We start from the raw sequence: 81,728 nt of genomic DNA on the forward strand, positions 1-81,728 counted from the left end.
TAGCACCTGACTGTTAATCAGGTTGTCGCAGGTTCGAGTCCTGCCTTCGGAGCCATTTTTTTGCCCATTTTTAAGATGATGTTATACATAAAATATTTACAAAAAAGTATTGCAATCATTAAGAAATGATGTTATTATAAATCTTGTCTTGTTTGAGACGTAATATTGGCCCCTTGGTCAAGTGGTTAAGACACCGCCCTTTCACGGCGGTAACACGGGTTCGAATCCCGTAGGGGTCACCATTTTTAATGCGTGTAATAATGCATTAGCTTTATAAAAGAAAATATACTATGTCATAACACTTGTTTCTATGGAGGATTAGCTCAGCTGGGAGAGCATCTGCCTTACAAGCAGAGGGTCGGCGGTTCGAGCCCGTCATCCTCCACCATTATTGTGTTATTCCGGAGGGGTAGCGAAGTGGCTAAACGCGGCGGACTGTAAATCCGCTCCTTAGGGTTCGGCGGTTCGAATCCGTCCCCCTCCACCAGTTTTATAAATGATTGGGGTATAGCCAAGCGGTAAGGCAACGGATTTTGATTCCGTCATGCCTAGGTTCGAATCCTAGTACCCCAGCCATTTTTTCTTTTATGAGCCATTAGCTCAGTTGGTAGAGCATCTGACTTTTAATCAGAGGGTCGAAGGTTCGAGTCCTTCATGGCTCACTTTTTAAGAATAAAACCTATTCAAAAGTGTTATATTAATTACAGATAACTAATCTCTTGCTGAAAACAGTAGGAGATTTTTTTATGATTTTAAAAAATGAATAAATATGCACAATTTTGTTGAGTTGAGCCAAGTGGTATGTAGGCTTTACAATAATCTTATAACTTTTAGGGGGTATAAAAACATGAATAAACTTAATATTTCTATTATTGGAGTACCAACAGATTATGGACAAACACGTCGAGGCGTAGATATGGGACCAAGTGCTATTCGCTATGCAGGCGTTGTTGAACGCTTAGAAGCTATTGGACATGAGGTCCAAGATCAAGGAGATATTCGTGTTAGTCAAAAGTACGCAGACGCAGCTGTTGATGAAAAGTTACTGAATTTAGAGGAAGTTGTAGAAGTTAGCACTACTTTAGCCAATAGCGTGCATGAAGCAGTAGAGCAAAAAAAATTTCCACTTGTTTTTGGTGGGGATCATAGTATTGCTATTGGGACACTAGCAGGGTTAGGTGAGCATTATAAAAATCTAGGTGTTATTTGGTATGATGCACATGCGGATTTAAATACACCAGAAACTACACCATCTGGTAATATTCACGGAATGCCATTAGCAGTTAGTATTGGACTAGGTCATGAGCGTTTAGTACAAATTCGTACCTATGCACCTAAAATTAAGCCAGAGAACGTTATTATTATCGGAGCTCGTTCAGTGGATCCTGGTGAGCGTGAACTAATTCGTCAACAAGGGATTAAAGTATATACAATGCATGAGATTGATCGACTTGGTATGACGCGTGTAATGGAAGATGCACTTGCATATTTAAAAGAGCGTAATGTTGATGGTTTACATTTATCACTTGATTTAGATGGACTAGATCCTCTTTATACGCCAGGGGTTGGTACACCTGTTCCAGGAGGAATTACGTATCGTGAAAGTCATTTAGCAATGGAAATGTTACAAGAATCAGGCATGTTAACTTCAGCAGAGTTTGTAGAAGTAAATCCAATTTTAGATGAAAAGAATACAACAGCAAATGTGGCTGTTGCATTAATGGGTTCTTTATTCGGAGAAACACTAGTTTAAAGAAAATTTTACAAAAAATTGCCTGTTGCCACATTGCATAAAAATCTTTTGCTATAATTGAAATAAAACGAAACTTTTCTTATCAGTGGGTCGTATAGTATAAGACAGTTGTAAAGGTGGAGAAGTCAACACAATGGATGCGTTAGTAAATAAGAGAATAAAACAAGTGCTTAAAGGCGATCAAAACGCATTTGCCGATATTGTGAGTCTCTATCAGCACAAACTGTACCAAGTATGCTATCGAATGTTAAGCAACAAACAAGAGTCTGAAGATATTGCTCAAGAAGCTTTTGTGCGTGCTTATATGAATTTGCATACTTTTGATCAGAAAAGGAAGTTTTCGACGTGGCTTTATCGCATAGCGACAAACCTCTGCATAGACCGTATTCGAAAAAAGAAGCCAGATTATTATTTGGATGCAGAAGTAGCTGGTACAGAAGGGCTTGATATGTATTCACAAATTGCAGCAGACGACCAGTTACCAGAGGAGCAGCTAGAGCAAATGGAGCTGCAAGATCGCATTCAATATGAAATTGGACGTTTGCCGGATAAATATCGTTCAGTTATCGTATTGAAATATATAGAAGAGTTATCGTTGCAAGAGATTAGCGAGATTTTAGATATGCCGCTTGGAACGGTGAAAACGAGGATTCACCGCGGACGTGAGGCATTACGTAAGCAATTAAACAATCTGTAGGAGGGGGAGCGTCATGAATACTTGTCCAGAGCATATTATTGACTATATGCATGATTATTTAGACGGTGACATTAGTCGTGAGCATGAGCAAGAGTTGAAACAACACTTGCATACATGTAATGATTGTAAACAGTTGATGCAAGAATTGAGTGAAACAATCGCCTTTGTGAAGAGTGCTTCCCATATTACAGCGCCTCCGGATTTTGAAGCAGCAGTGATGGCTCGTTTACCAAAACCAAAAAGTCGAGTAGGTATACAAAAATGGATACGCCGGCATCCGTTCTTTGTGGCAGCAGCAGTATTTTGCTTATTCATGAGTGCTACATTACTAGGTAGCTTTATGGATGACCAGCATTTCTCTGTGACCAAACAACCTAACTTAGTTGTTGATGGTCAAACAGTTATTGTACCTGAAGGAGAATTGGTGAAGGGCGATATTGTTGTGAAAAATGGCGATTTGATTGTTGAAGGTGAAGTTGATGGTAACGTCACAGTGATCAATGGGAAATATATGGCATCTTCGGCGATAGTTTCAGGAAGAATTGAGGAAATTGACGAAGTATTTGAATGGTTATGGTATACGATTAAAAACTCAGTAAAAACAGCTATGACATTCGAGGAAAAAGAAGAAACTAAATAACACTCTATACGTCCTAAACAATAGTGCACGTGAGAGGCTGAAAGGTCTACTCTTCTGAGTAGACTTTTTATTTGAAAAAAGTTACATTTGTTAAGAATGTGATATACTTGAATGTGTATGGATTCGCAATGAAAAGTGGGGGATGCCACGTGCAAATTATCGAACATTTCACGGATTTAACACCTGTGAATATTGTTATTAACTTCATTGATGTACTGCTCGTTTGGTACGTTGTTTATAAAGTCTTAACCCTCATTAAAGGTACGAAGGCTGTCCAATTACTTAAGGGAATTTTCGTCATTATTATTGCACGAATTGCAACAGACCTTTTAGGGTTACAAACACTAGGCTGGATGTTACAGCAGGTCATTGAGTTTGGTTTCTTAGCAATTATTATCATATTCCAACCTGAAATCAGACGTGGTTTAGAACAAATTGGACGAGGAAAGCTATTCCAACGTTCAACTAGTCAAGAAGAAGAAGAGCAAACAAGGCTCATTGAGGCTATGAAGAAATCTGTTAGTTATATGGCCAAACGTCGAATAGGTGCGTTAATTTCTATTGAAAAAGAAACTGGTCTTAATGAATATATTGAAACAGGTATAGGACTAAATGCTGAAATTTCATCGGAACTTCTGATTAATATCTTTATACCAAATACGCCGCTACATGATGGAGCGGTTATTATGCAAAAGGATAAGGTTACTGCAGCAGCTTGTTATCTACCCCTCTCTGAAAGTCCGTTTATTTCAAAAGAGCTAGGGACACGCCACCGTGCTGCGCTTGGCTTAAGTGAAGTTACGGATGCTATTACAATTGTTGTATCAGAAGAGACAGGTGCAATTAGTATTACGTTAAATGGTAATCTCCATCGTAATCTTTCTCTAGAGGAGTTCGAAACACTGCTACGAAAAATGTGGTTCGGATCAGCACAAGAATCAAATGCAACCTCTAAGTTGACTTGGAGGGGGAAAAAGAATGGATAAAATGATGGATAGCCCTTGGGTATTAAGAATCATCGCGCTATTTTTAGCATTTTTGCTTTTTTTCTCAGTTCGTACCGAATTATCTCCGATCAATACAACAACAACGACCGAACAAACGGATATTATTCGTGATGTTCCAGTAGATGTATATTACGACAATGAGAATCTTATTGTAACAGGCTTACCTGAAACGGTAGATGTGAAGATAAAAGGGCCAATGCCTGTAGTCATAAAAACAAGGGCATCAAAAGATTTCTCTGTATTTGTTGATTTAAGTAATTTATTGATCGGAGAGCATGATGTAGAGCTGCAATACGAAAATATTTCTGATAAGTTAAAGGTTACATTAGACCCTGCTACCGTTCATGTAAATATTGAGGAAAAGGTCACGCAAGAGTTCCGTGTAGACCCTGAGATGAACAATCGTTTGATCGAGGAAGGTTATATTTTAAAAGATATGACAGCCAATCCACGTACTGTTTACGTGACAGGTGCAAAAAGTGCTATTGAAAGCATTAGCTATGTAAAAGCAACTGTTTCGGGTGAGCAAGGCTTGAAGCAATCATTCTCGCAGGAAGCGGCAGTAAAAGTATTAGACCGAGATTTAAATAAATTAGATGTGACTATTGAACCTGAAACTGTGAAGGTTCAAGTAGATATTGCGGAGTATAGTCGGGAGCTTCCAGTTGTCCTCAAGGAAACTGGGCAAGCAGCGGAAGACATTACGATCAACTCGTTAACATATACGCCGAGAATGATTAGAGTGTATGGTAGAAAGTCAATTCTTGACAGTTTAACAGAAATTCCAATAACAGTTGACCTGTCAAAAATTACTGAGTCCAAAACGTATGAATTTGATGTAAAATTACCAGATGGTGTGACAAAAATATCTGACAAGAAAATTAAAGTGGAGGCAGATATTACAAAGGTGGAGCAAGAAGAACAACCGAAAACACCAGCTTCTACAGAGGAAACACCACCGCCAACTGAGGAACCGGATGTAACTGATGATAGTACAACTACTGATAAAAATACATCAACTGAGGTAACGGAAGATATTGATTCTTAAACAATATCTGACTATAATTTTATTTTGATTCTAAATCAAAAATCCAATCAAGGTTTGTTGTGGTGAATAGTTAGGACAGTATTCACCTAACAAACTGGCTGAGAGGATTAATAATTACCAATGAATGAATAAAAACAGACTTTTCCAAAAGTAAGCGGACAAGTGTCTAATGATTGATAGAGATTCATTAGGCAAGGTCTTGCATTGAAGGAGAGAATAAGTAGAATGGGTAAATATTTTGGAACAGATGGCGTCCGTGGCGTCGCGAATAGTGAATTAACACCGGAATTTGCATTTAAACTTGGTCGTATAGGTGGCTATGTTTTAACAAAGGATGCAACTGACCGTCCAAAGGTTTTAATTGGTCGTGACACACGTATTTCAGGTGAAATGCTTGAAGGTGCACTTGTTGCTGGTCTTTTATCAATTGGGGTAGAAGTAATGCGTCTTGGTATTATTTCAACACCAGGTGTTGCATACCTTACTCGAATTATGAGTGCAGATGCAGGCGTCATGATTTCAGCTTCACATAACCCAGTTGCTGATAATGGCATTAAATTTTTTGGTCCCGATGGCTTTAAGCTGACAGATGCACAAGAAGCGGAAATTGAAGCGTTACTTGATGTTCAAGAAGATACATTACCACGTCCAATTGGAGCAGATTTAGGATCTGTAAGTGACTATTTCGAAGGTGGTCAAAAATATATTCAATACTTAAAGCAAACAGTGGATGAAGAATTTGATGGTATCCATGTAGGTCTAGACTGTGCACATGGTGCTACGTCATCGTTGGCTACACATCTCTTTGCTGATCTAGAAGCGGACATTTCTACAATGGGAGCTTCTCCAACGGGCTTAAACATTAATGCTGGTGTAGGTTCCACACATCCAGAGGGACTAGCTAAATTTGTTACTGAAAAGGGTGCAGATGTTGGTTTAGCATTTGATGGAGATGGTGACCGTTTAATTGCTGTAGATGAAAACGGTAAAGTAGTTGATGGCGACCAAATTATGTTTATCATTGGTAAGCATTTAAATGCGGTAGGACGTTTGAAAAAGCAAACGATAGTATCAACAGTTATGAGTAATATGGGCTTCTATAAAGCTGTAGCTGACAACGGTATGCAAAGTGTACAAACTGCTGTAGGTGATCGTTATGTTGTAGAAGAAATGCGTGCCAAAGATTATAATTTAGGTGGCGAGCAATCAGGGCATATCGTTTTTCTAGATTTTAATACAACAGGTGATGGGTTACTAACAGGAATTCAGCTTGTTAACATTATGAAAGCGACAGGTAAAAAGCTTTCGGAACTTGCTGCTGAAATGAAAATCTTCCCTCAGCGCCTTGTGAACGTTCGTGTAACTGATAAGCATGCGGTGACTGACAATACAAAGGTGGCTGCTATGATTGCAGAGGTAGAAGCGGAAATGGCAGGAAATGGTCGCGTTTTAGTGCGTCCTTCAGGTACAGAACCACTTGTACGTGTAATGGTTGAAGCTGCTACAGAAACAGAATGTGAGCGTTTTGTTGAGCGTATTGCGGACGTTGTACGTGCAGAAATGGGCTTAGCAGAATAACAAATATAAAAACTCGATTTCCGTTAAAGGAGGTCGAGTTTTTTTGTATGAAAAGAATGTTTCAAATAAGCGAGCTGGGGAACAGTAATAAAGAGTCACAATAACAAGGAGTGTTTTATTGATATGGCTAAAATTGCTACAGTTATGACGGATATGTTCGAGGACATTGAATTTACAAGTCCTAAAGAAGCTTTAGAAGCGGCTGGACATCGGCTAGTAACGATTGATACAAAAGCAGATAAGGAGGTAAAGGGGAAGCATGGAGCGACAGTGAAAATTGATAAAGGGATTGATGAAGTAAAAGCCTCTGAATTCGATACACTATTTATTCCAGGTGGGTTTTCTCCAGATATATTACGCGCTGATGATCGTGTAGTGGCATTTGTAAAGTCCTTTATGGATGATATGAAGCCTACCTTTGCCATCTGTCATGGACCGCAACTTCTAATTACTGCTAAGACATTGAATGGTCGTGATGCTACAGGCTATAAATCCATACAGGTGGATTTAGAAAATGCAGGAGCAATATTCCATGATGAGGAAGTATTCGTCTGTCAAAAGCAGCTCGTAACAAGTAGAACGCCAGATGATCTCCCAGCCTTTAATAGAGAAATAGTAAAATTATTAGACAGTAAATAATAGATGGGCACAAGCAGTCAGTTGCTTGTGCCTGTTTTCTAGCTTTTGATTAACGCAATTAAAGCATTGTTATGTGTTCAAGCTCAATGCTGAAGATAGTACCTATGCTATCGTAAACATCTGTCCTTTTGACCTTCTTTACCCTAAATAGCATAGCTATCATTTGTTTGTCTACATATTTGTCACGAAAAAGCAGGATAATTAGGTGTTTTTTATAACGAAAATTTGACGTATAGCATATGATTGAGTATGATGGAGAAGTTGAAGATGAGGTCCGACCTTATCCTTTAACGAGCGCATAAGGAGGGAAGAAAGCGCAAAATCGGAAAACAATTATAGCGCCTGAGCTGAAGAAATCGGACGAAAGAATCTTCAGCAGACGAGGTGGAGGTTTATCGAAAATTCGGCGGATGCCTCCCAATCGACATACCCGATTGTCATTTTTCATTTTGAAAGCATTTGAGTGATTGAATGTACAGAAAATGGAGAAGGTATAGGAAAAGCAATAGACAATAAAAGACCTTCACATATCGAAAAATCTCCGTTCAGATAGCTGAATGAGTGGTTTGCTTGCATGTATGGGCATGTTTTATTTTTTAAAAAATAAAACATAACTTGTATATTCAAAAAAACTCGATAGGATGAGGTCTAGTTTGTCATTGCATTAAATTGACAATATCGGAGGACGAGAAATTATGTGTGGAATTGTAGGATATATTGGTGAATCAGATGCAAAGGAAATCTTATTAAAAGGTTTAGAGAAACTAGAATACCGTGGTTATGACTCAGCGGGTATTGCTGTACGTAATGAAGAAGGCGTAACTGTTTTTAAAGAAAAAGGACGTATTGCAGATTTACGTGAAGCAGTGGACGAAGAAATTGCAGCGAAAATCGGGATTGGTCATACACGTTGGGCGACACATGGTGTGCCAAATCGTTTAAATGCTCACCCACATCAAAGTGCATCAGGACGCTTTACACTTGTGCATAATGGGGTTATTGAAAACTATCATTTATTACAAAAAACATATTTAAAAGGCATTCCAATGAAATCTGATACAGATACAGAGGTTATCGTGCAATTAGTAGAGTTATTCGTGAAAGAAGGACTTCCTACAGCAGACGCTTTCCGTAAGACTTTGTCTCTATTACATGGTTCATATGCACTTGCACTATTAGATGCGGAAGCGGCAGATACAATCTTTGTAGCAAAAAATAAATCACCACTACTAGTTGGTATTGGAGAAGGTTTCAATGTTGTTGCTTCAGATGCAATGGCTATGCTACAAGTAACAGATCAATACGTGGAGCTTCACGACAAAGAGGTAGTTATTGTACACAAGGCGAGTGTTGAAATTACAAAATTAGATGGTTCTGTAGTAGAGCGTGCACCATATACAGCTGAGCTTGATATGAGTGATATTGAAAAAGGGACATATCCTCACTATATGTTAAAAGAAATGGATGAGCAGCCTACAGTTATTCGCAAAATTATTCAAGCGTATGAAGGCGATAATGGTGATTTAACAATTGATGCTGAAATTTTAGAAGCATTACGAGCAGCTGATCGTCTGTATATTATTGCGGCAGGCACAAGCTATCATGCAGGTCTTATTGGTAAACAATATTTCGAAAAAATGGCGGGTATTCCAGTAGAAGTTCATATTTCTAGTGAATTCGGCTACAACATGCCATTGCTTTCAGAAAAACCTTTATTTATCTTCATTACACAATCAGGTGAAACAGCAGATAGCCGTCAAGTCCTTGTGAAAATTAAAGAGCTTGGCTATCCAACGTTAACGATTACAAACGTACCTGGCTCTACACTATCGCGTGAAGCGGATCATACATTGTTACTACATGCAGGTCCAGAAATTGCAGTAGCTTCTACAAAAGCCTACGTTGCACAAGTGGCTGTACTTGCATTAGCAGCCTATGTAACAGCAAAGGCAAATGGCGAAGGTTTAGAATTTGATTTAAAACAAGAGCTTGCGATTGCCGCTAACGGTATCCAAACGATTATTGATTCAAAAGATGTATTAGAAGACATTGCAGAAGACTACTTAAAAATCGCACGTAACGCATTCTTTATCGGCCGTAACATGGATTTCTATGTCAGCCTTGAAGGTGCCTTAAAACTAAAAGAAATCTCTTACATCCAAGCAGAAGGTTTTGCTGGTGGTGAACTTAAACACGGAACAATTGCCTTAATCGAAGAAGGCACTCCAGTGTTTGCTCTTGTGACACAAGCATCAGTAGCGTTAAACATCCGTGGTAATGTGAAAGAGGTAGCTGCCCGTGGCGCATACCCATGTATCATTGCGATGGCTGGTATTGATGAAGAGGGTGACCGTCTAGTCATTCCACATGTTCACGAATTACTAACACCACTTGTATCTGTAGTACCATTACAATTAATTAGCTACTATGCAGCACTTCACCGCCGCTGTGACGTGGATAAACCCCGTAACTTGGCTAAATCAGTGACTGTTGAGTAAGGTTAATATTTGAAGAAAATTGTTGTTATGTAGACTTAAAAAAAGATTGATAATACGTAAAAAAGACTGATAAAAAACCCTCTTGTCAAAAAATTTTGGCCAGAGGGTTTTTAGTGTTTATGAATAGATTCTTTAAAGTTTTATAGCTTTGTGATTTTCTTTTATATTCTAGCCAATAATTAAAATCTCAATTTGTTATTCCACAAACGGGCCATTTAATGGAATAAACTTTTGTAAAGATAATAGAAATATGACGTGATTTTTGTCAAAAATCAAACTGTACGGGGGAGTAAAAAAATGAAACAAAATATTTACGATAATTCAACTTTTTTTAAGGATTACATAACCTTACGTGAAAGTGGAATAACCTATAATGATTTTATAGAGCAACCAGCAATTAAATCAATGATTTCGAATTTAAAGGGAAAATCGGTATTAGACCTAGGCTGTGGCGATGGTCACTTTTCAAAGTATTGTGTAGAAAACGGAGCAGAAAAAGTGATTGGTGTAGACATCTCTAATAATATGATTGAGCGGGCAAATAAGATTAACAAAGATAACAATATAGAGTTTATATGTTTACCGATGGAGGACTTGAATTTAGCCAATCAAAAATTTGATCTAATTATAAGTTCTCTATCTATACATTATGTTGAAGATTACCGAACGCTGATTCGAAAAATTAATGGACTATTAAAAAATAATGGGGAATTTATTTTTTCAACTGAACACCCAATAGCGACTGCCCGAAAAGGAAGTAATCATTGGATTAAGAATGAGGAAGGCAACAAACTATACTGGGCATTAGATAATTACCAAGAAGAAGGCGAAAGAGAACACGATTGGGTTGTTGATGGAGTAGTTGTGTATCACAGAACCATTTCTACTTTAATAAACACGCTAATTGAAGGTGGACTTGTACTAGATAAAATCATTGAACCACAGTCAATTTCGACTGGGCTGGAGCAAATGCCAAATTTAATAAATGAGAAGCGTAGACCCTCTTTTATTATTATTAAATCAAAAAAACAAAATAAAACTGATTAACATTTGATTACGATTACCGTTAAAATAAACAATTATTCTTTACAGCAATGAGGCGCTATTCTGTAACAAGAATTGTGCCTTTTCTTCATGAAAGGGCCATATTGTTGAATAACATTCTTAGATGAAAGGTTACCCTGTAGAATTGAAATAAAGTTGCGACGAAACACCCCCTTGAAACCGAATAGAAGAGCAACATTTCAAATAATGTTCCTTGATATAATTCTCTATGTAATATAACTATGTTTGAACAAGGAGATGGAAGCATGAGTAAGTTAACAGGCAAAATCGCTTTAGTTACAGGATCAAGTCGAGGAATTGGCCGCAGTATTGCATTGCGTCTTGCACAAGAGGGAGCCTTTGTCATCGTTCATTACGGGAAAAGACGTAATGAGGCAGAAGCAGTTGTTCACCAAATCGAACAAAGTGGAGGAAATGCTTGCGCGATTTGTGCTGACCTTAGTACTCTAGATGGTATTCAAGATTTATTTACTACTTTGGATGATACTATTCGGGAATATATGGGCGGTGGCGGATTCGATATTCTTGTCAACAATGCTGGAATTGGTCAAATTATCAGTTTAGAAGAGACGACGGAAGAATCATTTGACGAAATAATGAAGATTAATGTTAAAGCACCACTTTTTGTTACTCAGCAAGCTTTACCACGTTTAAAAGATGGAGGACGTATTATTAATATTTCATCTTTTGTGACACGTGCAGCTTCGCCAAGTGTCTTCACGTACAGTATGTCCAAAGGTGCTATCGACACATTTACGCGTCTTCTAGCCAAACAACTAGGGAGCCGTAATATTACGGTAAACGCCATCCAGCCTGGAATTATTAATACAGAGATGAATGCTGAGACTTTGGAAAACCTTGATGGACAAAAATATGCGGCTGGTCTTTCAATCTTCAACAGATGGGGAGAACCCGAGGATGTGGCAGATATTGCCGCCTTTCTTGCTTCCTCAGACAGCCGTTGGGTAACTGGTCAATTGCTCGATGCTAGTGGAGGATCTCATCTATAGAACCTGTAAGATAACGAATTTATAAGGAACTTCAAATGAAGTGAACCCAAAAAGTTAGACACATATTTTAAGCAGTTACTGAGGAATGGACTCTGTATTGGACAGGGCTCATTCCTTTTAATTTTTTTAACTCGTTTATTATTGTAAATAGTAAATGTACCTCTCCAATTCTGAAATGAAATGTTCCATACTTTCAAATTTTTGATGATAAAATAGTTCAGATTTTAATAGTCCTTCATTATGGGAGAATGTTGAACGATTGGCTCCATTGACAGGGAAAAATCCAGTTCCGGATTACAAGAAATAGAATGGTCGGGGTTGGTGATTTACGAACGAAAGAAGATGCAGAAAATACATTAACAAATGTTGAATTAGTGGCAGTAGGACGTTCTCTTATCATAGATCCTCACTGGACAAGTAAAATTTTGGAAGGTAAAGAAGGGAGCATCAGAAGAGTTTTAGTTGACCAAGATAGAGAAGAGCTGATGGTATGGAATGGTATTGTCGATTTCCTAGATTTTATGATGCCTGATCGATTACGCTAAAACAGCACACTAAATAAATAGTGAAAAATTCAACTTCAACAATCGGGCCATATTGTTGAACAGAACCTTTAAAGAAAATTGGATTTTTATGTTAGAGTATAGATAAGGTTGTGAAGGAATGTAGGTTTTCAAACTATATAAAGGAAATTTTTAAAAGATTAACATTTTTGTTATTCTTTTTTTCTTTTGTGATAGATTTATCGTATTCATTTCGTATTACATAGTAGGTACCAATATTTATTGAGCGGGGTGAACAATTGAAAATTACAGAGAACAATGTTGTACAACACATACAGAAAAAAAATGAAAAAGCAATTCCTTTTATTATTAATCATTATGGTGGTTTACTTACAGCGATCATTAAACGTCATTTAAATTACCAGCAGCAAGATTATGAAGAATGCCTTGATGATGTTTTATTATCGATATGGAATAATATTTATTCCTTTGATCCTAAGAAAAATTCATTCAAACAATGGATTGCAGCTATTGCAAAGTATAAAGCAATTGATTATCAAAGAAGACAAATTACCATACAAAATCAGCAATTTTCAGTTTCAGAAATTGCTGAATCCATGGTAAAGGCAAAACAACCATCAGAAGAAAACTGCGTAGAGGAACTCCTTGAGCAATTGTCAGCTAGTGAACGGAAAATCTTTGAAAAATACTATTTAGAAGGAATCCCTTCAAGTGAAATAGCAAAGGACTTTGATGCGAAAGAGTCTTGGGTTTATAACAAGCTTTCCAGAGGACGTAAAAAGCTTAAAAGTTTTTTAGTTCAAAAAAATGAAGTGTGAGGAGTGAGAATATGTCTATTTATAAAGATTTAAATGATATGAATATTGATTTGGAACAGTATGAAGCACAAAACCTTACAAACTTCGAGAAAAAGAAATGGGAAAAGCGTATATTAAAAAAATTAAGTAAAGAAAAGCCATCTCACGTAAAGAAATATTTAGGAGTTACAGCAGCTGTAGCAATAATTTTTAGTTTGATTATTGTTACGGGTTTAATTTCGCCAACGATGGCTGCGACGATGAAAGAAGTGCCTTTATTATCATCTGTTTTTAAATTTACAAGGGATCTTGGTCTACACGCCGCAGATGAAAAGGGACTCTCAACAAAATTGAATACGAGCGTTACGCATGAAGGCTTTACATTAAATGTAACAGAAGTAGTATATGACGGTACACGTGTTGCAATTGGGATTGAACGCCATCATAAAGAAGGTGAAAATACAAAAGAAAGTTTATCAGATCAAATAAGTAATATTGAATTTTTACTAAATGGTGAACCACTGAATCACACCAATTTTAGTGGTGTTTTTGGACAACCAAGTAAGGATAATAATTCCGCAATATTTGAATTTGCAGATTTGAAAAATCAAGGTGGAAATCCTTTCCCGAAGGAATTTAATTTGACATTATCAATTACAATAAATGGCGTTTCTGAACCTTTTAAAATGGATATTCAAGTGAGTGATATTGGTAACTATGTAAAGCTACAACCTAATATAAGTAGAAAATACAAAAATAATCAGCTTACTATTGAACAAATTACACTAACTCCCATAACAACTAGTATTACAACAAGAATAGCCTTGCTTGATAAATCAACTTCTGTAGATTTCCGGGAAGGAATAAGTATCGAAGTTTATGATGAACAAGGGCGTGAACTAAAGCTAATTCATGGCAATGGTAGACGTGAGACGAATAAAGGAACTAGCGATTTCATCATGGATCTACGGGTACATCCATTTAAAACCTTACCAAAAGCCATTACAATCAAACCGTATATTCATCTTTATGACAATGAGGGATCATACCAACTGGATGAAAACGGAGACCCGAAGATTCAATACATTCCAGAGCTAGAAATAACAATACCAATTAACTCAAAAGAATAAAAAAGTAAAGAAAGTGAGGCAAAGCTCGCTTTCTTTACTTTCTAGTACTTCAAACTATCTTTTTACCTCAAAATAATAAGTACCAAGTAGTGCTCCGTTAGATTTAAAAGCTTTAACTTAAGCAGTTCCTGTATTTATCATAATAGCTTTATTACCAACAAGACGTACCTACGATCTTTACAATTAACTGAATTGTATGGAACTGATTGCCTTAGTAAAAGAGAAAATAAAGTCCGTCGGTGAAATTAAAGCGGTGAAGTTTGTGAGAGAACAAACAGATATATCCTTAATACAGGCAAAAAAATTTGTAGATTTTTGTAAAGAATAGACATAAAAATTAGAGTCACTAAACTGTGGCTCTAATTTTTATTAAAAGTATCTTCAATAGTCATTGAACTACTAAATAATAAACTTCGACAGACGTAAACTACGATATGTTTCTGTCATTTTTTTGTGCTTTCATTGCTATGACTATCTACAAATAAAAACAGCGCTAAGTAATTATCGAGGTATTTAGAATCAACGCCTTTAAAACGATTTATCCAATGTTTTAAACGTGAATGTAGTTCGTTCACAATAAAAATGGTTTTAAAAAAGAAAAAGAGATTTTATTAAACGAGAAAATTGTTAGTATTTATACTATCTAAAATAGATATAGAAATATATGGGAAAACACTATTAATAATAAAAAATAGTTATTCAACAATCGGGCGCTTTCCTTGAATAGGAGAGTGTTCTTTTTCATGAAAAGGGGCCATTTTCTTGAGTAAGACATTTAAAGAAAATCGTTATGGAGTAAAGAAATTGTGAAGATTTTCACTTAAACTAAAGGAGCGGGTTAGTTTAATAAGGTGTTTGTTTTATCATTAAACAAAAAAGATAGATGATCAAAGAAAAGAAGTAATACAATGAATATTAGTTTCGATGAACCGCAGCGTAAGATAAGAAAAAGCCATTCCCTCCACAAGCGGAGAGAATGACTTTCCTTCATAAATCGCAAAACTACTGATTACAGTTTTGCCCAACGTTCCTCTAACCAGTTCATAAATTGTACACCTTTGTCGCCTTCATACGCATCAAAGACATCTAAACGCATACGTTTTAGTTTATCTGCAAAGTCTGCCACTGTATGGTCCTTCGGCAAGCTCTTTTTAACTCGTAGGAAAATTTTGTCTGTTCCTTTGATAATATCAAAACGTGCAGGTGATGGCTTCTCTACGTCTTCGCCAAGCGCCACAAGTGCTTCATAGGCTGCTAATTGCACCTTGTTGACAGTATCATGCTGCATACGATTTTTTAATAAATCTATGATTTTGTCATGTTGATAAGCCGATAACTTTTCGACTGCGTCTAAACGCTCTCGCCAGCTAGACGTATAATTGGCCTGTTTTTTTAATGTTTCATACTGCTCAGGTAATGCTGTTTCAAATTGTTTCAAGTAATTGCACCTCTTTTTTTAACTAGAGGAAAAATGAATTCTTCTTCTTCTGCTTCTCTTATTATACGTTGTCTTGGTGAAAATAGCGATGAATCACTGGTAAGGATATATATAATGGAAACTAACTACATTAAAAAAACCCCATTAGATAAACAGATGATTTGTTTATCTAACAGGGAAGATTTAGCCTATCACTTATGTGTAGTTACAGCTTTATTCTTTTGTTGTAGTGCTTCATTTTTTTCAGCGAAGCGGTCATTGTGAGAAGAAACGCCTGCCATTTTTGCTTCGGTAGGGTCAATGTATAATTTGGCGCTATTTACAGCCAGAACAGCATCGTTAAATGCGCCTGCAATCAGTCTTATTTTCCCTTCGTTCGTTACAATATCGCCAGCACCAAAGATGCCTGGCATGTTTGTGGACATTTTTGGTGTAACAGAGATGCCCCATTCTTCAGAGGCTAAGCCCCAATCCAAAATGGCGCCACCAAAGTTTCGGTCAAACCCGTGATTGACAAGCACTTCGTCTACTTCAATGTTTGTCGTATCATTTGAATCAACATGCTGTAATGTGACATGTTCGATTTTATTGCCATTGCCATGTAAACGAGAAACCGTATAAGGAACAAAGGTTGTTGCCATAGACTTCATGCGAGTTACAGACGATTCAAAGGCACTAAAGTCATCTCGTCTATGAACGACGTATACTTCTTTGGCGATAGGAGCCATTTCGATAGCCCAATCTACAGCTGAGTCGCCCCCACCAGAAATGAGTACACGTTTATCTTTAAACTTATTTATGTTGGTTACCGTATAGTGAAGGTTGTTTAGTTCATAACGGTCAGCGCCTTCAACCGTTAATTTCTGAATGCGTGTAATACCGCGTCCTGTAGCTAAAATAATCGTTTTCGTATAATGTTTCTCGCCTGTTTTAGCTGTTAAGACGAAAATGCCATCATCGCGTTTTTCCATGCCAACAACTTCTTGACCAAATACGATTGTTGGATTAAATGTCATCGCTTGCTTGATTAAGGAGTGAATAATTTCTTCACAGCGAACAGGCTCAATGCCACCGACATCCCAAACTAATTTCTCAGGATAAGTACGCATAAATCCACCTAATTCATGCTTTACTTCGATAATTTTTGTTTTCATTTCACGCATGCCACTGTAAAAGGCAGCATACATGCCTGCTGGGCCACCACCGATAATAATGACATCATAAATCTCTTGTTTCATTTAATGCACCAACCTTTCAACTAAATAATCAAGGAATAGTGGAGAGCCAACTAATCCTTCACCTACAACGTAATCTGCTGTTTTTAATGAGTAAACATTGCCTGCCTTCACGGCATCCATCCCTTGCCACATTGGGCTATCCTCTAAATCTTTCATGGACTGTTCACTACTATAATTTTGCATTTGACGTTGTTCGACAAAAATATGGTCTGCGTCAATCTCAGGTAAAACTTCTAAGGAAATGGGCGTGAACCAATCATGATTATCCTTCAACATAGTTGGAATATTTAATCCAAGTTGTGTGTATAACATGTCACTACCAGGACTACCCTTTTCAGTGCCTAACACACGATATTGATTTTGTTCTACACGCAATACAAGAATTTTTTCGTCACCTATCGCATTATGTAGTTTCACTTTGGTATCTTCTATTTTTTCTCTAAACTTCTGGAGAGCAAGTTCCGCTTCTTTTTCTTTATTGAACAGTTCACCAAGCACAGGTACATATTCATCTATTGCAACACCGGCGTCAACAGCTACAGTTGGGGCAATTTTACTTAATGCATCATATTTTTTTGCATCAATTGCTGCACCCTGAGCAATAATGACATCTGGTGCTGCTTCAAGAATAACTTCTAAATTATCCTCATATTGCACAGTTGGGATGATTTTAATATTGTTGTCATTGAATAATTTGAAGCGATATTCAGGTTCAATTTCTTCAACGACTGTCACCATTTGAGGCATTACACCGATTTCAATTAGGTTTTCAGCATAGCTAGAACTAAGAACTAATATATTTTTAGGTTCAGTAGGGATAGTGACATCACCGTAGACATCTTTTACAACACGTGTTGTAGGCTCGCTTTTTTCTTTTTGATCCTTTGCTTCATTTCCGCTTTCTTTGTTAGTACTTGAGCAAGCAACTAAAGCTAAAGCAACTAGTATAAAAAGTATATATTGCATCATTTTTTTCATTGGTTATAGCTCCTTCTATTTGATAATGATTATCACTATCAAATAATAACAGGTAATGAGAGCGCCTACTATAGCGTAAAGTGCCTTAAAAATTGGATTATTGTGTTTTAGGGCAATCACTATCAAAAATAGATTGTTCAATCTGTTGCATAATTTTCCTTTTGCCAAACACACTGCAATTGTTAATCCATAAACCCGTATCCACATAGAAAACACGCTTATTTTTCACGGCATCTAAATTTGCCCACTGCTCACTTTTTTGTAAAGTAGCTAAGCTAAGATCGGCAGTATAATAATCCATTATGCGTTTTTCAATAAATAAATAAGTAGGATTGGCTGCCACTAATTGTTGTAAAGAACATATGTTGAAACTATTCTCATTTGCCCGCAATATTTCAGGCATTTGTAAACCAAGTTCCTGATATAAAAGGATAGCCGAATCACTAGAAGATTCACCGAAATAACGATAACCCAACTCCTCCACACGTAAGTAAAGTACAGTAGCATTCTTCGCAATATGATGTTGTATTTTATTTTTTAAAACATCTACATGTGTCCTAAGTTCGTGAATGATTTGTGTAGCTTCATTCCCTTTATTAAACAATTCACCAAAATAACGAATTAGTGAATATAATTCATAAGGTAGCCCAGTGATAACAGGTGCGAGCGTTTGGAAGTGTTGTTTTGTCTCTTCCGTTAAGTCGATACCGATAATTAAATCGGGTTGTTGTTGTACAATTATGTCTTGTTGAATAACATATTGAGGCATTTCTAAAATGGTTGTACCAACTTCATGAAAAAGATTCTTTTGATAATTTGGAGTTAGGGAGCTAGTCACAGTAACGCAATTAGGTACGACACCTAATGCAATCGCAATTTCTGCGTGTGCAGGTGTGAGAAAGCAAATACGATATTCACCAACGGTCTTTTTGAATTGCTTAGGTGGGCGACCAACAATGCGTTTAAACTGTCGACTAAAATGTTGCACATCATCAAAACCAACTTTTTTTGCGATGTTTTGTGATAAATCATCTGTTGTTAATAGCATTTCTTGTGCGCGGAAAATACGATAACTAATTAAATAAGCTATCGGTGTTTTATCATATAACTCTATGAATTTTCTCGAATAATACCATGGGCTATATCCGGCGATAGTTGCTAGTTCATCTCTAGTCATCATTTGGTTATATTTTTTTTGCATATAAATAACAGTATGTTCAATTCTTTGTTCAAGTGTGTATTCATCTGTTGGTCGCTCTTGCTGTATTTCTTTCAACAAGCTATATAAAATAAATTGTTTAATGGTGATATGGAGATCGTCTATGTTTTTAGCGAGCGATATCCGAATATCTGCGATGATCGTTTCAGGCACTCGTTGAACATAGTAACCATTCATTGTATCGATAGACCAATTACAGGTTGATTTCATTTCTGTATCATACAGAGCAAAGCTAATTAAATAGCCTGAAAAATCAAGACGGTTTGTATTTGTAAGTTGGATAACTGCATCACTTTCAAGGGCAATTAAATGCCCAAATACAATATGCTCTTTGTGTCCATTGATGGATAGAGTGGTTTGGCCATCCGTAATCAATAAGAGAGCCGCACTATCAAGATGTATAGTAGATTTTTGAAATAATGATTTGGCTAAATCTTTTATTTCTGTGCAATGTGCTAGCCAATTAGGATTAGAATCAAGCATTTATGTACTCCTTTAGTTTGTTGTGATAAAAGTATACTACGGAATGTCACAGCAAACGGCATAAAAACGACAAGTCCTTTTCATGTAGCTAAAGGGATAGCAAAAACCAGCTGTACTAGAAGCGTTTCAAAATATGGATACTGAAAGTTATTTTGAAAAATCAAAGATTTCAGCATGTGACATTGCCACGTTTGTAAAATTAGCATGAATTTGAATTATTTTTATAACTAACCTAGTATTACTCTGCACAATTTCTTCTTATTTATAGTTTATAGTATAAGTCGTCAGCGTTTTACGACGTAGAAGGAATAAATATACCAGAGGTGAATAAAATGAAATTAAAAATTTTTGCTGCAACTTTGCTTGCTACTGTTGTACTAGGTGCTTGTAATGGAGAGAGTTCTAATGATGATCACTCTATAAAAGAAATGGAAATGCAGAACATTAAGAAATTGGTGAATGAATATAGCGGGAATAAAACTAAAGACGAATCTGCTTCAATCACATCTAGACAGCTGATTGTGACTGATAAAGAAGAAAAAGAGTTAGCATATGCTTTGCCAGAAGACGAATTTTTTGTTTCAATTGCTCCTTACATAACTGAAACTCACCCTTGTACTAACCATAGCTTGACTGGTTGCCAAGGTGAGCTGGCGAATCAAGAGTTAGCTGTCTATATTGAAGACTCAAAAGGTCGTGTGTTAGTGGATGAAACCATGAAAACTCCAGCGAATGGATTTATTGATTTATGGCTACCTCGTGACCAAACGTATAACATAAAAATGGAGCACGAAGGAAAAATAGTAGAATCAACGTTTTCTACTTATGAAAGAGACGGCACTTGCATTACAACAATGCAGTTAAAATAGAAAAAAGGAGGGTTGTCCAAAAAGTCAGTGAAAACTGATTTTCTGTGGCAACCCTTTACTAGTTACATTTAGAGGGAACGAGAAGTTTTCATTAGGTGATGGAACCTTCAACACTCTTCCTCTAATATGCAGGGTTTTTTATTTCAAAAAATAGCAATGTACATATCCTTTAATTCATTATGTAAAATTTGGTATAATTACATATATCTTTGTACATATCATATGAAGGAGTGATTTTATGAAAAGGCTACTTATCATAACAAGTTATTTAGGATTTTTTATATTAGGAGGTTTGACCTTTACGTACTTCTCAACATCAGAAGCAGCCAGCGACTTGAAAAAAATCAGCGTTTCTCAAGATCCAATCAACTACTATGTGGATAAGGTTGAAAAAGTACCGCAAAAAGGGCAAGCTGGATTTAATTATCAAGGCACGATATATGTCCCAATGCGTTTTGTTGCGGAATCTTTAGGTGAAAAGGTAACGTGGGATGGAAAGACAAAATCTATTTATATCGGTAATGTTCCAAAATTCACCTCTTTAAAAGATGTAAAACCAATTGGACGTGATGAGGATCCCTTGTTCCATAATCCAAGTTCAATCGTGATCCATACAGGGGAAAAATTTGAGCGATCCTACCAGCTTGGTGGTTATCATGGAGGAGGGGCTGTTCAAGACCATACAGTTGAATACTTAGCCAATGGAAATTATAAAGGATTCGAAACCAATTTAGCACCAATTAAAAAGCTAGCTGCTGGTTCTTTCGGGATAGGTTACATGAAAATTTACGCAGATAATAAATTGGTTTATGATAGTGGAGCAATCAAAGATAAGATGAGAGTTAGCGTTAATTTAGAAGGTGCTACAAAAGTGAAATTTGAAATTGAAGGCAGTGGTTTAGGTATATTAGATCCGAAATTTATTCAATAAACTATACAAAATAAGACGATGACATGAATAGTTGGTCATCGTCTTATTTTTGTTAAAGATTTCCAACCTCCATAATAACTATTTCGACATAATTTATTGTTGATACAAATTTGTTAATTTTTTCACATTTAAGTATAAAATAGTCGGTTTGTATATGATATAATTTCAAACGGTGTTTATACATAAAATAGGAATAGGGAGAGACGAGAGTATGATGAAAAAAATGATGAAACGAACGAGTGCAGCATTGCTCGGTGCTTCGTTGATGCTGACAACGGTTGTACCTGTAATCCATGCGGAAGAGCAATTACAACCTCAAGTGCCGTCGATTAGTAATTGGGCTATTGAAACATTAAACGAGGGTGAAAAGTACGGGATTTATCCTATTGAGTGGTATTTTGATGGCTTCCTTCAAGAAATTTCAGTGGATAAAGTAAATGAACTACTAAATTTGACAGAAAAGAAAATTGCCTCTCTAGGTTTAGCTGAAAATAAACAATATAAGCCAGTGGGTGTGAAGAACGATAACACACGTGGTGATATTGTGAAGCGTTTGTATAATATCGTAACGCGCTATGATCTACCTGTTGGCACAGACGCTGTTCAATTTATGAAAGAGCAAAACATATTACAAGGTTCTCCAAACGGACTGCATTTAGAAAAAAAGGCAACAACACAACAAGCTGTTTTACTAGCTGTTCGTTTCATTAAAAGTACATATGCACTTGCTGAGCAAGGATCAAATGGGGTAGCCTGGGTAGTAGAGGATGAGGATACACTTGTGTATTTACTAGGTTCCATCCATCTAGGAACACCAGACTTATATCCGTTCAATAAGAAACTAGTAACAGCGTTTAATGAATCGGATGCACTGTTAGTTGAGGCAAATATTTTAGAAACAGAAGGACTTGAATACTATGCAGAAAAAGCAATGTATACAGATGGCACAACATTAAAAGATACTGTTGCACCAGAAACATTTGCAAAGCTTGAGCAAGTGGCAAAGCTTTATGATCTTCCAATGGATGAGCTGACAGTACAAAAGCCTTGGATGTTATCTAGCACATTATCCATGCTGGCAATGGACGATTCCTTTGGAATGACACCACAAGAAATGGCAATGCATGGTATTGATGTTTACTTTTTATTGAATGCGCAATTACAGCAAAAGCCAGTGATTGAATTAGAAGGTACAAAGGCACAAGTTGATATGTTTGAAGCATTATCACCAGAAGCACAAGAGCAGTCATTAGTCGCTGTATTGGATAGTATCATCAAGCCATCTGAACAAGATCAATCTAAAATTCTGCAAGAGTGGTTTACAAGTTGGAAGCAAGGGAACGTTGAAGAGTTCGCAAAAAGCTTCCAGGCAATGGAAGGTACATCATCAGAGTTCAATGAAATGCTATTTGGTTTACGTGATGAACAAATGGCCAAGAAAATTATGAATGTACTTGAAGAAAAAGAAGGTAAATACTTTGTTGTGGTTGGCTCTGGTCACTTCCTAGTAGATAAAAATATTCGCTATCATTTAGAGAAAAGCGGATACACTGTAAAGCCATTTTATCAATAAAGAAAAACTAAAAAGGCAACCCAAAGCTATGAACTTAGCTAAGGGTTGCTATTTTTGTTGCACCGTTATCCATCACTCGATAAAATTATCAAAAGCAATGTTTTTATGTAAAGAAAAACCAAAAATCTATGTTTAGGTGTACAGTGTTCGCCATGTTAAAACGGTGTTTTTGTTAGTAAAAGGTAACGTACATATAATTTTAAAAACATTCCAAACTAAGTTTATGTCAAAACTTGAGGAGGTTAACATGGCTAATTCAAGACACCGAAAACCAGATGATAGATCCAATAACGTTGAACGAATTCGTGATATTGTTAAAAACACTGAAGAAAAAATTCATGAAGCGGAAATTAGTATGGAATTTGCAGACCCTATGCAAAGTAACATGATAAAAGAAAAAAATAAGCGACGTAAACAATCAATAGAAGCATTAAAAGAAGAAATGAAAGATGAAATGACTGCACGTAAAAAAGGGGAAATTTAATAGTGGATTGTAGGAAAGAAGAGATATCCTATCTTAATGGCATTAAGATATAAATGTTTGCTTCATTCCAAGGTAAGAACAGATGGTTAAGACGTTCTATAATGGACCTCTATATGGCCATCTGTTTTTATTATGGTTTTACGCATCTATCCTCAGGAGCTTCTTATAATTAAATTACATAACAAGCAAATTTAAAAAAGAATTTATATAAATTAAGCATGAATTTCTAAAAAGATGAACCTTTTCCAATGGTCATTTGTTTATAAAGTAGAACAAGCAGAAAGGAGTGCCTTGGATTGACAGAACGTGAATTATTCGATTCTTACAACAAAGATGTATACCGTACCTGTTATTACATGCTACGAAACGCACAAGATGCCGAAGACCTCTGTCATGATGTATTTGTCACCGTATTTCGTCAAGATTGGAGAAGTGTTGAACATACGCGTGCTTGGATTATGCGTATTGCGATGAATCAATGCTTGAACTTGCTTAAAAGAAAACAGGCTCAGTTAAAAAAACAAAGTCAGGTGCAATTGCTTCATGAGCAAAATACAGCATCAGTTAAATCTGTAGACACCATCATATTGGAAAAAGCAGCGGAGGAAGAGTGGGAGGAACTGCTTAGGCAATTACCTGAAAAGTTAACGGCTGTTGTCACCCTTCGCTATATTGGAGAGCTATCGTTAGCAGAAATTGCTGAAACACTAAGAATTCCCGTGGGCACAGTGAAATCGAGACTTCATAAGGCATTAAAAATCATGCGCAAAAAATTGGAACAAAATCAAAATTTATGGTTGAAGGGAGAGAATCAATTTGGAACGCATTGAAAAGAAGTTGAAAAAAGAGATGAAGGCAGACAATAACATGGCGTATCCTGACTTTGAGCAAATGTGGAGCAGTATCCAGCAGGACGAGCTAAAGATTTCTGATAAAACAATCGAACTACGACCTCGTAAAAGAAAGAAATTCGCTTTAGTAGCAGGTCTAGCTGTAGCTCTAATGGCAACACCAGTTTATGCAGCACTGAATTATGACTGGTCCAATATTCTTTCTTATCGAGCTGGCATTCAATCTGCATTAGAACAAGGTTTAGGTCAGACGATTGAGCAATCTGTTAAGAAGGATGGATTCACGCTAACCGTACACACGGCGTTTATTGATGATAATAGAACCTTTATTCTATATAGTTTGAAACCTGAAGCATCTTGGGATGGAGAGGATATAGGCTTTGAACTTATCGGGCTTAAAGATTCAAAAGGAAACTTTATTGAAGGGAATTATACACATTCTTGGAATGAGGAGCTTGGTACCTACCAGGGTTATTTTGAAACGGATTGGGTTGCTGAAGGTCAGGTGGCAGACGTGGAGCTTATGATGGAGAATATTCAATTCATCAGCGATGAGAAATATTCTATCGGCTATAATCCAAATGACTTGACTACGCAAGTGTTCCCTATTCAAAAGGATGGGGTTGACACCGTAACTATTCAATCTTTTGAACAAGATGAGGGTAAAATATTGCTTAAATCAGCAGTTACGCTGACAGATTTAGAAGTCCGAAACACAGGGATATTCATTGAGGCGGTTAATGACAGGAATAATTCAATTGAAACAGGGAAAAGATCTTTCTTAGGAAGTCAAGGAGCAAAAGGTGAATACTTGAGTCAACAACTATTCGAGTCTGATGCCTTACACGAGGAAGGCACTAAATTCCAAATTTCTTATAATCGCATACTAGAAACAAAAGAAAGCACTTGGAGTATAAAACTAAATCTATCTAAAAAACAATTGGAAAATATGTCATTTAAGCAAGTGCTCGATATCCCAATTAACAATGTACCTGGAGGAACTAAAATCCATGAAATGACGGTTACACCGACCCAAGTTCGTATAATTCTTACTCAAGAAAAATACGAAACTTTTCCTTATAGGGATTATCAACTGGATGTGGGGGGGACTTTATTGACTGGGCATATGTGGAGTAAAGATGAAAAACCTAATGAAACAGAGCTGCGCTTTGAAATGATGGGACTAAATGTAGCTTCTTTGGAAAATCAACCTGTAACTTTCGTTGCTAAGCACCGTGTTGAAGGTTTATACGGAGATGATAATTCAACCCGTTTAACGAACATATCAGCAAAGCCTCAAAGTGTAACGTCTAACATCGCAGGGTATCCAATCTCGTGGACTTATTACATGAAGGACAATAACCTCTACGTGGAGTCGTTGAGCTCAGACCCAGTATTTGGTGGAGTCAATCAAACCTATTATCTGGAGGGTAAAGAAAAAATCTATGGACAGCCAGAATTTATGGGTATGCTAGAAAATAATAAAAGGATGGATGTTTATGAGAATTTTGACAAGAAGGAGCTCGATATTCTCATTAATAATTATTTAACTAATCAGCCAAATGATGAGTTACGTATACCGCTTACATTTGAAAAATAACAGACATTCATAAAAATAACAGTGTTAGTACCCCATCTATTTGACTCATCAGTATTCAAATAGATGGGGGTTTTTGTTTTCTCATCAAGATTAAACTTCTTTACATAAAAAGAAATTCATAATATAGTTTAGTTAACTTAAATAAATTATCATGCAGGAGAAGGTACATGACCTCTAACAAAAAAACACAAAAATCCTTTACTTATAAACTTGGAATAGGCATTATTATCTTTTCTCTTTCGTTATGGCTAATCCCAATTATCACACCATTTACACCCATACCTACAAAATTAAAGGCAGGGATTATACCGGGCAGTATTGTTGTAGCTGAAATCATGTTTTGGGTTGGGGCTTTACTTGTTGGGAAAGAAGCAGCTAACAAGTTTAAAAGCTATCTAAATCCTAAAAAATGGCGAGAAAAAGGTGACACTCAAAAAAATGAAGAATAACGATGTTTCCGAGCAAATTAATCAAACCATCGAGGATATTTGGATCATTCTTGAGAAAATGGAAAGGGCCTATACTAAATTTCCCTTAAATAATCAGCAACATGTCCTTTTGACATTAGTGATTCGTCATCCGTCCAGTTCACCCTCAGAACTAGCTGAAAAAATGGCTATTACGAAAAGCGCAGTGAGCCAGCAGTTAGCCAAACTCGAAAAGGAAGGCTATATCACTAAACTTCAACATGAAGAAGATAAGCGTGCATTTTCTATTGAATTGGGTGAGAAAGGATGGCTTTATAAACAAGAAGTCGAAGCGTTTAATCAACAGATTACTGAAAAATATCATGCCAATTTATCCACGAAAGAGTTAGAGGATGTATTTGGTACATTACAAAAGCTAAAAAATATACTTGTGTAAATTACATAAATAGTTTGACAATTTACCTGTTATGTCTTATAGTATCCCTTAATATTAAAGGGGGAATAAACATGACCATTCTTCTTGTTCAATCCTACACGAAAAAACATCATCATAGCCATTAGTCTTGCTATCTTTATTAATTTATTAATATTGAATAGGAAGACTATTTCTCATGTAATCGTATAAATAAAGCTGATTGAGAGCTTTATCGTTATACGGTTTTTTTATTGGTCAAAAAAGAGGAGGAAATTGTGATGAAAAAAATGGACTACCAAAATGTTAGGGGAACACAAGATTATTTACCAGAGCAGGAGGTTATTCGTCGTACCATTCGACGTACTTTAGAGGATACGTTTATGGCTTATGGCTGCAAACCGATAGAGACACCTATTCTTAACTATACAGAGCTGATGGCTTCTAAATATGCGGGTGGTGCTGAGATTCTACAGGAAATGTATACATTAACGGATAGAGGTGAGCGTGATTTAGCGTTACGTTATGATTTAACGATTCCATTTGCAAAAGTCGTAGCAATGAATCCGTCCATTACAATGCCTTTTAAACGCTATGAAATTGGCAAAGTGTTTCGAGATGGACCCATCAAAGCAGGACGTTTTCGTGAATTTACTCAATGTGATGTAGATATTGTGGGGGTAGAGTCGCAGGCTGCTGAGGCAGAGCTAATGATGATGGCGATAGATGCATTTGATAAACTAAATCTACAAATTAGTATCCAATATAATAATCGCAAGCTTTTGATTGGTTTGCTGCAATTATTTAAGGTGGAACAGAATCAAATGAATCGAGTCATTTTAATTTTAGATAAAATTGAAAAAATAGCCCAAAAAACTATGTTAGCGGAATTGCAGGAATTGGGGTTATCTGATAACAGCATCAAGAAAATAAAGCAATTTTTAGATGAACGTGCTCAGATGAGTATGGCGTATTTTAAAGAGTTAGCTAACGAAAATACCTTTTTACAACAAGGTTTACAGGAATTAATGGAACTAACGTCTTATTTAACAGCACTTGGAATAAGTGAGCAATGTCTGTTCAATCCATTTTTAGCGCGTGGGCTTGAAATTTACACAGGGACAATTTATGAAATCTTTTTAGCAGATGGCACCATCCGATCTAGTATTGGCAGCGGGGGGCGTTATGACAATGCAATTGGCGGTCTTTTAGGAACAGAGCAATCCTATGCCACGGTTGGTATTTCTTTCGGGTTAGATGTTATCTATACAGCTTTGGAACTTTCGGGAAAAATAGATCAGCAAGTCCCAATTACGGATATTTATATCATTCCCCTCGGAACAGAAAAGGAGTCTCTTAAGCTGGCAGCTGCATTGCGTCAAAAAGACTATAAGGTAGAAGTGGAGCTAAGTGGTAAGAGAGTGAAAAAGGCGATGGAAAAAGCGAATCGTGAAAATACACCAAAGGTCATTGTATTAGGAGAAGACGAGGTCACTCAAAACATGTATAAATTAAAAGATATGAAAAGTGGCGGGGAAGAAATCAGTACATTTATATTTTAAAAGTAAGGGCATATAGTCATTCATTTGGCTATATGCTTTATTTTTTTGTATTCGACGAGAAAAGGTTGCACTGCCACGGGTGCTGTGTGCCATAACGCAGATAACTACGCTTCATTGATAATAAAAAGGAAATTTTTACTTGCAATTAAAAGTAAATGTGTATATATTGTATATAAAGTATATATACAATATTCTGTGAAGAGGTATTTGCATGCAAATTATTATTTCAAACAGTTCAAAAGAGCCCATTTATGAACAAATTTATGGACAGATCAAAAAACTGATCTTAACAGGAGAATTACAAGAGGGTCAGCCATTGCCTTCCATGCGTCAACTTGCGAAGGATTTAGAGATTAGCGTTATTACAACAAAACGAGCTTATGAGGAGCTTGAAAAAAACGGCTTTATTTACTCTATTGTTGGGAAAGGTTCGTTCATCTCCGAACAAAATACAGAAATGATGAAGGAAAGAAAAATGAAGGTAATCGAGGAAAAGCTGTCGGTAGCGATTCAAAATGCGAAGGAAATGGATATTAGCTTAGTAGAGTTAAAGGAAATGCTTACTTTATTGTATACGGAGGATGAGTGATGGAAAATGTTATTGAATTACAGCATATACAAAAATCTTTTAATGGTTTTGAAATAAAAGATCTGTCAATCAAAGTTAAAAAGGGTTTTGTTACAGGATTTATTGGTGGAAATGGTGCAGGTAAATCGACGACGATTAAAATGATTATGAATTTATTACAGCAGGATAGTGGAACTATTTCTATTTTTGGTAAGCGCTATAAGGGCAACGAAAAGGAAATAAAACAACGCATTGGTTTTGTCTATGATGACAATATTTTTTATGAAAATATCACGCTAAAGGATATGAAAAGGATCATTAAACCAGCCTATAAAAACTGGGATGACAAGACATTTCAACAGTATATTAATCAGTTTGACTTGCCATTGAACAAAAATATGAAGACATTCTCAAAGGGGATGAAGATGAAGGCATCATTAGCCATTGCATTAGCCCATCATGCTGAATTAATCATTATGGATGAGCCAACATCAGGACTCGATCCTATATTTCGCAGAGAGCTTCTAAATATTTTACATGAGTTAATGCAAGATGAAACCAAGACTATATTTTTCTCAACACATATTACAACAGATTTAGACCGCATTGCTGATTATATTACCTTTATTCATAATGGTGAACATATTTTCACGAAGGAATTTTATAAAATTGAAGAGGATTATGCCATCGTCAAAGGGACACTCGATCTATTAGACAGTGAAACGGAGCAAGAGTTCTTAGCCATTCGCAAAACAAACAGAGGCTTTGAAGCATTAACGGCTAATAAACAACGTGTGGCAACTATATTTGGTGACACCGTTGTTGTAGAAAAACCTACGCTTGAAGACATTATGTATTATACAAAGAAGGGATGGTAAAGGTATGTTGAACCTTATTCTAAAGGATGTTTTAATTCAAAAAAACATTCTAATCATTTATATAGCCACGATTATACTTTATTTATTGGTCAATGTTTCTCCGGTATTCATCGTATTTGTTTATAGTGTTGTATTTATTTTGAATGCTTTTTCTAATGACGAAAAAGATAATGCTAATATTTTACTTAATTCATTACCCTATACGAGAAGAGAAATTGTCAGTTCAAAATATATTGGGGCATTAATTTTTACAGGACTCTTTATGTTGTATACGTATGTGGTCAACTTTTTTTTGAATGAGCAAGAGGTAGTAGTATTGTGGAAAGAAATACTGCTTACTATGGGTCTCGTTATGATTGCCATCACATTTATCTTACCTATTTCCTATAAATTTAAAACGAAGTATTTAACTATCGTTGCTGTTGCTTTATTTGGAGTTTATATGGTGATGGTTAATTATTTTGTACCTAATTTTGATGGTAAAGTAAGAGCCCTCGTACAAAAATTCATGACTTTACAGGATCTACAACTATACCTTTTTGCCACAGTTATCATTGTTTTCTTATATGTTGGCTCATGGTTACTGTCTATTCGTATTTATGAGCGAAAGGCTTTTTAATGAAAAAACGGCTGATTCCATTCAATTAAGGGATAAGCCGTTTTTAATTACTATTTAGAAGATCTAAACGCAACTTTCCAAACCACGATATTGATGAAGAAAAGCATCATCAAATATACAGTAGACCCAAATGTCACCTGACTAGCAATTAAGTAGTGCAGCTCTGCAAGCATACCTAATGGGATAAATAACAAAAATACTTTCCAGCCTTGAGCATCTCCGACTTCATCATATGGTTTAGTAAAAGGTATTTTGTTGCTCATCGTAACGAAACAGATGACTGTAAACAACCAGCTCGTTACTAAAACCACAAGTAAATCTGGAATAATTCGTATGCCGTAAATATAGTTAAACACGATACTTAGTACTAAAAATAATGGACTATACAATTTGATTAAAAAAGCCTTTAAGCTACCCTTTTGTAAATGTGTATAGTCTTTAATTGGGAGAGTTTTATAGATCCAAGCAGCCTTATATTTAGCAGAGTGACCCAGCAAAAGTACAGCGGATGGAATTATCATCATACTAAAATAGATATGTAAGTAGCCAAAACTACTAGCATAATCAATCTCTTCGGATCTGCTAAATGTAAACATAAAAATAAATGGAATAATAAACGAAAAACCTAAAGATGGATAGACCTTTAGCTTAAACTCTCGCTCTTGCTTCATCATCAAAGTGGCGAAGCGATAGAAAGCTCGTTCTTCATGTGTTCTACACACAAGCGTTAATAAAAATGTCTTCAGTCGATTGTTCTTCTCTTTTTTAGATTTACTTGTACTTAGCAGTTTTTGGAGATTACGTTCAAACGTTGGAATAAGCTTGATATATACCCAAATCGAAATGATGGGCATAATCAGTGCTAAGATACTGTAGATTACTGTCAATAAGGATGTGTCACCATGTAATACTAATTCATAAGGAGCGGCAAACCACATCGGTATTAGGAAGAGGCTCCACCAATGAAACGACACCACCATATCTAAATTGACGAATTCAAAGGATCGAATAAGAACTTGATAGCCAATCATCAGCATCAAAGACAAAGCAATTTGAACATAGTTGATCATATCTTTCAGCTTTTCACCATCAAAGAAGCGTAAAATTGCAATATATAAAATGGCTGTAAACGCAACAATCAATAAATTAATTAATAGTATCTCAAGACCTGTTAAAATAAAAAATACAATTCCTTGTGTAAAAAGACTGACTACAAGAGGGATGGCGGTTAGGGCCATCGTTAAATAGGTTAAATAAATAAAAATATGCATAAACTTTGCTGCATTGATTGTTCTAGCCGAAATAGGCTTCGTTGAGAGTATGCTTTTGTCTCTGACATCCAAGAGTACAGAAGAAAAATCGGAAATCAGGGAAGTCATAATTAAAAATATGATCATCGCATACGCAATACTCATTTGAAAAAGAAAGTTTTGACCAAACCCCATAAGAGGGATGAGCACAAGTCCAAATAAAACATAAATCCATAGAGACTTAATGTAACCGTATTTTTGATCCTCTTTCTTTTTGTTCTGATTAAATATGGTTGGTACTTTACGTTCATCCATCGTTAATTTTATATGGAGGATTTTTCTCATCATGTCATAGTCAATGCCTGTTTTCACAAAAAGCAATCGGAATCTATCAAGCAATTGTAGCGTTTTGAAATCTGTCATGATTCCACTCCTCTAACAATAGACACAAATTTCTTGCCAATTTCCTGATGCTCATGAAATCCTGTTAACTGGTTAAAAATTCTTTCCAATGTTCCTTCGGTGTTATCTGCTTGTAGCTCCGCAAATGTTCCGTCTGCTGCAATTTTTCCATCATACAGGAGAATGATGCGACTGCTGATTTTTTCAACTACATCCATAATATGAGATGAGTAAAAGATGGTTTTTCCTTGGGCAGCTAGTTGCGTTAAGATTTCTTTAAATATCATGACACTGTTGGCATCTAAGCCGTTGATTGGTTCATCTAAAAATAAAAGATCTGGATTATGTAAGAGGCTGGCAATGATTAGTAGCTTCTGCCGCATGCCCTTTGAATAAGAAGAAATTCTAGAATGGTACGCTTCACCGACGCCAAACAGCTCCATTAAAGATTTTGATTTGTCAGCAGCCTCCTCTAGCTCTAGTCCATACAGTTGCCCGATAAAAGTTAAATATTCGTAGCCAGTTAAGTTGTCATAAACATCCGCGATTTCGGGAACGTAACCAATTCGCCGCTTATAGTCGATTTGATCTTGCCCAATACTTTCCCCAAAGAGTTTGATTTCCCCGCCGTAATCACCTTCGAGCCCTAGAATAAGCTTTACAGTCGTGCTTTTACCAGCGCCATTCGGACCGATATAGCCAATAATCTCTCCTCTAGATGCATGGAGGTCAATCCCCTTCAATATTTCCTTGTTTCCATAACTCTTTGTTAAATTCGTAATCGTTAAAATTTCTTCCATTTTGTAGCTCACTCCTTCATTTTAGAAAAATTAACCATTAATACACTATAACATATTAAAAGTGAGTTTATTCCTTTTGGTAAAAGGGAGCATATCAAATGGATGAGAATAATGAACCTATAATTCAATATTTATCTGAGCTAAAAGTGACGATACCAGTTCAGTCATAACCAATTAAAAGTAGAGAAAATACCCTTTTCTCTACTTTTAATTGGTATATTTTAGTTGTTTTGAAGCTAGTATTGTATTTATCATTTCTTATATAATTAGAATAAACGCTCTACTAATAAAGAAATGAGGTGTGGGATGTTAATTAAATCTAATGAAGATTTGCTTATTTTATTAGATCGTCTGTTACGAGAGCCACAACATTTTTGGAATGATTTTTATGATGATACCTTTCAAAAGATTCCTTTCTTTGTTAATAAGCCTGACGAAAATTTAGTACATTATTTTGCAACGGAAAAGATTTTTCCCGGCAAAGTTTTAGAATTGGGTTGTGGTGCTGGGCGTAATGCCATTTATTTAGCTAAAAAGGGATGTTCCGTGGTTGGAGTGGACATATCAGACAAAGCGCTAGATTGGGCTAAAAAGAGAGTGGATGAAGAAAACGTAGATGTAGAATTAGTGTGTGCTAATATTTTTGAGTTAGATTTACAACAGGAAAGTTTTGATTTTATTTATGATTCGGGGTGTTTTCATCATATAGCGCCACATCGCCGAGTCAGTTATATAGATATGATTAATAATTTATTAAAGCCAGATGGATACTTTGCATTATGTTCGTTTGAGGAAAATGGTGCATTTGGAGGCTCTGCTATGTCGGATGAGGAAGTATATTTAAAGCGTAGTTTAGAGGGAGGACTTGGTTATTCAAAAGGCCAACTACAAGAAATATTTCAGTTTTTAGAGGAGATTGAAATACGGAAAATGCTGCCTATGTCTACGGAAGAGCCACATTTTGGTTTAGAAGGCTTTATTGTAGGTTTATTTAAAAAAATTTAGCAAGGTGAACGACAGATGAAAAAAATTGAAGTGGTATTGTCCGAATATGACCCAAATTGGGAACAACAATTTTTATATGAGAAAAGAAGAATTCAAGAAGTTATTGGTCATTCAATAGTAGGGATTGAACATATTGGCAGCACATCTATCAAAGGTTTAAAGGCTAAACCCATTATTGATATTTTACTAGGCGTCCAAAGTATAGAAGAAGTGCCAGAACTAATAGAGGCGTTAAAAAATATTGAGTATGAATATGTTCCAAAACCAGAGCTAATGGATAGAAGATTTTTTAGAAAAGGGCTATGGGGACAAGGAACAAGTCATTTACACATATGCGAATATAACAGTAATGAATGGAATGACAAATGCCTTTTCCGAGATTATCTACGATTAAATGCTCAAGCCGCCAATGAATATGAAGCTTTAAAAGAACAGCTTGCCGATCATTTTCAAAATGATCGCCCAACCTATACACAGAAAAAAGAGCCTTTCATTCAAAAGATTATTACTAAAGCAAAAAATGAAGGTTATGAAAAATAAAGCCATTCTCAAAAAATTAGAGAATGGCTTTCTACTATTATAATGGGTTATTTAGAGAGCTCAACAACCGTATCATAAAAAATAGTAGTTGCTACAACAATATCCTCATCTGCACTATATTCTAATGGATTATGGCTGATGCCGTCCTTTGAGCGAACGAACAGCATCCCAATAGGTGCAATTTCAGCGATATTCATTGCATCATGACCAGCACCACTAATAAGAGAATAAGGACGTATACCTTGTTTTTCAATACTTGTAGCTAATTGCTGTTGTAACAGGGCATCAGTTTTTGCAGGTTTAATGCGCTGTAACATTTTTGAAACCAGCGTGACATGTCTTCGTTCAGCAATCTCTTGCAGTTGCTGTAAAATCGTAGCTTCTAATGCACTTACTTTATTTTCGTCAATATCTCGAAGATCAATAGAGAATGTGACCTTGCCTGGAATAACGTTTGTGCCATTAGGAGATACCGTCAACTTGCCAACAGTTGCAACGGAATCAGTTGTGTCATTTAATAGTCGTTCAATAGCTAAAATCATTTCGCTTGCTGCGGTTAGAGCATCCTGACGAATGGGCATAGGTGTCGCACCAGCGTGTTCGCTGACACCTGTTACGGTTATCTCTAGCCATAAAGGGGCTGCTATGCCTGTTACTACTCCGACTGGTAGGCCTTCATTTTCTAATACTTTTCCTTGCTCGATATGCATTTCTAAATAAGCTTTTATGTCATCACGTTGTGCCTTTACTAAAGGATAAGGGGACAATTGGAATTCCTTCATAGCTTCTTCAATGGAAATGCCAGCTTCATCCGTGTGTTGTAATTGTTCCTCTGTTAATAGACCAGCCATTGCACTACTACCAAGAAGCCCGAAGCCAAACCTCGTTCCTTCTTCATCCTTAAAAGCGACAACTTGAATTTTTTTAGTGGGTAGCAAACGTTGCTCATGCATGGTATTCACCACTTCAATTGCTGCTAGCACACCTAATGCACCATCATATTTACCGCCTTCTGGTACTGTATCGATGTGAGATCCAAGCATAATGGTTTCCTTACCTTCCCCATAAGTACCAATAAGATTTCCAACGGCATCGACCGTTACGCTCATACCTGCTTGCTCCATATAAGTTGTCACTAATTCAATGGCCCGCTTTTCTTCTAGTGTGAAGGAGAAGCGATTAATACCACCTGTTGCTTCATTGCGGCCAATTTGGCTCAGGTCTTGAAGATGTTGTAAGAGTCTACCTCCATTAATCATGACAATCACTCTTTCATTTGAAATTGGAAGTGGCACTGTCCTTCACGCAAGACAAACTGATCATGTACCACCTCTAAATTTTTATTGTACCCTTTGGCAATAGAGGGGTCGATTACTTTGCAATATAAAATGCCGTATTTCCCCATATCATCATCTGCCCATTGTTGACCTAGAGGACAATGGCTAAACATTTGTTCAACCTCATTTTCTTTATAGATCGTTTCAATTTCAAATAAATCACTACGTCCCATATCATAGTTCGTTAAATAGTTATCCACTGAATTTTCCAAACCATTTGTGCGTGCGCGTTGAGCAATACCTTGACCGCGTTTATGGCCAAAACGTTCTACTGCACGCATGATGACTTGTTCACCAGCTTCTCCATACTCATCTACAACTGGTTTGGCGATTTGTGCAAACATTTTCGAGAAACGAGCAAATGTTGTTAAATCAGCAAATTTCTCTTCGCCTCCAACGATTTGAGGTAAATATTCAAAGAATGTATGATTTTCGCCTTCTGCTGTTGCTTTTTTCGCCATTGCTTCAGCATCCTTTAAACCAAATTTCTCCAAACCTTTTTGTACTAAATCACGACCATGCTCCCCGTATTGCTCTGTAATGGAGAGATGTAATTCCGTAAACATTTTTGCGGTAATTATGTCCATAGATAAAGCCTTCATCATTAATTGTTCCTCTGCCATTTTATGAGCCCCCTCATTACAAATCATATTGATTTACTTGGATTTTATTTTTATTATAGAGGTGGCTACTAAATTAAATCAAATGAATATTTGCATAATCGAATATGAAAAAAAATCATATAAGGGGATAGATTAACATGGCAACATTAGCGCAATATATTGCCTTCCATACGCTCATTGATACAGGCAATTTTACTGAAACGGGTTTAAAGCTAAATCTCACACAGTCTTCAATCAGTCATACCATTAGTAATCTAGAGGCAGAGTTAGGGCTTTCTCTAATTATTCGAAACCGCAACAATATTGTTTTGACGAGTGAAGGGAGAATTGTTTATGAGCATATCTCAAAAATTTTGCAACAGCAGCAGCAGTTGGAAACTTCTGTAGCAAATTTAAAAAATCTCATTGGTGGTACATTATCCGTAGGCATTTTACCAAGTGTTTCACTGGTTTTACTGCCGAAGGTCTTAGCGTATTTTGAACAGCACCATCCAGATCTACAAATTCGTTTGATGGAGGGGGATTATGATCAAATAGAGGATTGGCTACATAATGGCATAGTAGATATCGGTTTTTTAGTACAGCCAAATTCTAAAAATCTTGTATTTGATGCCATTTTTGATGATGAGCTTGTCTGCATTATGGCGAAGGAGCATCCATTGGCGAATGAAGATAGACTTTATCTAGAGCAATTACAGGATGAACGCTGGATTATGCCTAAACGAACGATTGATCGCGATGTATCAAGGATTTTGGCCAAACATAAAATCCATCCTAATGTGGTATATGAATTATCAGTTGATCAGGTCATTTTAACAATGGTCAATGAAAATTTAGGCATTTCCATTGTCCCGAATTCTCTTTTACTACATGCACCAAGAAACCTGATTAGAAAAAAATTTTATCAAGCATATATTAGACAGGTTGGAATTGCACACAAACACAGTATTCATCTTTCTCCAGGGGCTTTAAAGTTTGTAGAAATATCGAAATACTTTGCATCCTTTTTACAAAATTAGATATTGACAATTAAAATAACCCGAACTATTATCTGATAAAACCAATTGGTATTGTTTATATTAATCGGATGGAGGATTTTTGGGTTATGCATATGATAGTTTACGTTGAAATTTTGATCTATTTACTCGCAATGCTTGCCGTCGGTATTTACTTCAGCAAAAAAGATTTATCACATAACGATTATTTTCTAGGGGGAAATAAGCTACCAGGGTGGGCATTAGCTTTTTCTGAGCGCGCAACTGGTGAATCGGCCTATATGTTTTTAGGGGCAATTGGCTTTATTTACGTGGCAGGACTCTCTGGTATTTGGGTTTTATCAGGTATGCTTTTAGGGGTTGTTGCTTCGTGGTTATTTTTATCAAAACGCTTTATGACAGAACAACAAAAATATAAGGTGAATAGCCTAACAGACTATATTGCTATTAAATTTCCTAAACATGCAGATATTATTCGTTGGCTAGCTTCGGCGGTCATGGTGTTATTTTTTGTCTGTTATTTAGCTGCTCAATTTTCTGGAATGGGCAAAACCATTTATTCATTTTCTGGGCTTACTATTACTTGGGGAACAATTATTATTGGAGCAATAATAATTGCCTACTCATGTATGGGTGGATTTATGTCTGTTGTTTGGACGGATACAATTCAAAGTTTTTTAATGTTAATCTCATTCATCATCGTACCAATTGCCGCTTATATGGAAATTCAACAGCAAGGCTTAAGTATTTCAACAGAGCTTGCAAATATGGGCAATGGTGCTGATAGCTGGGTTGGTGGCTTAAATGGACTTGCTTTAGGAGCTATGTTATTTACTAATTTGTCATGGTTCTTTGGTTGGCTTGGTGGTCAACCTCAATTAAGTTCTCGCTTCATGGCCATCACGACAGAGAAAGAGCGAATTACAGGTCGTAATATGGCGATCATTTGGACGTTAATTGTATATGTGGGTGCCTTTTTATCTGCTATTTTTGCGTCTACTTTGTATAAACAGGGCTCCATAGAGGACCCAGAGATGATTTTACCTCATATGGTATTTGAAATCTTACCTCCATGGGTTGCGGGGATTATTGTGGCAGGTATTTTAGCGGCCATTATGTCAACGGCTTCATCACAATTATTAGTAATTACAACGTCTATCAGTGAGGATATTATTCACAAAACATTACGTTGGAATATTTCTAGTAAAAAATTAGTTCATCTTTCTCGTCTAGTTGCTGTTATCAGTGGGATTGTAGGTATCATTATTTCACTAAAATCAGGTTCAGTAATTTATAGCTTAGTGTCCTTTGCATGGGCAGGAATTGGTAATACATTTTCGGTTGTGATCCTCTTAATCTTTTTCTGGAAACGTGTTTCAGGCATTGGCGTTATTGCCACGATTATTGTAGGTTTTATTAGTGCCATTGCATGGTCACTATCACCTATGGAGGCGATTGTCTCAGCCAAAGCCGCTACATTCTTCATTTGTTTAATTGTAGGGGTTGTAGTGTCTTTATTATGTCCTGATAAAGAGGAAGAATAGACTAGAATGTAGGATGTTAAAAGTATTTCAGAGTAATAATATACGATAAATGAAACTCCTGTTTTGATGAAATTTCTCAAAATAGGAGTTTTCTTTTTATGCTTATGACACTATTGAAATATGATAGGAAGAAGAGCAACCACTATAACGGGAAATTACATAATGTGTGGACCTTTTAGGTTGGCAGATGTTATGCAAAAATGAAGCAAGGGGGTTAGGAAGTGTTTAATGATTTTAAGCTTTTGGATGAGCGTCCGGTTTATGTGCAATTGAAGGATTATGTTCAAGACATGATTATCAAAGGACATCTATTAGAGCATCAAAAGCTTCCATCTACCCGTGAACTTAGTAAGTTATTAGCGGTCAGCAGAAATACAGTGCTGAACGCATATGCAGAATTAGAGCAGGATGGCATCATCTATGCAGTGAAAGGAAAAGGAAACTTTGTCGGGAAGGTCACGACATTGAAAACATCGTCTGTAGAAATTGACTGGAAGAAAAGGCTGAATGAAGCGACGTTGCTAGCAGATGAAATTGATTTAATACGGCAAGATATACACTGGCAAAAAGGTATGATTTCTTTTATTAGTATTGCCCCAGAAGAAAAGCTTTTTGATGTTGAAAACTTCAAAAGGGCGTTTCTCACAAGAATGTCCATTGAAGGAGACATTGTCTTGAATTACGGTTATGCAAAGGGCTACAAGCCTTTTATTGACTATCTTCTTGGCTATATGGAAATGAAAGGTGTAGACATTTCTAATAAAGATATTTTGATTACCAACGGCTTTACAGAGGGACTAGATATTTTATTATCTTCCATAGCCAAAAAATCAGGGCGCGTGCTATGCGAAAACCCTACACATCATGCGGCTTTGAAGCTTTTTCGTTTGCATGGGCTAGATATACATGGCATCGACATGATGGATGATGGCATCGATGTAGGTCAAGTAGAGAGAAGCTTAGCTGAAATGGATTATGATTTTGCTTATCTTATCCCTTCCTATCATAATCCAACGGGTATTGTCACCTCCTCTGAAAAAAGGAATGCTATTTTTCAACTGTTATCAAAACACCAAATTCCCATTGTGGAGGACGGTTTTAATGAGGAATTAAGGTACTCAAGCTCTCATTTAGCCCCACTGATAGCTTTTAGCGGATCAGGTAATAACGTTGTGTATATTGGCAGCTTTTCTAAAATCCTTTTTCCTGGTTTACGTGTTGGTTGGATTTTAGCAGATAAAGAATTAATTGATTGTTTAGAAAGCATGAAAAGAGCTCGAACAATTCATACGTCTACACTAGATCAGGCAGTTTTATATCAATACTTACAGGATGGCTATTTTGAAAAATATTTGAAGAAGGCAAGATCTGTTTATAAAAAAAAATATGAGCTTGCTCGCCAAGCTTGTCTCCAATACATTCCCTCTTGCAGAGTGACAGGAGATGGGGGTCTTCATCTCTTTATAGAGCTAAGAGAAAGCATGGATGCACGTATGTTGTTGGAAAAATGCTATGACAAAGGCGTAGTGTTTTATCCAGGCGATGTGTTTTTTACAAATGGACTAGGCAGCAATACATTTCGATTAGGTTTCTCTCGGTTATCAGACGAGGATATTGTCCGTGGTATTCAAATAATCGGTGATACATTGAAAAATGACATGAGGGGTTGGAAATAATGAAGGTTGGCGTAATTATGGGTGGCACTTCCTCTGAAAAGCAGGTTTCAATCATGACAGGCGAGGAAATGGTTGCTCAATTAGATAAGAAAAAGTATGAGGTTGTTGCCATTACGTTGGATGACAACAAAGAGGTTATTGACAAGGTACAGGATATTGATGTGGCTTTGTTAGCACTTCATGGTAAGTTTGGAGAGGATGGTACGATTCAGGGTGTACTAGAAACGTTAGATATCCCTTATACAGGAAGTGGTCTTCTAGCAAGTAGTTTGTGCATGGACAAAAATATGGCTAAAAAAGTACTTCGATATGAAGGTGTGGCAACACCAGATTGGTTCCATCTCGTAAAGGGGGAGGAGCTTCCTTTACCTGTTATAGAACGTATGGGTTATCCACTTGTTGTCAAACCGAATGCTGGTGGCTCTAGCGTAGGTGTCCAGATTGTACATAATCGGAACGCCTTATTAGCGGCTGTTACGGAGGTATTCAAATGGGATAACGAAATCATTATCGAGCAATATATGATTGGTGACGAAATTACATGCCCAATACTAAATGAGGAGTTATTACCAGTCCTTTCAATCAAACATACGGCAGTATTTTTTGACTATAAGGCGAAATATGATGATGCTTCCACGATAGAGGAGCCTGTGGAACTCCCACCTGCTATTCATGACCGTGTGACAAAAGCAGCAATGATTAGCTACAAGGCATTAAAATGCAGTGTCTATGCTAGAGTTGATATGATGATTAAGGATGGCGTTCCTTATGTGTTAGAGGTTAATACACTGCCTGGCATGACTCAAAATAGCTTGCTGCCGAAAAGTGCACTTGCTGCTGGAATCAGTTATTCAGAACTATTGGATCGCATTATTGAAACCTCCTTACAGGTTAAGAGGAATGGATAAATAGAAAAAACCACCTTTTGTTGGCAACAACAAAAGGCGGTTTTGATGTCTTAAGATTTCGCTAGTTCAATAAAACCTTCACCAAAGACGTCCCTTACATCATGAATGGCAATAAAGGCGTCCTTATCGATTTCTTTGACAATTTTTTTGAGCTTTACAACTTCTTGCTTACTAATAACAATATACAGAATTTCCTTTTGTTCCTTTGTATAATAGCCATGACCAGAAAGTACAGTAACTCCACGGTTCATATAAGCAGTCACCTGTCCAGCAATGTCACCTGGTTTTTTAGAGATGATTGTAACAGCCTTTTTAGGGTTAACTCCTTCAATGACAAACTCCATCACCTTTGTACCAACATATAGCATGACAATCGTTAACATTAATGCCTCTGCACCAATAATAAAATAAGATGAAAAAGCAACAATTAAATCGAAGAATAATAGTCCATAGCTAATACTCCAACCAAGATATTTGTTGGTAATTCTAGCTAAAATTGTAGATCCTGCTGTTGTGCCACCGACTCTTATAATTAAGCCAATACCAACACCAGCAAATACTCCACCAAAGATTGTATTAACGATAATTTCATCTGAGGAAATAGACCAAGATTCTGTTAAATGTAAGAATAACGAATGGAAAGAGACCGCGATGATTGTATAAATTGTTGTTTGTCTATTTAGAAATTTATAACCAACTATTAGTAAAGCTGCATTCATGGCAAAGCTGACAATACTCGGAGACCATCCAAAAAGATAATAGGCAATAATCGTTAAGCCAGTTACGCCACCTTCACCCAAATCATTCGGAATGACAAATAAGTTAACTGCCAGGGCAAAAAGCAATGAGCCAAGCATAATCATAAAAATATCGATAACGTATTTTTTCATCCACATAACACCACCAAATCAAATTTTATTTTTTCTTAAATTCCATACTATATCAGGTTTTCTCCAAATGATATACTTTTTGACAAGTTCATTTATGATATATCGACAATAATTAGTGTGCCTATAGAGAAAATTTTTGAAACTTGACATATGATAGATAAATTTTATAATAGTCGTAATACTTCAAGGAGGATTGTTAAAAAATGACACATGCTATGAGACTACGTTTCCAAGTTTTGAGCCAGTAACTGAATAGGGTCAAAAACTCTGTTTGTGAAACCAGAGTAAACGGGATAGTCTGTCCTTTTTTAATCATCTTCATGGGCTTTTGCCTTCTTTTTGGTGAGGATACTACTAATAATATCTCTTTTACTTTTATCACAGGCAAATTGCCTGTGTTTTTTATTGTATGTAGGGAGGAAAGTTAATGTATAGTCTCTTATTCTTTTAATACGAGCTTTAAATAGAAGCTCGTATCGATACCATAGCTATTGATACGAAATGATTAAATTTCGGGAGGTAGCAACATGGAAAAGGTTAGTTTTGAATTAGAAAATGTAGTCGTTACTTATTTAGATAAAGAGGTATTAAATATTGAAAAATTAGCTGTTCATCAATTTGACCGAATCGGAATCGTAGGTAAAAATGGTGCAGGTAAAAGTACGTTGATGAAGTTACTTGCTAGCAAGATTCAACCGACAAGTGGGAAATTGAAAAGCCATGTTCATTTTGGATATTTTGAACAAATGGCAGCACCAATGTTAGGAGAGGCAGATGCCCAATTATTAGGGAAATTAGCTGTCCCCACTTATTCTGAAGGACTAAGTGGTGGGGAGCAGACAAGGTTGAAGCTTGCACAACTATTTTCTTCCTATGCGGAAGCTTTGCTTATAGATGAGCCGACAACACATTTGGATCAAGAGGGTATCTCATTTTTACTTGATGAATTACGTTATTATTATGGTGCGCTAATACTCATTAGTCATGATCGTGCAGTCCTAGATGAACTAGTCACAACGATTTGGGAGGTAGATGGAGGCAGGGTAACCATCTATTCAGGGAATTACAACGATTACGCTTCACAAAAACAATTGGAGAGAGATCAACAAAGTCAGGCACATGTTCTTTTCTTGAAAGAAAAAAGTCGCCTCGAAAAAGCTGTCGATGAAAAAATGAAAAAGGCAGAAAAGATTACACAGGCAGGTAGCATGTCAAAAAGAGAGGCCAATGCAAAACCTAATCGCATGTTTATGACAAAATCCAAGGGTACCAGTCAAAAAAATGTACAGCGTGCAGCCAAAGCAATTGAACATCGAATAGAGAAGCTTCAGAAAGTAGAGGCGGTACAGGAAGAAAGAAAAATAGTCTTCCGACAATCGAAAGCCTTGAAACTACACAATAAATTTCCGATTATGGCAGATCGATTCACTTTACGTGTTCCAGAAAAAATCCTATTGGATGAAGTAAGCTTCCAAATACCTTTAGGTAAAAAAATTGCACTTACGGGCTGTAACGGTTGCGGTAAGAGTACATTACTACATCAAATCGCTACTCATGGGGAAGAGTTAACTATTTCTCCAAAGGCGAAAATAGGCTATTTTCACCAGATGAGCTACCAATTTAAAAGTGAAGAGACGGTTCTCCAATATTTGAAAAATCGCTCTGAATATGATGAAGGCTTATTACGAAGTGTTCTTCATTCCATGCAGTTTGTAGGAACGGATATACAAAAAGGCGTGAAGTCATTAAGTGGTGGTGAAGCCATACGTCTCCAGCTTTGTCATCTGTTTTTGGGGGATTATAATATTTTATTGTTGGATGAACCAACAAATTTTTTAGATATTCAAGCATTGGAGGCACTGGAGCAATTTATCATTGCTTATGAGGGAACAATAATTTTTGTGACACATGATAAAAATTTCATCGAGAATGTAGCGGATGTACAATTTACTATAGAAAATAACAAGATTTATTAAATTAAAGGTGCGATTCTTCAATTAGGAGAATCGCACCCTTTTTATAGAATTTATATCAACAAGAAGGTGATAGGGAAATTTTGGCGAAGGTGTAGGTATACACTATTTAAAAAGGAATGGTAATCAATGATAAATACGGATGTGTCGACAACATTAAAAATTAATAAACCAGCCCAAAAAGTTTTTGAAGCAATTATTTCTCCTGTTGAAATCGGTCATTATTGGTTTTCGAGTAGTTCTGAAAGATGGGGCGAGGGTAAAAGAATTACTCTAAAATATGATGAATATCAAGCAGAGGGTGTTATTACCGTGCTTGAAATGGAGGCTAACAAAAAGATTGTGTTTGCATGGGGAGAAGAGCATGGTGAAGTGACGATGGTTACCATTACTCTTGAAGAATCTCAAAGTGAGACAATTATTAAAGTAGTAGAGTCAGGATTAAATGCACATGACCCAGAAATTGTGGCGAAAATGATGGGACAAAAAGAGGGATGGGTGTATACATTAACATGCCTTAAAGGCTATTTAGAAAATGGGATAAGTTCTTTAAGAGCTTCATTAATTCATTGAAGTATTGAGTGAGGAATGGAGCAAGAATTACCATTACGGCTAAAGGCAATGGAGCTAGCCATGAAAAAGCTTGATGAAGAAGGACTGTTTGCCTTGAATCAAGCGAGAAATTCCGTATGCATACTGGTGGAAGTGATGCCACCAGAGAAAATAAATACAAATATAGCATTCCGATTAAATAATCGGTCGTCTATCGTATGACAGGAATGGTTGTTGGAAGCAGCCGAGTGGTGGAGGGATGAATATGAAAAAGTTGTATTGGATAATAGGCAGTATTTTTGTTTGTGCAGGATTAGCAATAGGTATTGTCTTTTGGAAGTTTCAAAAAGAAATCAAGAAAGATGACCCTGAATATATCGTACAATTTATAAAGGAACATAAAGCGGATAAAAATATTTCCGTAGCCATTCAATACAATCAACAACATTGGGTGGAGTTAAACAACAAGGAACCGCTACCATTAGCAAGTACGGTTAAAATAATAATAGCCATCGCTTATGCTCAACAAGCAGCGGATGGCCGTATCAATCCACAGCAACAGGTCAGTCTAAAGGATTTAGAGACATTTTATATTCCTAAAACAGACGGTGGTGCACATGACGCTTGGATAACAAATTTAAACCTTAATGGCAAAGGTAGTGTGCCGTTAAGCGAAGTGGCCAATGGCATGATTGCTTATAGTTCCAATGCCAATACAGAATACTTAATGCATGTATTGGGTCTTGAAAATATTAATAATGTTCTTACTCAATTAGATGTAGAGGGCCATGAACCATTATATCCAATTGTAGGTGCACTCTATATCCCCGCTCAATTGATGGCAGAAAAAAATCTAACGAAAAAAGAAACATTGACGGTTATGCGAGATATGGACATGACTGAATATCGGGAGAGGGCATTGTCTATCCACGCTAATTGGGTAGAGCATCCTTTGACAAAAGAAGAGCGAGCAAAGGCACAAAAAATGCTCAATATGGATATTCAAAAAGTGTGGTCTGATCGTTTAATAAGAGCTACTACAAACGATTACATCTCTATTTTAGAAAAATTGAATAGTAAAAATTACTTCAGTGAAAATGTACATAAATATTTAGATCCGGTGATGGAACAATTGATGAAGAATCCTAAAAATCAAGAATGGCTAACACACGCTGGTCAAAAAGGAGGTTCCACAGCCTTTGTCTTAACGCTAGCTGCCTATGCGAAAGATAAAGGAGGGAATCAAACGGAAATTGCCTTTTTTGCCAACAACTTAAATACATTAGAGCAGATTAAGCTCTCCAATAGTATGAATAGTTTTCAATTAAAGTTTCTTACAGACGATAAATTTCGCATGCGTCTAAAAAGGGAATTATCCGAATTGTGAGTTGTAAGCTTTTCTGCCAATCGCCCGTAGATAACTACCCCCTATCATTTTCAGCAACCTTGTTCGTGAATGCACAGGAAGTACGTTCTTTCGTCCAGCTGCATACTATAATTTTATCATGCACGAGAGGATTGAGATCAATGTATCATCCTTATTATGGTAATTATCAAATGCATAGCTACGGTTATCAACCTGTTTATTGGGCTTATCCGAATCAAGTAGAACAAGCGGCCAGAAATAGTATGCGAAATGATTACGGGCCTGAACCATTTGTTGTGGATATTGAAGAGGCTACGAAACAAAACAAAAATTATCGTACAGCACTATGGACAGGGCCCAACTTACAAGTAACAGTGATGAGTCTTTACGTAGGAGAAGATATAGGCTTAGAAGTTCACCCTCATGTAGATCAATTCATTTGTATTGAAGAGGGGCATGGAGTGACGCAAATGGGGCCAGCAAAGGATTACTTAAACTTCCAAAGGCATGTCTCTGAAGATATGGCCATCATGGTACCTGCTGGAACATGGCATAATGTTACAAATACAGGGAATAAACCTCTAAAGCTTTATACAATTTATGCGCCACCAAACCACCCATTTGGGACTGTTCAAAGAACGAAGGCTGATGCCATGGCTGAAGAAGCGGGCTATGGACAGAGTGAATAAGTGATTAAAAAGGCGTGTTTTCATACAAAACATGCTTTTTTCCTGATATATGGTAGAATGTGTTTTAATTACAGATATTAAAAGTCTTTAATGGAGGGTGGTTAATGATGAAGTACTCAAAAGCAACAAACTATGCATTACATACAATGGTATTTTTAACGCTGACGCCTAAAGGGAAATCAATAAGTGTTGAGTCTTTAGCAGAAATGCAGAAACTATCGCCAACCTATCTTTCGAAAATATTAACAAAGCTTGTGAAGGCAGGTTTAATTGAATCGAATCCAGGTGTCAACGGTGGTTATCGCATTTCTAAGCGCCCACAAGAAATTTCTTTCTTAGATGTGATTTATGCCATTGAAGGACAAACCTCATTATTTAGTTGTGCTTCAGATCATGAAGATAACTTTCATCATCAAGGCTGTCTCATTGAGCAAGTGATGGTGGATGCTGAGCATAATATGAAAGAACAGCTTAGTAAGCAATTTATTATAGATATAGCAAATAAAATCGATTTAAAAGGATAGCGTGTGTTAGAACACCAGATGTGATGGATAGGAGCTAGGGATCTCTTCCCTAGTTCCATTATTTTAATTGCATGAGAGCGCCAAAGTATTGCTGAGCTGTTGTAAAGCAAATAAATGCTAGTAGCTCACTAATTTCTGCCTCTGTCAAATAATCCTTTAAAACAGCAGTGATATTGGGTGTAGTATGACCCTTTGTGGCTAGGAAAGCTTCCGCAAAACCTGTACATACGGCTGTTTTCTCATCATAGTGCTGTGGATCGGGCTTACCCTTTGCCTTACAATACTGACAACCATTGTTTTGTGCTAATGTTTTTCGGACCTCTTCTTTTAATTGAGCGGATAGATGCCCTTCTTTTTCAAGTACTTCCCCTAACTGTTGCCAGTGCAGCTGAATTCCTTCGTTATAGCCTAATAGTTGTTGAAATGGTGTTAAGCCCTTGTCATGCAAATGAATCAGTGTCATCAATCATCCCTCCTTCAATTAGTGTAAAATATAAAAAATGCAGTTAACATACAAATTCGAAGGGAATAGTTATCGTTTCCTTTTAAAAAGAAGGGATATTTCCACAATGGATTTCATTAACGAAATAATACTAAAAGAATTGAAAAAAGATAGCCGAATTTCTATGAGTGAGTTAGGGAGACGGGTACATCTATCTGCGCCAGCAGTTCGTGAAAGAGTACGGCAATTAGAGGAACAAGAAGTTATTAAGAGGTACACACTGGATATTAATAAAAAGGCGTTGGGCTTTCCAATGGAGGCTATAATCGAAGCAACAATTAAGAATAATCGTTATACAGATTTTAAAGATCATATTAAGACTTATACAAATTTGGATTTCTGTTATCGAATTTCAGGTGAAGCTTGTTTTTTATTAAAAGCCCATTTTCAGTCTTTTCCTGATGTAGAGCAATTTATTGATGCATTACAGCCATATGCACATACAAAAACCAATTTTATTTTTTCTGATATATGCGAGGACGTATAAAAATAAGGAGCTATTTATGGAAATCAAATTATTTGTAGATGATGAAATTGATGCATTAGTGCATTTATTAACTAAAAATAAATGGTTTTATCACACGAATCAACATGTAAAAGAAGAGCCCGTTCGAGCTGCGTATGCAGAGGGCTACTATCAGAATGATCGTGAAACACATTGGTTACTTGATAACGGTGAAAAGGTTGGGGTGATCTTTATTCATGATATAGATGATACTATCCCTCTTTTTGATATACGCTTAGATGCAAATTGTAGAGGAAAAGGATACGGTGTCAAAGTGCTCCATTGGTTACAAGATTATTTATTTGGCGTAAAAGGTAAGATTCGTATTGAAGGTTATACAAGAGTCGATAATATTGGCATGCGAAAATGCTTTAGCAAAGCTGGTTTTGTGAAAGAAGGTTACTTAAGAAATGCTTGGGAAAACGAAGACGGCACAGTAACTGACAGTATTGTGTATGGCGCTATTAAAGATGACTGGGTTTTAGGAAGGCCAACGCCAATTAAAATAGATGAAGTACCATTTTAAGTGTTCGAAAGGAGCTCTGACATGAAAGAAGATCTAGTAAAAGCTTTAAGAAAATCTTGGTCCATGCAATCAAGTTCTAAATGGAGTATGAACAACCCTGCAAAAGGGCAATGTGGAGTGACTACTTTAGTTGTTCAAGATATTCTTGGTGGTGAAATTAAGAAGACATTTCTCGATGAGGGCTGGCACTTCTATAATGTAATAAATGGCGTAAGAATGGATGTAACCGAGGAGCAGTTTTCTTACATAATCGAATACCAAGATATTCAATCTAATAGGGCTGAGGCTTTTCAGGATACAAATAATGCACAATATAGCTATTTAAAATCACAAGTAGATAGCTATTTAGGTAAGGCAGGGAGTTAAATCTCTCTGCCTTTTAAAATTAAAAACAAAGGTGTTGACGTTTATCAAAATGTCGTGTTATTATTATCTCGAATTCAAGATAACTAAATTCAAGATAAACGAATTCGAACCTTTAGTTCTCGCAAGGAGGTACAATTATGGGTTTTTTGAATAAATTCTTTAGTTCGAAAAAAGAGGAGGAACAAACAATGGCAGAATTAAATATCGGTATTATTATTGGATCAACTCGTGAAGGTCGAGTAAGTCCTCAGGTAGCGCAATGGGTAAAGGAAATCGCAGATCAACGTGGTGACGCAAATTATACAGTAATTGATATAGCTGATTATAAATTGCCACTATTAGGCGAACCAGGACAAGATGCTTCAGGAGCACAAGCTTGGTCAGAAAGTATTGCTAAACAAGATGGATATGTGTTCATCGTACAAGAATACAATCACTCCATTACGGGGGCATTAAAAAATGCACTAGACTATTTACGTGTTGAATGGAATAACAAAGCAGCAGGAATCGTATCATATGGTTCTGTTGGCGGTGCTCGTGCAGCGGAACACTTACGTGGCATTATGGGTGAGCTTTTAATCGCCGATGTACGTGTTCACCCAGCATTATCATTATTCACAGATTTCGAAAATGGAACAGACTTTAAACCAAAAGAGGTACAAACAGATTCAGTAAACCAAATGTTAGATCAATTAATTCCATGGTCTAAAGCGCTATATACAATTCGCTAAGCTTGTAAAGTTTGAGGTAACACGTAATTGGGCACAGTATAGGGGAGAAAAATTAGGCATGAAGGGGCTTGTTAACATGAAAAAACATACAGCAGGTATTCACCATATTACAGCTATCGTGGGGCATCCGCAGGAAAATATTGATTTTTATGCAGGCGTGTTAGGCTTACGTTTAGTAAAGCAAACAGTGAACTTCGATGATCCTGGCACATATCATTTATATTTTGGTGACAATGGTGGAAAACCAGGAACAATCATTACCTTCTTCCCATGGGCAAATGCTTATCAAGGGCGTATTGGCGACGGTCAGGTCGGAGTCACAACGTATGTTGTACCGGAAGGGTCACTACCATTTTGGATTAATCGCTTAGCAAAATTTTCGATTCCTTTCCAAAAAGCGCAACGTTTTGGTGAGCAAGTCATTCAATTTGATGACCCGCATGGTCTGCATATTGAACTTGTTGCACGTGCTGAGGGCGAGTTAAATGAATGGACATTTGGTGAAGTAACGCCTGAGGTTGCTATTAAAGGGTTCGGCGGAGCTACACTATACTCAAGTCATCCTGAAGAAACGGCAAAAGTTTTAGTAGAGGTAATGGGCCTTGAACAAGTAGCAACAGAGGGAGACTATACTCGTTTTAGATCAAGAGCAGTTATCGGTAATACGGTAGATTTAAAAACGGTTGCAGGCGTACGTGGTCAAATGGGTGTAGGAACGGTCCATCATATTGCATGGAGAGCTCAAGATAATGTGGATCATTTAGAATGGCAAGAGTATGTTATAAATCATGGACAGCATGTAACAGAAGTCAAAGATCGTAATTATTTCAATGCGATATACTTCCGTGAGCCTGGCGAAATTTTATTTGAAATCGCTACAGATCCTCCAGGATTTGCTCATGACGAAACACCTGAAACAATGGGTAGCCAATTAATGTTGCCACCTCAATATGAGCAGCAACGTGAACAATTAGAAAAAACATTAATTCCGATTAACGTGCAAGAGCTTGATTAATAGAGGGCATCACTTACTTGGATGAAGTAATCTATCACAGGCTGTAAGTGGATTTACAGGGTCAAACTACGCTAAAGTAGGCGAGATTTTTGCAATAGAACGTCCATAATAGATTTACTTAAATTAATGCGAAAATGTTGATAACATCACATTTTCGCATTTTTTATTTTGATTCTTGAAAAGAAATGGATTATCTAAAATTGAGCGCGCGTGCCATGGCATCTATATAATGCTGACTGGCATGTTTACTTACTTCAGCCTCTGGCACAAAAACCTCAAAACAATGGAAGCTACCAGGGTACATGTGAAATTCAACATCAACTCCTGCTTGTGCAAGGCGTGTTACATAGTCTATGGTTTCATCTCGGAATATATCAAGTTGACCTATACAGGTATAAGTTGGTGGTAAACCTGCTAAGTTTTCAGCTCTCGAAGGTACTGCATAGGGAGATAACTCGTGGATGTTCTCTTTCTCGCCTAAATACATACGCCAAGCTGTTAAGTTATTTGTTCTACTCCATGTTGCTTGTTCTTCGGTAATTTCATAGCTTGATGGCGTTATGTTTCGACTGTCAAGCATCGGATACAACGGCATCTGGAATAGAATGGATGGTCCTCCTTTATCACGAGCCATTAATGCTAGAGCTGCTGTTAACCCACCACCACCACTTGCACCAGCAATTGCTACTCGCTTGACATCGATACCAAGTGATTGGTCCTCTTTTGTCATCCAAACTAATGCTGCATAACAATCTTCAATAGCTGCTGGGTAGGGATGTTCAGGAGCAAGTCGATAATCGACAGATACGACAACACAGTTGGCAGTCTGAACAAATCGTTCACATAAAATGTCATCCATATCAGGGTGTCCCATTACGTAACCACCACCGTGAATCCAAAGCATGGCTGGAAGCTTATCATGATTTTGTTTAACTGGTTCATAGATTTTAACCAACATTTCGCCTCCATCACCTCTAGCAATCATACGATTGGTTGTGTGTACAAGTTCTGACCTTTTCAAAGGTGGGTTGGACAAGAGACTACGACTCCACTCTAAATCCTTCTCTAATCGAAAGCCAGGAAATTGTAAGTAAGCCTGTTTTAATTCTGGTAAAACTCGGTTATTGATCGTCATATAAATACCTCCTATTGAATAATGAAACCTTAAAGAATGGAGTGTCCTTCTCGTGCCATGTCCGCCTCCCATTTGGCAACTTCCTCACGCACACGAGGAGCAACTTTTGTTCCGAGCAATTCTATAGCTTGCATGACTTGATCGTGTGGCATTGTACTTAAAGGCACGTACAGCATGAAACGTGTAATCCCTACATGTTTACGAAGATGAATGATTTTTTCAGCAACTGTATCTGGATCACCTACATACAACGCCCCTTCAAAACTTCGTGCAGCATCATAACTAGAGCGATCATAATAGGGCCAACCCCGTTCTTTGCCTAACTTATTCATTCCTGCCATAGTTGATGGGAAAAATGTATCTGCTGCCCATTCAGTATTTGGCCCAACAAAACCTATCGAATGAGATCCTATTTTAAGTTTTGATAGATCATGCCCGGCATGAGCAGCTGCTTTTTTATACAGCTGTACAATTGGCGCGAACTGCATTGGACTACCCCCGATTATTGCTAGCATAAGCGGTAATCCTAAAATACCTGCACGAATAGCAGATTGCTGATTTCCTCCGCTAGCCACCCAGATTGGTAGAGAATCTTGAACAGGTCTTGGATACACACCTAACTTATTGATTGCTGGTCGATGTCTGCCTTCCCAAATTACTTTCTCAGACTGACGAATTTTGAGGAGTAAGTCCAAATGTTCCTCAAATAGCTCATCGTAATCATTTAAATTGTATCCAAATAATGGGAAGGATTCGATAAAGGAACCACGACCAGCCATAATCTCTGCACGACCATTTGATAGACCATCCAATGTGGAGAAATCCTGAAAGACACGTACAGGATCAGCAGAAGAAAGGACTGTCACGGCACTTGTGAGACGAATGTTTTTCGTTTGTGGAGCTGCAGCAGATAGCACCATTGCTGGAGAGGATGCAGCATAATCTTCTCGATGGTGCTCACCAATGCCAAACACATCCAATCCCACTTGATCTGCAAGAATGATTTCTTCGACTACTTCACGTAAACGCTGTGCATGACTAATCACCACACCACTATGAACATCTGGTTTTGTTTCTACAAAAGAAGTAATACCTATTTCCATTTTTTATCTCTCCTAGTCAAACTAAATTTTTGTAAACCGTCTAGTTGCTGCCCAAAATAGAAGGGCAATTGTACTGATAGAAGCTCCAAGCCAACAGACCCCTTGCCAACCAAAGTGAGCATACATCTGTGTAGAAGCGATTGACCCGCCAGCGCCACCGATAGAATAGAACACCATATAGCCAGCTGTAAGTCGACTCCGTGCTTCTGTACGCAATGGGAGAATCATCGTCTGATTAGTGACATGTACTGCCTGTACGGCCAAATCGAGCAATACAATACCTACAATTAATGCCAATAAAGACTGTTCTAAATAGTTGATAAACAACCATGAAATGAGTAATAAAGCTAAAGCAATACCGGTCGTTTTTTGTCCGTACCCTCGGTCAGCTAATTTCCCTGCCTGTGCAGCAGCTAATGCACCAGCCACACCTACAAGACCGAATGCGCCAATGACAGTGTGCGAAAGTGCTAATGGTGGCGCACTAAGTGGCAGAACAAGTGGCGTCCACAAAATACTGAAATCAGCAAAAATTAGCATGGCTAGAACCGAGCGGATGCGTAATGTTCGTTCTTGAATAAACAGCGTAAACACAGATCTAATTAGCTGAAGATAGGAAAGTGATTTTACATCACGTTCGACGTTTGGTAACACTTTTAGAAATATAACAATCATTATTAGCATGAGAGCCGCAGAGACCAGATAGACAGAACGCCAACCAGCCAAATCTGTTAATAGACCAGCAAAAGTTCGAGCAAGTAGTATGCCAATGACAATTCCGCTTGTAACAATGCCAACGACGCGTCCTCGTTCTGTAGGGGAAGCCATAGTTGCTGCAAACGCCACGAGCGTTTGTGTCACAACTGCTAGTAGACCTACCAAAGCCATACCTGCGAAAAGCACTGCGCTATAGGAGGCAGTACCAACTAGAACCAAAGCCGTTGTGGATAATACCATCTGTCCAATAATCAAGCGACGCTGGTTTAGTAAATCCCCAAGTGGCACTAGGAGCAGTAAGCCCAACCCATAAAAGATTTGCGTGATGGTAATAACAACACCAATAATCGAGTGATCAATAGCAAACTCATTAGACAATTGATCAAGTAGGGGCTGTGCAAAATAAATATTGGCAACAGACATTCCGCAGGCTGTTGCGAATAATAGAGTTACAGTTCGAGACATGGAAGGCTGTTGACTCCTATCAGACGCAACATTTTCTTGCATTAAACCATTGTCCACATCATATCCTCCATTCATGATTAAATTGCGATTATAACATACCGTTCGGTACAATATAATTATTGGTAAATATATCTTAGTGTTATTGATAATGTCAAGGTTTTATTTAAAATTAATAGTCGTTTAAGTAAATGTGTAAAATGAAAATTGACAAGAAAATCAACTGATTATACAATAATTATATACTGTTTAGTACTTAAAAATTTTAGTTACCTACTCACGTAATTTTAAACAAAAGAGGTGGATTTTATATGGCAAGAACTCGTGAATTTGATGAGGAAAAAGTATTAGAAGCAGCAATGCAACTTTTTTGGGAGAAGGGCTATGAAGCTACTTCTTTAAGTGATCTCACTGCTAGAATGGGGATTCAGCGTCCTAGTATATATTCAACCTTTGGTGATAAAAAGGAGTTATTTGAAGCGGCACTACGAAGATACACTACGTCTCGTGCGGCCGAGATACGGTCTAGACTTCAAAGTCAACCCTCAGTAAAACAGGCGTTTGCTACTTTTTTTGAAGAAGTGATTGCTGCTGAATATACGAAAGATCTTAGTAATGGCTGTTTCTGTATCAATACAATGGTTGAACTAGCTCCCCATGATGAGAGATTTGAAATTTTAACGAGAGAACATCAACTTTATCTAGCTGTCATTTTTCAGGAGACAATTGAGCGAGGAATCCAATCGGGTGAGTTAGTGGAAGACACAGATGCAAAGTCTGTAGCGCAAGCACTAATTGTGGCCTTAATTGGATTAACAGTCTTGATGAAATCTCAACCACAAAAATCATTTGTTGACAATGCAATAGCAACGACTCTCGCATTACTTAAATAATATTTATCTATTTGAGAAAGTATAGTAGAAAAAGCAGTACCCCTTTAGAAGTGGCTAAAGGGGCACTTAAAAAATAAAAATCGCACGTTTTTATTTTATATATCATAGAATGATTTTATAATTCCTTACAAGCCCAAGCATCAATCTCAACCTTTAAGGCAGGCGTAGCGAGTGCAACTACGTATATTAATGATGTGCATGGAAGATGTCCTCCAAGAAAGTTACTGATCATTTCCTTTCGTTGACTAGCATCCATCTCACCTACCAAATAAAATACGAGTTTTGTAATATCTTGAACCTCCATATTGGCACTATCTAGATTTTTTTTAATATTTTCTAGTGCTATCCTCAATTGAGCTACTCCATGTTCAGGTATAGTTCCGTCTGTCTCCATGCCGATTTGCCCAGATAATGTTAACCATCTTTGTGGGCCAGTGACTTCAATTTGATGGACATAAGGAGCAACAGGTGGATGAATTTCCTCTGGATTTCTTGCAATTTTCATAGAATCAGTCCTTATCTATTATTAATTTGTATCTCTATTCAAAATAGCATAGAGCAACATTGGGTAAAAGTTCTAGACAAATACCATTATAAAAATATTTTCAAATTGGATATGCTAGTTTAAAGGGGTATAATAGATTCATAGAATTTAGGCTTATACGCTGATAAAGCTTTCAAAAAGGATAAAAGTATTGACTTTTTAATTAGACAAAACATACAATTCACTTCACCCAACCCCTTAGGTTTTATACGGACACTTCTAAAGAAACATGAATTTCGTCTTATTTTCAAGGTAGGTGGCTATACTCATTAAATGAGAGGGAAATTTTTACATAAGAATGATGCGTATTGTTATGAATCAATTTTTTACTACTTGTTTAGTTGATAGTGTAACCCTAGGTAGAGAGGCAGCGAGGCCGTTTTGTAGAAGGAGTGAATAAATGAGTAGTTTCTTTCGAAGTAATGGATTTAAACGTTTTATTATTTTAGTTGGAATTGCTGTTGCATTATATTTAATGCGTAGTATGATCAACCTAATTCTGCTTACGTTTATTATTACCTATTTGATGAATCAGCTTACCACGAAGACAACAAAGAGTATTAAAAAATACACACCAATGAATGAAAAAGCAGTTACTGTAACGTTATATCTTTTACTTGTTGCAGGGATTGTAGCAGTTATTTACAAGTATTTGCCGATAGTTACCCAGCAAATTACGCAGCTGTTTGATCTCATTGCGAGTTTTAACCTCGATCCAGATGACAATGAGATTGCCAGGTACTTAGCTCCAACTTTTGAGAAAATAGAGCTTGGTAAATATTTAGAGCAAGGTGTGGATTTAACTCTTAAAAATATTACGAATATTGGTAAAATCATTATGCAAATCTTGATTTCACTAATATTGAGTTTGTTTATTTTGTTAGAAAAGAAACGAATTATTGAGTTTACAGCCAAGTTTAAGGATAGTAAAGTTGCTCCCCTTTACGATGAGCTTCATTATTTTTCAAGAATATTCATCCGCTCATTTGGTAAAGTGATCGAGGCACAATTCATTATTGCTGCTGTCAACTGTGTGTTATCAGTGATTGCCCTTTCTATTATGGGCTTCCCGCATTTGATTGCCCTTGGAATCATGCTCTTTATTTTAGGCTTAGTCCCAGTTGCAGGCGTTATCATTTCATTAATTCCACTAAGTATTATTGCTTATAGTATCGGTGGTTTGATGTACATTGTCTACATTTTAGTGATTGTTATGGTATTGCATGCCATTGAAGCTTATTTCTTAAATCCAAAGCTTATGTCAGCAAAGACAGATTTACCGATTTTCTATACATTCATGGTCATTCTCTTCTCTGAGCATTTCCTTGGTGTATGGGGATTAATCATTGGTATTCCATTGTTCATGTTCCTGCTTGATATTCTCGGTGTAACCTCATCAGAAGATCCTAGACAGAAATCTGTGACGATACCCAATGAAAAACCAATTGAATAGTACTTACAAAGGGATCATCTTGTACGTATAGATGATTCCTTATTCAATGTAAAAGAGGTGTTTACGATGATAAAAGGTGATCGTGTATATTTAAGAGCAATAAATGTGGATGATATCGATAGTATTGCAAGATGCTTTCAAAATGAAGAAATCATGTATATGACGGGAACACGTAACGTATTAACAAAGGAACAGATTAAGGAGGCTATCAAGCGATTTAGTGAAGATTCCTCGCGCTATGATTTTGCTATTTGTTTAACTGACAATGATCAAGTAATTGGTGATTTGGCTATAATGGAGGTTGATGTAGACAATAGGAAGGCTATGTTCCGTATAGCTTTACATAGTATTGTGGAGTGCGGCAGGGGATATGGTTCCGAAGCTGTTCAGCTTGCTCAAAAATTTACATTTGAAGAGCTTAATCTGAACCGCTTAGAATTACAAGTGTACTCTCATAATAGTAGAGCGATTAAATCCTACGAGAAGGTCGGTTTCAAAAAAGAAGGCGTATTGAGACAGGCACTGTTTATGAATAATACCTTTTCTGATGAAATCATTATGAGTATGTTGTGTGAAGAGTATATGAATAAAAATAGTAAGGGACCCATATGAGGTCCCTTGCTATTTTAAGCATTGTTACGAGAGGAAATTGTTCGTGGATTTTTCTTAATGTACCAATAAATGAGCAATGCAGTAATTCCCTCTGCCACCGGGAAGGTCCACCAGATTGCCTGAGAGCCAAAAACTTTAGGCAATAGAATAAGTGTAGGGATAAATAAAATAATACTGCGTAGTAACATAATAGTTGTGGCAATACGAATTTTTTCAATGGATTGAAAGAATTCTGCAAACACCATATTGATTCCTAAGAATACATAGCCAATGGCAAAGTGAATAAAGCCTTGTGTTGCCATACTACGGATTTCGAAAGTGCTATCTCCGAATAAAGACACTAACTGTGAAGGGAATAGCATGGCGATAAGAGCTGTCGTTAGCCCTAAGATAAACGCAGTAGTTAACCCGATTCTTAATAATGCTGTTAACCGGTCTACTAATCTTGCACCGTGATGATAACTAACTAATGGTTGTAAGGCCATACCGATACCAAGGAAAACTGTTAACAGCACAGTATGGATATAGTTGACCATTGCATAGGCTGTTACACCATTTGCTCCTAAATAGTGTAAGAAGGTAACGTTATACAAAATAACGATAACGGCTACAGAAGCTTCCACGATAAAACTAGGTAGTCCAATAGCAAAAATTTTTCTTAGATCTGACAAATTGAAAAATGAAGTGACAAATTTCAACTCAGATTGTGGACGGAAAAAATGAAGGCATAACACAGACGTACCTATAATTGTAGCGATTGATGTTGCTAAGGCACAGCCTGTAACACCATAGTCAAGTACGAAGATAAAAACATAATTTAAGAGTATATTCAATACCGATGTCGTAATTAAGCCCAGCATAGCAAGCTTTGGGTTACCATCATTTCGAATAAAAATACTTAAAAGATTTTCAATTGTGTAAAATACACCAAATAGCAAAATAACATGTAGATATTGTTGTACATATGGATACGTATCATCACTCGCTCCAAATATATATGAAATATCCTTTAGATTTAACATAAGGAATCCAATAATCGTTAGTACAACAATGAGCATCGTAATAAAAGCCAGTGTAAAAAGCTGATGTGCTCGTTGCTTATTGCCCTCCCCAAGTGAAATTGAGAAAAGCGTAGCTCCCCCCATACCAATCCATAGAGAAAGAGAAAGTAAAATGGAGAAAATCGGAACAGCTATATTAACCCCTGCTAACGCTGTAGGTCCCACGCCGTGACTAACGAAAATACCATCCACCAAAATATTGACAGACATCAAAAGCATACCAATCATAGCTGGGAATAAATAGGATAAAAACAATGGTTTCAGTGGTCTTGTTTCAATTGGATTAATGGTTGTCATGTCCATGCACCTCCAACACCATTACTTTTTCTCCTTTGTCATCTAGTTCACCATTAAACATAAAACCAAATTGTTTATACAACTGAATAGCTACTGAATTATCGTCATAAACACTTAAATATATTTGGAGACAGTTGAACTTTATTGTTAAGTAATAAATAAGTTGCTGTAAAAAATGTTTACCTAGACCTTGCCCTTGATATTGTTCATCGATCAGATAGCGATCGAGCCAAACGCGTTGACTGTGATCTTCATGAGGGAATATGCCATACATAGCGAAGCCTATAACGGTGTTATCCTTATACAGTCCTAAAGGTGTAAAGCGCCGATCAATTTCCGCCTCTGCTAAGCATTGGTCTGTAGTTTCAATAAAATGTTGCTGATCGTCAGCGATGCGTAATGCTAAAATTTCCTGCTTGTTTAAAGCTGTAATGTCACGAATCTCCGTGAACATAATGTCAAAACCTTTCTATTTTTAGTGTGAATAGGTACAATCTAAAGTATATAGTTACTATATAGTCAAGGGAGGAAACTCAAATAATGCTTAATAAAAATGTAAAATATTTTACAACTGGTGAGTTTGCTAAAATATGTAAAATAAATAAACAAACACTCATTTATTATGATCAAATTGGTTTATTATCTCCCATCATGAAAGACAGTAAAGATTATCGGTATTATTCACTTGCTCAATACGATTTTTTTAGTGTCATTGAGTTGTTAAAGGCAGTAGGAATGTCTTTGAAGGATATTCAGCGGTATATGGCGGAAAAATCACCGGAGAATTTTTTAGAATTGATGCACCAACAAAAGGAAATTGTAGCGAAGAAACGTCGAGAGCTAGAAATGATTGAAAATATCATTGATGTCAAACTTAAAACAACAGAGGAAGCACTACATCTTGATTTTGATGACATCACGATTGAATATTTCCCTGAGGATACATTGTACCTCAGTAAAAATATTGAAAATTCTACAGAAGAGCAGTTTGTGAAGGCTGTATCTGATTTTATCGAAGAATTAGATCGATCTCAGCTAGATTCGGGTTATCCAATCGGTGGGATTACAAGGAGAGAGCAAGTACTAGCAGGTAATTATGATAATTATAGCTATTTATATATTGAGCAGCCTAATCCAAGAGAAGGGCATCCTTATTTTAAAGCAATAGAGGGCGAATTCGTTATTGGTTACCATGTAGGACCTTCTACAAAGCTTGATGAGACATATACACGATTATTTAATGTCATGCATAAAAAGGGCTATGAATTAGGTCAATACGTTTATGAGGAATATATTTATGATGCCGTTATTAAAAATCGAGAAGAAGAATATGTGACAAAAATTATGATGGAAGTAAATAAAGTTAAATAACTTTCACAGGGAAAAGGAACTAAAATAGTTGAGTAATTTATCATGTTTGAAAGCTTAGATGTCAGTAAAATAATAGCATTTTGCAGTTTTGATGAAAATTACCCTAATCAGTAAATGATTTCCTGACGATAAAAAATAGATTGATGAATTTAGTCCGATGTGGAGTTGAGGTAGAATGTGGATCGAGCGTTGGCATCACCTGTTAAAACAATTGAAATGTCAAGGTGCTTGTATACCGCCAATTGAAATACGGCCCGTAGCTACTGAGCAAGAGCTATGGATGGTAGAGGAACGACTTGGTGTACAAATCCCTAAGGAGTTCCGTCATGCATTACAAAATTGCTCTCAGCAAGTAAGTATTTTTTGGTCGTTACCCGACGTGGCTATACTACCTACTAAATTGGTTGACACGCCTTCAGGTGATTTTGGCTGGAGCTTGAGAGACTTGGATTTTCCTTACTTTGGTGAGAATGATGAATTGAATGAACAGCAATACTTACAATTTTATACTGGTGGTAACGGGGATGCACTTCTCATCAAGCTTGAAGATGAATCTATTTGGTATTGGAGCCATGAAGAAGATGTGTTTGATTTTCTTGCAACTAACTTTCATGCTTATGTCGACAACATAACGACTTTAGGCTGTATTGGAGTAGACTGTGGACAGCACCGACAGTTTTGTGATGAGAATGGATTGAATGTTCATAAGACTAGCTCACAAATATGGCTAACATGGCTGGAACAATATGTGACCTTTAATCTAAAACAAGCTAAATCTAGCCTAGAATCTTTACTTCTTTATGTTTCCATGCATGGTGCAAATGAAGTCAGCGTGCAGGAGGCCTTTTTACGTTTTGATAGCGGGAAGGTGTATCAGGCTATTAGAAACCGGATTGAGCAGGCCCTATCACCATCACACCAAAAAGCATGGAGTGAAGTGTTAGTCAAGGTATGTGCTAACGAGGCTGAAAAGTGGGTAAGAGCGCTTTGGCAAGTGAATAATGATATACCAAGTTGGCTTCGTGATTATTTAACGGCACATTGTTTGCCAGCAAATGAAGGTCAATTATTCATCCTGGAGGATATCGAAAAAGATAGGGTTGATGCCTACATTGCATTATGTCGATTACGCCATTTTCATCACCCAAACATTATAGAATGGATGAAGTCCTATACTGCATTTCCAATCGATGGCTGGGATACACTTTTGGCAGAATCACAGCCAAGTGCAGAAACTTTATTAGAGTGGCTGAATGGTAGTGAAGTAGAAAGGCTTACTTCAATCAGAGCAATTTCCTATATGATGCAGCAGGGAATGATTCCAACAACGATTGTTGACGAGGAAAAATGGCGACCGTTGCTGACTTATTGGACGGAGCATGAGGTTCTTCGAAAAAATAAACAGCTGTTTAGCCAGGCTCTTAATGGTTTAGAGAATTGGATACTAAAATGCTATATGCCACAAAGGAGAGAGTAGTTTGAATCATTTTACGATATTTGCTTCCAAAAATGATACAGATGATATTCAAGATAAACTATCGGATGTATTTGCAAAAGGCTTTGCTATTGAGAAAAGGGATAACGAATATATAGTAAAATCCAAAGGGTTTTTCAAAAAATATAGATGTTCAATTAACGTTCTATCTGAAGATACGGATCCAGATTATTTTGCAAAAAATATCCCCGGGATGATGGGGTATTACGATGCTATTCCCTTTGAAGATGAACGTCTAAAAGAACTGGTCATGATTCAAATATCCGTGTTCAATACAGTCATTGCTATCGAAATGGACAAAGAGATGACAGATGACCATATGCAACTATTTACAAACCTACTAGCAAGCGTAGGGGGTATTGGTTTTCTACCAGGCGGCACTTTGTTAGATCAGAACGGGGTAGTTATTGTTTATCCTAATGGAGAATCAGGTCCATCTGACTTTAGACCTCATGCTTGTACAAGGAAGATAAAAGCTCAAGAGATAACATCAGCACAGGGAGAAGCGCGGAAAAATAAAACCATTGCTTTTTTAACAAATAAAGAGATACCTTATGCAGCATCACTTCCACAGCTGCCACCATTAGAAAGCTACTACTTTAAAAGCCAAGAAGAAATTGCTAAAAGAGCAGTTGCGCTGTTAATTATTATTCAATTTGCCTGTGATGTTGCGCAAAATGGCAATATTGAGGAATCTAGAGATTTCTTCACCAATATGCTGCGTAAATATGAGGTGCAGGAATGGGTAACGGATCATGAAAAGCTCTTTTTTGAGGCTAGGAATCCGAGTACACAAGAGGCTGTCAATATTTCATGGCAGTATGAGGCCTATTGGACACTCATTTGGGCATTGGGTCTTGTGGAAGAGTTAAATTTCCCAGATGATGTGTGCGATTGTGAATATGCTATCCAGGTCGTTTCAGGATGTGAAACATTCGAACAATTTTATGATCAAACGACTATGCGTGATAAGGAAGAGATGTTAGACGAAGCTGATAAGATTTACAGATTACATTGGGCTTGTGTAGATAGTCGAATAAATGGACAAGTAGCTCCTTTAGCGTTAAATGAAAGTGTTGTGATGGAAAGACGCAGGGGCTTATTTTGGATAATTGGGTATCAACAAGAAGAATGGGATACCATTTCGATGGATACTTAAAACAATAGCAAACTAGGATACTAGTTTGCTATTGTTGTATAAGAAAGGTTATTTTACATAAGTTGGTTTGCTCACTTTATCGATCAAAAGAATACCATCGTATTGATCGCGCGGGACAAGGCTTTCTTGCATGATGCCCCAGCTAAAGGACAAGCGCGGTTCAAACATCCACGAGTTACCTCGCTCGTTTTGACGATTGCGCAAATCAATGAATGTATATGGTTTGTTAGTGGAAGACAGAATATCCTCAATAGAACCCTTGATAGGTGGTAAAACAGCCATTGGTTCACCCATATTATTTGCTGTCTCCCCACTTGTCATATATAATCCTAAAACATAGCTATATTTCTTGTAGATATCTGGTAAACGTTCACCCATAAATTTGACTGGATAAGGCGAGCCCATGACTTCCGTTTGTGCTTTGCGGATATGGTCATTATGTGCCCAAACGATAAACTTTTCAGTTGGATAAACCTCTTCTGCTAACCAAAGCAAGTTCTCCATCATCGCTTGATCGCGCCACTCCATTGTTTTTAAAAATGACTCAATATTATTTTGTTCAATTTCGATATTGGATTGAATAGTTAATTCTACATATTCGTCTGCTAAACGAATACGATCTGTTAAAGTACGTTCCATTAGTTTCACAATATGAGGCTCATTTGGGTATGCTGCTTGCAACTCTTTTTCTTTCAACTGTACTTGTGCTTTTACTTGTTTATACACATCTTTAATCGTTGCTTTTTCCTTTTGATAGCCCTTTACATCTTTGCTTGAGCTCCATTCGGCAAGCTGCTTCTCTGCTTCAGTGAATTGTTGAGCTAATTTCGAATTTTGTAGCCAATCTCCATTTGTAAATGCTCCTTGTTGTTGGATATCGAATCCAGTGAGAACAAGAGGTTGCTCTGTCGCTTGAGTTGTTTTTGCATATTCAAATAAGGGTAATGTTTCTTTTGTCCACCAAACGCCAAAAATGGCATCCTTCATAGTTTGCTGGGCGGCTTGCTTGTCAACCTTCCCTTGGGCATTCATTACATTACCCATACCACTTTCAAAGGCTAGAACATTGTAACCCATTTCTTGATGTAAAAACTGAATTAAACGTGTTTTAGCTTGATTAAATTGGGAGACACCATGAGAGCTTTCACCTAAAAAAACGATACGTTTATCGTGCAATAACGGCTTTAGCATTTCTAAATCTTCGAATTTATTAGATGGAATTTTTTGTCCAACAACTGTTTCAGGCTGGATAGATGACAAGCTATATGCATGATCATTCACCCAATTCTTCCAATCTTGTAGTGTTTCATTAGATGTTCTGGCCTGCGTTGCTGTGAACTCATTTTCAGCCTTGCCGTGTTCTTCACTTACAGGGGCAGTCGCTGAGGCACTAGCTACGCCATTGAATGCTAATAAACTTGTCAGTGCAATACTTACTAAAACTTTATGCTTCCTATCTTTCTTCATGCATAATCAGCCCTTCTCTTTATATTGATACTAATTATAAGGAGCTAAGTTTAAAGCTTAGGGGAAGTTTGTTTAAATTTTGTTTAAATTTGAATTATCTAGTGAAAAAGAAAAACATCCCCACTTGGAAAATGGAGATGTTCATCGTTATTTATAATGATACGTGCTTGCTCTAGCATTGTTACGCTGCATTTGATTGAACCAAGCACGATCCTTTTCTTCTTGTTTTAATGTACCAATAATGGAGGAGGAGCAGCTCACACAAATTTTAGCTTGTGTAATATTTCCGCATCGCTCACAAGGTGCACCTAAATTAGGAAAAATTGATTTTTTTAACTTTCCTGCTTTTACCCATTTGTAAAGTAGCTCAGATGACACTCCTGTTAAAGCAACAACTTCATCGTTTGTTAAGTAGCGATTATTTTTTCTTAATAAAAAATGATGTAGTTCTGAAAATATATCCTCTTCTCTCACATCAATTCTTTTTTGAAATAGCAACATAACTAGTCCTCTCCTCGTCACATCAATTAATGATTTCATTAACTGTAATAGGTTGTTCGTCATATTTATAATTTTCCCAGCGATTACGGGCAAGCTTTCGATATTTTGGGGAGACATTTCGATCAGCAATTAAGCGTGAGAATCCCTTTTTAGCTTCGGTAAGATCACCAAGTCGGAGGCTTAATTCGGCATGTAAAAATTGAATTCTCTCACCGCCTTCCTGATTGGATGCAAAGGATTTACTGTAAAAATCTCTGGCTGCAAATAGGTAGCGTTTTTCGGATTCTTCGTCGTTTTTTAAACGATACAGCCAAGCAATTTTTAAGGCGAAATTAGCCATTAAAAGCGATTCTTCCATTGATGCGCGGGATACCAAATAGGCAAGCTTAAAGCTGATAATGGCATCATCGACTGTACGTTCCTGACAGATATTCATAGGCTTATGGAGCTCTTTAATGTATAGTTCATCAATGAGCTGCATGAAAGGGCCATATGTTCGTGTCATAGATTTATGGTAGGCATAGCCACAATGCGGACACACAGCAACCTCATACAGCAAAGGGTTTAGGCCTTCATAAACAGGCATGAAATCTGTTTGTTCCTCGATAATTTTATATCGATTAGGGCGTACTTTATACGTTGTAAACTGCTTTTTGCAAAATTTACAATCTACACTACTTTCATAGTAGTAAATGTTAAATGCCATAAGAATCAACTCCTTTGCATGCTCTAGAATTTTATTTCTTTTGTTCTATCTATACGTAGAAAATTATCGTTCAATGTATTTAATTGATTATCTTTTATTTTAACAATTCTGTGTTATTTGGTATACTCCTTTAGAATTATTTAAATAAAAATATTTATTACTTTTTTAGTTAATTGTCATTAGAAATAGGCTTGTAATAGTATTTATCGGTGTTGTTAATGTAAGTTATATAGTTTGTTGAAAGTTTGTCTAAATACGTACAAATATTTTGTGGGGAATTGTTAACAGAATTGTATTGTTTGGTTCAAAAGTATGATTTCGGGGGATGATTCAGTTGAAATATAATATTGTATTTTTTGATGTGGATGGCACACTCATTAATTATGAGGATGGCTGTGTGGAAGAAAGTACAAAGCAGGCTATTCAACTACTACAGAAAAAGGGAATTCATCTTGTAGCTGCTACTGGAAGACCTTTGTCCATGTGCACCGAGTTGAAAAAGCTAGGCATAGAAACCTTTATTACAGCAAATGGAGCATATGTGAAACACAAGGATTTTGTCATACATAAAACACCTATTGCAAAAGATATTGTCCAAAATGTACAGGCTCTTGCACAGGAACAACAGCATAGCCTAACATTTTTTACAGAGCAACTAACGATGAATGGCATACAAAGTTCGGTAGCTTTAAATGCGATGAAAGAAACTTTATCTTTACGTGATTTTCCAGTTATTAACGAAAAAGTTGATGAAGAGATTTTTCTCATGTGTTTATATGCAGATGAGCAGGCTGAAAAAAGATATGCTTCTCAATTTCCGAATATATTATGGCAGCGTTGGCATCCTTATATTGTGAATGTATTACAGCAGGAAGTTTCCAAGTCAATAGCTGTCAAAGCAGTACTAGACTGTTTTAACATTAGCCCTGAGAATGCTATTGCCTTTGGAGATGGGGATAATGATATTGATATGCTGGAGCATGTAGGGCTAGGGGTAGCTATGGGGAATGGTAGCCCAGCTTTAAAAAGAGTCGCGGATTTTGTTACAAAGAGATCTACTGAAGGTGGTATTGACTTTGCTTTACGCCAGCTTCAGCTTATTTAAAGCTGCTGCTTCAGATACTTTCAATTATATTATTTATGAATCCAGGCTATTTTAATCCTGGTGTGCGCCATCTGACAGCGTATATTGCGGCTATTAATCACTATCCATATAAAAAATTTGCCTTCTTTTATGGACTTTCACATTTATAACGTTAGGAAAGGTACTTGGGGAGAAATGGCGGTTTGTTGGGTACTATTTAACCCACTATAGTAGTTATCTCATCCTATTGTTTGTCTTACTAATGTTCATCGTTTACTATTTGTTCAAAAAAAGAAATACGCATACATGAAAGTCGGTATGAAGTATACCGACTTTTTGTTATGGTAAAATAGCAAATGAACGCACAGGGAATCCAGATGCTTTTTCTGGTTTAGGCACGATATTGAAGATAATAGCGCCCTTTGGTGGTAGCTTGTCCAAATTAGTCATTAATTCAATTTGATATGTGTCTTGATCGAGCACGAAGTATTCGCCATCTAGTTTGCCATTTTTACGGAAGTCAGCTGCAGAATCAGTATCAAATGTTTCGTGACCAATTGCACTTACTTTGCGTTCTTTCAGTAAAAATTGTAAGGCTTCTAAGCCCCAGCCAGGAATATGGTTATGTCCATCTGCATCTTTATTACTGAATGCCTCTTTATCTGGCCAGCGTTTACTCCAATCGGTACGTAGCGCTACAAAGGTACCTGCTTCAATTTCTCCATGTTGAGCTTCAAAATCAAGAATATCTTGCACACTTAGCGAGAAGTCATGATTGCTAGCAACTTCTCGTGATTTATCAATGACGATAAGAGGAAGAACCAGTTCTTTTAGTTCTAGTTCTTCAAGATAGCGAGTGTCTCGCACAAAATGAATGGGTGGGTCGATATGCGTGCCATATTGACCAGGGAATGTGAATTGTTGTGCAAAGAATCCATCATCATGAGAAAATAATGTTTCAAATTTTGCATCTTCAAACATAAAAAAATGTGGTGAATTAGGGCCGAATGTATGTGTTAAATCGACCCACTGTTTTGATTTTAATAATTGCAATGCTTGTAAAAGTTCGTTAGACATTGATTTCCCTGCTTTCTGTTAGTATGAGTAATAAAAAAGAAGTCCCCTATAGAAGAGGACTCCTGAATACACAACGGTAGTTCGTCTTCTCATCTTCAAGGCTAATAATTTTGCCAATTGGAATTAGCACCATACTGTTGAGCTGGTTGCTGAGACTTCATCGGGCCAATCCCTCTGTCTCTCTTGATAAGAAAAGTGATATAAGAATTTTCAGAAATAATAATACAAACACTTTAGCATAGTTTTTTATAGTTTACAAGTTCAATAGGGATACAAAGGTATGTTGTTTTACCAATTTAAATTTAAGGTTATGCCACAACAACCACTATCCATAAGACGTATTCTAAAATTGTCTGGTGTATAGTTTGCATCAAATTTCATCGTAATGCCTGTTGATGTGATTAATCTATCAACCTCTGTTTTATTTGAAAGCTGTGCTGCATTCATTAGATCATGTGCAAATTGTTGGGAGCTATCAATTTTATCTGTAAGTAATTGAGCTTGCTGTAACATCGCCTTTATCCGTGTAGCTGAAATTTTCAATTTACCTGTGTCTACAGGTGGAAAGGGATTAGTGGTCGGCATTGCAAGATGGTGAGGAATAGGTCTAACGGCAAGCTGATGAGCAAGTGGCGACGTTGGATAATGATAGGGATGAACAAAGTACGGATAAGGATTGTAATACAATGTAATTCCTCCTATCCTATAGCAGATACCTTATCTTATGTAGTCAAACTGCTTTAGGTGTTATTTGCAGTGTAATGTCTGTCCTAATCATGTAAAAAGGAAGCCAAAGTGAGCTTCCTTTTTTAGCCGAGAACATGTAAGACATCATCAATTTTTTTACTATGAGACAGAATACCGTAATTCATCCATGTTAAAAAATCCACTTCATATACACAGTTGGTTTTGACTGCAGCTAGATTTTTCCACATAGAAGTTTTTAAAATCGACCGCTCCTCGCTCTCATAAATGGAATGTTGTTTATCAAATGTAATAAATAAATGATCAGCATCTAGTTGCAGCAATTGATCGAATGTCAGTGGTGCTTTACGTTGATTGTGCGGAATATTCCATACCAATGGATGTGGCATTAAACCTAGGTCACGATATAAAATTGGCCCCGTATAGCCACATTCGGGACCGGCGTATAGCGTAATGCCTATGGCTGAAATGCGGAGAAATGCCACACTTTGCCCATAAACGGATTTGTTAAGAATTTCTTTAGCTTGCTGTACCTTATCCTCATATTGTAGAATCACGTCCTGCATCAAGGGGGTTTTTCCTGTTAAATCAGCAATTTTAAATAAAGTAGATTGCCAGTTCTCTCCAGGATGTAAGATATGGCAGACGGGGGCTACTTCATTTAAATGATGATAGGATTCCCAACGCTCTACACCAGAATCTAGCATAATTAAAGTTGGCTTATAGTGAAGGAGTCGATCCATTTCTCTATTTTGTACATCGATATCTGGCACTTCCTGTAGACCTAAATAGTCTTGTTTTCCCCATTTTGAATGACTGAATTGAGCAACTGGCGTAATCCCAAGGGCGACAAAGAAATCTTCTAAGAATGGTGCGAATACACGGAGATGGCTGCTTTGGTTTCTTCGATATTGCCCTGGAGAGATGCCAACATGTTCTTTAAAACGACGATTGAAATAATACTCATTATTAAATCCAACAGACTGACTAATTTCAAATACTCGATCATTTGTCGTCATTAATAATTGCTTGGCTTTTTCAATACGAACGTTATTTAAATAGTGAAGAGGGATTTGCCCCGTAATCTCTTTGAACAGACGGGTAAAATTCCATCTTGGTACATCAGCTAGCTCTGCTAACTGCTCGACAGTCCACTCTTTTTCAAAATGTTTATGTAAATAGTTAATGGACTGCTCAACAGATTGGCGATCATTTTTTTGTACTAGCTTGGGCATAGTTTGATGTAAGAGCAATAACATTAGCTCTTGAAAATGAACATGCTGCTCAAAAATTGAGTGCTCATCCTCCGCAAGTCGGTTATGATAAATGGCTTCTAGCAGTCTACGACATTGCGAAAAGGGTAGGAGACGTTGCTCTTTGACATGCGTAAAATGGCTAGAAATAGTCTGTTTGTTACTGAGATGGACAATGTTGAATTGTAATTGATAATAACAAAGGTGCGCGCTTTGGATGTGTATACTAACTGTGTTATTGGGCGGAATCAATATGCACTTTTCTTCACTAAAATGAATGGTATTATGATCTATTTTTAGCTTCCCACTGCCACTCATTACGATGAGAAGTGTATAGAAATCACTACTAATCGACTGCTTGTTCGAAGATTGAATCGCATAAGAAATATTTTGTAACGTATAAACATGTGTTAAGTTACCCATTAATGATTCACCCCTTTGTCATGTTTGAATTTGGAGAACAACACAAAGAAAGCTCTCTTAAGAGCTTTCTTCTGATGTTTTTGAAAAAAGACGATGTCACTAGCAGAAAAAGACATTTTGGCAAGGTGGGGGGGATTTCCGTTCCGCCAGCGTCCTTTCCAGGGGGGCGTCCGATCAGCCGCGCTTCACTTTGTCTGCTCCAGGGTCTCACCTGTGACGTGAATCCCGCAGGAAAGCAAGTAGCCTGCAACGGAAATCCATTTTTACCTTTCACAAAAATCCTATTGAGTGTTTGTTTTTTGAAAATTACTTCACAAACCATTTCTCAAGATCATCATATTTCATCAAGTTAGCTGTGATTGCTCCTGATTGCCAATATGTCCGATCAGCAATATAGACTTGTCCATTTTTTACTGCAGGTATTGTTTTCCATAGTGTACTATCTAACCATTTAATTGCTTCTTGATTTTCTTCAGACTCCCACGTGCCGTTTGAAGGGAAAAGGATGATATGATCCGCATCTAACTCTGGAATAGCCTCTTCTGATAAAACCTCGTGGAACTCTGTCATGTCACGGGCCAACGGATGTGGTGTTAAGCCTGTCTCTGTGTAAATATAGCCAGAATAGCGGTTTTTAACGCCAAATAACGCTAATGTATTATCTGCGACATTTAGACGTACAACAGCAACTGTTTCGTCTCCAATTGATTCATCTAATTTTGCTTTTAAATCGGAAACACGTTGCTCATATTTATCAACCATTTCAACGGCTTTATCAGGAATATTTAAAACATCAGCTATTGTTTTCACAATTTCACGTGGATCTTGTAGAATATCTTCTTTTAAGCGGTAAGTAGGTGCAACCTTTGAGTATTCTTCGTACTTTGCCTTATCCGCGGCACCATCCACAATGATTAAATCAGGCTTAGCTTGTAGTAATGTTTCCATACTACCAGTAATGTCGAACTCAGGAACATCTAATCCTAAATAGTCCTGTTTACCCCAGGAAGGGTGATACCATTGCACAACAGGTTTTACATCCAAGGCAGTTAAATAATCTTCCAGATAGATAGCAGCTACACGCTGTGGGTTTGTAGGGATTTCTACTTTTCCAAACTCATCCTCTACAATTCTTGTATCTTTAGTTGATTGATTCTCTTTCGCTGTATCCTCTTTTACTTCATTTGAGCCACAGGCACTTAACACGAACATTAGTGCAAGTAAAAGGGCAAATGAAAAATGTCGACCTCTACGCATTGCTATTCACTCCTATAAATTTACTAAAACAGTAAGAATGTTATTTTAATTTAGAATGATAATCATTCTCGTTTGGTTAAGTAAATTATAGGACACAACATATCAACAAACAATACACATTCTCTACTACTTTCTTATACAAAATGAACTTTACTATTGTTTTTTATTATCGTAAATTAACCATACTAATGTAACAATTGCTGCAAGCATGACCATTAAAAATCCATAGAGGGGAGTATGTGCTAACGATTGATGGCGAATAATAAAGCCTCCAACATAGGACCCTAAAAATATACCAATGTTGAAAGCTGAAATATTCAATGCTGAGGCCATTGAAATAGCTGATGGCACATATTTTTCAGACAGTAGTACGGCATATAGCTGCAATCCAGGGACATTCATGAACATAAATAAGCCCATTGTCAGTATCATCATTAATCCGATAATAGGTGATTCGAGCGTGAAGCCAATGCCTAGCAACGCCAAGGCAAGTCCTACAAAAATAATAAAGATAGAACGTAGCGGATTATGATTGGCAAAATGGCCACCTAGTGTATTACCAATAGCAACACAAATACCATAGACAACTAAAATAATGACTACTGCATGTGGTGAATACCCCATATATTGTTCTAAAATAGGCGAAACATATGTGTAGACAACAAAGACACCACCGTATCCAATTGCGGTAATGAAAAGTATTAGTAACATTCGTATATTGCCTAATACTTTGCCTATATCCCGTATAGAGATAGGATTGCCTTTCGACAATTGGTTAGGTACTAACAAAGCATTACTAATTAAACCCACAATCCCAATAATAACAATAAAGATGAACGACATACGCCAATCTGTTACTTGTCCAATAAAGGTACCTAGTGGGACACCTGTCACAGTAGCCAATGTTAAGCCTGTAAACATAAAGGCAATAGCACTTGCTCGTTTATTTGGTTCCACTACATCGGCCGCTATAACAGAAGCAATCGACATAAACACACCATGTGCTAATGCTGAAATAATACGTCCGATTAATAGTAAAACGAAATTCGGTGCTAAAGCGACTGCTAGGTTACCCACTATAAAGATGGTCATAACAAGCAATAATACGGTTTTTCGACTAAGGCGTGATGTCAAGGCTGTTAATAACGGAGCCCCAACAGTTACCCCTAGTGCATATATAGAAACGGTTAAGCCAGCTGTGCTTAAAGATATTCCAAAGTCATCTGTAATTAATGGTAGTAGCCCAACACTGATAAATTCAGTGGACCCTATTCCAAATGCACTGATTGCAAGTGCCAGCAAGGTTAATTTAGCACTTGGCTTTTTTGATTGTGACATTCTACTAATATCTCCTTTGATTTTTTTTATAGTGTGTAGTAATATTCATACATACCTAAAAGGTACGTAGATTACTTTTGGTTACTTTTGAATATTACAGGAGGTTTACGATGCAAAAAATTTATAATATTGGTGTTGAAGCTACACTTGAAGTTATTGGTGGTAAATGGAAACCAGTAATTCTTTGTCATTTAAACCACCATGGTAAAATTCGAACAAATGAGTTCCGACGATTAATTCCAGGAATTTCACAAAAAATGCTCACAAGCCAATTAAGAGAATTAGAGCAAGCTGGATTAATCAATCGAAAGGTCTTCAATCAAGTACCGCCGAAAGTTGAATATTCATTAACGCCCTATGGACAAGGGATGGAGCCTATATTGAACATGCTTTGTACTTGGGGTGAAAAGCATGTTGAATTTTTACAAGATAAAGGTGAAGAAGTACTTTTAAAACAACGTGATGAAGATATAGCCATTCAGCAAACATCGTAGTGAGGGGAGAAAGAGACTGTCGCATACAAGACAGTCTCTTTTCCTTTTTTTGATGCTTATAACATAAAGTTAAACTCATCTGGATTAGGTCCGACACGTTGTTCAAGATTCATCGCATTGATCAGAGCCATTTCCTCGTCTGTTAGCTTAAAGTCAAAGATATCAGCGTTTTGTAGCATACGTTCTCTACGCACAGATTTTGGAATAGTGATGATTCCGTTTTGCACATCCCAACGCAAAATAACTTGAGCATTCGTTTTTCCATACTTTGTTGCAATGTTTGAAATGGTTGCATCTTCAAGAAGCCCACCTTGCATTAACGGTGCCCAAGCCTCAAGTTGAATTTGGTGTTGCTCACAAAATGAACGAAGCTCAGTTTGTTGCATACGTGGATGGAATTCCACTTGATTCACAACAGGTTTAATACGTGCAAATGATAATAAATTTTGTAGGTGCGAGACAGTAAAGTTACATACACCAATGGCTTTTATTTTCCCCTGTTCATACAGGTCTTCGAGTGCCTTCCATGATTCAGCATACTTTTCTTTACCTGGCCAATGAATAAGATAAAGATCTAAATAATCTAGCCCTAGTTTCTCTAGGCTTTCTTCATAAGCAGTAATCGTTTCCTCATAGCTTAATCCGTCATTCCATACTTTTGATGTAATAAACAGATCTTCACGTTGTAAGCCAGTAGATGCTAGCGCTTGTTTAACGCCTTCTCCTACACCCACTTCGTTGCCATAAATAGCGGCAGTATCGATGCTTCGATAGCCGACCTCGATCGCATTTTTAACCATCTCTGCAGTGGCATCATTCTCTACTTGAAAAACACCTAAACCCATTCCAGGCATTTGTATGTCGTTATTTAATGTGATTGTATCTTGTAAATGATTAATCATTTCTATTCCTCCAATTGTGTGATTGCTCGATTGCTTTTTCATTATGCTGTTCCCTTAGAGCAAAAAAAAGTACGCACATTTTAGTTTCATAGAAACAAAGAGGTAACTTTTGTGAACTGACAATGGTTATGGCAATAAATTTTTTTCATATTTATATTTTTTGGTTTTTACAATTACAGGTAAAATAAAGATGGGACAAACAAGTTGGGGGGAAATGCAATGGTTATGACAAGAAAACTAGCAGATCATCTAGAGATGGCGGAAATAAAAATGTTTGCATCGAGGCTGCGTGCTATAGAGGGACTTCAACATAATGCTATTGGGGTAGAGATAGGTCAATTTGATGGAGCGTATGCCTTTTCTATCAAAAGCATACCTGGTCCTTCGTATAATGTTGTAAAAGGTGATAGTTTGCAGTCGGAACATTTGGTTGAAACCATATTAGCGTTTTATAAAGAAAAGGGGATACCCGCTCGTTTCGATGTAGCTCCTCAATATATGAATGCTAGCTCTTTACAAAAACTACATCATGCAGGTTTTTTTCAAAGTGATTTCCATACCACTTTATATAGCGCCTTGAGCAGTGAATATGTTGGAGAATTGAAAAACTCAATCATTGAAATAAGAACCATTCAAGAAGATGAATTCGATTTCTATGGAAAATTGTATGTTGAGGGGTTTAATATGCCTCGTTTTTTAGCAGATAGTGTGGCTGCAAATAATAAGGTTTTGTATGACAAGCCAGGTTGGTCGTTTTATATCGCTTCATTAAACAATGAGGATGTGGGTATTGGGTCCATGTTTGTTCATAATAGTACGGCTATCCTAGCGGCATCGGCTGTCCAGCATAGTGCTCGTAATAAGGGCATTCATCAAGCTCTTATTCAATATCGAGTAAAAGAAGCAGTTAAACAAAATTGTAAGCACGTGGTTGGTCATGCAAAGTTTGCATCTACTAGTCAAAAAAATATGGAGCGTTGTGGCATGACGATTGCTTACACAAAAAGCATTTGGACAGAAGTAAACTAATCTCATTCTTTCGATAATAAAGGGAAATTTTGGCTTAGTAGAGAATTTAAATAGTACTACTTGATAAAGGGGATTGGAAGATGAATCGTTTAAATTTAATCACACTCGGTGTAAAGGATATGGTAGAATCTCTAGCTTTTTACCGAGAGGGGCTAGGCTTTGAGGTGGTGGTATATGGAGAAGAAACAAATCCAGATGTTATGTTCTTTAATAATGGAGGAACAAAAATATCGCTATTTCCAATCCAACGTCTTGTAAAAGATATCAATGAAGCAAACCCACCAGAAATTAGCCATGGCTTTGGAGGTATTACCCTTGCCTATAATGGTAAATCAAAAGAAGAAGTGGATCGCGTATTTGCATTAGCTAAAAAAGCTGGGGCGAAGATTGTTAAAGAGCCAGAAACTGTATTCTGGGGTGGCTATAGCGGCTATTTCCAAGATCCAAATGGCTACTATTGGGAAGTGGCCTATGGCGACATGTGGCAGTTTGATGAAAATGATATGCTGATTATTCAATAATGATCGCAAAATAGATAGCAAACTAGAAACCTAGTTTGCTATTTTTTATTGATCAATAGTTAACAATAATGTTTACGCATTAAATCCACAAAGTTTTGAGCAGCTTTGGATAGGTAATGATTCTTCATCCAGACCAATCCTACCGAAGTGCATATCTCTTCAGATGGGATTTTATATGCATGGAGTGGTAGCTCCTCATATTGTTTCAAAATAGTTTCAGGAACAATGGAAGAGCTAAATCCTGTAGCAACTAAGTTCATTAAAAGTGTAGTATCTGAACATTCCCCTACGATATGGGTATGGTATTGGTAGCGAGAAAAAGCTTCTAATATGGAGTAGTGAACACCTAGACCTTCGGTACTTGGTAAAAGAAGTGGCCAGTTTTGAATTTCTGCTAAAGTCACTTCATGTTCGATTCTGTCATTCTTGTTGGATTGGATAAAGTAAAATGGTTCTGTGGACATATGGAGGACAGAGAAATCGTCTAATACTAAAGGTAAGCGGATGATGGCTAGTTCTACAACACGATCTCTTACTAATTTACAAAGATAGGAAGATTCATTTTGTTGAATCTTATAAGTTACTTTTGGGTAGAGTTGTTGAAATTGATGTAGTAATGAAGGTAGCTCAACAACCGAAAATGTATTAATACCTAATGTGAGTCTTCCGTGAATGCCCAAACCTACATCTTTGACCTCCACTTCAGCTTCTTCCATTAATTGAACAACCTGAAGTGCATATTTATATAATGTTTTTCCAGCTTCTGTAACTTTAAAAAACTTTCCTTTCCTTTCTACCAGTTTTGACCCTAGCTCTTCTTCCATCGTCTTTAAATGTTGGCTTAATGGTGGTTGAGAAATATGTAACCTTTCAGCCGCAGCAGAAATCTTCTTTTCCTCCACGATAGCAATAAAATATCTGAGTTGTCGAATATCCAAATAAACACCCCTTTATTATATGTAAAACCTAAGTAAAACATATTTTATTAATATTTTTCATATAAGTAGTGCCATGTTAGCATATTTATAGAAAAGAAAAAAGGAGATGGTCTCCTTTTTATTACTAGAAAGATTTATTGCACCATAGTATGAAGGAGACAAAACCAATGCGGTCTAAAACAGTTTTTTCACTTTTATTAGTTTATATGTTCCTTGCTATGCTTGGTGCTGGACTTGTCATACCAATTCTCCCTCAGCTACTGAATGAATTCGGAGCAAGCGGCAAAGCAGCAGGTTATTTAGTATCTGCTTTCGGATTAACGCAATTTTTATTTTCACCCATAACTGGAAATATGTCGGATAAATATGGTAGAAAGCCAATGATTATTGTTGGTTTGATATTGTTTGCACTATCCAATTTAGTTGGTGCACTTGCAAGCAATTTTACCGTCTTTCTATTGTCACGTTTTATTGGAGGTATGGGTTCTGCTGCATTAGTGCCGTCAATCATGGCCTATATCGTAGACATTACCTCAGATAAAAAGAGAACGAGAGCGATGTCCTTTTTAGGTGCATCCATGTCTTCTGGATTTATTGTTGGACCTGGAATAGGGGGGCTTTTAGCAGAATTAGGCACAAGAGCACCATTTTTTACATCAGCTATTGTCGGTCTTTTAGCTGCGGTTAGTTGTTTAATGGTATTGCCTGAATCACAAAGAATTGGCCTACAAATAGAAACGGCATTAAAGAAGAAAGATAATATTTTTATACAGCTTGCACAATCTATTAAATCACCATACTTTATTTTGCTATTAATAGTATTTTCACTGACGTTTGGATTGGCTCATTTTGAAACAGCTTATCCATTAGTTGTGACACAAAAATATGGATTTACAACTAGACAGATTTCCATATTATTTATGGTTTGTTCCTTAGTTGGGACAGTTAATCAATTAGTGTTAACGAACTGGCTTATCCATAAATTTGGAGAAAAGCGTATCATTAGCAGCATGCTTCTATTCTCGGCTGCAGCGCTTGTGCTCTTATTACTGTCAGCTAATTTTTTCTATGTAATGATAATGACCATGCTATATTTTTCATTTAACAATATTTTGCGACCAACTATTAATACACTTCTATCGAAAGAAGCAGGCAATGAACAAGGTTTTGTGGCAGGTTTGAACAATGCTTATATGAGTCTTGGCCAAATTTTCGGGCCAATACTAGCAGGGCTATTATTTGATCTTCACATAAATCTTCCTTATTTATTTGGAGCACTTGTCTTAATTGTCAGTAGTGCTATTTCTATGAAGCGATTGGGAAGGAACAAAGATGACTGTTTGCAACACAATAATTTGATGCAATAACAAAAAGTATTCGTCATAATGAATGACTTAAAATAGGAGCTGACCATCTAAATAATGAAAAAGTGGATCATCGCATGTTTAGGAATGGGCTTACTCCTTCAAGCGTGTGCACCAAACAATCAAAAAGAAGATGTTGTTGAGAGTAAAGAGCAGCTACTTCAAGCAGCGGGACGAGGAGAATTGGTTACAGTAAAAGAATTAATAACGGAAGAAAGTATTGATTTGAATACTCAAGATTCTAAAGGACGTACACCACTCATGATTGTAACGTATAACAATGATGTGGAAATGGCCAAGGCTCTTATTGAAGCAGGAGCAGATGTTAATATTCAAGATGACATGCAGAATAATCCGTTTTTGTATGCAGGAGCGGAGGGCTACATGGAAATCTTGAAACTCACAAATGATGCTGGAGCAGATCCAGCTCTTACGAATCGTTATGGAGGAACAGCTTTAATTCCTGCATCAGAGCATGGTTATGTGGATATTGTTAAATTCCTCTTGGAACAAACTAAGGTGGATGTGAATCATATCAATAATTTAGGTTGGACAGCGCTAATGGAAGCCATTATTTTAGGAGACGGTGGGGAAAAGCAACTAGAAACAGTCAAGGTTCTACTTGCACATGGCGCGGATATGAGTATAGCTGATTCAGAAGGTGTGACACCATTGCAGAAAGCCGAGGAAAGAGGATTTAAAGAAATCATTAAAATTCTTGCTAATGAAAGCTTTAGTAAATTATCTGAGGCTGAAAAAAACCAAATGACAAAGCAATTCTTCAATGCTGCTGCACAAGGGGACGTTACGCAAATTACGGAAATTTTAAGTAAAGGAATCGATATTAATAGTGCCGATCAACAAGGAAGAACGGCTGCAATGCTCGCAACCTATGGGAATTTCCCTGATGTAGTAGAAGTATTAATAGAACATGGAGCAGACATCAATATTAGAGATAACATGGAAAATAACCCTTTCCTATATGCTGGAGCAGAAGGATATTTAGACATATTGAAGCTTACGATTGATGCAGGAGCAGATCCTACCATTTTAAATCGATTTGGCGGTACTGCGTTAATCCCTGCATCAGAACATGGCTATGTGGAAAATGTTCGAGAGATTTTAGAGCGTACCGATGTTGATGTGAATCTAATCAATAAACCGGGCTGGACTGCATTATTAGAATCTATCTACTATGGTGATGGTGGACCAAGACATCTAGAAACGATCAATTTATTAATCGAGCATGGCGCTGATGTAAACATCGCTGATGCAAAGGGAATCACACCACTTCAACACGCACAATCTCGAGATTTTAAAGAGTGAGTCAGGTTCTAATCCAAGCAGGAGCAAGATAATAGCTATGAATATAAAGTGTAGTAAGCCCTGCTTTAGGGCTACTACACTTTGTTTAATTAAAAGGAATTTACTTTTCGAATTGTAATTTATGTCTAAACATTGAAATTCTATTAAAAATAATTGTGCATAATTACCAAATTGTATAACGAGTTTTCAGGACGTTTGTACAAGGACAAAACTTGCTGAATCTTTAAAATAGAAAATGAAAGCGCTTTATTAATTGAGTAAGCCTTAAGGGGTGATAGCCGATAAAAATTACAATTCAATTTGGAAGGAGGTAGCTGAGTTTTTTTAATTTGTAATAGGTAAGGGTTCTCCAAATGATTGAAATGCTAAAAGTTCTCTCTTAAATACATAAAAAATTGGAGTGAAACCAATGTCAACGATAACTAACGAACAAAAGCAAGGACTAGATCCAGAGTTTGAACATACAGCTGTACCAAAAGAATATCGTAAAAGTTTCTCCTCAGTTTCTGCGGTTTGGTATAGCTTTCCTCTAGTATTAACGAGTGCTGTTATTGGTGGTGTTGTGACAGCGATGCTTGGATTTAAAATGGGTGTTGCAGCCATTCTAACGGGTAACCTGTTATTATGTATTATTGTTGGAGCACTGAGTTACCTGGCTGGAAAAACAGGTGAAAATTTCGCCATTTCCGCAAAAAGAACGTTTGGTCAATTAGGTTATTTAGCAGTATCAGGGCTCTTATCCACAGTTGTTGTTGGATGGTTTGCATTAATGGTAGGGCTTACTGGTGACACAATGTTTCGTTCGTTTGGAGCCAATTTATTAATCATGACGATTTTAGGCGGTGTGCTTTATGTTGGAGCCACTTTTATAGGAATCAAAGCGCTCACTATTTTAGGTTATATAGCAGCGCCTATGTATCTTATTTTAGGTATTATTTCGGTAGTCATTGCATTTAAAAATGGTTCTACAGATATTATTAATTTTCAGCCCATTGCCGGAGCAGGGGCACTATCCTTTGGAGCAGCAGTAACAATGGTATTTGCCACTTTTACCGATTCAGGTACAATGACTGCTGATTTTACACGATGGGCAAAAAACGGGAAACAGGGGTTTTTGGCAGCATTTACAGCTTTCCCAATATCAAAATTCTTGGCAGAAGTGATAGGAGCTATTATTGTAGCAACTGGTATTGTGCTACATCCTGAAACGACTGGTGGCGACTTTATTATGATTTTAGCTGATGCTGGTCCATTCCTTTCTATCTTAGCTATACTTTTTGTTTTTATTAATCTTGGTGTTGGTTGTACACATTGCTTGTACAATGGCGCTGTTGGTTGGTCTCATATGACGGGTGGAAAAATGAGAGTACTGACGATTATCCTTGGTATTATTGGTATTGGTGTCGCTATTTCAGGTATATGGAACGCCTTCCAAACATGGCTAAACCTACTTGGCTTAATTGTGCCACCGATTGCCACAATCATTATTATGGACCAACTTGTCTTAAAGAGAAAAAATGATGAGACGAAGAAATGGCAAACGCTATCGTTTATCGCTTGGGGCTTAGGGGCACTTGTTGCATTAACAGTAAATGAGTTCGCTCCGCATTTGTCGGTTGTAGTGGCGGGTATTGTATCATCAGCTATTTTCTTTTATATTGGCAGCTTGTTTACCAAATCAACTTCACTGAAAGGCTCAGAAAATCACGCATAGAATTGTTCTAAAACGCAACTTTGATATTATCCCCTATAAGTAGACAATGTAAAAAAAACTACACTAAACTGTAGTTAACATTCTACTTAAA

81 protein-coding genes, 5 tRNA genes, 4 pseudogenes and 1 riboswitch are annotated in these 81,728 nt (G+C 36.9%); of the genes and pseudogenes, 62 read left to right on the top strand and 28 right to left on the bottom strand.

What is annotated here, in order from left to right; all coding sequences use genetic code 11:
- Window positions 1-167: 167 nt before the first annotated feature.
- The 15 genes from GJU32_RS20885 (at window position 168) to GJU32_RS20955 (ending at window position 11,935) form a co-directional block, all read left to right on the top strand.
- A tRNA-Glu gene (locus GJU32_RS20885) sits at window positions 168-242 on the top strand.
- A 70-nt stretch (window positions 243-312) separates the two neighbouring features.
- Window positions 313-388: transfer RNA gene (locus GJU32_RS20890), tRNA-Val, on the top strand.
- 15 nt (window positions 389-403) lie between these two features.
- Window positions 404-487, top strand: a tRNA-Tyr gene (locus tag GJU32_RS20895).
- Between the two features lie 14 nt (window positions 488-501).
- Window positions 502-576: transfer RNA gene (locus GJU32_RS20900), tRNA-Gln, on the top strand.
- Between the two features lie 13 nt (window positions 577-589).
- A tRNA-Lys gene (locus tag GJU32_RS20905) sits at window positions 590-662 on the top strand.
- A 185-nt stretch (window positions 663-847) separates the two neighbouring features.
- The gene (rocF, locus tag GJU32_RS20910; RefSeq protein WP_155593854.1) at window positions 848-1,753 is read left to right on the top strand and encodes an arginase; all 906 of its coding nucleotides are present in this window, start codon (window positions 848-850) and stop codon (window positions 1,751-1,753) included.
- A gap of 133 nt (window positions 1,754-1,886) precedes the next feature.
- Complete coding sequence (gene sigW / locus GJU32_RS20915) at window positions 1,887-2,450, top strand: RNA polymerase sigma factor SigW (protein ID WP_155593855.1); 564 nt, start codon at window positions 1,887-1,889, stop codon at window positions 2,448-2,450.
- 13 nt (window positions 2,451-2,463) lie between these two features.
- On the top strand, window positions 2,464-3,090 hold the full coding sequence (locus tag GJU32_RS20920; RefSeq protein WP_155593856.1) for an anti-sigma factor family protein: 627 nt from the start codon (window positions 2,464-2,466) through the stop codon (window positions 3,088-3,090).
- A 149-nt stretch (window positions 3,091-3,239) separates the two neighbouring features.
- Window positions 3,240-4,076, top strand: a complete 837-nt coding sequence (cdaA, locus tag GJU32_RS20925; RefSeq protein ID WP_155593857.1) for a diadenylate cyclase CdaA — start codon at window positions 3,240-3,242, stop codon at window positions 4,074-4,076.
- Window positions 4,069-5,145: a CdaR family protein gene (locus GJU32_RS20930; RefSeq protein WP_155593858.1), complete on the top strand. Its 1,077-nt coding sequence runs from the start codon at window positions 4,069-4,071 to the stop codon at window positions 5,143-5,145. Before cdaA ends, GJU32_RS20930 begins: the two co-directional genes overlap by 8 nt.
- 225 nt (window positions 5,146-5,370) lie before the next feature.
- Window positions 5,371-6,723 (top strand): phosphoglucosamine mutase, encoded by a 1,353-nt coding sequence (gene glmM / locus GJU32_RS20935; RefSeq protein WP_155593859.1) that lies wholly within the window; start codon window positions 5,371-5,373, stop codon window positions 6,721-6,723.
- A gap of 123 nt (window positions 6,724-6,846) precedes the next feature.
- Window positions 6,847-7,362, top strand: coding sequence for a type 1 glutamine amidotransferase domain-containing protein (locus GJU32_RS20940; protein ID WP_155593860.1), 516 nt, complete (start codon window positions 6,847-6,849; stop codon window positions 7,360-7,362).
- A 695-nt stretch (window positions 7,363-8,057) separates the two neighbouring features.
- Window positions 8,058-9,860 carry a glutamine--fructose-6-phosphate transaminase (isomerizing) gene (gene glmS / locus GJU32_RS20945; protein ID WP_155593861.1) on the top strand — a complete coding sequence of 601 codons (1,803 nt, stop codon included), beginning with the start codon at window positions 8,058-8,060 and terminating at the stop codon, window positions 9,858-9,860.
- Window positions 9,861-10,157: 297 nt separating this feature from the next.
- Entirely contained in the window at window positions 10,158-10,907 is a 750-nt protein-coding gene (locus GJU32_RS20950) for a class I SAM-dependent methyltransferase (protein ID WP_155593862.1), read from the top strand.
- 263 nt (window positions 10,908-11,170) lie between these two features.
- Window positions 11,171-11,935, top strand: coding sequence for an SDR family NAD(P)-dependent oxidoreductase (locus GJU32_RS20955; RefSeq protein ID WP_155593863.1), 765 nt, complete (start codon window positions 11,171-11,173; stop codon window positions 11,933-11,935).
- Between the two features lie 67 nt (window positions 11,936-12,002).
- On the opposite strand, the pseudogene GJU32_RS20960 reads toward GJU32_RS20955, so the two are convergent.
- Window positions 12,003-12,169 (bottom strand): annotated as a pseudogene (locus GJU32_RS20960) (IS3 family transposase); the annotation flags it as partial.
- Here GJU32_RS20960 and GJU32_RS23460 point away from each other — a divergent pair.
- The 4 genes and pseudogenes from GJU32_RS23460 to GJU32_RS20980 form a co-directional block, all read left to right on the top strand.
- Window positions 12,165-12,239: pseudogene (locus GJU32_RS23460) on the top strand (flavin reductase family protein); the annotation flags it as partial. The pseudogenes GJU32_RS20960 and GJU32_RS23460 sit on opposite strands and share 5 nt — an antisense overlap.
- 4 nt (window positions 12,240-12,243) lie before the next feature.
- On the top strand, window positions 12,244-12,480 hold the full coding sequence (locus GJU32_RS20970) for a hypothetical protein (protein WP_155593864.1): 237 nt from the start codon (window positions 12,244-12,246) through the stop codon (window positions 12,478-12,480).
- A gap of 257 nt (window positions 12,481-12,737) precedes the next feature.
- Window positions 12,738-13,277, top strand: a complete 540-nt coding sequence (locus GJU32_RS20975) for a sigma-70 family RNA polymerase sigma factor (RefSeq protein ID WP_155593865.1) — start codon at window positions 12,738-12,740, stop codon at window positions 13,275-13,277.
- 11 nt (window positions 13,278-13,288) lie between these two features.
- Window positions 13,289-14,386: a DUF4179 domain-containing protein gene (locus GJU32_RS20980; RefSeq protein ID WP_155593866.1), complete on the top strand. Its 1,098-nt coding sequence runs from the start codon at window positions 13,289-13,291 to the stop codon at window positions 14,384-14,386.
- A gap of 399 nt (window positions 14,387-14,785) precedes the next feature.
- On the opposite strand, the pseudogene GJU32_RS20985 reads toward GJU32_RS20980, so the two are convergent.
- From GJU32_RS20985 to GJU32_RS21005, 5 genes and pseudogenes are all read right to left on the bottom strand, one after another.
- A pseudogene (locus tag GJU32_RS20985) lies at window positions 14,786-14,961 on the bottom strand (IS1595 family transposase); the annotation flags it as partial.
- Window positions 14,962-15,395: 434 nt separating this feature from the next.
- The gene (locus tag GJU32_RS20990; protein ID WP_155593867.1) at window positions 15,396-15,824 is read right to left on the bottom strand and encodes a HEAT repeat domain-containing protein; all 429 of its coding nucleotides are present in this window, start codon (window positions 15,822-15,824) and stop codon (window positions 15,396-15,398) included.
- Window positions 15,825-16,015: 191 nt separating this feature from the next.
- Window positions 16,016-17,062 carry an NAD(P)/FAD-dependent oxidoreductase gene (locus GJU32_RS20995; protein WP_155593868.1) on the bottom strand — a complete coding sequence of 349 codons (1,047 nt, stop codon included), beginning with the start codon at window positions 17,060-17,062 and terminating at the stop codon, window positions 16,016-16,018.
- Complete coding sequence (locus tag GJU32_RS21000; protein ID WP_155593869.1) at window positions 17,063-18,040, bottom strand: ABC transporter substrate-binding protein; 978 nt, start codon at window positions 18,038-18,040, stop codon at window positions 17,063-17,065.
- 97 nt (window positions 18,041-18,137) lie between these two features.
- A complete protein-coding gene (locus tag GJU32_RS21005) occupies window positions 18,138-19,742 on the bottom strand; it encodes a helix-turn-helix domain-containing protein (RefSeq protein ID WP_155593870.1) in 1,605 nt (534 codons plus the stop codon).
- Window positions 19,743-20,074: 332 nt separating this feature from the next.
- Here GJU32_RS21005 and GJU32_RS21010 point away from each other — a divergent pair, with 332 nt between their 5' ends.
- From GJU32_RS21010 to GJU32_RS21065, 12 genes are all read left to right on the top strand, one after another.
- The gene (locus GJU32_RS21010) at window positions 20,075-20,611 is read left to right on the top strand and encodes a CueP family metal-binding protein (protein ID WP_196426771.1); all 537 of its coding nucleotides are present in this window, start codon (window positions 20,075-20,077) and stop codon (window positions 20,609-20,611) included.
- A gap of 238 nt (window positions 20,612-20,849) precedes the next feature.
- Window positions 20,850-21,542: a stalk domain-containing protein gene (locus GJU32_RS21015; protein ID WP_155593872.1), complete on the top strand. Its 693-nt coding sequence runs from the start codon at window positions 20,850-20,852 to the stop codon at window positions 21,540-21,542.
- Window positions 21,543-21,753: 211 nt separating this feature from the next.
- Entirely contained in the window at window positions 21,754-23,115 is a 1,362-nt protein-coding gene (locus GJU32_RS21020; protein ID WP_155593873.1) for a TraB/GumN family protein, read from the top strand.
- 247 nt (window positions 23,116-23,362) lie between these two features.
- Window positions 23,363-23,599: a small acid-soluble spore protein Tlp gene (tlp, locus tag GJU32_RS21025; protein ID WP_155593874.1), complete on the top strand. Its 237-nt coding sequence runs from the start codon at window positions 23,363-23,365 to the stop codon at window positions 23,597-23,599.
- A gap of 296 nt (window positions 23,600-23,895) precedes the next feature.
- Window positions 23,896-24,429 carry an RNA polymerase sigma factor gene (locus GJU32_RS21030; RefSeq protein ID WP_155593875.1) on the top strand — a complete coding sequence of 178 codons (534 nt, stop codon included), beginning with the start codon at window positions 23,896-23,898 and terminating at the stop codon, window positions 24,427-24,429.
- Window positions 24,416-26,050: a DUF4179 domain-containing protein gene (locus GJU32_RS21035; RefSeq protein WP_155593876.1), complete on the top strand. Its 1,635-nt coding sequence runs from the start codon at window positions 24,416-24,418 to the stop codon at window positions 26,048-26,050. The genes GJU32_RS21030 and GJU32_RS21035 overlap by 14 nt, the downstream gene beginning before the upstream one ends.
- Window positions 26,051-26,217: 167 nt before the next feature.
- Window positions 26,218-26,499: a transporter suffix domain-containing protein gene (locus GJU32_RS21040; protein WP_155593877.1), complete on the top strand. Its 282-nt coding sequence runs from the start codon at window positions 26,218-26,220 to the stop codon at window positions 26,497-26,499.
- Window positions 26,489-26,914 (top strand): MarR family winged helix-turn-helix transcriptional regulator, encoded by a 426-nt coding sequence (locus tag GJU32_RS21045; protein WP_155593878.1) that lies wholly within the window; start codon window positions 26,489-26,491, stop codon window positions 26,912-26,914. Before GJU32_RS21040 ends, GJU32_RS21045 begins: the two co-directional genes overlap by 11 nt.
- A gap of 266 nt (window positions 26,915-27,180) precedes the next feature.
- Window positions 27,181-28,452 (top strand): histidine--tRNA ligase, encoded by a 1,272-nt coding sequence (locus tag GJU32_RS21050; RefSeq protein ID WP_420798396.1) that lies wholly within the window; start codon window positions 27,181-27,183, stop codon window positions 28,450-28,452.
- 211 nt (window positions 28,453-28,663) lie between these two features.
- Window positions 28,664-29,041 carry a GntR family transcriptional regulator gene (locus GJU32_RS21055; RefSeq protein ID WP_155593880.1) on the top strand — a complete coding sequence of 126 codons (378 nt, stop codon included), beginning with the start codon at window positions 28,664-28,666 and terminating at the stop codon, window positions 29,039-29,041.
- On the top strand, window positions 29,041-29,898 hold the full coding sequence (locus GJU32_RS21060) for an ABC transporter ATP-binding protein (RefSeq protein WP_155593881.1): 858 nt from the start codon (window positions 29,041-29,043) through the stop codon (window positions 29,896-29,898). Before GJU32_RS21055 ends, GJU32_RS21060 begins: the two co-directional genes overlap by 1 nt.
- Window positions 29,899-29,902: 4 nt before the next feature.
- Window positions 29,903-30,517 carry an ABC-2 transporter permease gene (locus GJU32_RS21065; protein WP_155593882.1) on the top strand — a complete coding sequence of 205 codons (615 nt, stop codon included), beginning with the start codon at window positions 29,903-29,905 and terminating at the stop codon, window positions 30,515-30,517.
- 50 nt (window positions 30,518-30,567) lie between these two features.
- Here GJU32_RS21065 and GJU32_RS21070 read toward each other — a convergent pair whose 3' ends face one another.
- Both GJU32_RS21070 and GJU32_RS21075 read right to left on the bottom strand, forming a co-directional pair.
- Entirely contained in the window at window positions 30,568-32,190 is a 1,623-nt protein-coding gene (locus GJU32_RS21070; protein ID WP_155593883.1) for a hypothetical protein, read from the bottom strand.
- Window positions 32,187-32,969, bottom strand: a complete 783-nt coding sequence (locus GJU32_RS21075) for an ABC transporter ATP-binding protein (RefSeq protein WP_155593884.1) — start codon at window positions 32,967-32,969, stop codon at window positions 32,187-32,189. Before GJU32_RS21075 ends, GJU32_RS21070 begins: the two co-directional genes overlap by 4 nt.
- 306 nt (window positions 32,970-33,275) lie before the next feature.
- On the opposite strand from GJU32_RS21075, the gene GJU32_RS21080 reads away from it, so the two are divergent.
- Together GJU32_RS21080 and GJU32_RS21085 are read left to right on the top strand one after the other, a co-directional pair.
- Window positions 33,276-33,974 carry a class I SAM-dependent methyltransferase gene (locus GJU32_RS21080; RefSeq protein WP_155593885.1) on the top strand — a complete coding sequence of 233 codons (699 nt, stop codon included), beginning with the start codon at window positions 33,276-33,278 and terminating at the stop codon, window positions 33,972-33,974.
- A 15-nt stretch (window positions 33,975-33,989) separates the two neighbouring features.
- Window positions 33,990-34,514, top strand: coding sequence for a GrpB family protein (locus GJU32_RS21085; protein WP_155593886.1), 525 nt, complete (start codon window positions 33,990-33,992; stop codon window positions 34,512-34,514).
- A 47-nt stretch (window positions 34,515-34,561) separates the two neighbouring features.
- Here GJU32_RS21085 and GJU32_RS21090 read toward each other — a convergent pair whose 3' ends face one another.
- Window positions 34,562-35,809: a Zn-dependent hydrolase gene (locus GJU32_RS21090; RefSeq protein ID WP_230875115.1), complete on the bottom strand. Its 1,248-nt coding sequence runs from the start codon at window positions 35,807-35,809 to the stop codon at window positions 34,562-34,564.
- Entirely contained in the window at window positions 35,779-36,474 is a 696-nt protein-coding gene (locus GJU32_RS21095; RefSeq protein WP_155593888.1) for an L-2-amino-thiazoline-4-carboxylic acid hydrolase, read from the bottom strand. The genes GJU32_RS21090 and GJU32_RS21095 overlap by 31 nt, the downstream gene beginning before the upstream one ends.
- A 137-nt stretch (window positions 36,475-36,611) precedes the next feature.
- On the opposite strand from GJU32_RS21095, the gene GJU32_RS21100 reads away from it, so the two are divergent.
- The 4 genes from GJU32_RS21100 to GJU32_RS21115 all read left to right on the top strand — a co-directional run bounded on the left by GJU32_RS21100 (window position 36,612) and on the right by GJU32_RS21115 (window position 41,597).
- A complete protein-coding gene (locus tag GJU32_RS21100; protein WP_155593889.1) occupies window positions 36,612-37,493 on the top strand; it encodes a LysR family transcriptional regulator in 882 nt (293 codons plus the stop codon).
- A gap of 86 nt (window positions 37,494-37,579) precedes the next feature.
- Window positions 37,580-39,013 (top strand): sodium/proline symporter, encoded by a 1,434-nt coding sequence (locus GJU32_RS21105; protein WP_155593890.1) that lies wholly within the window; start codon window positions 37,580-37,582, stop codon window positions 39,011-39,013.
- Window positions 39,014-39,234: 221 nt separating this feature from the next.
- Window positions 39,235-40,689 carry a MocR-like pyridoxine biosynthesis transcription factor PdxR gene (gene pdxR / locus GJU32_RS21110; protein WP_155593891.1) on the top strand — a complete coding sequence of 485 codons (1,455 nt, stop codon included), beginning with the start codon at window positions 39,235-39,237 and terminating at the stop codon, window positions 40,687-40,689.
- Entirely contained in the window at window positions 40,689-41,597 is a 909-nt protein-coding gene (locus GJU32_RS21115) for a D-alanine--D-alanine ligase (RefSeq protein WP_155593892.1), read from the top strand. Before pdxR ends, GJU32_RS21115 begins: the two co-directional genes overlap by 1 nt.
- A 50-nt stretch (window positions 41,598-41,647) precedes the next feature.
- On the opposite strand, the gene GJU32_RS21120 is transcribed toward GJU32_RS21115, so the two are convergent.
- Window positions 41,648-42,487, bottom strand: a complete 840-nt coding sequence (locus tag GJU32_RS21120; RefSeq protein WP_155593893.1) for a YitT family protein — start codon at window positions 42,485-42,487, stop codon at window positions 41,648-41,650.
- A 527-nt stretch (window positions 42,488-43,014) separates the two neighbouring features.
- Between GJU32_RS21120 and GJU32_RS21125 the strand changes: the two genes are divergently transcribed.
- The 6 genes from GJU32_RS21125 to GJU32_RS21150 all read left to right on the top strand — a co-directional run bounded on the left by GJU32_RS21125 (window position 43,015) and on the right by GJU32_RS21150 (window position 47,591).
- A complete protein-coding gene (locus tag GJU32_RS21125; protein WP_155593894.1) occupies window positions 43,015-44,463 on the top strand; it encodes an Msr family ABC-F type ribosomal protection protein in 1,449 nt (482 codons plus the stop codon).
- Between the two features lie 126 nt (window positions 44,464-44,589).
- Window positions 44,590-45,033 (top strand): SRPBCC family protein, encoded by a 444-nt coding sequence (locus GJU32_RS21130; RefSeq protein WP_155593895.1) that lies wholly within the window; start codon window positions 44,590-44,592, stop codon window positions 45,031-45,033.
- Between the two features lie 15 nt (window positions 45,034-45,048).
- A complete protein-coding gene (locus GJU32_RS21135) occupies window positions 45,049-45,234 on the top strand; it encodes a DUF4303 domain-containing protein (RefSeq protein WP_155593896.1) in 186 nt (61 codons plus the stop codon).
- A 43-nt stretch (window positions 45,235-45,277) separates the two neighbouring features.
- Entirely contained in the window at window positions 45,278-46,399 is a 1,122-nt protein-coding gene (locus GJU32_RS21140; protein ID WP_155593897.1) for a serine hydrolase, read from the top strand.
- Window positions 46,400-46,539: 140 nt separating this feature from the next.
- Window positions 46,540-47,067, top strand: coding sequence for a cupin domain-containing protein (locus tag GJU32_RS21145; protein WP_155593898.1), 528 nt, complete (start codon window positions 46,540-46,542; stop codon window positions 47,065-47,067).
- A gap of 104 nt (window positions 47,068-47,171) precedes the next feature.
- Window positions 47,172-47,591: an RrF2 family transcriptional regulator gene (locus GJU32_RS21150; RefSeq protein ID WP_155593899.1), complete on the top strand. Its 420-nt coding sequence runs from the start codon at window positions 47,172-47,174 to the stop codon at window positions 47,589-47,591.
- A gap of 58 nt (window positions 47,592-47,649) precedes the next feature.
- Here GJU32_RS21150 and GJU32_RS21155 read toward each other — a convergent pair whose 3' ends face one another.
- Window positions 47,650-48,054 (bottom strand): carboxymuconolactone decarboxylase family protein, encoded by a 405-nt coding sequence (locus tag GJU32_RS21155; protein WP_155593900.1) that lies wholly within the window; start codon window positions 48,052-48,054, stop codon window positions 47,650-47,652.
- Between the two features lie 106 nt (window positions 48,055-48,160).
- Here GJU32_RS21155 and GJU32_RS21160 point away from each other — a divergent pair, with 106 nt between their 5' ends.
- The 5 genes from GJU32_RS21160 to GJU32_RS21180 all read left to right on the top strand — a co-directional run bounded on the left by GJU32_RS21160 (window position 48,161) and on the right by GJU32_RS21180 (window position 51,236).
- Window positions 48,161-48,580 (top strand): Lrp/AsnC family transcriptional regulator, encoded by a 420-nt coding sequence (locus GJU32_RS21160; RefSeq protein WP_155593901.1) that lies wholly within the window; start codon window positions 48,161-48,163, stop codon window positions 48,578-48,580.
- A gap of 16 nt (window positions 48,581-48,596) precedes the next feature.
- The gene (locus GJU32_RS21165; RefSeq protein ID WP_155593902.1) at window positions 48,597-49,124 is read left to right on the top strand and encodes a GNAT family N-acetyltransferase; all 528 of its coding nucleotides are present in this window, start codon (window positions 48,597-48,599) and stop codon (window positions 49,122-49,124) included.
- A gap of 21 nt (window positions 49,125-49,145) precedes the next feature.
- Window positions 49,146-49,490 carry a YunG family protein gene (locus GJU32_RS21170; RefSeq protein WP_155593903.1) on the top strand — a complete coding sequence of 115 codons (345 nt, stop codon included), beginning with the start codon at window positions 49,146-49,148 and terminating at the stop codon, window positions 49,488-49,490.
- Between the two features lie 137 nt (window positions 49,491-49,627).
- On the top strand, window positions 49,628-50,221 hold the full coding sequence (locus GJU32_RS21175; protein ID WP_155593904.1) for an NADPH-dependent FMN reductase: 594 nt from the start codon (window positions 49,628-49,630) through the stop codon (window positions 50,219-50,221).
- Window positions 50,222-50,297: 76 nt separating this feature from the next.
- Window positions 50,298-51,236: a ring-cleaving dioxygenase gene (locus tag GJU32_RS21180; RefSeq protein ID WP_196426772.1), complete on the top strand. Its 939-nt coding sequence runs from the start codon at window positions 50,298-50,300 to the stop codon at window positions 51,234-51,236.
- 190 nt (window positions 51,237-51,426) lie between these two features.
- On the opposite strand, the gene GJU32_RS21185 is transcribed toward GJU32_RS21180, so the two are convergent.
- The 3 genes from GJU32_RS21185 to GJU32_RS21195 are packed head-to-tail and all read right to left on the bottom strand — an operon-like array spanning window position 51,427 to window position 54,731.
- Window positions 51,427-52,371 (bottom strand): alpha/beta hydrolase, encoded by a 945-nt coding sequence (locus GJU32_RS21185; protein WP_155593906.1) that lies wholly within the window; start codon window positions 52,369-52,371, stop codon window positions 51,427-51,429.
- 29 nt (window positions 52,372-52,400) lie between these two features.
- Complete coding sequence (locus tag GJU32_RS21190) at window positions 52,401-53,474, bottom strand: LLM class flavin-dependent oxidoreductase (protein ID WP_155593907.1); 1,074 nt, start codon at window positions 53,472-53,474, stop codon at window positions 52,401-52,403.
- 21 nt (window positions 53,475-53,495) lie between these two features.
- Window positions 53,496-54,731 carry an MFS transporter gene (locus GJU32_RS21195; RefSeq protein ID WP_196426773.1) on the bottom strand — a complete coding sequence of 412 codons (1,236 nt, stop codon included), beginning with the start codon at window positions 54,729-54,731 and terminating at the stop codon, window positions 53,496-53,498.
- Window positions 54,732-54,964: 233 nt separating this feature from the next.
- Here GJU32_RS21195 and GJU32_RS21200 point away from each other — a divergent pair, with 233 nt between their 5' ends.
- The gene (locus GJU32_RS21200) at window positions 54,965-55,546 is read left to right on the top strand and encodes a TetR/AcrR family transcriptional regulator (protein WP_155593908.1); all 582 of its coding nucleotides are present in this window, start codon (window positions 54,965-54,967) and stop codon (window positions 55,544-55,546) included.
- Between the two features lie 115 nt (window positions 55,547-55,661).
- On the opposite strand, the gene GJU32_RS21205 is transcribed toward GJU32_RS21200, so the two are convergent.
- Window positions 55,662-56,051: a RidA family protein gene (locus tag GJU32_RS21205; RefSeq protein WP_155593909.1), complete on the bottom strand. Its 390-nt coding sequence runs from the start codon at window positions 56,049-56,051 to the stop codon at window positions 55,662-55,664.
- 439 nt (window positions 56,052-56,490) lie between these two features.
- Between GJU32_RS21205 and GJU32_RS21210 the strand changes: the two genes are divergently transcribed.
- Both GJU32_RS21210 and GJU32_RS21215 read left to right on the top strand, forming a co-directional pair.
- A complete protein-coding gene (locus GJU32_RS21210; protein WP_155593910.1) occupies window positions 56,491-57,543 on the top strand; it encodes an AI-2E family transporter in 1,053 nt (350 codons plus the stop codon).
- A 66-nt stretch (window positions 57,544-57,609) separates the two neighbouring features.
- Window positions 57,610-58,155, top strand: a complete 546-nt coding sequence (locus GJU32_RS21215) for a GNAT family N-acetyltransferase (RefSeq protein WP_155593911.1) — start codon at window positions 57,610-57,612, stop codon at window positions 58,153-58,155.
- Window positions 58,156-58,169: 14 nt separating this feature from the next.
- Here the strand turns inward: GJU32_RS21215 and GJU32_RS21220 are convergent, their stop codons facing one another.
- Window positions 58,170-59,513 carry an MATE family efflux transporter gene (locus tag GJU32_RS21220; protein ID WP_155593912.1) on the bottom strand — a complete coding sequence of 448 codons (1,344 nt, stop codon included), beginning with the start codon at window positions 59,511-59,513 and terminating at the stop codon, window positions 58,170-58,172.
- Window positions 59,500-59,967: a GNAT family N-acetyltransferase gene (locus GJU32_RS21225; protein WP_155593913.1), complete on the bottom strand. Its 468-nt coding sequence runs from the start codon at window positions 59,965-59,967 to the stop codon at window positions 59,500-59,502. The genes GJU32_RS21220 and GJU32_RS21225 overlap by 14 nt, the downstream gene beginning before the upstream one ends.
- An 86-nt stretch (window positions 59,968-60,053) precedes the next feature.
- Here GJU32_RS21225 and GJU32_RS21230 point away from each other — a divergent pair, with 86 nt between their 5' ends.
- From GJU32_RS21230 to GJU32_RS21240, 3 genes are all read left to right on the top strand, one after another.
- Window positions 60,054-60,884 carry a MerR family transcriptional regulator gene (locus GJU32_RS21230; protein ID WP_155593914.1) on the top strand — a complete coding sequence of 277 codons (831 nt, stop codon included), beginning with the start codon at window positions 60,054-60,056 and terminating at the stop codon, window positions 60,882-60,884.
- A gap of 175 nt (window positions 60,885-61,059) precedes the next feature.
- Complete coding sequence (locus GJU32_RS21235) at window positions 61,060-62,361, top strand: SMI1/KNR4 family protein (protein ID WP_155593915.1); 1,302 nt, start codon at window positions 61,060-61,062, stop codon at window positions 62,359-62,361.
- Between the two features lies 1 nt (window position 62,362).
- Entirely contained in the window at window positions 62,363-63,538 is a 1,176-nt protein-coding gene (locus tag GJU32_RS21240; RefSeq protein WP_155593916.1) for a DUF4272 domain-containing protein, read from the top strand.
- Window positions 63,539-63,586: 48 nt separating this feature from the next.
- Here the strand turns inward: GJU32_RS21240 and GJU32_RS21245 are convergent, their stop codons facing one another.
- The 3 genes from GJU32_RS21245 to GJU32_RS21255 form a co-directional block, all read right to left on the bottom strand.
- Window positions 63,587-65,005 (bottom strand): erythromycin esterase family protein, encoded by a 1,419-nt coding sequence (locus GJU32_RS21245; protein WP_155593917.1) that lies wholly within the window; start codon window positions 65,003-65,005, stop codon window positions 63,587-63,589.
- Between the two features lie 147 nt (window positions 65,006-65,152).
- Window positions 65,153-65,506 carry a hypothetical protein gene (locus GJU32_RS21250; protein WP_155593918.1) on the bottom strand — a complete coding sequence of 118 codons (354 nt, stop codon included), beginning with the start codon at window positions 65,504-65,506 and terminating at the stop codon, window positions 65,153-65,155.
- A 22-nt stretch (window positions 65,507-65,528) separates the two neighbouring features.
- The gene (locus GJU32_RS21255; RefSeq protein WP_155593919.1) at window positions 65,529-66,212 is read right to left on the bottom strand and encodes a DUF2225 domain-containing protein; all 684 of its coding nucleotides are present in this window, start codon (window positions 66,210-66,212) and stop codon (window positions 65,529-65,531) included.
- A 334-nt stretch (window positions 66,213-66,546) separates the two neighbouring features.
- Between GJU32_RS21255 and GJU32_RS21260 the strand changes: the two genes are divergently transcribed.
- Entirely contained in the window at window positions 66,547-67,317 is a 771-nt protein-coding gene (locus tag GJU32_RS21260; RefSeq protein WP_155593920.1) for a Cof-type HAD-IIB family hydrolase, read from the top strand.
- A gap of 318 nt (window positions 67,318-67,635) precedes the next feature.
- Here GJU32_RS21260 and GJU32_RS21265 read toward each other — a convergent pair whose 3' ends face one another.
- The 5 genes from GJU32_RS21265 to GJU32_RS21285 all read right to left on the bottom strand — a co-directional run bounded on the left by GJU32_RS21265 (window position 67,636) and on the right by GJU32_RS21285 (window position 73,349).
- Complete coding sequence (locus GJU32_RS21265) at window positions 67,636-68,373, bottom strand: cyclase family protein (RefSeq protein ID WP_155593921.1); 738 nt, start codon at window positions 68,371-68,373, stop codon at window positions 67,636-67,638.
- Between the two features lie 86 nt (window positions 68,374-68,459).
- A riboswitch (SAM riboswitch) is annotated at window positions 68,460-68,566 on the bottom strand.
- A gap of 95 nt (window positions 68,567-68,661) precedes the next feature.
- Window positions 68,662-69,060 carry a YuzC family spore coat inner layer protein gene (locus tag GJU32_RS21270; protein ID WP_155593922.1) on the bottom strand — a complete coding sequence of 133 codons (399 nt, stop codon included), beginning with the start codon at window positions 69,058-69,060 and terminating at the stop codon, window positions 68,662-68,664.
- 122 nt (window positions 69,061-69,182) lie between these two features.
- Window positions 69,183-70,754, bottom strand: coding sequence for a helix-turn-helix domain-containing protein (locus GJU32_RS21275; protein WP_155593923.1), 1,572 nt, complete (start codon window positions 70,752-70,754; stop codon window positions 69,183-69,185).
- Window positions 70,755-71,060: 306 nt separating this feature from the next.
- Window positions 71,061-72,011, bottom strand: a complete 951-nt coding sequence (locus tag GJU32_RS21280) for an ABC transporter substrate-binding protein (RefSeq protein WP_155593924.1) — start codon at window positions 72,009-72,011, stop codon at window positions 71,061-71,063.
- A 153-nt stretch (window positions 72,012-72,164) separates the two neighbouring features.
- Complete coding sequence (locus GJU32_RS21285) at window positions 72,165-73,349, bottom strand: MFS transporter (RefSeq protein ID WP_155593925.1); 1,185 nt, start codon at window positions 73,347-73,349, stop codon at window positions 72,165-72,167.
- A 110-nt stretch (window positions 73,350-73,459) separates the two neighbouring features.
- Between GJU32_RS21285 and GJU32_RS21290 the strand changes: the two genes are divergently transcribed.
- Window positions 73,460-73,843, top strand: coding sequence for a winged helix-turn-helix transcriptional regulator (locus GJU32_RS21290; protein WP_155593926.1), 384 nt, complete (start codon window positions 73,460-73,462; stop codon window positions 73,841-73,843).
- 56 nt (window positions 73,844-73,899) lie between these two features.
- On the opposite strand, the gene GJU32_RS21295 is transcribed toward GJU32_RS21290, so the two are convergent.
- On the bottom strand, window positions 73,900-74,745 hold the full coding sequence (locus GJU32_RS21295; protein WP_155593927.1) for an aldo/keto reductase: 846 nt from the start codon (window positions 74,743-74,745) through the stop codon (window positions 73,900-73,902).
- 219 nt (window positions 74,746-74,964) lie between these two features.
- Here GJU32_RS21295 and GJU32_RS21300 point away from each other — a divergent pair, with 219 nt between their 5' ends.
- Both GJU32_RS21300 and GJU32_RS21305 read left to right on the top strand, forming a co-directional pair.
- Window positions 74,965-75,774 carry a GNAT family N-acetyltransferase gene (locus GJU32_RS21300; protein WP_155593928.1) on the top strand — a complete coding sequence of 270 codons (810 nt, stop codon included), beginning with the start codon at window positions 74,965-74,967 and terminating at the stop codon, window positions 75,772-75,774.
- 80 nt (window positions 75,775-75,854) lie between these two features.
- Window positions 75,855-76,295, top strand: a complete 441-nt coding sequence (locus GJU32_RS21305; protein WP_155593929.1) for a VOC family protein — start codon at window positions 75,855-75,857, stop codon at window positions 76,293-76,295.
- Window positions 76,296-76,354: 59 nt separating this feature from the next.
- On the opposite strand, the gene GJU32_RS21310 is transcribed toward GJU32_RS21305, so the two are convergent.
- Window positions 76,355-77,233 (bottom strand): LysR family transcriptional regulator, encoded by an 879-nt coding sequence (locus GJU32_RS21310; protein ID WP_155593930.1) that lies wholly within the window; start codon window positions 77,231-77,233, stop codon window positions 76,355-76,357.
- 167 nt (window positions 77,234-77,400) lie between these two features.
- Between GJU32_RS21310 and GJU32_RS21315 the strand changes: the two genes are divergently transcribed.
- From GJU32_RS21315 to GJU32_RS21325, 4 genes and pseudogenes are all read left to right on the top strand, one after another.
- Window positions 77,401-78,600 (top strand): MFS transporter, encoded by a 1,200-nt coding sequence (locus GJU32_RS21315; RefSeq protein WP_155593931.1) that lies wholly within the window; start codon window positions 77,401-77,403, stop codon window positions 78,598-78,600.
- Between the two features lie 54 nt (window positions 78,601-78,654).
- Window positions 78,655-79,317: pseudogene (locus tag GJU32_RS23465) on the top strand (ankyrin repeat domain-containing protein); the annotation flags it as partial.
- Complete coding sequence (locus GJU32_RS23470; protein ID WP_476638811.1) at window positions 79,303-79,923, top strand: ankyrin repeat domain-containing protein; 621 nt, start codon at window positions 79,303-79,305, stop codon at window positions 79,921-79,923. The pseudogene GJU32_RS23465 and the gene GJU32_RS23470, both read left to right, overlap by 15 nt.
- Before the next feature lie 409 nt (window positions 79,924-80,332).
- On the top strand, window positions 80,333-81,637 hold the full coding sequence (locus GJU32_RS21325; protein ID WP_155593933.1) for a cytosine permease: 1,305 nt from the start codon (window positions 80,333-80,335) through the stop codon (window positions 81,635-81,637).
- Window positions 81,638-81,728: the final 91 nt, after the last annotated feature.

Source organism: Lysinibacillus cavernae, from assembly GCF_009724685.1.
Classification (GTDB): Bacteria; Bacillota; Bacilli; order Bacillales_A; family Planococcaceae; genus Lysinibacillus; species Lysinibacillus cavernae.

Coding starts and splice junctions, on each gene's coding strand:
- GJU32_RS21115 (WP_155593892.1), top strand. CDS start 40,689: ATGAAGGTTGGCGTAATTATGGGTGGCACTTCCTCTGAAAAGCAGGTT.
- GJU32_RS20970 (WP_155593864.1), top strand. CDS start 12,244: ATGGTCGGGGTTGGTGATTTACGAACGAAAGAAGATGCAGAAAATACA.
- GJU32_RS21275 (WP_155593923.1), bottom strand. CDS start 70,754: ATGGGTAACTTAACACATGTTTATACGTTACAAAATATTTCTTATGCG.
- GJU32_RS21125 (WP_155593894.1), top strand. CDS start 43,015: ATGGAAAAGGTTAGTTTTGAATTAGAAAATGTAGTCGTTACTTATTTA.
- GJU32_RS21060 (WP_155593881.1), top strand. CDS start 29,041: ATGGAAAATGTTATTGAATTACAGCATATACAAAAATCTTTTAATGGT.
- GJU32_RS21285 (WP_155593925.1), bottom strand. CDS start 73,349: ATGTCACAATCAAAAAAGCCAAGTGCTAAATTAACCTTGCTGGCACTT.
- GJU32_RS20930 (WP_155593858.1), top strand. CDS start 4,069: ATGGATAAAATGATGGATAGCCCTTGGGTATTAAGAATCATCGCGCTA.
- GJU32_RS21205 (WP_155593909.1), bottom strand. CDS start 56,051: ATGAAAATTGCAAGAAATCCAGAGGAAATTCATCCACCTGTTGCTCCT.
- GJU32_RS21235 (WP_155593915.1), top strand. CDS start 61,060: ATGTGGATCGAGCGTTGGCATCACCTGTTAAAACAATTGAAATGTCAA.
- glmM (WP_155593859.1), top strand. CDS start 5,371: ATGGGTAAATATTTTGGAACAGATGGCGTCCGTGGCGTCGCGAATAGT.
- GJU32_RS21000 (WP_155593869.1), bottom strand. CDS start 18,040: ATGAAAAAAATGATGCAATATATACTTTTTATACTAGTTGCTTTAGCT.
- GJU32_RS20950 (WP_155593862.1), top strand. CDS start 10,158: ATGAAACAAAATATTTACGATAATTCAACTTTTTTTAAGGATTACATA.
- GJU32_RS21305 (WP_155593929.1), top strand. CDS start 75,855: ATGAATCGTTTAAATTTAATCACACTCGGTGTAAAGGATATGGTAGAA.
- GJU32_RS21215 (WP_155593911.1), top strand. CDS start 57,610: ATGATAAAAGGTGATCGTGTATATTTAAGAGCAATAAATGTGGATGAT.
- GJU32_RS21160 (WP_155593901.1), top strand. CDS start 48,161: ATGGATTTCATTAACGAAATAATACTAAAAGAATTGAAAAAAGATAGC.
- GJU32_RS21120 (WP_155593893.1), bottom strand. CDS start 42,487: ATGAAAAAATACGTTATCGATATTTTTATGATTATGCTTGGCTCATTG.
- GJU32_RS21105 (WP_155593890.1), top strand. CDS start 37,580: ATGCATATGATAGTTTACGTTGAAATTTTGATCTATTTACTCGCAATG.
- glmS (WP_155593861.1), top strand. CDS start 8,058: ATGTGTGGAATTGTAGGATATATTGGTGAATCAGATGCAAAGGAAATC.
- GJU32_RS21295 (WP_155593927.1), bottom strand. CDS start 74,745: ATGATTAATCATTTACAAGATACAATCACATTAAATAACGACATACAA.
- GJU32_RS20995 (WP_155593868.1), bottom strand. CDS start 17,062: ATGAAACAAGAGATTTATGATGTCATTATTATCGGTGGTGGCCCAGCA.
- sigW (WP_155593855.1), top strand. CDS start 1,887: ATGGATGCGTTAGTAAATAAGAGAATAAAACAAGTGCTTAAAGGCGAT.
- GJU32_RS21080 (WP_155593885.1), top strand. CDS start 33,276: ATGTTAATTAAATCTAATGAAGATTTGCTTATTTTATTAGATCGTCTG.
- GJU32_RS21070 (WP_155593883.1), bottom strand. CDS start 32,190: ATGACAGATTTCAAAACGCTACAATTGCTTGATAGATTCCGATTGCTT.
- GJU32_RS21015 (WP_155593872.1), top strand. CDS start 20,850: ATGAAAAGGCTACTTATCATAACAAGTTATTTAGGATTTTTTATATTA.
- tlp (WP_155593874.1), top strand. CDS start 23,363: ATGGCTAATTCAAGACACCGAAAACCAGATGATAGATCCAATAACGTT.
- GJU32_RS20920 (WP_155593856.1), top strand. CDS start 2,464: ATGAATACTTGTCCAGAGCATATTATTGACTATATGCATGATTATTTA.
- GJU32_RS21165 (WP_155593902.1), top strand. CDS start 48,597: ATGGAAATCAAATTATTTGTAGATGATGAAATTGATGCATTAGTGCAT.
- GJU32_RS21280 (WP_155593924.1), bottom strand. CDS start 72,011: ATGCGTAGAGGTCGACATTTTTCATTTGCCCTTTTACTTGCACTAATG.
- GJU32_RS21075 (WP_155593884.1), bottom strand. CDS start 32,969: ATGGAAGAAATTTTAACGATTACGAATTTAACAAAGAGTTATGGAAAC.
- GJU32_RS20940 (WP_155593860.1), top strand. CDS start 6,847: ATGGCTAAAATTGCTACAGTTATGACGGATATGTTCGAGGACATTGAA.
- GJU32_RS21185 (WP_155593906.1), bottom strand. CDS start 52,371: ATGACGATCAATAACCGAGTTTTACCAGAATTAAAACAGGCTTACTTA.
- GJU32_RS21055 (WP_155593880.1), top strand. CDS start 28,664: ATGCAAATTATTATTTCAAACAGTTCAAAAGAGCCCATTTATGAACAA.
- GJU32_RS21010 (WP_196426771.1), top strand. CDS start 20,075: ATGAAATTAAAAATTTTTGCTGCAACTTTGCTTGCTACTGTTGTACTA.
- GJU32_RS21300 (WP_155593928.1), top strand. CDS start 74,965: ATGGTTATGACAAGAAAACTAGCAGATCATCTAGAGATGGCGGAAATA.
- GJU32_RS20980 (WP_155593866.1), top strand. CDS start 13,289: ATGTCTATTTATAAAGATTTAAATGATATGAATATTGATTTGGAACAG.
- GJU32_RS21005 (WP_155593870.1), bottom strand. CDS start 19,742: ATGCTTGATTCTAATCCTAATTGGCTAGCACATTGCACAGAAATAAAA.
- GJU32_RS21145 (WP_155593898.1), top strand. CDS start 46,540: ATGTATCATCCTTATTATGGTAATTATCAAATGCATAGCTACGGTTAT.
- GJU32_RS21265 (WP_155593921.1), bottom strand. CDS start 68,373: ATGTCTAACGAACTTTTACAAGCATTGCAATTATTAAAATCAAAACAG.
- GJU32_RS21085 (WP_155593886.1), top strand. CDS start 33,990: ATGAAAAAAATTGAAGTGGTATTGTCCGAATATGACCCAAATTGGGAA.
- GJU32_RS21020 (WP_155593873.1), top strand. CDS start 21,754: ATGATGAAAAAAATGATGAAACGAACGAGTGCAGCATTGCTCGGTGCT.
- GJU32_RS21095 (WP_155593888.1), bottom strand. CDS start 36,474: ATGGCAGAGGAACAATTAATGATGAAGGCTTTATCTATGGACATAATT.
- GJU32_RS21250 (WP_155593918.1), bottom strand. CDS start 65,506: ATGTTGCTATTTCAAAAAAGAATTGATGTGAGAGAAGAGGATATATTT.
- GJU32_RS20955 (WP_155593863.1), top strand. CDS start 11,171: ATGAGTAAGTTAACAGGCAAAATCGCTTTAGTTACAGGATCAAGTCGA.
- GJU32_RS21225 (WP_155593913.1), bottom strand. CDS start 59,967: ATGTTCACGGAGATTCGTGACATTACAGCTTTAAACAAGCAGGAAATT.
- GJU32_RS21150 (WP_155593899.1), top strand. CDS start 47,172: ATGATGAAGTACTCAAAAGCAACAAACTATGCATTACATACAATGGTA.
- GJU32_RS21325 (WP_155593933.1), top strand. CDS start 80,333: ATGTCAACGATAACTAACGAACAAAAGCAAGGACTAGATCCAGAGTTT.
- GJU32_RS21045 (WP_155593878.1), top strand. CDS start 26,489: ATGAAGAATAACGATGTTTCCGAGCAAATTAATCAAACCATCGAGGAT.
- GJU32_RS21245 (WP_155593917.1), bottom strand. CDS start 65,005: ATGAAGAAAGATAGGAAGCATAAAGTTTTAGTAAGTATTGCACTGACA.
- GJU32_RS21230 (WP_155593914.1), top strand. CDS start 60,054: ATGCTTAATAAAAATGTAAAATATTTTACAACTGGTGAGTTTGCTAAA.
- GJU32_RS21130 (WP_155593895.1), top strand. CDS start 44,590: ATGATAAATACGGATGTGTCGACAACATTAAAAATTAATAAACCAGCC.
- GJU32_RS21210 (WP_155593910.1), top strand. CDS start 56,491: ATGAGTAGTTTCTTTCGAAGTAATGGATTTAAACGTTTTATTATTTTA.
- GJU32_RS21040 (WP_155593877.1), top strand. CDS start 26,218: ATGACCTCTAACAAAAAAACACAAAAATCCTTTACTTATAAACTTGGA.
- GJU32_RS21175 (WP_155593904.1), top strand. CDS start 49,628: ATGGGTTTTTTGAATAAATTCTTTAGTTCGAAAAAAGAGGAGGAACAA.
- GJU32_RS21100 (WP_155593889.1), top strand. CDS start 36,612: ATGGCAACATTAGCGCAATATATTGCCTTCCATACGCTCATTGATACA.
- GJU32_RS21170 (WP_155593903.1), top strand. CDS start 49,146: ATGAAAGAAGATCTAGTAAAAGCTTTAAGAAAATCTTGGTCCATGCAA.
- GJU32_RS21155 (WP_155593900.1), bottom strand. CDS start 48,054: ATGACACTGATTCATTTGCATGACAAGGGCTTAACACCATTTCAACAA.
- GJU32_RS21065 (WP_155593882.1), top strand. CDS start 29,903: ATGTTGAACCTTATTCTAAAGGATGTTTTAATTCAAAAAAACATTCTA.
- GJU32_RS21290 (WP_155593926.1), top strand. CDS start 73,460: ATGCAAAAAATTTATAATATTGGTGTTGAAGCTACACTTGAAGTTATT.
- rocF (WP_155593854.1), top strand. CDS start 848: ATGAATAAACTTAATATTTCTATTATTGGAGTACCAACAGATTATGGA.
- GJU32_RS21180 (WP_196426772.1), top strand. CDS start 50,298: ATGAAAAAACATACAGCAGGTATTCACCATATTACAGCTATCGTGGGG.
- GJU32_RS21255 (WP_155593919.1), bottom strand. CDS start 66,212: ATGGCATTTAACATTTACTACTATGAAAGTAGTGTAGATTGTAAATTT.
- GJU32_RS21315 (WP_155593931.1), top strand. CDS start 77,401: ATGCGGTCTAAAACAGTTTTTTCACTTTTATTAGTTTATATGTTCCTT.
- GJU32_RS21140 (WP_155593897.1), top strand. CDS start 45,278: ATGAAAAAGTTGTATTGGATAATAGGCAGTATTTTTGTTTGTGCAGGA.
- GJU32_RS21135 (WP_155593896.1), top strand. CDS start 45,049: ATGGAGCAAGAATTACCATTACGGCTAAAGGCAATGGAGCTAGCCATG.
- GJU32_RS21200 (WP_155593908.1), top strand. CDS start 54,965: ATGGCAAGAACTCGTGAATTTGATGAGGAAAAAGTATTAGAAGCAGCA.
- GJU32_RS21220 (WP_155593912.1), bottom strand. CDS start 59,513: ATGACAACCATTAATCCAATTGAAACAAGACCACTGAAACCATTGTTT.
- GJU32_RS21195 (WP_196426773.1), bottom strand. CDS start 54,731: ATGAATGGAGGATATGATGTGGACAATGGTTTAATGCAAGAAAATGTT.
- GJU32_RS21190 (WP_155593907.1), bottom strand. CDS start 53,474: ATGGAAATAGGTATTACTTCTTTTGTAGAAACAAAACCAGATGTTCAT.
- GJU32_RS21050 (WP_420798396.1), top strand. CDS start 27,181: ATGGACTACCAAAATGTTAGGGGAACACAAGATTATTTACCAGAGCAG.